Origin of the sequence: Bradyrhizobium sp. cf659 (genome assembly GCF_900113725.1) — a bacterium.
Classification (GTDB): Bacteria; Pseudomonadota; Alphaproteobacteria; order Rhizobiales; family Xanthobacteraceae; genus Bradyrhizobium.
The window spans coordinates 627,501-740,773 of record NZ_FOQJ01000003.1 but is presented as its reverse complement, the minus strand read 5'-3'; the positions used below and the strand labels follow the sequence as shown (position 1 = coordinate 740,773).

Genomic DNA, 113,273 nt, shown 5'->3' with positions numbered 1-113,273 from the left:
CGCATGCGTGCCCTGCTCGACGATCTTGCCCTGGTCCATCACCAGGATGCGGTCGCAGGACAGGACGGTTGCGAGGCGATGCGCGATCACCAGCGTGGTGCGGTGGCGCATCAGCTCTTCGAGCGCGGTCTGCACCAGCGTCTCGCTCTCGGCGTCGAGCGCGGAGGTCGCTTCATCGAGCAGCAGCAGCGGCGCATCGCGCAGGATCGCGCGCGCGATCGCGATGCGCTGGCGCTGGCCGCCGGACAGCGTCACGCCGCGCTCGCCGAGCGGGGTGTCGAAACCTTCGGGCAGGCGGCGGATGAACTCGGCGGCATGCGCGAGCTCGGCGGCGCGCTCGACCTCGGCATCGGTCGCATCGGGCCGGCCGAAGCGGATGTTCTCGCGGGCACTCGCGGCGAACACGTTCGATTCCTGCGGCACCAGCGCGATGCGGGAACGGAAATCACGGGGATCGGCGGACCTGACCGGCACGCCGTCGAGCGAGATCGCGCCGCTGCGCGGATCGTAGAAGCGCAGCAGCAGATGGAAGATCGTGCTCTTGCCGGCGCCGGACGGACCGACGATCGCGACCTTCTCGCCGGGGCGCACCGTGAACGACACGGCGTCCAGCACCTTGACGTCGAGCCGCGCCGGATAGGCGAAGCTGACCTGGTCGAACCCGACCTCGCCGCGCGCCGGCACCGGCAGCGCGCGCGGTGACGCCGGCGCCTTGATGTCGGGCTGCACATGCAGGATCTCGAACAGGCGCTCGGCCGCGCCTGAGGCCGCCGAGACCTCGCCCCAGACCTCGCTGAGCTGGCCGAGGCCCGCGGCCGCGAACGCGGCATAGAGCACGAACTGGCCGAGCCGGCCCGGCGAGATGGCGCCGGTGAGCACGTCGTGCGAGCCGATCCAGAGGATCGCGACCACGCTTGCGAACACGATGAAGATGATGATGGCGGTGAGCACGGCGCGCGCCTGCGTCGAGGTGCGCGCGGCCTCATAGGCCTGCTCGACCTCGCCGCCGAACCGCTTCTCGGCAAACCGCTCGCTGGTATAGGCCTGCACGGTGCGGATCGCGCCGACCAGCTCGCCCGCATAGGCGGAGGCCTCGGCAAGCGTGTCCTGCGCATTGCGCGACAGACGCCGCACCCAGCGCCCGAAGGCGACCAGCGGCAGCACGATCAGGGGAATGGCCAGCAGCACGAAGCCCGACAGCTTCGGGCTGGTGATCACCATCATCGCCGCGGCGCCGAAGAACATCATCAGGTTGCGCAGCGCGATCGACACCGAGGCGCCGACGGCGGATTTGATCTGGGTGGTGTCGGCGGTGAGCCGCGAGATCAGCTCGCCGCTGCGCGCCGAATCGAAGAAGGCGGGCGAGAGCGACAGCAGATGGGCGAAGACGTCGCGCCTGAGGTCGGCAACGATGCGCTCGCCGATCGTCATCACGAGGTAGTAGCGCGCGGCGCTCGCCAGCGCGAGCACGGCGACGACCGCGATCATCACCGAGAAGTAGCTGTTGATCAGTTCGATGCCCTCAGGCGTCAGGCCGAAATCGATCATCCGGCGCACCGCGACCGGCACCAGCAGCGTCGTCAGCGCGGCGACCGTGAGCGCGACGAAGGCCAGCGCGGCCCGGCCGCGATAGCGGCTCACATAGGGCGCGAGCGCGAGCAGCGGCCGCAGCTTGGCGCGGCTCTTGGCGGGCTGCTCGATCAGCTCGGCCTCGATCGACGGGGTCTCGGCGGGCGCGGCTGTGCCCTCATCGCGGTACCGATCGTCAAGCCGTTCCACTGCGCTCATGACATCCGACCCAAGGAGACAAGTTAACTCCACATAGGCCGGTGCGGGGGGAGTGGCAAATCCGGGATGTCCCTTAGGGGACGGCCCGGTTCTCCTTTGCCCACAATGGCTTGTTTTGAAGGGTCCTGTGGGGTATAGAGCCGGCCAAATCCGTCATTCGATAGCCACTCAAGCAAGGCGCCGGTCGCCCCAGGGAATTGCCATGAAAGCCGAAATTCATCCGAATTATCATACGATTAAGGTCGTGATGACCGACGGAACCGAGTACCTGACCCGCTCGACCTGGGGCAAGGAAGGCGACACCCTGAACCTCGACATCGACCCGAAGTCGCACCCGGCCTGGACCGGCGGCAACGCCCAGATCATGGATCGCGGCGGCCGCGTCTCGCGCTTCCAGAAGAAGTTCTCGGGCTTCCTCAAGAAGGATTGATCCGGCCGTTTCGGCCGTGACGAAAAACGCCCCCGGGAGACCGGGGGCGTTTTTGTTTGTGACGACGCAACCCCACTCTCTCCCCGTCATCCTGAGGCGCGAGCCATGCGACGCAAGGCGTCGCGTGGAGAGCCTCGAAGGATGAACGGCCGAGATGCAGCAGCCGGGCCGTCGCCCTTCGAGGGCCGCTGAAGAAGCGGCCACCTCAGGGTGACGGTTGGACATCAAGTGCGCGGATTGAAGCTTACCGCTCGAACGCGGCCTTCAGCGCGTTGAGATGCGGCACCAGCGGGTTGCCAATCGCGATGTGCTCGGCCGGCGGGGTGTGGATGGTGGTGTCGAGGCGGCGCACGCGGGTCTGCAGGCTCATCGAGCGATGGATCAAATCCTGGAGCTGCGAGGGCAGCTTCTCGATGGTGTCGGCGGGGCCCGGATCGGCCGCGCTGAGCTTGACCTTGGTCTTCTCGCGGTTGGCCTGGACCAGCGTCATCTCGCCTTCCTTCACCGCGCGGTGCAGCAGCAGCCAGGAGGCGAGCTGCATCAGGCGGGTGGTCAGGCGCATGCTCTCGGTCGCGTAGGTGAGGCTGACGGCGCGATCGAGTGCCTTGGCCTCGCTACGGCCGGCACCGTCGAGATAGGCGGCGGTCTCTTCGACGAGATCCATGCCCTCGCGGAACAGCGTGCCGAACGCCGCAGAATTGGTGAACCGCTCGCTGAGTTGAACGAGAGCGCCGTCGGCCTGCAAACGTTCCATGGTTAACGCCCCTTACGCAACTGTTTACCTGTCCGGCTTTGCGCCGGCTTATGATGAACAAATCATTGCGCGGGCGGGACGCGGAGTCCAGCGACAAGCACGGATATGGTTTCCGCGGGTCTTTCCTCGGAATTCAACCGCAACGAGACGCAAAAAAGAGCCGCCGGAAGACCGGCGGCTTTGAAAGTTGATAACAGGGAGGCGTCAAACAGAGTGGACAGGAGCCACTCGGTGTCCAAACGAGGACAGTTCCAGTCATAAACCCGAAAGCTTAATCGACGGTAAACGAGTTAATTTTTTGAGGGTTCGTTAGCCATGTCGGTCAGTGGCCGAGTGCACTGCGGAACAAACTCTCCGTCGTCATTCCGGGGCGCGACGAAGTCGCGAGCCCGGAATCCATAACCACAGGCGGACGGAATGGCCCGCCTCTATCAGCCAACCCGTTTCAACGGCCTGTGATTATGGATTCCGGGCTCGGCGCTGGCGCGCCGCCCCGGAATGACGGCGCACTCAATGAGGCATGGGTCCCGGCCTTCGCCGGGACGACAGCGCCTACGACTTGAAAATACTGTTCGCCGCATCGCGCGAGGCGCGCTTCTTCGCGGCGGCTTCTTCCAGCCTTGCGATCTCGGTCTTGAGCAGGGCGACGCGCTCGGTCAGTTCCTCCACTGACAACAGTGAGAGATCCTGTCCGATTTCATGTGTGATCTTCTTGCGCGGGCGGTCATCGTCTTCCGTCGCCATGATCGTTCCTCCTGCGTTCGCGCCGGTAGCCGGTACACGGCTGAGGCGGTTGCCAGCTTGGACCGCGCTGGCTAAGCAATGGCCTCGTCTCCTCCCGCACCTTTGCTCAAGGACACATCATGGACAAGCTGCCCGCGCAAATGACCGTGGTCGCCATCTCCAAGCCCGGCGGACCGGAGGTGCTGGTGCCGGAACAACGGGCGCTGCCGCAGCCCGGTCCCGACGAGATCCTGGTCAAGGTGCAGGCCGCCGGCGTCAACCGGCCCGACGTGGCGCAGCGCTCCGGCGCCTATCCGCCGCCGCCCGGTGCCAGCGACCTGCCGGGCCTCGAGATCGCCGGTGAAGTCGTCGCCGTCGGCAGCAATGCCAAGCGGCACAAGATCGGCGACAAGGTGATGTCGCTGGTCGCCGGCGGGGGCTATGCGCAGTACTGCATCGCCCAGGACGCCCAGGCGATGAGCGTGCCGCCGGCGCTGTCGATCAAGGAAGCCGGCGCATTGCCGGAAACCCTGATGACGGTTTGGCACAACGTGTTCGAGCGCGGCGGCCTCAAGGCCGGCGAGACACTGCTGATCCATGGCGGCTCCTCCGGCATCGGCACCATGGCGATCCAGCTTGCGAAGGCGTTCGGCGCGAAGGTGTTCGTCACCGTCGGCTCGCAGGACAAGGTCGATGCCTGCCTCAAGCTCGGGGCCGACCGCGCCATCAACTACAAGACCGAAGACTTCGTCGCCGTGGTGAAGGCGGAGACCGGCAATGCCGGCGTCAACCTGATCCTCGACATGGTCGCCGGCGAGTATGTGGACCGCAATTACGACGCCGCCGCGGTCGACGGCCGCATCGTCCAGATCGCGACCCTCAACGGCCCCAAGGTCAGCGTCAACATCGCCAAGGTCATGGTCAAGCGCCTGACCCATACCGGCTCGACGCTGCGCCCCCGTAGTAATGCGGACAAGGCGGCGATGGTGGCCGCGATCGAGGCGAAAGTGATGCCGCTTCTGCGCGAAGGCCGGGTCAAACCGGTGATGGACAGCGCTTTCCCGCTGGAAAAGGCGGCCGATGCCCACCGGCGCATGGAGACGAGCGCACATATTGGCAAAATTGTGTTGGAGGCCTAGGCCTCTGACCCACTGGGCAAGGCGGAAACCCTTTGATTTTCCTTGCTTTCGTGGCATCTATCGCGACGCACCGAACCAATTCCGTCCGGTCTGAAATCGCCTTGCACACGAAGTTTGCGTCGAACGCGGAGAACTGACCTTGCGTCTGATCAGGTGCCTCGCGCCCATTGCGCTGGGCCTCATGATTGTTGTCGCCGCGCTCCCGGCGCGCGCGCTCGACGCCGTCAGCGTCCGCGGTGACGCGCCCGCGATCGACCTCACCGGCGTGCTCGAGCACCAGCGCAGCGATGCCGACCGCATCCAGGTCTCGACCGCGCCCGGTACCGACGGCATCGTCCGCCGCATCGAGGTGCGCGCCCGCGAGGGCGGCCAGAACTGGGTGGTGTTCGCGCTCGCCAACAACACCGACGACCAGCTCGACCGCCTGATCGTCGCCCCGCATTACCGCATCGTCTCGTCAGGCCTGCTGTGGCCCGACCTCGGGCTGTCGCGCATCGCGACCATCACGCCCTCGACCGGAGACCGGCCGGAGCGGCAGGAAAGCCCGACCGCCGACGTCTTCCGCGTCACGCTCGACCCCGGCGCCGTCATCACCTTCGTCGCGGAGCTGCGCACCGACAAGCTGCCGCAGCTCTATCTGTGGGAGCCGGAAGCCTACAAGGACAAGGTCAACTCCTTCACGCTCTACCAGGGCATCGTGATCGGCATTTCGGGGCTCCTGGCTCTCGTCCTCACCATCCTGTTCGTCGTCAAGGGCAGCATCATGTTCCCGGCGGCCGCGGCGCTGGCCTGGGCGGTGCTGGTCTATATCGGGGTCGATTTCGGCTTCTGGGGCAAGGTGCTCGACATGTCGAACAACGCCGAGCGCATCTGGCGCGCGGCGGGTGAAGCGATCCTGGCGGCGACGCTGCTGGTGTTCCTGTTCGCCTATCTCAACCTCAGTCGATGGCATGTGCGCTATTCGCACATCACGGTGGGCTGGCTCGCCTTCCTCGGCTCGCTGGTCGCGCTGGCGCTGTTCGACCCGGCCGTGGCCTCCGGCATCGCGCGCATCTCGCTGGTGCTGATCGCCTTCGCCGGCTTCGCGCTGATCGTCTATCTCTCCACCCACGGCTTCGACCGCGCGGTGCTGTTGATCCCGACCTGGTTCCTCCTCGTGGTCTGGGTGGTCGCGGCCGGCATGACGGTGGCAGGCTCCGTCACCAACGACATCGTCGGCCCGGCGCTGCTCGGCGGCCTCGTGCTGATCGTGATGCTGATCGGCTTCACGGTGATGCAGCACGCCTTCGCCGGCGGCGGCGCCACCACCGGCGTCGTCTCCGACATCGAGCGGCGCGCGCTGGCGCTCGCCGGTTCCGGCGATCTGATCTGGGACTGGGACGTTTCCGCCGACAAGGTCTTCACCAGCCCGGAGACCGAAGCCCTGCTCGGCCTCAAGCGCGGCACGCTGGAAGGCCCGGCGGCATCGTGGCTGGAAGTGCTGCATCCGCTCGACCAGGACCGTTTCCGCGCCGCGCTCGACAGCGTGCTCGACCAGCGCCGCGGCCGCCTGGTGCAGGATTTCCGCCTGCGCACGCCCGACGGGCACTTCATGTGGTTCGCGCTGAAGGCGCGGCCGGTGGTCGGCTCCGACGGCGAGGTCTCGCGCGTGGTCGGCACGCTCACCGACGTCACCGAGTTGCGCAACGCCGAGGAACGCCTGCTGCACGATTCCGTGCACGACAACCTCACCGGCCTGCCCAACCGCAAGCTGTTCATGGACCGGTTAGGTGCGGTCGCGCATTTCGCCAAGACCATGCCGACGCTGCGGCCGACGCTGATGGTGATCGACCTCGACCGCTTCAAGCAGGTCAACGATTCCGTCGGCATCGCGGTCGGCGATTCCATCCTGCTGACGCTGGCCCGCCGCCTCACCCGCATCCTGAAGCCGCAGGACACGCTGGCGCGGCTCGCCGGCGACCAGTTCGGCCTGATCCTGCTCTCGGAGCAGGATCCTGCCCGCATCACCGCCTTCGCCGAAACCATCCGCAAGACCATCCGCGCGCCGATCGCCTTCAACGAGCGCGAGATCTTTCTCACCGCCTCAATCGGGCTCGCGCTTTCTGATCCTCAGACGCAATTGACGGACGAGATCATCAAGGATGCCGAGCTGGCGATGTATCACTCCAAGCGCATCGGCGGCGACCGCATCGACGTCTACAAGCCGGCGATGCGCGCGCGAAAAACCGACCGCCTGACGCTGGAGAGCGAGCTGCGCCGCGCCATCGAGCGGCAGGAGCTCACCATCCTCTACCAGCCGATCGTGCGGCTGGAGGACCGCTCCGTCGCGGGCTTCGAGGCGCTGGCGCGCTGGGACCACCCCAAGCTCGGACGCATGGCGCCGTCGGAATTCATCACCATCGCCGAAGAGACCGGCCTGATCGTCGACCTCGGCATGTTCGTGCTCGACCAGACCGCAAAGCAGCTCTCGGTGTGGCAGCGCGCGATGCGCTCGCGCGAGCCGATCTTTGCCTCCGTCAACGTCTCCTCGCGGCAATTGCTGCGCCATGACCTGATCCACGACATCCGCACCGTGCTGTCGCGCTCCTCGGTGGCGCGCGGCACGCTGAAGCTCGAATTGACGGAATCGCTGGTGATGGAGAATCCGGAGCACGCGGCGCAGATGCTGACGCGCATCCGCGAGCTCGGCACCGGGCTGTCGCTCGACGATTTCGGCACCGGCCATTCCTCGCTGGCCTATCTCCAGCGCTTCCCGTTCGACACCATCAAGATCGACCAGTCGTTCGTGCGCACCACCAACCGCGGCACCCGTCCGGTGATTCTGAAGTCGATCATCGCGCTGGCGCACGACCTCGGCATGGACGTGGTCGCCGAAGGTGCCGAGACGGATTCCGACGCGGTCGAGCTCTACCAGATGGGCTGCGAATACGCGCAGGGCTTTGCCTTCGGCGAGCCGATGGACGCGGACGCGGCGATGCGGCTGCTGACGGAAGTGCGGCTGGAAGCGGCGAGCTAACCTCCCTCTCCCCATTTTGAGGGGCCGCCCGCGAAGCGCGCGGGGTGAGGTGCCGATGAGGCCGTGCTTGATCCAGATCAATGGGCCTCTGCTCAACCGCCGCGAAAAATGGCGCGCAGCATTCGATCCAGAACGGTTTCGTCATCGAGGTCGTTGGGCTCACCACTGTCGTTCTCGGCGTGCCCACACGCGTCAAGCGCAACGGCCCGGATGAGCAAACCAAGCGTCCTTCTCAGGAGTCACGGATGACCCGGCACCTTTTCTACGCGATCACCCTCATAGGCACCGGAATGTTCCTCGCCTCGTCGGCCGAAGCAGTGACGGCTGCACGATGCGAGGATCGAGGCGCAAACTGCGTCGGCACATGTGCCGACTACACCGGCGGGGCTGGTGACGTTCGGGGCCGCCAGAACGTGTGCATGCGCGCCTGCGACCGGCAGACGACCCGATGTCTGATACGAGCACACGCCGCCGACGAACGCTGGCCCCGTGAGCGCCAATGAAGGCCTTGGTTCGGCACCGCGGCTAGCGGCAACCGTTCTCACGCTCGCGGCGGATCGCGCGTCCACCTGATCTAGCTCGGCCTGCGGCGCAACCCCATGACCAAGCCGAGACCAACCGGTAGCGAAATCGCCGCAAGACCGCCCCAGACCATTCCCGCCTGCTCGAGATAGACGTCCTGCGAGACCGGGTCGTAGCAGCGGCCGAGCTCGTTAAAGCAGTTGCGCCAGCGCCAGTAGCGGGCCTCGAAGGCCAGCGCGAAGAGCACGCCCAATCCGATCAGCGCTGCGCCAGAAATCCCCCTCAGCCAGCGCAGGATCATGCGGCTCGCTACCACCGTTTCTGCGACTTCTTCTTCGTGAACCGCACGCTCGCGCCGTCCGGCATCCGTGTCGCCACGAACCCGGCCGCGAGGCAGGCCTCGCGCTGCGGCATCTGGATGTCGGGGCTGCGCAGGCTGTCCCACCACGAGGCGCGGTTCGCCGCGCGCGGCAGGGCCGCGCCGATGATCTCCTCGATCTGTTCAAAGCTCAGCACGAATTCGTCCTGCTTCTGCCGCAGCAGATAGTCGCGCAACGCGTCGTAGTCGTTCACCGTCGTCCTCTCGTCCGAAGCCGGATTTGCCCGATCAAGCCTGCCCAAAACCGTGAGCCGCATAAACCGTTTCTTAACTCATTGCGGCAGTGCCGTCCTACCTTAAACACTACTCAAGCTTTCGGGCGCATCCACTAGGACAGGGAGCAAACGATGCTGTCTGGGTGGCGCGAAGTCATGGCCCGCCGGCCGTGGCGAGTCTCGGCGAAATTGCTTATCATCTCGTCCGTCGTGACGGTGATCGGCTTTTCCGCCATTTGCGTCAACGTCATGCTCGACATGCGCCGCGGCGAGGAGGCGCTCGCCCGCCAGACGCTGGAAAACCTGGCGACGACCATCGAGTCCGACATCAGCCGCAACATCGAGATCTACGACCTGTCGCTGAAGGCGGTCGCCAACAACATGCTGCTGCCCGAGCTTGCCACGGTCTCCAAGGCGATCCGCCACCTCATCCTGTTCGACCATGCGACCACGGCACGGCATTTCGGTGCCATCCAGGTGTTCGATGCCGACGGCAGGCTGACCATCGACGCTTCCACGCTCGATCCCCTGCCGGAGGTCAGGAGCGAGGAGGATTACTTCAGGGTTCACCGCGAAAACCCCGGAGCCGGGCTCTTCATCAGCCGGCCGATGCTGTTCCGCGGCGCCTATTCCATCGTGCTCAGCCGGCGCATCAGCGACACCGACGGCGGCTTCCTCGGCGTCGTCGCCGGCTCGATCCGCTTCAGCTATTTCCACGAATTGTTCGAGCGTCTGAGCCTCGATCCCGAGGACACCATCACCGTGCTCAAGCGCGACCGCACCATCATGATGCGGCGGCCGTTCGATCTCGATGTGATCGGCAAGAACCTCGCCGAGCGGCCGGCCTGGAAGGCCGACAATCTGAAGGTCGGCAGCGCGTTCGCCGGACAGGGACCGATCGACGGCACCCCGCGGCTCTATGTCCGCAGCGGCGGAAGCAATCCGCTGTTCGTGGTGGCGGGCAAGCCCCTGAGTGCCGTGTTCGCACTGTGGCAGAAGGAAGCTTATCGCATCGGCGCCGTGGTGCTGGCGCTTGCGCTGTTCGTGCTGGGATCGACGCTCGTGCTCGCACGCGAGATCGGCCGGCGCGCCGAGGCCGAGCGCAAGCTCGAGGAGATGGCGACGACGGACGCGCTCACCGGCCTGAAGAACCGCCGAAAGTTCGATTCCGTCATCGACGTCGAATGGCGGCGCGCGATGCGCCAGAAGACGCCGCTCGCGCTCTTGATGATCGATGCCGATCACTTTAAGGCCTACAACGACACGTTCGGCCACCAGGCCGGCGACCAGGTGCTGGTCGGCATCGCCATCTGCATTTCCGATTCGGTGAGCCGCGCCGGCGACTGCGCCGCGCGCTATGGCGGCGAGGAATTCGCCGTGCTGCTGCCGAACACTTCGGCCACCGACGCCTTCAACATCGCCGAGGCGATCCGCTGCAAGGTGCAGGGCTGGTCCGACGATGCGACGACGTCGACCGTCTCCTGCGGCATCGCCAGCCTCGTCCCCGCCGCCGGCATGGACTGGTCGATCCTGGTCGCCGCCGCCGACAAGGCGCTCTATGCCGCCAAAGCCGGCGGCCGCAACCAGTCCGTGGTCGCGAGCCTGCCGAAGCTGTCGCTGGTGGCGTGAGGGCACGCGGCTGTCGTTAGGCGCGATGCAATCCGCAACACTCTCGATGTCGTCCCGGCCTAGTGCGCAATTGCGCACGCGGGCCGGGACCCATAACCACAGGGAGTGGTTTGGCGGAGACTCGTCGTTCGTGGCGTGATCCAGGCTGTCATTCCGGGGCGGCTCGAAGAGCCGAACCCGGAATCTCGAGATCCCGGGTCTGGTCCTTCGGACCATCCCGGGATGACATCGAAGGCGTCCGCCTTCGATGTCACTGCCCCAGATACTTCTTCATCTCCGCGATCAGCCCGTCGCGCAATTCCGGGCGCTTCAGGCCGTAGGCGATGTTAGCGCGGAGGAAGCCGGGCTTGGAGCCGCAATCATGGCGCTCGCCCTCGAACTCGACGCCGTAGAACTTCTGCGACCTGGCGAGGCCGATCATGGCATCGGTGAGCTGGATCTCGCCGCCGGCGCCGCGCTCCTGGGTCTCCAGGATCTTGAAGATCTCCGGCTGGAGGATGTAGCGGCCGGTGATGGAGAGGTTGGAGGGCGCAGTGCCCTTGGCCGGCTTCTCGACCATGCCGTCGACCTCGAACATCTTGCCGCTGCGCTTGCCGACACCGCAGATGCCGTATTGATGGGTGAGATGGTCGGGCACCGCCTCGACCGCGACCAGGTTGGATTTCTCGCCGAGCGAGGATGCCATCTCGATCATCTGCTTCAGGCAGCCCGGCGTGTTGAGCACGAGCTCGTCGGGCAGCACGACCGCGAACGGCTCGTTGCCGACGATGTCGCGCGCGCACCAGACCGCGTGGCCGAGGCCGAGCGGCGCCTGCTGGCGGGTGAAGCTGACGGCGCCGGCTTCCGGCTGGTTCTGCGCCAGGATCTCCTGCTCGGCCTTCTTGCTGCGCGCAGCCAGCGTCGCGTCGAGCTCGAACATCTTGTCGAAATGATCTTCGATGACATTCTTGTTGCGGCCGGTGACGAAGATGAAGTGCTCGATGCCAGCTTCCCTCGCCTCGTCATAGACGTACTGGATCAGCGGCTTGTCGACGATGGTCAGCATTTCCTTCGGCATCGCCTTGGTGGCGGGCAGGACGCGGGTGCCGAGGCCGGCGACGGGGAAGACGGCTTTGCGAATTTTCATGGGATCGATCGAATACCTGAGGACGTGAACGGAGCAATGTGATCTTGCTAGCTTGTTTGCAGCCGCTAACAAAGGCGGATGTGGGGCCTCGCCCTCACGGAGTTGAGAAAAAGGCCGACACCAAAATTTCATCTTTGTTAGGCTATTGGCAACCGCAACCGGGCCTCCTGATGGCGGATTTTTGGCCGGACAGGTGGGACATGATGCAATCAGTGGCAGGGCTGGCAAAACGTGCTGGATCCGTGACCAGCGGAGCGTTGGTTGCGGCTGCCTTGCTGCTGCCGGCTTGCGCGCAGGCCCAGGCGCAGAACGGCCTGTCGAACCTGTTCGGCGGCATTTTCTCGGGCTCCAATCCGGCGCCTGCGCAAGCCCCGCCAGGCCCCGGCGGCGCACAACCCTGGAGCGGCGAGGACGGCGCCTCCGGCCATCCGCTGATGACGGCGGCGGCGATCCGCGAGGCCGCCGGCAATTTTGACAATTGTGTTGCAGGGATGTGGCCCGATGCCGCACGGCGCGGCATCACCCAGGAAAATTTTCAACGCTTCACCGCGGGGCTCGCGCCCGACCTGCGCATCATGGACCTGATGGACTCGCAGCCGGAGTTCACCAAGTCGATCTGGGACTATCTCGACATCCTCGTGAACGACAACCGCCTCGCCAAGGGCCGCGAGGTGCTCGCCAAGTACAAGGCGCAGTTCGATGCCACCGAAAAGGCCACCGGCGTCGATCGTTACATCATCGCCTCGATCTGGGGCATCGAGTCCAATTACTCGACGCAGATGGGCGACCGCAGCGTGCTACAATCCACTGCGACGCTCGCCTGCGTCGGCCGCCGCCAGGCTTATTTCAAGGACGAATTCCTCTCCGCGCTGGAGATCCTCAATCGCGGCGACCTCAGGCCTGAGCAGATGCGCGGGTCCTGGGCCGGCGCCTTCGGCCCGACCCAGTTCATGCCGACCGCGTTCAAGCGCTTTGCCGTGGACGGCGATGGCGACGGACGGCGCGACGTCGTCGACAATCCCACCGACCTGATCGCGTCCACCGCCAACAACCTGAAGAAGGACGGCTGGCAGGCCGGCCAGACCTGGGGCTTTGAGGTGGTGGTGCCCCAGGGATTCAACTACATGCTGGCCGACCGCGCCAAGGCGATGACGATCGCGCAATGGGAAAAGCTCGGGCTCAAGCGGCCGGCCAACCAGCCCTTCCCGCATCCGGCGGAGAAAGCCTATCTGCTGGCGCCAGCGGGCGCGCAAGGGCCGGGCTTCCTGATGCTCCAGAACTACCGGGTCATCATGAAGTACAACCCGGCCGAGGCCTATGCGCTGGCGATCGGCCACTTCGCCGACCGCCTGCGCGGCGGGGCGCCCTTCGTGCAGCCCTGGCCACGGCAGGAACGGGAGCTGTCGCGGACCGAGCGCCTGGAATTCCAGCAGCTGCTGGCCCAGCGCGGCTTCTACAAGGGCACCCCGGACGGCCAGTTCGGCGGCCAGACCCGGGAGGCGCTGCGCAACTTCCAGGCCTCGATCGGCGTCCCCGCCGACGGTTTTGCCTCCTCCGACGTGCTGGAACGGCTGCGTGGGCGGTAGAATCGGGCCGAAAGTAACCCTGAACAGGGATTTTGCCTGCCGGCCTTGACGGGACCGGATGTTCCCCGGTGTATGGCCAAAGAATCTGCAACGGAATCTGCCCGTTTGGCGCCTGATTCCGTTATTATATTGAGCCTATCCAGACCCCGTTGCGCGTGCCCGAGATCGCATGTCGAAGAAGTCCCTGTTCAAGGCGCTGACCGAGACCGGCCCGTTGATCGCGCTGGGGACGGCGCTTGCGATTCTGGTGTCGGTCGCAGGACCCGCCTCGGCGCAGTTCTTCAACTTCCCCGGCTTCGGCGGCCCGCCGCAGCGCTCGGCGCCGCCGCCACCGCGTAGCGGCGGAGGCGGCGGCGGCGGCGGCTGGTTCGGCGGCGACTTCTTCGCGCCGTTCCAGCAGCAACAGCCGCAAGCACCGCGCCAGGATTTTTCGCGCGCGCCGGCGCCGGCCAAGCGCGACACCGTTCCCGACAAGAACGTGCTGGTGATCGGCGATGCCATGGCGGACTGGCTCGCCTATGGCCTGGAAGACGCCTACAGCGAGCAGCCCGACATGGGCGTGATCCGCAAGCACAAGACCACGTCCGGCCTGATCAAGTACCAGCCGAAGGGCGAGCCTTCGGACTGGGCGGCGGCTGCGAAGGGCATTCTCGAGACCGAGAAGCCCGACATCATCGTCGTCATGCTCGGCCTCAACGATCGCATCGCCATCCGCGAGCCCGTCGCCGACAAGCCGGCAGACAAAGACAAGAAGACCGAGAAGAACGACAAGGGTGGGCGCGCCAAGCCACAGGGCAAGCCGGGCGATACAAAACCCAACAGCCCCGACACCGCCGCCAAGCCCGACGACAAGCCGGCGGATACCGACCTGCCGCAGGATGACGCCGACAACGCCGACGCGCCGCAGACCGCGGCTCCCGAGAAGACCGCGCGCAACCCGAACGGCCTCTACGAATTCCGCGACGACCGCTGGGTCGAGCTCTACGGCAAGAAGATCGAGGAGCTGGCCAACGTCCTGAAAGCCAAGGGCGTGCCGGTGCTCTGGGTCGGCCTGCCCGCGATCCGCGGCCCGAAGGGCACGGCGGACATGCTGTTCCTGGATTCGCTCTACCGCGAGGGCGCGGCCAAGGCCGGCATCACCTATGTCGATGTCTGGGACGGCTTTGTCGACGAAGCCGGCCGCTTCCTCCAGAAGGGCCCGGACTTCGAGGGCCAGATCCGTCAGCTCCGCACCTATGACGGCGTCTTCTTCACCAAGCCCGGCGCGCGCAAGCTGGCTCACTATGTCGAGCGCGAGATCACGCGCCTGCTCGCCGGCCGCTCCGGCCCGATCGCGCTGCCGAGCGAGCCGGCAACGCCCGACACCAGCGCCGAGCCTGGCAAGCCCGCGCCGCGGCCGCTCGCCGGCCCGATCGTGCCGCTGGTCGCCGCCTCGATCTCGACCGATCAATTGCTGGGCGGCCCGGGCTCGCGTCCTGCCGCCGTCGATGCGCTCGCTGCGAAGACGATGGTGAAGGGCGAGCCGCTTGCGGCCCCCGCGGGCCGCGCCGACGATTATGCCTGGCCGCGCCGCGAAGTCGGCCGCGAGCAGGCCAAGGGCGACACGCCGATGGCCGCGACCACGCCTGACGGCAGCGCGGCTGCTCCCGGCACGCCGGGTGCGGCTGCTGCGATCGCACCGCCAAAGCTCGCACCTAAGAAGCCGCCGGTGGTGCAGCAGCCGGCCCAGGCGACACCGACGTTCCGTGATTTCTTCGGCTTCGGCTCGCCGCAGCCAGCGCCGCGTCAGTGGGCGCCGGCGCCAGGACCGCGCAATCCGGCTCAAAACCCCGCGATCCCGCGTCCGCCGGGCAATGTCGGGCGAGCGGCGGAAGTCCGGTAGTCCTTGCTCTAAATTGAGGTGTCATTCCGGGGCGCGCCTCTTGGCGCGAACTATGGTGCGCAATTGCGGCACCATAGCTCGCGCTTCGCGCGCCCCGGAATGACGGCACGGTTTCTAGCCGTAATAGCGCCAGCGCGGCGGCGGGCGGCGTGCGGGCCGTGACATCAAGAGCGCGAGCGCGAAGCCGATGGCGCCAGCGACGAGCAGCGAGCCGAGCGGATTGTCCTGCACCTTGCGCGCAATCGCCTGCGTGCCATCGCGAAACGTGTCGCCGCTGTTCGCGTAGGCATCCTTGGCGTAGCCAGCCGCAGTCTCGCCGGCGTCACGCACGGCGTCCTTGGCCTGACCGTAGAGATTCTGCACGGTGCCAGCGGCCTCGCGCACCTTGCCCGATGCTTCTGTCTGCGCATCGCCCGTCAGATCTCCGACTGCGCCTTCCGCGCGGCCAGCGAATTCCTTGGCCGATCCGACAATTCGATCCTTGTCCATGTGGTCCTCCTCGGGGGTCAGCCGGAGTAACCGATCAGGCGCAGCGCAGTTCCAATCGCCGGGAGCGATCGCCTACAGAATGAGCCCGCCATCGACGACCAGCGTCTGGCCGATGATGTAGGACGACAGCGGCGAGGCCAGGAACAGCGCCGCGCCCGCCATGTCGGCCGGCGTGCCCAATCGCCGCAGCGGAATGCGCGACAAGGCACCTTCGAGCCGCTTGGGATTGTCGGTCGTGACCTTCGTCATCTTGGTGTCGACGAGGCCGGGCGCGATGCCGTTGACGCGAATGCCGTCCTCGGCCCAGGCCTCCCCTAACGTGCGCGTCAATCCGACCGCGCCGGTCTTCGACGCGTTGTAGGCGGGGTTGCCCATGGTGGAATGATAGGCCGCGGTCGACGACACCATGATCAGCGCGCCCTTCGCATCCCGCAACATGGAATGAAACCGCGTCGCACAGGCCATCAGGCTCATCAAGTTGACCTCGACGACCTTGCGGAAACCGCTCATCTCGAACTCGCCACGGCGATAGATCACCGCGCCCTGGGCCAGCACCAGGATGTCGAGCCGATCGAAGGACGGCTTGAAGGCTTCGATCGCGCCGGCATCGCTGACGTCGAGCTGCGCGTAAGCAAGACCGGCGAGATCGGAGCCTTCCTCCGCCGAATATTCCGCAGGCTGAGCACGCGTACCGCAAACCGCGACATGCGCGCCCCTGGCGCGAAAGGCCTGCGCGATGCCGTTGCCGATGCCGCTGGAGCCGCCGACGACCAGCACCTGCTTGCCTGTGAAATCGAGCTCGTTCGCCATCGCGGCCTCCCGTTTTGTCTTGCTTGTTTGACCTGTCTGCGGATCGATGCCAGCCTTGTCAATCTCATAACAAGAAACAACAGGACGCGAGGAAACAGCATGCCCGAGTTCAAGCAGCTCAGCCGGTCCGTGAAGGGCCTGACCGCTCTCGTCACCGGCGCGGCCAGCGGCATGGGCCGCGCGACGGCGCGCGTGTTCGCCGCCGAGGGCGCGAATGTCGCGGTGACCGATTACGACGAGCAAGGCGCGATCGCCGTCGCGAAGGAGATCGCAGCGAGCGGCGGGTCGGCGAAGAGCTGGAAGCTCGACGTCGCCGACGGCGGCGAGATCAAGCGCGTAGTCAATGACGTTGCAGCGCATTTCGGCGGGCTCGACATCATCGTCAACAATGCCGGCATCTCCGTGCGCGTCGCGATCGATGACGAAACGTACGAAGATGCCTGGGCCAAGGGCATCGCCGTGATGCTGACGGCGCATCCGCGCATCATCCGCGCCGCGCTGCCTCACCTGCGCAAATCGAAGAGCCCGCGCATCGTCAACATCGCCTCGACCGAGGCGCTCGGCGCTACTGCATTGCACAGCCCCTATTCGGCAGCGAAGGGCGGCGTCGCGAGCCTCACCCGCTCGCTCGCGGTCGAGCTCGGCCGCGAAGGCATCACCGTCAACTGCATCTGCCCGGGCCCGATCCGCACCGCCATCACCGACCGCATCTCGGAGGAGCACAAGACCATCTACGCCAGGCGTCGCACTGCGCTGGGCCGCTATGGCGATCCTGAAGAGGTCGCGCATATGACGCTGAGCCTGTGCCTGCCGGCCGCCTCGTTCCTGACTGGCGCGGTGATCCCGGTCGACGGCGGCCTGATGGCCCGCAACGCGTGAGAGGCATCGAGGGGGCGTAGCCCGGATGAGCGAAGCGACATCCGGGACTTTGCCAGCACCGTTCCCGGGTATCGCGGAGCCTGTCATCGGGCGGCGCTTCGCGCCGACCCGTTGGCTCACCCGGGCTACATCTTGCCTGCTACGGGCTGCCATGCGCGCCGCGCGTTGACAACTGAAAGTGCAGGAGTAGCTTTTTCGGTAGCAGAGCGGGAGCAACCGCTCGCGGTCCGCGGGAGAAAACGCCATGACGATCGCCATCCGGCAGCTTCAGACACATTTTTTCGGCGAGGTCTCCGGCCTCGATTTGCGAAAGCCGCTCACGCCGGATGAGGCTCGCGAGGTCGAGGCCGCCATGGACAAATACGCGGTGCTCGTTTTCCACGACCAGGACATCACCGACGAGCAGCAGATGGCTTTCGCGCTGAATTTCGGCCAGCGCGAGGACGCGCGCGGCGGCACGGTCACCAAGGAGAAGGACTACCGGCTGCAATCCGGCCTCAACGACGTCTCCAATCTCGGCAAGGACGGCAAGCCGCTGGCCAAGGACAGCCGCACGCACCTGTTCAACCTCGGCAATTGCCTGTGGCATTCCGACAGCTCGTTCCGTCCGATCCCGGCCAAGTTCTCGCTGCTGTCGGCGCGCGTCGTGAACCCGAAGGGCGGCAACACCGAATTCGCCGACATGCGCGCGGCCTATGACGCGCTCGACGACGAGACCAAGGCGGAGATCGAGGACCTCGTCTGCGAGCACTCGCTGATGTATTCGCGCGGCTCGCTCGGCTTCACCGAATACACCGACGACGAGAAGCAGATGTTCAAGCCGGTGCTGCAACGCCTGGTGCGCACCCATCCCGTCCACCGCCGCAAGTCGCTGTATCTCTCGTCGCATGCCGGCAAGATCGTCGGCATGAGCGTGCCGGAGGGACGGTTGCTGTTGCGTGACCTCAACGAGCACGCGACGCGCGCCGAGTTCGTCTACGTCCACAAATGGAAGCTGCATGACCTCGTGATGTGGGACAACCGCCAGACCATGCACCGCGTCCGCCGCTACGACCAGTCCCAGCCCCGCGACATGCGCCGCGCCACGGTGGCGGGAACGGAGCCGACGGTGCAGCAGCAGGCGGCGGAGTAGGCGCGGCTGTCGTCCTGGACCAGCGAGCGGAGCGAGCGCCGATCCAGGACCCATTACCCCAGGGCGTAGTTTGGCGAAGACTGGTAGTGATCAGCCTGCCTCCAACCTCTCCCTGGGGTAATGGGTCCTGGCTTTCGCCAGGACGACACCATTTTCTGAGCCGCTCTTGCGCCAAACTCCCTTCGTCGTCCCGGACAAGCGCAGCGAAGCGGAGCGCCGATCCGGGATCCATAACCACAGGAAGTGGTTTGGCGAAGACTCGTGGTTGAGAGTTCGCGCCGCAACTCCTCCCTGGGGTTATGGGTCTCCGTCTTCGCGGGGACGCCACCGAGAGAGTGGCACCAGCTACGCGTGTCCCGCCTCGTTCGAGAGCATGCCGGGATCGATGCCGATCTTGCGCAAGGCGCGGCCGTATTTTTCGTCGACGTCGTCGCCGAAGATCAGGTCCGCATCCGCATCGCAATGCAGCCAGCCATTGCTCTGGATCTCGGTCTCGAGCTGGCCCGGCGCCCAGCCGGCATAGCCGAGCGCGAGGATGGCATGCTTGGGGCCGGAGCCGTTGGCGATCGCGCGCAGGATATCGACGGTTGCGGTGAGGCAGACGCCGTCGTCGATCCGGAGCGTCGCGTTCTCGATGTAGAAATCGCTGGAATGCAGCACGAAGCCGCGCCCGGTATCGACCGGACCGCCGCGCAGCACCTTCATGCTTTCGGCATTCTCCGGCAGCTTGATGTGCTCGCCCTTCCTGATGATGCCGAGCTGCTGCAACAGCTCGGGGAAGTCGATGCTGCCGGCGGGATGGTTCACGATGATGCCCATCGCGCCTTCGGCCGAATGGGCGCAGAGATAGATCACCGAGCGCTCGAAGCGCGCATCGCCCATCACGGGCATCGCGATCAGGAGACGGCCATCGAGATAGCCGGCGGAACTGGGGAGTGCGGGGCCCGCGCTCCGGGTGCTGTAGCCCGTCCTCTTGCCTGTGGGAGCCATCGGTGAAGCACTCCGGTTTCAATTCCTATCCTGATGTTGGGCCGGGCCGCTGTCAAATCAAGGCTTGCAGTGGCCTGATTCCAGTGCATCCATCACAGGCAATTCAATGGTTTGCGCCAAGGTGACCCTGTAAAGACGTGCCATGCTCACACAAGTTCCCCTGCGTGCGGTGATCGGCGTCGCGACAACCCTGTTTGCGTCGTCGCTGGCCCCCGCAGCTCGCGCCGACGACGCCTCGCCCTGGCAGCGTGACGGGCATTCCGCAGTGCGGCTACTGGCGGGATCCCGCAGCGGCGCCGTATTGCTCGGCGGTATCGCCTTCCAGCTCCAGCCGGGCTGGAAGACATACTGGCGTATGCCCGGCGACTCCGGCGTTCCTCCCCGGTTCGACTTCTCGAAATCGGAGAATGTCGAAGCGGTGACGATCATGTGGCCGGCGCCGCTGAAATTCGACGACGGCGCGGGCGGCCACTCGATCGGCTATCGCGACCAGGTCGTGCTGCCCCTGCGCATCGTCGCCAAGGCCGCCGACAAGCCGGTGACCTTGCGCGCCGAGATCAATTACGCGGTATGCGAAAAGCTCTGCATTCCTGTCGAGGCCAGCGCCGAGCTCGGCCTCAACAGCGTCGCCTCGACCGAGGACGCCAATCTGCGTGCAGCGCTCGACACCGTGCCAAAGCCGGCGACGATCGGCGACCCCAACCCGCTGACCATCCGCGACGTCAGGCGCGACGGGCCCAAGAACGTGGTGGTCGACGTCGTCGCGCCGGCGGACGCGCGCAAGGTCAATTTGTTCGTCGAAGGGCCGACGCCGGATTGGTCGCTGCCGATCCCGGCACCGGTCGACCCCAGCCCGCCCGGCGTGAAACGCTTCTCCTTCGAGCTCGACGGGCTGCCGCCGGGCGCCAAGCCCGACGGCGCGGCGCTGAAGTTCACGCTGGTCGGGCCAGATAAGTCGTACGAGTTCAATACGAATTTGGAGTGACTGTCGTCCCGGCGAAGGCCGGGACCCATAGCCACCGAGCCTGGTTTGGCGAAGACTTGTCGTAGGGGATTGTCACCGCACCCCATCGATAGATCACGCGGTATGGGTCCCGGCCTTCGCCGGGACGACACCGGTGACCCAACCGAATCTTAACGAATGGTTGCTAATTCCCGGGGTTACTGCAGCAAGGCTGCCGCTTCATGCGGGACGCCTGGGGACCCTTCGAATTGGCCGTGATGGATGCAGAACCCGCAACGAGCGGACCGGCCGGGCTGATCGCGCGGCTGCGGGGCAAGTTGACGGGCGGATCGAGCGAAGCGTCGCTGACGCGGCGGCTGGCCGGCACCATCTTCATCATCCGCGTCATCAGCGCGGGCCTTGCCTATTTTTCGCAGGTTCTGCTCGCGCGCTGGATGGGCACGTCCGACTACGGCATCTACGTCTACGTCTGGACCTGGGTGCTGCTGCTCGGCAGCATGATGGATCTCGGCATCTCGGCCTCCGCACAGAAGATCATCCCGGAGTATCGCACCAGCGGTGAGCACGCGCTGCTGCGCGGCTTTCTTTCCGGCAGCCGCTGGCTGACCTTTGCCGTCTCCACGCTGGTCTCGCTCGGCCTCGCCGGCATCGTCAAGCTGCTCTCGCCCTGGATCGAACCGGCCGAGGTGCTGCCGCTCTATATCGGCTGCATGACGCTGCCCGCCTTCGTCGTCGCCAACACCCAGGACGGCATCGCCCGCTCGCACGACTGGATGCAGCTCGGCCTGATGCCGCAATTCATCATCCGCCAGGCGCTGATCATCGGCATCACGGCCTCTGCCTGCCTGCTCGGCTATCATCTCGGCGCGGTCGCCGCGATGATCGCGAGCCTAGGTGCGGTGTGGATCGCGATGACCGGGCAGATGGTGGTGCTGAACCGCAAGCTCGCCGGCCATATCGAGCCCGGACCGAAGACCTATGACGTCAGCGGCTGGCTCGCCGTCTCGCTGCCGATCCTGCTGGTGGAGAGCTTCTATCTGCTGCTGTCCTACACCGACGTGCTGGTGCTTCAGCAGTTCCGCCCCTCCGACGAGGTCGGCGTCTACTTCGCGGTGGTGAAGACGCTGGCGCTGGTCTCGTTCATCCACTACGCGATGTCGGCGACCACGGCGCACCGCTTCGCCGAATACAACGCAGCTGGCGACAAGGCGCGGCTGTCGGCCTACGTCGCGCATGCCATCAACTGGACGTTCTGGCCGTCGCTGGCGGCGACCATCGTGCTGCTCGCGCTCGGCAAGCCGCTGCTCTGGCTGTTCGGACCGCAATTCGTGGTCGGCTACGACATCATGTTCGTCGCCGCGATCGGGCTCGTCGTGCGCGCCGCCATAGGGCCCGTCGAGCGCCTGCTCAACATGCTCGGCCAGCAGAAGATCTGCGCGCTGGCCTATGCGCTGGCCTTCGTGATGAATGTCGTGCTCTGCATCGCGCTGGTACCGCGCTTCGGCGGCCATGGCGCCGCGGCGGCGACCTCGATCTCGCTCAGCTTCGAGACGGTGCTCTTGTTCTGGATCGTGCGGCAGCGCCTCGGCCTGCACGTGCTGGCGTTCGGCAAATAACGCCTCGCCTGCCCTGCCCTTGGGGAACGCCTATTGCGTAACAGGCTCGGTAACGAGGCGAAACGACTGCCGACCGCCAGCAGGTAGCATGATTTTTCTTATTTGGTCCAAGAGGTTGCCTCCCAGGGGAAATTTATTCTACGTCATATTGCCCAATCGACGAGATAAACCTAAGATTCCCCGGACATGATTGATCCACTCTACGTCGCCTCCGGATTTGGCGTCGGCCTGCTTGTCGGGATGACCGGCGTCGGTGGCGGCTCGCTGATGACGCCGCTGCTGATCCTGCTGTTCGGCGTCCATCCGTCCACCGCTGTTGGCACCGACCTGCTCTATGCCGCGGCCACCAAGACCGGCGGCAGCGTCGTCCATGGCTGGTCGCGCAGCGTGCACTGGCCGGCGGTGCTGCGGCTCGCCTGCGGCAGCCTTCCGGCAAGCGCCCTGACGCTGCTCGTGCTGTGGAAGCTCGATCTCAAAAGCGATTCCGAGCGCAGTCTCGTCAATCTCGTGCTGTGCTTCGCCCTGCTGCTGACCGCAACGTCCCTGATCTTCCGCAAGGCGATCATGGAACGCTACCGCAGGAAGCTGGAGCGCGTCGACGAGCGCACCACGGCGATTGCGACCGTGGTCACGGGAATCGTGCTCGGTGTGCTGGTGTCGATTTCTTCGGTCGGCGCCGGCGCGGTCGGCGTGACCGTGCTCCTGCTGCTCTACCCGCGCCTGCCGATGGCGACCATCGTCGGCTCCGACATTGCCCATGCAGTGCCGCTGACGCTGGTCGCGGGCATCGGGCATTGGGCGCTTGGCGACGTCGATTGGGCGCTGATGGGCGTGCTGCTGCTGGGCTCGCTGCCCGGCATCATCGTCGGCAGCTTCAGCGCGACGCGCGTCCCCGAGACGGTGCTGCGCCTGACGCTTGCCAGCGTGCTGTTCGTGGTCGCCGGCAAGATCATGCTTGCGGAGCTGAACCTGTCATCCGCGTTCGTGACGGCTCTGGCCTGGACGCATTAGGCCAGAAACGGCGCCCCACTCTCTCAGTCATCGCCCGCGAAAGCGGGCGATCCGGTACTCCGAGACGGTTGTGATTGATCGATAGGCCGCGGCGTACTGGATGCCCCGCCTTCGCGGGGCATGACGAAGAGCCAGTTGAAACAGCGACCGCTACTCCGCGGTCCAGCCGCCGTCGATCGACAGGTTGGTGCCGGTGATCTGCGCGGCATCGTCGCTGCACAGGAACAGCGCCAGTGCGGCGACCTGCTCGGAGGTGACGAACTCCTTGGTCGGCTGCGCGTCGAGCAGCACGTCGTTGATAACCTGCTCACGGGTGAGATTGCGCGCCTTCATCGTGTCGGGAATCTGCCTCTCCACCAGCGGCGTCCAGACATAGCCGGGGCTGATGCAGTTGCAGGTGATCTTGTGGGTCGCGACTTCCAGCGCCACGGTCTTGGTGAGACCGGCGATGCCGTGCTTGGCCGAGACATAGGCCGACTTGAACGGCGAGGCGACCAGCGAGTGCGCGGAAGCGGTATTGATGATGCGGCCCCAGCCCTTCTTCTTCATGCCGGGTACCGCCGCGCGGATGGCATGGAAGGCCGAGGACAGGTTGATCGCGATGATCTGGTCCCATTTCTCCGGCGGGAATTCCTCGATCGGCGAGACGAACTGGACGCCGGCATTGTTGACGAGGATGTCGACCGAGCCGAAGGTCTTCTCGCCGAGCGCAATCATCCCGGCGATCTCGGCCGGCTTGGTCATGTCGGCGGGCGAATAGATCGCCTTCACCTTGAAGTCGGACTCGATCTTCGCACGTTCCTTCTCGATGTCCTCGGGCGAACCGAAGCCGTTGATGACGACGTTGGCACCGGCCGCCGCGAAGGCACGCGCATAAGCGAGCCCGATGCCGCTGGTCGATCCGGTCACGACGGCATTCTTGCCTGACAGACTACCCATTCTATTCGCTCCTTTTTGCCGGGGGCGCGGAGACGTCCCCCGTGAGATCGTAGGCCACCATGGTCTCGCCGGATTGCGGCTGATCGAGCCTGTCCTTGTGGCGCATCGACATGTGCACGTCGCGCACGCCGGCTTCCCAATGCTCGACCATGGCCACGTGCGAGAAATCGTAGTCCTTGGACGAGGATTCGTAGTTCTTGCTGCGGTAGATCAGGTGCACCACGGTGACCGTGCTCTCACGAGATGCCTTCGCAAGGAATTCGACGGAAGGGTCGTTCTTGAGATAATCGGGCAATTTGGAAATCAGGTCGCGCACCGCCCTGCGGGCGTTGTGGATCTGCTTGTTCTTGTCGGTGTTCATCCGCGTGCGGCTGGAGAAGCGGATGTCCTTCTCGCGCTCGGTGGCCTCCAGCAGCGAATTCGGCAGGTCGCCGCGGGCGCTGAACAGGTCGACCTGGAAGATCAGCATGTCGCGAGCCACCTCCGCATCGAGCACGTAGTCGAGCGGCGTGTTGGAGGCGATGCCGCCGTCCCAGTAATGCTCGCCGTCGATGACGACGGACGGAAAGCCCGGCGGCAGCGCGCCGGAGGCCATGATGTGCTCGGGACCGATCTTCTTGCCGAGCTTCTTGAACTCGTAATTGTCGAAATATTTGAAGTTGCCGGAGGTGACGCCGACGGCGCCGACGGAGAAACGCGTCTTGAGGTCGTTGATGCGGTCGAAATCGACCAGCCGCTCCAGCGTCTTCTTCAGGGGCGACGTGTCGTAATAGCTCTCCGCCTCGGGGTGGCCCGGCGGCCACATCGGCGCGGGCGGGACGCGCGGGACGAAGAAGCCGGGTACGCCGAAGGTCGCGATCAGCGCGGCGCTGGTGGAGTTGAACAGCTCGCGGCTGTGATCGCTCTTGCCGATCGGCTTCCACGGCACCGGCGCCGACACCATCTCCCAGAATTCCTTCATCCGCTTGACGCGGGTGTGGCCCTCATTGCCGGCGATGATGGCGGCGTTGACCGCGCCGATGGAGATGCCGGCGACCCATTCGGGCTCGAAGCCATAGCCGCACAGCGCCTGATAGGCGCCGGCCTGGTAGGAGCCAAGCGCACCGCCGCCCTGCAAGACGAGGACGCGTTGCGCATTCGCGGGGACGCTGGCGGATTGCGGACTATGATCTGTCATGGGGGAACAATAGCAAATGGCCAGCCACCGTGGCGACAGTCCGCCGCGGCGTCAATGCATCCCGGGATCAAGTCTGGCTTATCGGGGATCCGTCGAGGCCAGGATCATGGTCCAGAACACCTTGTACTTGGTGTTCGGAGCATAGCCGGCCGCTATGCCCAATTTTGTGACACCGCTCTTGAGCATGTTGGCCCGGTGCGGGGGCGAGTCGCGCCAGCCGGAAAACGCTTCCGCCAGCGTATGATAGCCCGCCGAGACGTTTTCGACCGCCACGGTCGCGGGATAGCCGCCGGCACTGAGCCGCTTGGCCAGGGGCGCGCGGACGTCATGGTCCATCTTGTTGGCCGCAGCCATCGCCTGGGACTGGGATTCGGCGAGCAGCATCAGGTCGGGGTCGATCACGACGGTGCCGAGGGCGTTGTTCTGGCGGTATTGCGAGATCATCACCGCGGCCGCCTGCGCATCGAGCTTGGCGCCCGGGACCGCCATATCGGCATACATCGACGGCTGCTGGACCGGCGCTTCGTTGCCGGCACAGCCGGCGAGCAGCAAAGTAAAGAGTATTGCGGCCGCAGCGCGCATGAATCGGGGCCCCCAAATGAAGGGCCGTTGTTGCATACCAACCGTGGCTGAAAGGTGAATTTTGAAGAAAATCGTAGCTGTCATTCCGGGGCAGTGCGCAGCACTGAACCCGGAATCTCGCGCGACAACCTCGGGATTCCGGGTTCGCGCTGGCGCGCGCCCCGGAACGACCGCGCTCTTAGCCCGCAAATATCCGGTAGCGGCGAGGCTCGAGGCCAATCCTGTCGCCGACATGCAGTTCCCTGCCGCGGGGGGCGTCGATCTCGATGGTCTCGCCGCCTGATAGCGCCACCTCCGCCCGCTGCACCGGCCCGAAATTCCGGACGTGCTGCACGGCGCCCTCGAAGGCGCCGCTGCCGGGCGGGCCGACCAGCATGTCGTGTCGCCGCACGAACAGTTTTGACGCGCCAGGAGCAAGGCCGTCTGCCGCAAGCTGGAGCGGTCGGTCGCCGAGCTGGACCACGCCGTTGGCAATCTGGACCGGAAGCTCGATGGATTCGCCGATGAAGCCGTGGACGAAGGCGGTCGCGGGGCTCTCGTAGACGTCATCGGGCGAGCCGATCTGCTCGATCCTGCCCTTGTCCATCACCACGACGCGGTTGGCGACCTCCAGTGCCTCCTCCTGGTCGTGGGTGACGAAGATCGAGGTGACGTTGATCTCGTGATGCAGCGAGCGCAGCCATCGGCGCAGCTCCTTGCGCACCTTGGCATCGAGCGCACCGAACGGCTCGTCGAGCAGCAGGATGCGCGGCTCGATCGCAAGCGCACGGGCAAGCGCAATGCGCTGGCGCTGGCCGCCGGAGAGCTGGCTCGGATAGCGATCGGCGAGCCAATCGAGTTGCACGAGGTCGAGCAGCTCTTTCACGCGGGCGCGGATCTTGGCCTCCTCTTTCCGGACCGCGCGCGGCTGCACGCGCAGGCCGAAGGCGACGTTCTCGAACACCGTCATGTGGCGGAACAGCGCGTAATGCTGGAACACGAAGCCGACGTGCCGTTCGCGCGCGCCTTGCGCCAGTGCGTCCTCGCCGTTGAAGGAGACTTCGCCCGAATCCGGCCAGTCGAGGCCGGCGATGATCCGCAGCAGCGTGGTCTTGCCGGAGCCCGAGGGTCCGAGCAGCGCCAGCAATTCGCCATTGTCGACCTTGAGGTCGACGCCGTCGAGGGCGGCGAAGCTGCCGAACTTCTTGACGAGATTCCTGACTTCAATGGTCACTGGGGTCTTCCCCTTCGTCGAGATGACGTTCGAGAACGGTTTTTGCGATCAGCGTGATCAGCGCCAGCATCGCCAGCAGCGAGGCGATCGCGAAGGCGGCGACGAACTGGTACTCGTTGTAGAGAATCTCGACCAGCAGCGGCATGGTGTTGGTCTCGCCGCGAATGTGGCCCGACACGACCGACACCGCACCGAACTCGCCCATCGCGCGCGCGTTGCAGAGCAGGACGCCGTAGAGCACGCCCCATTTGATGTTCGGCAGCGTGACGCGGAAGAAGGTCTGCAGGCCGGAAGCGCCGAGCGAGATCGCGGCTTCCTCCTCCTGCGTGCCCTGCTCCTGCATCAGCGGGATCAGCGCGCGCGCGACGAAGGGGAAGGTCACGAAGGTGGTGGCCAGTGCAATGCCGGGTACCGCGAACAGGATGTGGATGTCGTGATCCCTAAGCCAGCCGCCGAAATAGCCCTGCGCGCCGAACAGCAGCACGAAGACGAGGCCCGAGATCACCGGGCTCACCGAGAACGGCAGGTCGATCAGCGTGATCAGGAAGGTCTTGCCCCTGAAATCGAACTTGGCGATGGCCCAGGCGGCGACAAGGCCGAACACGAGATTAAGGCCGACCGAGATCGCCGCCACCAGCAGCGTCAGCCTGATCGCGGCCAGCGCCTCCGGCTCGGCAAGCGCGGCGAGATAGGCGAGGATGCCCTTCGAGAACGCCTGCGCGAACACGACCACCAATGGCAGCACGACGAAGACCGAGAGGAACAGCACCGCCAGCGTGATGATGACGATGCGCACCGCGCGCGGTTCGGTGCGAAGGTTGTCACGCGCCGCCGCCGCGTACGCACGCGCCTTCGCATCGGGCGAGGAGAGCGAAACGGAATCTGCGATCTGCATCGTCATCGCATCCTCCTCAACGCGCCGGGATCCGGCTCTGCGCCCAGCGCTGGAGCCGGTTGACGGCGAAGATGATGACGAAGGAGACGACGAGCATGACCACCGCAATCGCGGTCGCGTCGGCGTAGCGGAATTCGGAGAGGCGGATCACGATCAGCAATGGCGCGATCTCGGAGACGTTGGGCAAATTTCCGGCGATGAAGATCACCGAACCGTATTCGCCGACCGCGCGCGCGAAGGCGAGCGCGAGGCCGGTGAGCAACGCCGGTCCGAGCGAGGGCAGGATCACGCGGCTGATGGTCTGCCAGCGGCTCGCGCCCAGGCTGCCCGCGGCCTCCTCGATCTCGGGGTCGAGATCCTGGAGCACCGGCTGCACCGTGCGCACCACGAAGGGAATGCCGATGAAGATCATGGCAACGAAGATGCCGACCGGCGTGAACGCCACCTTGATGCCGAGCGCTGCGAGCGGCGCGCCCAACCAGCCCTTCTCGGCGAACAGCGCGGTCAGCGCCACGCCGGCAACCGCCGTCGGCAGCGCGAAGGGCACGTCGACGATGGCATCGAAGATGCGCCGGCCGGGAAAGCGGTAGCGCACCAGCGCCCAGACGATGATGCTGCCCATCACCAGATTGACGCAGGCCGCCGCGAAAGCGAGGCCGAACGAGACCCGCAGGGCGTTCAGGGTGCGGCGGCTCGAGAGGATGTTCCAGAACTGCTCGGGGCTCAGCTCGAGCGATTTCAGGAACAGGCCGGCGAGCGGAATCAAGATGATGATCGACAGCCAGGAAAGCGTCAGTCCCATGGTGAGACCGAAGCCCGGCAATGTCCGGCGTCGTGCTGCTGCAACTGCGCTCACCAGGCCCCCTGCTAAAGCCTCCTAAGACGGTGCCCGATCAGTTCTTGTAGATCTGATCGAAAATGCCGCCGTCGGCAAAATGTTCCTTCTGCGCCTTGGTCCAGCCGCCGAAAACGTCGTCGATGGTGAACAGTTCGACCTTTGCGAAGGAGTTTTCATATTTTTTGGCAATCTCGGCATCGCGCGGACGGTAGAAATTGCGCGCGGCGATCTCCTGGCCCTCCTTGGTGTACCAGTACTGGAGGTAGGCGTCGGCGGCGTTGCGGGTGCCCTTTTTATCGGCAACCTTGTCGACGATCGCAACCGGCGGCTCGGCGAGGATCGATTGCGGCGGCGCCACGATCTCGAATTTTGCCGGACCGAATTCCTTGAGCGCGAGATAGGCCTCGTTCTCCCAGGCGAGCAGCACGTCGCCGACGCCGCGCTCGACGAAGGTCACGGTGGCGCCGCGCGCGCCGGTATCGAGCACCGGCACCTGCTGGTAGAGTTTGCCGATGAAATCCTTGGCCTTGTCGGCGGATCCGTACTTCTTCAGCGCGAAGCCCCAGGCCGCCAGATAGTTCCAGCGCGCGCCGCCCGATGTCTTCGGGTTCGGCGTGATCACGGCAACGCCCGGCTTGAGCAGGTCGTCCCAGTCCTTGATGCCCTTCGGATTGCCCTTGCGCACCAGGAACACGATGGTCGACGTGTAAGGTGATGAATTCTGCGGAAGACGCTTCTGCCAGTCGGCCGTCGTGAGGCCCTTGCTCGCGATCGCATCGATGTCATAGGCGAGCGCGAGCGTCACCACATCGGCCTGCAATCCGTCGATCACCGCGCGCGCCTGCGAACCGCTGCCGCCATGAGACTGCTTGATCTCGACGCTCTTGCCGGTCTCCTTCTGATAGGCACCCGCAAACGCCTTGTTGAACTCGGCATAGAGCTCGCGCGTCGGATCGTACGACACGTTCAGAAGATTGATGTCGGCGGCGAGAGCCGAGCTTGCCCAAAGCAGTCCTGCCACGAGCGGAACGATACGGCGCAGCATGTCCATCTCCATTCACCTCGACGACATCGGTGTCATCGATGGCAGGCATAACTCGGGGCGAAACGCGCTTAAGTCAACGGAACCGGATTTTCTTGTTCGCAGCGTGACAGCCTGACAGTGCTACGAAGTCTTCATCGTGTGAATGCCGCATTCTGTCTTGGCCCGGCCGCGCCAGCGACCGGCGCGCGCATCCTCGCCTTCGGCCGTTCTGCTGGTGCAAGGCATACACCCAACCGACAGGAAACCGGAGGCGGCCAGTGGATGACGCGGCAATTTGGCGCGGACGAAAATCGCATCCAGTTCCTGGCGCGAGACGTTGGCGAAGGGGTTGAACTTCAGCCGCGTACCATCGTCCTCGACCACCGCAATGTCGGCGCGCGCATTGCCCTGGAAGCGCTTGCGGCCGTTGATCCAGGCATCGAACGGCTTCAGCGCGCGCGCCAGCGGCTCCACCTTGCGGATGCGGCAGCAGGCGTCGGGATCGGAGAACCAGAGGTCGCGGTCGGGATCCTCGCGCAACAGCGTCTCCTCCGCCGGCTTGATCGAGCGGACGTCCTTGAGACCCAGCATTGCGACCAGCGTGTCGCGATAGGCGAGCGTCTCCTCGAACAACCAGCCGGTGTCGAGGAAGATCACGGGGATCGCAGGATCGACGTCCGCCATCACCTTCAGAAGCGTCGCCGATTCCGTGCCGAAGGACGACACCACCGCAAGCTTGTCGCGGCCGACCGTCTTCAGGGCCGCGGCGATGACTTCCGCGGGCGAGGCGTCGCGCAACGCGCGATCGAGCTCCTCGGCCGAGGGCAGCGCCGAAACGGACACCGGAGATACCTGAGGCGCAATGGCGTTCACGTGCCGACACCTTCCGAGTGACGCAACTGCATACGCCGGTGCAGCGCCGTGATGCGGCCGTCGCCAGTCGGCTGGTAGAACACCGAATAGCGCTTTGCGGTCTGCATGAAGGCTTCCGCATCGGCCTGCTTCTTGACCTCGAAGGAATCGAAGCCTGCGCGCAGCATGAACACGAACTGGTCGCGCAGCACCTGCCCCGTCGCACGCAACTCGCCGCGATAGTTGTAGCGCTCGCGCAGCAGCCGCGCCTGACTGTAGGCACGTCCGTCGCGGAAGGTCGGGAACACCAGCGCAACGGCGGCGACCTTGCCGAGATACGGCACGAGCTCGTCGATGTCGCGATTGTTCGGCCAGATCACACCGACCTTGCCGGCACGCTTGAGCAACGCATCCGCCTCGCCGACGAAGCGCTCGGCCGGCACCAGGATGTCGCCGCCCTCCGGCAGCGGCGTATCGACGGCCAGCTTGACGAAGCCGTCGTCGACGATTTTTCCGCCGTTAACGAGTGGCATAGACACGCTCCTTGAAGGGTTCGACGCCGAGGCGCTTCACCGTGTCGATGAACAGCTCCTCCGGGCGCTCGCGCAGCGCGAGATAGGCTTCCACGATGTCCTCGACGACGTCGGCGACCTCGTCGAACTTGACGCCGGGGCCGATCAGATTGCCGAGCGCGGCGCCCTCGTCGGCGCGGCCGCCGATCGTGATCTGGTAGACCTCCTCGCCGTTCTTCTCGACGCCGAGAATGCCGATATGGCCGACATGGTGATGGCCGCAGGCATTGATGCAGCCTGAGATGTTGATGTGCAGCCGGCCGATCAGGTTGGCGAGCTCGTGATTGGCGAAGCGCCGCGTCAGCTCCTGCGCGATCGGGATCGAGCGCGCATTCGCCAGCGAGCAATAGTCGAGCCCCGGGCAGGCGATGATGTCGGTGATCAGATTGACGTTCGGCGTCGCCAGCCCGAGCTTGTCGAGCGCCTTCCACAGCGCCGGCAGGTCGCGCTTGGCGACGTGCGGCAGCGCCAGGTTCTGCTCGTGGCCGACGCGGATTTCGCCGAAGGAATATTTGTCGGCGAGATCGGCGAGCGCATCCATCTGCTCGGCGGTGGCATCACCCGGAGGCGCGCCGATCGGCTTCAGCGAGATCGTGACGATGGAATAGCCCGGGTTTTTGTGCGCGGCGACGGAGTTCTTGCGCCACGCTTCGAAATCAGGATCGGCCGCGGCCTGCCGCAACTCGTCCGGCATGTGCGGCAGCTTCTCGTACGCCGGATAGATGAAGCGCGAGCGAATGTCCTCGATCACCTCGTCGTCGATCTGGAGCGAGGAGTTGCGGATGTGCTGCCACTCGTCCTCGACCTCGCGGGAGAATTTCTCGATGCCGAGCTCGTGCACCAGGATCTTGATACGGGCCTTGTAGATGTTGTCGCGGCGGCCGTACTGGTTGTAGACGCGCAGGATGGCCTCGATGTAGCTCAGGAGATCGCGGCCGTGTACGAAGTGCTTGATGGTCTTGCCGATGAACGGCGTGCGGCCGAGACCGCCGCCGACCAGGACTTCGAAGCCGGTTTCGTCCTTCTCGTTCTTGATCAGGCGCAGGCCGATATCGTGGACCTTGATCGCGGCGCGGTCGTGGTCCGACGCGGTGATTGCGATCTTGAACTTGCGCGGCAGGAACGAGAATTCCGGATGCAGCGTGGTGTGCTGGCGGATCAGCTCCGACCAGATGCGGGGATCCTCGATCTCGCCGGGCGCGACGCCGGCCCACTGGTCCGAGGTGACGTTGCGCATGTTGTTGCCGGAGGTCTGCATCGCGTGGATGCCGACCTCGGCGAGATCGGCCAGCGCGTCCGGCAGGTCCGACAGCTTGATCCAGTTGAACTGGATGTTCTGGCGCGTGGTGAAATGGCCGTAGCCGCGGTCGTATTTGCGCGCGACATGGGCCAGCGCCCGCAACTGGTTCGACGCCAGCGTGCCGTAGGGAATCGCGACGCGAAACATGTAGGCGTGGAGTTGCAGATAGACGCCGTTCTGCAGGCGCAGCATCTTGAATTCGTCTTCGGTGAGCTCGCCCGAGAGACGGCGCTGCACCTGGTCGCGGAATTCCGAGACGCGCTCGTTGACCAGCGTGCGGTCGATTTCGTCGTAAGCGTACATGAAGAATGCCTTACAGCTCTGCCAACATTCAGACGGGCAAGCCGATCGTCACGCCATCGCGGCGAATCTGCTCACGCAGATTACCCGGCAGGATCTTGCCGGCCTCGTCGACTTGCACCGGCGCGATATAGGGGCCGATCGCGCCGACGTCATCGGCCACGGCCTCGGCGAGCAACGCTTTCGCTTCGTCCGAGTTTCGCACGATCGCTGCATCCGTCAGTTCCACGGACCAGCCCTTGGCCGCCGTGCGATAGACCACGACGCCGTCCCAGGTCCGGTTGGCGGTCACGACGGAGGGGCCCGTAATTTTCAGCTTTTGTTGCAGAGGAGAGGTCATTCGGCGGCATCCAATAGGTCGGAGATGATTTGATTGGGGGTTTGACGGCGAAGCGAGCCGGCATGCCGGACCACGTCACCGATGATGAGGATGGCGGGACCGCCATTGGTCCGCCGCACCAGCTCGGGCAGGTCGCGCAGCGTGCCGATCGCGCCTTGCGCATCGGGCCGCGTGACGCGGGCGAACACGCCGACCGGCGTTTCCGGCGAGCGGCCGGCGGCGAACAGGCCGGCGCGGACGGCGGGCGCCGCGGTCATGCCCATGTAGACGACGACGGTCATCTTGGTGTCGGTGAGCGTCGACCAGTCCACGGCTTCCGCATCGTGCGCCTTGTGCGCGGTAAGGAAGGTGATGCGGGTCGCTTCATGACGATAGGTGAGCGGCACCTCGAAATCGGCGGCACCGCCGAGCCCGGCGGTGATGCCGGGAATGATCGAATAGGCAATGCCCGCCGTGCGTAGCGCTTCGACCTCTTCGCCGCCGCGGCCGAACACGAAGGGATCGCCGCCCTTCAGCCGCACCACGCGCTGGCCTGCTTGCGCGGCCTCGATCATGCGCTTGTTGATCGCGTCCTGGCCGATACCGGGCTTGCCGACGCGGCGGCCGACCGCAACGCGCGTGGTATCGCGGCGGATGCGGTCGAGAATTTCAGGCGAGACCAGCTCGTCATGGAAGACGATGTCGGCGTCCTGCAATGCGCGCAGCGCCTTGATGGTGAGAAGGTCGGGGTCACCGGGGCCGGCGCCGACCAGCGCAACCGAGCCTTCCGGCTTGTCGGCACGCGCGAATTCGGAGGGATTTGAGATAGCCTTGAGCGCCGCATCCGCCTCGCTCTTGCGGCCGTCGAGCACGGAGGCGCCGATCGGGCCGTCGATGACGCGCTCCCAGAAGCGGCGGCGCAACGGAAACTCGGCAATGCGCTCGTTGACGGATTTGCGGAAGCCGCCGATGAACTCGGCGAGTTCGCCGATGCGCGCCGGGAGCAGCGCCTCGATCTTCTCGCGCACGCGCCGCGCCACCACCGGTGACGTGCCACCAGTGCCGACCGCGACCACGACATCGCCGCGATCGACGATGGCCGGGAAGATGAAGCTGGAATGCTCGAGATCGTCCATGACGTTGACCGGCAGGCCGAGCGCCTTCGCTCGCGCCGACATCGCAACGCCGACATCGCCCGCACCCGCGCAGACGATGGCGATGACGCCTGAGAGATCGGCGGAGAGCGGATCGCCGGTCGCGATCTCAACGCGCGCAGCGTCCTCGGAGCTGAGGCTCAGATCCTGATTGCCATCGATCGCATGCACGCGGATGCGCGCGCCGGCAGCGGCGAGCACGCGCAGCTTGGCGCGCAAAAGCTCACCCGCGCCGATGAGAACCACCGGACCGGCCTTGAGATCGAGGAACACGGGCAAGAACCGCATACGATACTCGCTTCCCCCACATCCGGGGTTGACTGGAATTATTTTCTATATATGTGTCGTTTCGAGCGCGCAAAGAGAAAATTTTTTCTTCTCTTCTGCGCTGCAACTATAGAATTTTCGCCTCCAAACGCAAAGTGGCAGAGATGCATCTTCTCAAGGACGATTCCGCAGCTGTCGGAGTGAGCAGCCCCGCCCACGTCGGGCGCTCGGGCTCGCAAGAATTTTCTGCTGATGTTGCGCCCAGCATGGACCATCTGGACCAGCTCGAGGCGCAGAGCATCTACATTTTCCGCGAGGCCTTCGCCCGCCTGAAGAAGATCGCCCTGCTGTGGTCGCTCGGCAAGGACTCCAACGTCATGATCTGGCTGGCGCGCAAGGCGTTCTTCGGCCGCATGCCGTTCCCGGCCCTCCATGTCGACACCGGCAAGAAGTTTCCGGAGATGTATCGCTTCCGCGATCATTACGGCAAGGAGTGGGATCTCGACCTGCGCGTCGAGCCCTGCCCGCCCATCGATGCCGTCGACCCAACGCTGCCGCCGGCCGCCCGTTCCGCCGCGCGCAAGACCGAAGGCCTCAAGATGGCGCTCGGCAAATTCGGCTTCGACGGCCTGATCGCCGGCATCCGCCGCGACGAGGAGGCCACCCGCGCCAAGGAGCGCGTGTTCTCGCCGCGCGGTCTCGAAGGCAATTGGGACGTGCGCGATCAGCCGCCTGAGTTCTGGGATCATTTCAACGCCTCGCCGCCGCAAGGCGCGCATTTGCGCATCCATCCGATCCTGCATTGGACCGAGGCCGACATCTGGGCCTACACCAAGCGCGAGAACATCCCGATCATCCCGCTCTATCTGTCGCAGAACGGCAGGCGCTACCGTTCGCTGGGCGATCAGGACATCACCAATCCGGTCGTTTCGGCCGCATCGACCATCGACGAGATCCTGGTCGAGCTCGAGCAGACCAAGGTGCCGGAGCGCGCGGGACGCGCGCTCGACCACGAGACCGAGGACGCCTTCGAGCGTCTGCGCGTCGCCGGCTATCTCTGACCTCAGGACGCAACGCGGCCATGAACATGATCGTCACCCCCGCTTCGCCCGCGACCCCGAACGGCACCACGCGTCCGCAGGTCCGCATCGTCATCGTCGGCCATGTCGACCACGGCAAGTCGACGCTGGTCGGCCGCCTGCTGCACGAGACCGGCAGCCTGCCCGACGGCAAGCTGGAGATGCTGAAAGCCGTCAGCGCGCGGCGCGGCATGCCGTTCGAATGGTCGTTCCTGCTCGACGCGCTCCAGACCGAGCGCGACCAGGGCATCACCATCGACACCACGCAGATCCGCTTCCGCACCAATTCGCGCGACATCGTGCTGATCGACGCGCCCGGCCATGCCGAATTCCTGCGCAACATGATCACCGGCGCCTCGCAGGCCGACGGCGCGGTGCTGATCATCGACGCGCTCGAGGGCGTGCGCGACCAGACGAGGCGGCACGGCTATCTCCTGCATCTGCTCGGGGTGAAGCAGGTCGCGATCGTCGTCAACAAGATGGACCGCGTGGACTTCAGCGCCGAGCGCTTCAAGGAGATCAGCGACGAGATTTCGGCGCATCTGCAAAGCCTCGGCGTGACGCCGACGGCCGTGATCCCGATTTCCGCACGCGACGGCGATGGTGTCGCGATGCGCACCGATCGCATCGGCTGGTACAAGGGACCGACCGTGGTCGAGGCGCTGGACCAGCTCGAGCCGGCGCGGCCGCTGGAAGCGCTGGCGCTGCGGCTGCCGGTGCAGGCGATCTACAAGTTCGACGACCGCCGCATCGTGGCGGGCCGCATCGAATCCGGCAGCCTGATTGCCGGCGACGAGATCGTGATCATGCCGGCCGGCAAGATCGCCAGGATCAAGACGGTCGAGAGCTGGCCGGCGACGCCGATTGCCGGACGTCAGGGCGCGGGCCGCTCGGTCGGCATCACGCTCGACCGCGAATTGTTCATCGAGCGCGGCGACATCGTCGCGCATGCAGGCAGTGCCCCGCGCGAGACGCGGCGTCTGCGCGCGCGCATCTTCTGGCTGCACGACAAGCCGCTGGCCAAGGGCGACCAGCTCCTGGTCCGCTGCGGACCGAAGGAAAGCCGCGCCACCGTCGTCGCCATCGAGAAGGCGGTCGACCCGGGCGAATTGTCGAGCGTCGAGAACAAGGCGATCGGCCGCAACCATGTCGGCGAGATCGACATCTCTCTTTCGAACCCGATTGCCACCGATCCCTACACCGAGAATCCGCGCACCGGACGTCTCGTGATCGAGGTCTCCGGGCGCATCGCCGGCGGCGGCCTCGTGCTGTCGGTCGATGCCGGCCAGCGCGCCGAGCCCGTGGACATCGTGCCGGTGGAATCGGCGCTGCGGTTGGATGAGCGCTCGGCGCGCTACCGCCACAACGGTGCCGTGGTCTGGCTCACCGGCCTGCCGGCCTCCGGCAAGTCGACGCTGGCGAAAGCGCTGGAACGGCGGCTGTTCACCAATGGCGGCTCGCCGATCCTGCTCGACGGCGACACGCTGCGCGCCGGCCTCAACAGCGATCTCGGCTTCTCCGCCGCCGACCGCAGCGAGAACATCCGCCGCCTCGCCGAGGTCGCCACGCATCTCGCCCGCAATGGCCACATCGCCATCGTCGCCGCCGTCTCGCCCGCCCGCGAGGACCGCGCCACCGCGCGCCGCATCGCCGACACCGCGTTCCGCGAGATCCATGTCGCGACTCCTGCCGGCGTCTGCGAGGAGCGCGACCCCAAGGGCCATTACAAGAAGGCCCGCGCCGGCGCGCTGGCGTCGTTCACCGGCATCGGCAACGACTACGAGGCGCCGCAAGCGGCCGAGCTCGTGATCGACACCTCGACACGGACGGTCGCCGAGGCGGCGGACGAGATCGAACAGATGCTGAAGACCACCGGCGTGCTGTTCGACGAAGTCGTGGATCTCGCCGCGAATATTTGACGGCCGCGCTCCGCTTGAGGAGCACACTGCGAACCACATCACCGGTGTCGTCCTGGCGAAAGCCAGGACCCATACCGCGTGATCTTTCTTATGGCTGAGTGGTCGTACCGGACAACGAGTCTTCGCCAAACTTCTCCCTGGGGTAATGGGTCCTGGCTTTCGCCAGGACGACCCGGGAGAGAGAGAGATCGCGCCCCATTGCATCAGTAGCGGACGCTAAGGTGCAGGCCGATCCACCGCCTCCACCTTTCCTTGACATTTTGACAAACCCCTGGGGGTCTTCTCACCGCCCCGATTTTGGGGCTAATAGGACCCCGAAAGCCGCTCCCCTGGAGCGCATTTTGCTGCTGTCGGGTCAAAAGCAGCCAAAAAACAGCCATTTCCAACAAGAAAGACCATCATGAAACGCGTCGACGCCCACGGATTGAAGATCGCTCCCGTCCTGTTTGACTTCATCGCCAAGGAAGCGGCCCCGAAAACGGGGATCGCGCCGGATGCGTTCTGGGCCGGGGTTGCCGCCATCATCAAGGACCTTGGGCCGAAGAACCGGGCGCTGCTCGCGGTGCGCGACACGCTGCAAGCCAAGATCGACGACTGGCACCGCGCGGGCAAGGGCAAGGCGTTCGACCTCAATGCCTATACCGCCTTCCTGAAGGAGATCGGCTATCTCGTCCCGGAGCCGACGACGCAGAAGGTCGAGACCGCCAACGTGGACGAGGAGATCGGCAAGATCTGCGGCCCGCAGCTCGTCGTGCCGCTCACCAATGCGCGCTATGCGCTGAACGCGGCGAATGCGCGCTGGGGCTCGCTCTATGACGCCTTCTACGGCACCGACGCGATCCCGCACGATCCCTCCGAGAGCGGCAAGGGCTACAACAAGGCGCGCGGCGACAAGGTGATCGCGAAGGCCAAGGCCTTCCTCGACGCCGCCGTGCCGCTGGCGACCGGCAGCCACACCGACGTCACCGCCTACAGCGTCGTTGCGGGCCAGCTCGCGGTGAAGCTGAAGAGCGGCAATGCGACCGCGCTGAAGAACGCGGCGCAGTTTGCAGGCTTCCAGGGCGAAGCCGCCGCGCCGAGCGCGGTGCTGCTCGTCAACAACGGCCTGCATGTCGAGGTGACGGTCAACCGCAGCAGCACGATCGGCAAGGACGATCCCGCCGGCGTCGCCGACATGGTCATGGAGGCCGCGGTCTCGACCATTCTCGACATGGAGGACTCGGTCGCAGCGGTCGACGCCGAGGACAAGGTGCTGGTCTACCGCAACACGCTCGGCCTGATGAACGGCACGCTCTCGGCCGACTTCGAGAAGGGCGGCAAGACGCTGACCCGTTCGCTCAACGCCGACCGCAGCTACAAGACGCCGGACGGCAAGGGCGAGGTCAAGCTGCACGGCCGCAGCCTGCTGCTGATGCGCAATTGCGGTCACCACATGTTCACCGATGCGGTGCTGGACGACAAGGGCGAGGAGGTCCCGGAGGGCCTGCTCGACGCCGCCGTCTCCGGCCTGCTCGCCATCCACGACCTCAAGGGCAACTCCAAGGTCAAGAACAGCCGCACCGGTTCGGCCTATATCGTCAAGCCGAAGATGCACGGCCCGGACGAGGTATCGTTCACCTGCGAGATCTTCGACCGCGTCGAGAAGATGCTCGGACTGCCGGAGAACACGCTCAAGGTCGGCATCATGGACGAGGAGCGGCGCACCACCGTCAACCTCAAGGCCTGCATCCAGCGCGCCTCCAAGCGCATCATGTTCATCAACACCGGCTTCCTCGACCGCACCGGCGATGAGATCCACACCTCGATGGAAGCGGGCCCGATGATCCGCAAGAACGAGATGAAGGCGCAGGCCTGGATCAAGGCCTACGAGGACTGGAACGTCGACATGGGCCTGATCGACGGGCTGCCCGGTCATGCCCAGATCGGCAAGGGCATGTGGGCCGCGCCCGACAAGATGGCCGACATGCTTCAACAGAAGCTCGCTCATCCGCAGGCCGGCGCCACCACTGCCTGGGTGCCCTCGCCGACCGCCGCGACGCTGCACGCGCTGCACTACCACCAGGTCAACGTCATCGCGCGCCAGGAGGAGCTGACCAAGGGCGGACCGCGCGCGAAGCTGTCCGACATCCTCACCATTCCGGTGTCGAAGTCGAACTGGGCGCCCGACGACGTCAAGCAGGAGATCGACAACAACTGCCAGGGCATCCTCGGCTATGTCGTGCGCTGGATCGACCAGGGCGTCGGCTGCTCCAAGGTGCCCGACATCCACGATGTCGGCCTGATGGAAGACCGCGCCACCTTGCGCATCTCCAGCCAGCATCTCGCCAACTGGCTGCACCAGGGCGTCATCACCGAGGCGCAGGTGATGGAGTCGCTGAAGCGCATGGCCGTCGTCGTCGACAAGCAGAACGCGGGCGATGCCATCTACAAGCCGATGGCGCCCGCCTTCGACGGCGTCGCTTTTAAGGCCGCCTGCGACCTCATCTTCAAGGGCCGCGAGCAGCCGAACGGCTACACCGAGTACATCCTCACCGCGCGCCGCCGCGAGGCGAAGGCGGCGGGGTAATCCTGGTTCGACGAATGTCAAAAGTCCCGGCCTGCGCCGGGACTTTTTTGTTGGGCACCCGTAACCCGGATGGAGCGAAACGTCGCGGCGCAGGGAGGAACGGCTGCGCGCCGCTCGCGTTGTCGGGCCATCAACCAACGGGAGATGGTCATGGACTGGAATCGCATCGAAGGAAACTGGAAGCAGTTCAAGGGTTCGGCCAAGGAGAAATGGGCCAAGCTCACCGACGACGACCTCAAATTGATCGAGGGACGCCGCGAACAGCTCGAAGGCCGGCTCCAGGAGCGCTACGGCAAGGCCAAGGATCAGGTTCGTCGGGACGTCGACGACTGGCTCAAGACGCTGCACTAGCGTGCTCGGGAACGCAGACGAAGCCCCGGCTCAGGCCGGGGCTTTTCGTTCAACGATCCGCGGCCCGGACGAGCGAAGCGACCTCCGGGTCCTCGATTGTGGCATCCCGGCTATCGCTTCGCTCATCCGGGCTGCAACAGCGCCTCGCTAGAACACCGTGAGATATTTCAACAGCGACACCACGCCGATGATGATCACGATCACGCGCGCGATCTGCTTGGCGCGGCCGTCCATCGGCAACATGTTGATGAGATAGAGCACGAGAATGACGACGAGAAAGGTGACGAGTACGCCGACCAGCATCGCGAGGCCCCCTTCAGCCAGATTGCTAACGATGGGCTAACGCCTGTCTCGCGCGCCGGTTCCATCCGGGCAACCCACTGCAACTTCTAGTAAATGCGTACTTCTACCGGCAGGCCAGCTGCCTAAAACTTTACCCTTTTCCTTTCAGATGCAGAAACCGTTTGGTCCCTGAGGCGCAAACGGCATGCGATTGCCGATCTGCCGCGCCCCCGTTTGCCGATGTTGCCGGGCGTCTTCACGAACTTTGCAATGGGAATTTGGGGGGACTTCGATGCTCAATCGTCTGACCGTATCCGCGCTGCTGAAGGCAGTGATCGCGATCACGTCGGTCTGCGTGGTGATCGCGCTCTCGCTCACCGCCTATGAATCCTGGGATCGGCTGAAGACCGCCAACCGCATTTCGCAGACCGCCGACGCCTCCGCCGATCTGTTCAAGGCGATGCACAATCTGCGCACCGACCGCTCGACCACCAACCGGCTCCTCAACTCGACCGACCCGATGGACCCCGAGATCGAGAAATATCTGCGTGCGATCCGGGACGCCCAGATGCCGGCGATGGCACGCGCGCTGGAGCTGTTGCCGGCCATGGACTTTCCGCAGTCCGGCACGCTGGTGCCGGAGCTCGCGCGCCTCTACAAATTGCTGAGCGAGGAGCAGAAGCAGTTCTGGGAGGACGTGGCCAAGCCCAAGGACCAGCGCCGCGCGGGCCTGCCGAAGGAATATATGGAGACGACGCAGGGCCTGCTCGAGACGCTCGACAAGCTCACGAACGTCCTGGCGGCCACCGTCAACCACCAGGACGCCGTGATCGACCAGCTGCTGTCGATCAAGCAGAGCGCCTGGCTGCTGCGCAACACCGCGGGCGAAGCCTCGCTGATCGTCTCGATCGGACTCAACACCGGCCGCATCGCGCCGGAGGCCCGCCTCGCCTATACCCAATTTGTCGGCGGAACGAGCGCGATGTGGAAGGCGCTGGAATTGTCGACGTCGGGCATGCAGCTCCCGCCCGCACTGTCGTCCGCCGTGGCGACGGCCAGGACCGCCTATTTCGATCCGCAATACCTGGCCCTTCGCGACCGCCTGACAAATACGCTTGCCAATGGCGAAAAGGCCGAGATGACTGCGAACCAATGGACACCGGTTACGGTGGGCCGTCTGGCCAGCGCGGTTACCGTCGCCGAGACGGCGCTCGATGCCGCCAAGAGCCATACGCTGGAACAGCGCTCCGCAGCTCAACGCGCACTCATCGTGCAGCTCGCACTTCTGGCGCTCGCCATCGCCCTCGCCGTGGGCGCCATCATGCTGGTCAACCGCCGCGTCATCCATCCGCTCAACACCATCCGCGACGCCATGCTGAAGGTCGCCGGCGGCGACCTTGCCGTGGACAGCGGCTATCTCGACCGCAAGGACGAGATCGGCGCGCTCGCCGGCGCGCTGGAAGCTTTCAAGCAGCAGGCGACCGACAAGCTCAAGATCGAGGAGCAGGAGCGCGCGCGCAATGCGGGCGCTTCGGCACGCCAGCGCGCGATTGAGGTCTATGTCGGCGAGTTCGAGGGCTCGGTGCGCAAGACGCTCGGCGAATTGAGCGAGGCCTCCGGCGAGATGCGCAAGACCTCGGGCGATCTGTCCGCGGTGTCACGCCAGACCAACGACCGCGTGCAGGTCGCCGGCAAGGCCTCCAATGACGCCTCCATGAGCGTCGACAGCGTGGCAGCCGCCGCCGAGGAGCTCTCTGCCTCCATCAACGACATCAGCCAGCAGGCCGCCCATGCCGCAGGCATCGCCGGCCGCGCCGTCACCCAGGCGCGCGAAACCGACGGCACCGTGCAGGGCCTGGCAAAATCCGCCGGCCGCATCGGCGAGGTCGTCGGCCTCATCAACACCATTGCGGCGCAGACCAATCTGCTCGCGCTCAACGCCACGATCGAGGCGGCGCGCGCCGGCGAAGCCGGCCGCGGCTTTGCCGTGGTCGCCTCCGAGGTGAAGTCGCTGGCGAGCCAGACGGCCAAGGCCACCGAGGAGATCTCCGAGCAGATCGCCGACATCCAGCGGGTGGCCGGCGACGCGATCAACGCGATCCAGACCATCGGCGGCATCATCGGCGAAGTGAACGAGGTCGCAACCGCGATCGCGGCCGCCGTGCAGGAGCAGGGCGCGGCGACGCAGGAGATCACCCGCAGCACGCAATATGCGGCTCAGGGCACCAAGAACGTCTCCGACAACATCACCGGCGTGAAGGCCGATGCGGACGCCGCCGCGGCGGCCGCGGACAACGTCAAACAGGCCTCCGAGATGCTGGAGAGCCAGAGCCGCCAGCTCGGCGAGGACGTCACCGGCTTCCTCGGCAAGATCCGCGCGGCGTAAGGCGGCGGCGCGTGGCCGGCCGCACACCCCGATGTCGTCCTGGCGAAAGCCAGGACCCATAACCACCGATCTCTGCAATGGGCAGGCTGGTGGTTAGCGGCCTGCCGCCAAATTGACTCTTGGGGTAATGGGTCCTGGCTTTCGCCAGGATGACGATGAGGATGGAGCTTGCCTCAAACATCGTCGGCGCGCGGCGCCTGCGCTGCCGGCAATCCTTAACGCCTCCGTAATTTTACGGCAGCGCTACTGTCTAAGTTTTTACCCTTTTCAGGCCAAATGCACTTCAAGCGCCTGCCGCAAGGCAGGTGCTTCTGTCACGTGCAACCCTTTGGTCTTTCGAAGTTCGTTGGGGGGCTGCCGTTCGGGGCCACGAACTTTGAAACGCGTACCGGGGTGTCCGATGCTCAACCGCCTGACCGTCTCCACGCTGCTGAAAGCGGTGATCCTGTCCACCGCACTCGTCGTCGTGATCGGCTTCTCGATCAGCGCATGGAGCTCATGGGGCCGGCTGCAAGCGGCCAACCGGATCGTCGCGGTCTCGGCCGCATCGGCAGAAGTGTTCAAGGCGATGGCGAACATCCGTGCCGACCGTTCGACCAGCAGCCGCCAGCTCACATCGGACGTCCAGCTGGACCAGGACATCGAAAGATATATCCGCGGAATCCGCGACATCCTGATGCCTGCGCTGGCGCGCGCCATCGAGATTCTTCCCTCCATCGACTTGCCGCAGGGCGAGGCGATGGTGTCCGACCTCGGTCGGCTGAACAAGCTGCTGCTTGAGAAGCAGGCGGAATTCTGGACCGAGGTCGCCAAACCCAAGGCTTCACGCCGCGCAGCACTCGCCAAGGAATATACCGACGCCGAGGATGGGCTGATGGCGATCCTCGAAAAGCTCGCGCCGATGCTCGGCGCGAGCGTCAATCATCAGGACGCGATCATCGACCAGTTCCTGATGATCAAGCAAATGGCCTGGCTCTTGCGCCTGAGTGCCGGCGAGTCCTCGCTGATCGTCGGAAACGCGCTCGGCACCGGCAAGATCACGCCCGAGCTTCAACTCGCCTATACCAAATTCGTTGGCGGCACCGATACCGCCTGGAATGCGATCGAACTCGCCACGGTCGGCATGCAACTGCCGCCAGCGCTCGTCGCGGCCATGGCGAACGCCAAGGCGATTTATTTCGACCCGCAATACGCCGCTACGCGCGACGGCATCATTGCCGCGGTCGCCAAGGGCGAAAAACCGTCGATGACCGCGAACCAGTGGAGCCCCTTTTCGGTCGGCCGCATGGCGAGCGCGATCAAGCTCGCCGACGCCGCGCTCTTGGCGGCCAAGGACCACTCCGCCGCCCAGCGCGCGGCCGCGGTGCAGTTGCTGATCGTCAATATCGCCCTCCTGGTCACGGCGATCATCCTGACCGGCGCCGCGATGCTCGCGGTCAGCCACCGCGTGATCACGCCGCTGCACCGGATTCGCGACGCCATGCTCAAGGTCGCCGGCGGTGACCTTACCGTCGACAGCGGCTATCTCGACCGTCACGACGAGATCGGCTCGCTTGCGGGAGCGCTGGAGACGTTCAAGCGGCAGGCGATCGACAAGCTCAAGATCGAGGAACAGGAGCGCGAGCGCAATGCCGGCGCCGCCGCGCGCCAGCGCGCGATGGAAACTCATGTCGGCGAGTTCGAGGGCGTGGTGCGCAAGTCGCTGGGCGAATTGAGCGAGGCCTCCGGCGAGATGCGCAAGACCTCGGGCGACCTCTCCGCCGTGTCGCGCCAGACCAATGAGCGCGTCGAGATCGCCGGCAAGGCGTCCAATGACGCCTCCACCAGCGTCGACAGTGTCGCGGCGGCCGCCGAGGAGCTCTCCGCCTCGATCAACGACATCAGCCAGCAGGCGGCCCATGCCGCCGGCATCGCCAGCCGGGCCGTCAACCAGGCCCGCGAGACCGACGGCACCGTTCAGGGGCTGGCACAGTCCGCCGGGCGCATCGGCGAGGTCGTCGGGCTCATCAACACCATCGCGGCGCAGACCAACCTGCTGGCGCTCAATGCCACGATCGAGGCCGCACGCGCCGGCGAGGCCGGCCGCGGCTTTGCCGTGGTCGCATCCGAAGTGAAGTCGCTGGCGAGCCAGACCGCGAAGGCGACCGAAGAGATCTCCGGGCAGATCGCCGATATCCAGAAGGTCGCAGGCGACGCCATCAACGCGATCCAGGCCATCGGCGGCATCATCGGCGAGGTCAACGAAGTCGCCACCGCCATCGCTGCTGCCGTGCAGGAGCAGGGCGCGGCGACGCAGGAGATCACCCGCAGCACGCAATATGCGGCGCAGGGCACCAAGAACGTCTCCGACAACATCACCGGCGTGAAGGCCGACGCCGACACCGCCGCCGGCGCCGCGGAGAACGTCAAGCAGGCTTCGGAAATGCTGGAGACGCAGAGCCGCCAGCTCGGCCAGCAGGTCAGCGACTTCCTGGGCAAGATCCGCGCGGCGTAGGGCACGCTGGCGCAACACCTTCGGTGTCGTCCTGGCGAAAGCCAGGACCCATAACCACCGCCACTTGCAATGGGCAGGCTGGTGGTTGGCAGCGTACCGCTACACCAGCATTCGGGGTAATGGGTCCTGGCTTTCGCCAGGACGACATTAGACCCTACTCCTTCGCCACCACCGGCACCTGGCGGAATTTGGCGCGGATCGAGTCCGGCAGCGGGGAGAAGTTCATCGCGACGCCGCGGCGATCGCCGGCGTTGCGGCCGGCTACCACCAGGCCATCGGCGCCCGCGACGATGTCACCCTTGCGCAGGGTGGGATCGTCCTCGACCTTGATCTGGGCGAGGCCGACCGGATCCTTGCCGTTGCAGGTGCAGCCCGACACGATCTCGTTGCGGTAGCGGAAGGCGTTCGGCAGGTCGGAATAGGACTTTCCGCCCTCGGTCATGGCGTCGTCGATGTTGCTGCCATAGACCAACGAGGTTTCCGAGGTCGGGCAGAAGCTCTTGCAGGATTGTGCCTTGCTCTCGGCGTCATTCCCTTGCGCGGGGAAGTAACGGCCATCGCAACCGCGGACGCAATAGGCGGCGCCGCCGCCATAGGCAGCCCGCTGCCGCGGCGTGTCGTAGCGCGGCATGTCGTCATTGGGGAACGGCATCCGGATCTCCGGCGGCGGGCGCATCCGGAAGCCGCCGAACAGCGCCGAGAAGAAATCCTCCGCATGCGCCGGCGGCATCAGCGCGAGGCCGAGGGATGCGGTGGTGAAGATCGTCGCGGCGCCGCCGGCCAGCTTGCTGATCGAACGTCTCTTCATGTGCTCTCACCCAAGTCTCAGTTCACGGCCGACGTCGAGATGTTCAGGGCCTGCCGGCCCGAGGGGAGCGTCGTCGCCGCGGGGCGCTTGCGCATGGGGTCGCCGCCTTTCGCCATCAGCGGCACGCTCTTCGGCAGCACCACGACCCTGGCGCCGATATTGACGCGGCTGAACAGGTCGGTGACGTCTTCGTTGGTCATGCGGATGCAGCCGGAGGAGACGAACTTGCCGATGGTGGTGGGATCGTTGGTGCCGTGGATGCGGTATTCGCTCGAGCCCAGATACATCGCGCGCGCGCCGAGCGGGTTGCCGGGTCCCCCGGCGACGAAGCGCGGCAGATAGGGCTGGCGCGCGATCATCTCGGCCGGCGGATGCCAGTCCGGCCATTCCGCCTTGCGGCTGACGCTCTGCACGCCCGACCAGGTGAAGCCCTCGCGGCCGACGCCGACGCCGTAGCGGATCGCCCGGCCATTGCCGAGCACGTAATACAGGTAGGTATTGCCGGTATCGATCACGATCGTGCCAGCCGGCTCGCCGCGGTCGAAGCTGACGACCTGCTTGCGCAGCCGATCGGGCAATTGGGCATCCTCATCAGCCGTCTGCGCCGGCCCGCTGACATAGCCCTGCGAATAGCTCGGGTACGCCTGCGGCTGCATCGGCGCATAGCCCAGCGTCTGCGCATTTGCGCTACCGAAGGGCCCCACGAGCAGAGCGGCCGCGAAGGCAAAAGCGGCGGCGGCGCGCGGCAAGACGGTGCGACGGACTGGAGAGACCTTTGTCATGTGCTGCCCCATTGGATGCGTGCATCTCAGGTGATGCGGCTTCCGAACAAACGCAGCCGGGCCGACTCAAGTTCCGCCGCCTCGCGCGGCGGCGACGTCACAGTCAAGCGAGCGCAACTTCACGAAGCCGCGATGGAACCGCGGCACCCCTCCGGCGTTTCCCGATGACCAATGGGCGCCCGGAGACCTCCGTGCGGGAGAGAGATTGTGCGCGTCCTTCCCAGTGAACGTCTGATTTCCGGCAACGGCGAAGGCGCCCCACTCCCCGACAGCCATAACGAGCTGCCGCCGATCATCCGCCGCACCGAGTTCGTCGCCTACGCACTCGCCGGCCTGCTGCTGATCGCCGTGATCGCAGTGCTGTATTTCGCCAAGGCGTTCTTCCTCCCGGTCGTGATGGCCGTCGTCGCCGGTACCATGCTCTCGCCGGCCGCAAACTTTCTGGAACGGCGGGGCGTGCCGCGCGCTCTTGGCGCCGTGCTGATCGTGACCGCGGTGACCACGGTGGTCGCCTTCGTCGTCGCGCTGATCGCCGCGCCCGCGATGGAGTGGAGCTCGCGCCTGCCGGAGCTGGGCGCGCAGTTGAAGGAGAAGCTGCACGTCTTCGACCGGCCGCTGGCCCTGTGGCGGGAGCTGCAGACCATGGTCGGCGGCTCCGAGGGGCTGCCAAGCTTCGCGCTGCCGAAATTTGAATGGGTGCAGCCGACGCTGGAATTCCTGTCGCCCACCTTCGCCGAATTCCTGCTGTTCTTCGCCACACTGATCCTGTTCATCGCGAGCTGGCGCGACCTGCGGCGGGCGCTGATCATGAACTTCGGCGACCGCGACGCGCGGCTGCGCACGCTGCGGATTCTCAACGAGATCGAGGTTCACCTCGGCAACTACCTGTTGACCGTCACCGTCATCAATATCGGCGTCGGCGTCGCGACCGGCATCATCTGCGCGATCACCGGCATGCCAAATCCGGCCGGGCTCGGCGCACTCGCGGCTGCGCTCAACTTCATCCCGATCATAGGACCGGTCGCCATGTTCGTGGTGCTGGCCCTGATTGGGCTGGTTGCCTTCCCGACCATTGGCGGCGGCCTGATGGCGGCCCTCGCCTTCGCCGGCATCACCTTCCTGGAGGGACACTTCGTCACGCCGACCATCATCGGCCGCAGGCTGTCGCTGAACGCACTCGCCGTCTTCATCGCGCTGGCCTTCTGGACCTGGCTGTGGGGACCGATGGGCGCGTTTCTGTCGTCGCCGCTCCTGATCGTGGGGCTCATCCTGAAGGAGCATCTGTTGCCGGAGAATTCGCCGCAGCTCCCGCAGGCGTGACGGGCTCCCGCGAACGGAACTTCCGTCACGACGAAACGTTTTCCGCCCATCTCACCGCCAACAGTTCGGAGTTTGCGATGTCAATAGCCGACGGCGACACCAGGATAAGAGACTGGATCGACAAAGCCACCGCAGAACGCCTCGAGAAGGATGTAGCAGCCGTGAAAAACGATATCGCCGCCCTCACCGACCAGATAACCGACGCGCTCAATACCTTCGCCAATTCGGCCGGAAAGCAGGCCCGGCGCGGCTACAAGCAGGCGCGCGAGAACGTGGATTCGACGCTCGACGACATGTCCGAGCGCGGCAGCGCGATGATGGGCGCGGCGCAGGATGCCTATGGCTCGATCGAGGAGACGCTGGAAGACGCCATCACCGCGCGGCCGCTCGCGACCGTCGGTATCGCGCTCGGCATCGGCTTCCTGATCGGCGTCGCCTGGCGCCGGTAAAGCGCGGGACGAACCCTGAGATCGCGGCTGCGTGGCCGCCGTCGCTCAGGCTTGTGGGGGATTGAGGAGCAAGGGATGTTTCAGCGCATTATCGACGGCATCAGCGCATCGACGGGGACGACGGTCCGCCTGACGTCGCTCGCCGCAGGCGCCGCATTCGCGCTCTTCATCACGACGTGCTTTCTTTGCGCGGCCGCGTTCATCTCGGTGCTGGAAAAATACGGCCCGGTGCAGGCCTGCCTCGCCGGCGCCGGCATCTTCTTCCTGCTGACGCTCACCGCGGCGGGCACCTATTGGGGCTACAAGCGCGAGGTGCAGAAGCGCGCCCAAATCGCGGCCGAGCGCGCGGCGAAGTCGGCGGCCTCGAGCATGCTCACCGATCCCGTGCTGCTCGCCACGGGACTCCAGATCGTTCGCGCCATCGGGGTCAAGCGGCTGTTGCCGATCCTGGCGATCGGCGGCCTCGCACTCGGAATCATGGCGAGCCGGGCCGGCGTATCCGACGAGGCGTCGGCTGAACCTGCCGAGTAACGGTACGGGCACCACGCCCGATTCGAGTTATCCCCAGCTGCCGGTAGGGCGATCATGGAGGGGGTCCGAGCGCGCGGACGGTGAATCTCACGCCGCCAGGGGGCGCCGACTTCGGAGGCGCGGGCCGCGACCGCAGGGCAGATCCTCGTTCTTTGCAAAAATTGCGTCTCAAACGGGCTAAGGGCGGCCACGCGAACGCACCGGCGCGCCTTGCGTAATTTTTCGCCAGTCGGGACAAACCTGACCTACTCACGCAAACGCTACTCGGATAGGCAGGCCGTTGCCGCTAAAAGCAGCGCCCGTGATTCCAAAAGTCATTTTCGCAATGAACCCGTCCGTCAAGGCGAACCTCGCCGCATTCCATCACGACGCCAGGCTGTATTTGACGCTCGGCATCGCCAACTGGTCGGTGTTCGTCGACCACATCCCGAACAACGTCGTCAACCTGCTGACGCTGCGCAATTTCGGCTTCAGCGGCGCCGCCGACCTGTTCGTGTTCGTGGTGGGCTACGGCGTCGCCATCATCCACGGCAGGATGGCGCTGGAGCGCGGCTACGTCGTCGCGGCAACGCGCGTCTTTCGCCGCGTCTGGCGGCTCTACGCCGCCTATGTCGTGCTGTTCGTGATCTACATCGACGCCATCGCCTACGTCGCCTCGCAATCGATGGCGCCGGAGATCATCCACGAATACAACATCTCAGGCATTCTCGAGCACCCGCTGCGCATCCTGGTCCGTGGCCTGGTGCTCCAGGAAGAGCCGCTGAACCTCGACCTCCTGCAACTGATGATCCCGCTGATGGCGTTCTTTCCGTTCGTGCTGTGGGGGCTGCTGCGACGGCCGAACCTGACGCTGGCGGCATCGGTCGGGCTGTACGTCGCGGCGCGCTGGTTCGACTGGAATTTCCGGGTCTATCCGGACCAGGAGTGGACCTTCAATCCGCTGTGCTGGCAGATGCTGATGGTGCTGGGCGGCTGGTTCGCCGTGACTGGCGCCGCCGGCCGTGCGCTGCGTGGCATGTCCTGGCTGCGGATCCTCGCAGGCGCCTACCTCGTCTTCGCGATGGCCGTCACCCTGATGCGCCATTCGCCGGCGCTGTCTGCCCATGTGCCGGACCTCCTTCTCAACAGCATCGCGCCGACCGACAAGGAAAACCTCGCGCTCTATCGCGTGGTCCACTTCCTCGCGCTCGCGCTCATTGCGACCCATCTCATTCCGGCCGATCATCCCGGCCTGAAATGGCGGCCGCTTCACGCGGTGATCATATGCGGCGAGGAATGGCTCGCCGTGTTCTGCGTCGCGGTGTTCCTCTCCTTCGCCGGCCATCTCCTCCTGATCACCGGGCCGAACCTGGTGGTGATGCAGGTGGCGGTGAGCATCGTTGGCTTCGCCGCGATGATCGCGGTCGCCTATTACATCACCTGGTCGAAACGGCAGGACCTGCCTGCGGCCTTGCGGCAGCAGACCTGACAACATAATCGTGCGATTCTGCTAGGCCGAGACCTGTGGCTGCGCTATGCGGAGGGACTCTGCGTGAGGAGACTTGGCGTGGCGATGGCGAAAGGCGGGGGTGAAGAGGCTGACAGCACGCCCCGGCGCGGGCGGCCGCGGTCGATCGAGACCACCAACGCCATCCTCGAAAGCGCCTACGCGCTGATGGCCGCCACCGGCCTTGCCGCCACCACCATCGATGCGGTCGCGCGCCACTCCAGCGTCTCCAAGATGACGATCTACAAATGGTGGCCGTCGCGCGAGGCGCTGCTGATCGACGCCTTTCTCCACCATGCCGCGCAGATGCTGCCGCTGCCCCCGGTGAGCTCCGGCACGCCCGCGGCACGCGCGCGCCGCCACGCCGCGGCCTATGCCGAGGCGCTCCAGGGCGAGTTCGGCAAGGTGCAGCTCGCCGTCATCTCCGAATGCATCTCCAAGACCGGCTCGGCGGAGCTGTTCTACGCACGCTACCTGCAATTCCGCCGCGACGCGCTGGTGGAGATGATCGCCGCGGGGCAGAAGGACGGCAGCATCCTGGCCGAGGGGGCGCCCGAGGACCTCTACGACGCGATCTATGGCGGCCTGTTCTATCGCTACGTCTTCGGCATCGCGCCGATCACGCCGGCTTACGCACGCAATCTGGTCGATCTCGTATTGCGACCGAAGGGCTAGATCAGACGCTGAAAATGCCTGCCGTCCGTCCCCGACTCAAGTTCCACGCCTTGGTGACAAGAACGCGCGGACATCTCACGTCTTTTCCCAGAGGAGCATCAGTCTCATCATGATCAAACGCATCTTGCCATACGAAGGATTGCTCCACGAAGTGGTCGAGCATGGAGGCGTGCTTTACATCGGCGGAATCGTCGCCGAGGACACGAGCCTAGACATGTCAGGTCAGGCAAACGATGTGCTTGGCCAATTGTCGCGTCTGCTGAAGACTCTTGGATCCGACCTGGCCAACGTATTGCAGGTGACCATCTTCGTTACGAATCTTGGCGAGAAGGCTGCGTTCAATGCGGCTTGGAAAGCGCACTTTGCCGAAGCCCATCTGCCGGCACGCGCCGTCGTCGGCGTGGCCGATCTCGGTTCAGGCGTCAAGCTCGAGATGACCGCAATCGCTGCTCGACCGACCTCGAGCTGAAGTGCACGAGGTTTATCGCACAGGCCTCACCGGGGCCGAGAGCTTGTCCGTGCGGTCGCGCTCGGTCATGTCGACGACCGTCTCCATCGGAGCGGTCAGCTCGTAGACGTAGGAGACGTCGGTGAAGTAGCGCTTGGCGGTGCCGCCGAGCGCTTCGGGCGCGACGCGGTCGAGCAGGATCAGGCCGAAATCCGAATCCGGGCGGCGCGTCGCCTCGCTGGTGTTGAACTCCTCCCAGCGGAAATGGAAGACCTCATCGGACTCCTCGCCCGTCACCGTCCAGTTGGCCGTGATGTGCGGATGCTTGCCGACCAGCGACAAGCCTTCGTCCGAATGCGAGGCGAGCTCGAAGAACAGGAGTGACAGGCTCTGCGCCGCGCGCGCGCTGACCGCGATGTCAGGACCGGTGACGGCGATGCGGTCCGCATGCGGAATGGCGCGCGCCTCGAACAGGCCCTTCAGCTTGACGCCCTGCCACTGGCTCTCGCTGAGCAGCGAGACCACGTTGGACATGGCGTGGATGCGGCCGATCAGCAGCTCGCGCGCGATGTCGATGTCCGAGCCGTGGCGCAGCGTGCGCGTCACGATCGACTGGATCACCGCCAGGATGTTCTTGACCCGGTGGTTGAGCTCGTCGATGACGGCGGTCAGGCGGCGCTCGAAGCCGATCCGCACCTGGATTTCCCGGCTGAGCCTCAAATTGTTGTAGGCGACATAGCCGAACAGGCCGCACACCATCGCGGTGATCGCAAAGCCGATCGCCGCCACGATGACCGCAGTCTGCTCGGCACGCCGCGCCGAATTGGTCTTGGCGTAATAGCCGAGCTGCCAGTCGCGGCCGCCGAAGCTCACGGTGCGCGTCGCCGATGGCAGCGGGCCGTCCGCCGCCGTCATGCGCGTGGAGACCACGCCCTGGTCATTGGCGACGAGCTCGCCGCCGTCCTTGCGTGGATCCTTGAGCGCGACCGAGAACAACGACATGTCGTCATTGGTCAGCATCAGCGAGGCGAGCTCGTAGGAGAATGTGACGAACCCGGCCGGCTCCGTTGCCCCCTCGGGAATCACGGGAGCAGCCACGATGATGCCGATCGGACCATTCCCGCGCAGCAGCGGCACCGGGTCGGAAGCAACCGACCGCTTCTCGATCCGGGCCCGGGCGAGCATCGCGCTGCGCACCGGGTCCTGGTCATAGCTGCGGCCGGGCAGCGCCTTGGTCTCGTCGCTGCGCGGCTCGAGGTCCATCAGCACGTCGATCGGATGGGTGAGGCTCGCGGGGGCGATGGGCTTGTCGCTGTAGTCACGGATCTGCGGCTTCGGGAAGCCGGCCGCCGCGATTGCCACCTGCGCCGCAGCGAGCTCGTTCGGCTGGAGCCGGGCGACCCAGCCGGCCACCACGAAATCGGTCTTGAAGGCGTAGATCGCCGAGCGCAGCGGCTCCAGCATGTTGGGCTTGAGCACCGATGGCGCGCGGAACAGGCCGGAGGCGACACGCGCGAGCAGCTCGCGCTCGGTCAGCCGGTCCTGCACCAGGCTCGCATGGACGTCGATCGCACGCGCGAGCGCGATCCGGTCCAGCGCCAGCTCCTGGTCGTGGACGCGATAGGCGGCAAGCCCGGAAAGCAAGGCTCCGAGCAGTGCAATGAAGCCGATGATGAAACCCAGCCGGACCACGCGACTACTCAGACGGAAGCAGGAGGTCGGCAATAAACACGGAGCATATGAACGCCGCTCGAACGGCCATGTGCCGAAACGGGGTGAACCCCGATGGCGGAGATAATGGAGGAGGAGGCATCAGTACGCAACTTGGGTCGCCTGAAAAGCTTAATGCGCCCGGCCGGCCGGTCGTCCGGCCGGAGTGGATTTGCCCCGGGTACCGGAGGTAACCAATCGCCGTGTCCGGAATTTGTTCCGCAGGTACGGTCCTGCCTCAGGCGTTAACGGCGGAAAACGCCTGTGCCAAGTCGTCGCGTCCGTCAGCCCGCCCGTTTCAGGCCGCCCTTGGCCTCGATGAAGCCGACGATGCGATCGAGCCCCTCGCTCTTCTTCAGGTTGGTCATGACGAAGGGGCGCGCGCCGCGCATCCGCTTGGCATCCGTCTCCATCTTCTCCAGGGAAGCGCCGACATGGGGCGCAAGATCGATCTTGTTGATGACCAGGAGGTCGGACCGGGTGATGCCGGGGCCGCCCTTGGACGGGATCTTGTCGCCGGCCGCCACGTCGATCACGTAGATGGTGAGGTCGGCCAGCTCCGGGGAAAAAGTGGCAGCGAGATTGTCGCCGCCGGATTCGATCAGCACGAGGTCGAGGCCGGGGAATTTCGCGCGCATGTCCGCGACCGCTGCCAGGTTCATCGAGGCGTCTTCGCGGATCGCGGTGTGGGGGCAGCCGCCGGTCTCGACGCCGGCAATGCGATCCGGCGTCAGCGAGCCCGAACGCACCAGGAATTCCGCATCCCATTTGGTGTAGATGTCGTTGGTGATCGCGGCGATGTCGTAGCGCTCGCGCATGGTCTTGCAGAGCAGATCCATCAGCGCGGTCTTGCCCGATCCGACCGGACCGCCGACGCCGACACGCAAGGGGCCGTGAGACGTAGCCATAGCTTCTTTCCTATCGTCGTCCTGGCGAAGGCCAGGACCCATTACCACCGAAGTTCGTTGTCGCGGAAAGCCGGGGCCACAGCCGCGCATGACCACAGGCAGTTGTGGTTATGGGTCCTGGCTTTCGCCAGGACGACGGCTGCGAGTGGTGCCGCACGCTCACGACCGAAACAGCCGCGTATACTGCGTCTCGTGCCGCAGGCTGGCGAGGTCGGCGCGAAACGTCGCGCTGCCGAGATCGTCCAGCGTCGCGCTCAGCGCACGGTTGGCGGTCGCGGCAACCGCAGCTTCCAGCCGCACCAGCACGCGCTGGCTGTCGGTCTGGCCGAGCGGAATGAGGCGACTGGCCGCGGAAATCCAGTTCGAGACCACAGCGTGCAGGAAGGCGTGCAGCGTCGGCGCCAGCGGAACGCCGTGCATTGCGGCGACAACACCGACCGCGACGGGATAGACCAATGGCGTGCGGCATGCCGCAACCATGGCATCCAGCCCCTCCGCATCCCACGCGGCGCGGGCGATGTCGATGAAGGCGCGGCCCTGCGAGCTGGTCTCGAGCTGCCGCTCGCGCGACGGCACGAAGGCGCTCGCGAGCTCAGCGATGTCGCGCAAGGCGGCCTCCTCGCCCGCTTCGGTGGCGCGATAGGCCTGGACCAGAAACGTCGCATCGCAGAAGCCCGAACCATCACCGAGCATCGCATCGAGCCAGTCGACGAGCGTCGCCGTGTCGGTGATATCGCCCGCCTCGACCGCCCATTCGATACCGCTGGAATAGGAGAAGCCGCCGACGGGGAACGCCGGCGACAGCCAGGTCATCAGCCGGTACAGCGCCGCCGCCTCGCGCGCGGCGAGGTCACCGGCATTGACCGGCTCATTTGTGGTCATGAGCATGCTTGTGGCCGTGGTGGTGGTCGGGATGGTCGCAATGCTCGTCGTGATGATGGTGATCGTGCCCATGGTCATGCGCGGCATGATCATGATCATGGTCATGGTGATCGTGGCCATGATGATCATGGCCGTGGTGATCATGATGATGGTCGCCATGATCGTGATGGTGATGACCGTGATCATGATGCGCATGGTCATCATGCCCGTGCGCATGACCGGCGTCGGCGTAGGCGCCGCCTTCGGGATCGAACGGCGCCTCGATCTCGACGACACGCGCGCCGAGCCCCTTCACCATGGCCTCGATGACGTGGTCACGGCGGATACGCAAGGCTTTGGCCATGATCTGCGTCGGCAGGTGACGGTTGCCGAGGTGCCAGCCGACGCGGATGAGGTGGTGCGGATCGCGGCCGCGGATCTCCAGCAGCGGCTCGGGCGCCGCAACCACTTCGACCAGCCGGCCGTCCTCCAGTACCAGCGCATCGCCGCCGCGCAGTGCAACGGCGTTTTCGAGGTCGAGCAGGAATTCGAGCCCCCGCGTCCCCGTCATCGCCATGCGGCGGCGGTGCCGATCGTCGAAATCGAGCACGACCGTGTCCACTGGTGCTTCGGTGAAGCGGTGCTGTCCTCTAACCTGCGTCGCCCGGATCATTGGCTTCTACCCTGTTACCGTGTCTCGACCTTCTCGGGCGTGATCACTTCGATCTTCGGCGGCGCCGTGAAGCATTTCACCGCAACGCGGCCGAACGTCTTCATGTGCTCCATGCCACGGTGCGGCACCAGCGCCTCGGCATTCTCCCACTGCTCGACGAACACCATCTTGGTCGGATCGGTGACGCTCTCATGCAGATCATAGGCGATATTGCCGGGCTCTTTCCGCGTCTCCTTGATGCAGGCGGTGGCGGCTGCAATGAATTCGGCGCGCGTCTCGGGCTTGATGGTCAAGGTGGCAACGACGTAGATCACGAGAAATCCTCCCGGCTTTTCTTCTGGGTTCAAGATACCGGGCGGGACATTAGACCAGGCGGGATCGAACGCAACACCGTAAAACCGTCCCCGGACAGGCTCCGGGGACCGGGGCGCTATTTCAGTACATGAAATATCGCTGCGCCATCGGCAGCACTTCGGCGGGCGCGCAGGTCAGGAGCTCGCCGTCGGCGCGGACCTCATAGGTCTCCGGATCGACCTCGATATTGGGCGTGGCGTCGTTGTGGATCATGCTCTTCTTGGAGATCCTGCCGCGGGTGTTCTGGACGGCATAGAGCTTCTTCTCGATGCCGAGCTTGCGCGCCAGCCCGCCGGTGATCGCGGCCTTGGAGGTGAACACCACGGAAGACGCCGTGCGTGCCTTGCCGAAGGCGCCGAACATCGGCTGGTAGTGCACCGGCTGCGGCGTCGGGATCGAGGCGTTGGGATCGCCCATGGGCGCGGCGACGATCGTGCCGCCCTTGACGATGCAGTCCGGCTTGACGCCGAAGAAGGCCGGCGACCACAGCACGAGATCGGCGAGCTTGCCCTTCTCCACCGAGCCGATCAGCTTCGAGACGCCATGGGCGATCGCGGGGTTGATCGTGTATTTGGCGATGTAGCGCTTGACGCGGAAATTGTCGTTGTCCTTGCCCTTGTCCTGCGGCAGCGACCCGCGCTGCTTCTTCATCTTGTCGGCGGTCTGCCAGGTCCGGATGATGACCTCGCCGAGGCGGCCCATGGCCTGGGAGTCCGAGGACATCATCGAGAGCGCGCCGAGATCGTGCAGGATGTCCTCGGCCGCGATTGTCTCCTTCCGGATACGGCTTTCGGCGAACGCCAGATCTTCCGCGATCGAGGGATCGAGGTGGTGGCACACCATCAGCATGTCGAGATGCTCGTCGATGGTGTTGCGGGTGAACGGCCGCGTCGGATTGGTCGATGACGGCAGCACGTTCTTCAGCCCCGCGACCTTGATGATATCGGGGGCGTGACCGCCGCCGGCGCCTTCGGTGTGGAAGGCGTGGATGGTTCGCCCCTTGAACGCCTTGATCGTATCCTCGACGAAGCCGGATTCGTTCAGCGTGTCGGTGTGGATCATGACCTGGATGTCGTAATCGTCGGCCACCGAGAGGCAGTTGTCGATCGCGGCCGGCGTGGTGCCCCAATCCTCGTGCAGCTTCAGCGCGCAGGCGCCGCCCTTGATCATCTCGACCAGCGGCGCGGGGCGCGAGGCGTTGCCCTTGCCGGAAATGCCGAGATTGACCGGGAACGCGTCGAACGACTGGATCATCCGCCCCATGTGCCACGGGCCCGGCGTGCAGGTCGTCGCAAAGGTGCCGTGCGAGGGACCGGTGCCGCCGCCCAGCATCGAGGTGACGCCGCTCATCAGCGCGTGCTCGATCTGCTGCGGGCAGATGAAATGGATGTGGCTGTCGAAGCCGCCGGCGGTGAGGATCTTGCCCTCGCCGGCGATCACGTCGGTGCCGGGGCCGATGATGATGGTGACGCCCGGCTGGATGTCGGGATTGCCGGCCTTGCCGATCGCGGAGATCATGCCGTCCTTGATCGCGACGTCGGCCTTCACGATGCCCCAATGGTCGACGATCAGCGCATTGGTGATGACGGTGTCGGCCGCGCCCTGCTTGTTGGTCACCTGCGACTGCCCCATGCCGTCGCGGATCACCTTGCCGCCGCCGAACTTCACCTCCTCGCCATAGACGGTGAAATCCTTCTCCACCTCGATGATGAGATCGGTGTCGGCGAGCCGCACCTTGTCGCCGGTGGTCGGGCCGAACATGTCGGCATAGACGGAACGCTTTATCTTGACGGACATCACAAGCCCCGTTTGCGTTTGAATTTTTGGCTATTCACAGCAAAGCCCTCGCTGCTTTTACGACATCGTCGAATCTTCTATCGAGCCACGAGTTGCCGCCACGACAGCCGGCGACCACCTGCTCGGCCCAGCCGGCGTAGTCGGCCAGATCGTCTCGTTCCTCTGCAGTCGGATCGGAATGAACGCGTGCGCCGATATTGCTGATCTTGTCGGCGATCTTGATCAGTTTTGCACCGGCCGATTTCTTCGGCGCATCGACAATCTGCAGACGCCGCCGCTCGGCCTTCGGCAGGCTCATATCGTCGGTGCACTCGACGACGAGGGAAGCGACACGGTCGGAGAATTTTTCCGCCAGCTCCTCGCGCGTGGTGTCGGTGTCTTCGATCGTATCATGCAGCCAGCCGGCCGCGACCAGCTCCGCATCGGCCCCATCGGTTGCCGCCGCAAGCAGGTTCGCGACCTCAGCCAGATGATTGATGTAAGGCTCGTTCCCCCGCCCCTTGCGCGCCATGCCGTTGTGCCGGCGCGCGGCCAGCTCAGCAGCTTCCGAGATGAGGCGGACGGCGGGCAGCATGCTCACGCCTCCTTCGGGCCATCGGAGGCACCGCTTTCACCGTTCCCTCCCCCCTTGCGGGGGAGGGTCAGGGAGGGGGGTGCTCCGGGCTCCGCTGCCTGAAGGATGGCGAGAGCCACACCTTCCAGATTTCTCAGCACGTCCTCATTGGTGAAACGCAACACGCGATAGCCCCGAGACGCGAACCACTCGTCGCGTTGTGCGTCCTTACGGAGACGCTCCTCGAAATCGTGGCTTTCGCCATCGACCTCAACCACCAGCTTGCACGAATGCGCCACGAAATCGGCGATATACGCACCCATCGGAGCCTGCCGGCGAAAACCGAGGCGAGCCAGACGATGAGCTTTGAGGTGACGCCACAGCAACGTCTCCGCGCGGGTCATCTCGCGCCTCAATCGCTTGGCGCGGGTTCTTTGTAACGGAGAGACCTCGTCGTGTGGCATACCCCTCTCCCCAGCCCTCCCCCGCAAGGGGGGAGGGAGCCTGACCATTGTGCTCACCTCACTGTGGATCACGCCGCGCGCCTCAGTTTACACTCACAGCTTCCCCATCACGTCGCCGCGGAAGCCGTAGATGGTCTTCTTGCCGGCGAGCGCGACGAGCTGGACGTCGCGGGTCTGGCCGGGCTCGAAGCGGACGGCGGTGCCGGCGGCGATGTCGAGGCGCATGCCGCGGGCCTTCTTGCGGTCGAACTTCAGCGCCGGGTTGGTCTCGAAGAAATGGTAGTGCGAGCCGACCTGGATCGGACGGTCGCCGGTGTTGGCGACCGTGAGCGTCACGGTCCTGCGGCCGGCATTGAGCTCGATCTCGCCGTCCTGGATGAAGAGTTCGCCGGGGATCATGTCTGTCTTCCTCCGTCATTCCGGGGCTCGCGGAGCGAGAACCCGGAATCTCGATCAACAATCTCTGGATTCCGGGTTCGCCCTGCGGGCGCCCCGGAATGACGAATTTGAATCACCTGATCGGCTCGTGCACCGTGACGAGCTTGGTGCCGTCCGGGAACGTCGCCTCGACCTGGATGTCGTGGATCATTTCGGGAATGCCCGGCATCACCTGGTCGCGGGTCAGCACCTGCGCGCCGGATTGCATCAGCTCGGCCACGGTGCGGCCGTCGCGGGCGCCTTCGAGGATGAAATCGGAGATGATCGCGATCGCTTCGGGATGGTTGAGCTTGACGCCGCGGTCCAGCCTGCGGCGCGCCACGATGGCCGCCATCGAGATCAGAAGCTTGTCCTTTTCGCGGGGAGACAGGTTCATGCGAAATCTCTTCCGTTCAACACGTCAATTCAACCACAGTCGCGGCAACGCCGCACCAGTGCGCGCCAGCACCGCCATCATGTCGGCGCGCAAGCGCGCCGCATCTTGGGCACAGAACCGCGCCATTGCAAAGCCATTCCAGGCCGATATCCCGACCTCGCCGGCGAAGGATTCCGAGGCCTGCCGAATGCGCTCGATGAGCGCCTCATCGCCGGGCACGATCAAGGCCGTGCCGATCGCCGCGCCCCCCTTGGCCACCGCGGACCTCGCGAGTTTCGCGCCGATATTGCCGTCGAGCCTGACGGTCTCGGCAAAGACCAGCCGGCCGCCGCGGGAGAGCCGCCAGCGGTCGACGAACTCGCCCTGCTCCATCCGCTCACCCATCGCAGTGCGTCCGAACACCACGATCTCGCAAAGCAGGAGCGAGGCCGCCTCATCGAGCGCGATGTCGAAGCGACGATGGACACGGGCACGATCAAACAGGATGGTCTCCTGCGGCAGCCAGGACAGATGCGCGCCTGCGCCGACCTTCAGGGCGATATTGAGCTCCGCCGCCGGGCCCTGTGCGCGATAGACCTTCTCCGCGGCCGCCGTGGTCAGCGTCAGCCGCGCGGCATCGGCCGCCGATATCTCGACATCGAAGCGATCGCCGCCGGCAACGCCGCCGGCCGTGTTGACGAACACGCCGGACAGCCCTTCATCCTCCGGCGAAGGAAAGCGCACACGCAGCGAGCCGGATTCATGCAACGCACCGCGCCGCGTCACGCCGTCGCGCGCGTGCACGTCGAACCTGACCGCGCCGCGGGCGCGATTGGCCTCGAATATGGTGGACGTGACTGATAGTTCGCTGCGCATCCGCCTCCCCAGCCGGTCGCGGCACAAATGGCTTACAGAGCCATCTGACGGCTGATCTCGCTCGCGTCGAGATTGGTGCGGTCGCAAGTGAACTTCACCGCGCCGCGATCCATCACGGCGAAACTGTCGCCGAGTTCGCAGGCAAAGTCGAGATATTGTTCGACCAGCACGATGGCGATGTTGCCGAGGTTGCGCAAGTAGGAGATGGCGCGGCCGATGTCCTTGATGATCGAAGGCTGGATGCCCTCGGTCGGCTCGTCGAGCAGCAGCAGCTTCGGCCGCATCACCAGCGCACGCCCGATCGCGAGCTGCTGCTGCTGGCCGCCGGAGAGGTCGCCGCCGCGCCGGCCGAGCATGGATTGCAGCACCGGGAACAGCGAGAACACGTCGTCCGGGATGTGCTTGTCCTCGCGCTTGAGCGGACCGAAGCCGGTCTTGAGATTCTCCTCGACCGTCAGCAGCGGAAAGATCTCGCGGCCCTGCGGCACGAAGCCGATGCCCTTGCGCGCCCGCTCATAAGGCTTGAGGCCCGTGATGTCGCTGCCGTCGAACACGATCGCGCCCGAGGAGATCGGATATTGCCCAACCATGGCCCGCAGCAGCGAGGTCTTGCCGACGCCGTTGCGCCCGAGCACGCAAGTCACCTTGCCGGGCTCGGCCGCAATCGAGACGCCGCGCAGCGCCTGCGCCGCGCCGTAGAACAGGTTGATGTCCTTGACCTCAAGCATGGCTCAGCGTCCCAGATAGACTTCGATGACCCGCTCGTTGGACGAGACCTGGTCGATGGTTCCTTCCGCGAGCACCGTGCCTTCGTGCAGGCAGGTCACCTTGACGCCGAGCTCGCGCACGAACGTCATGTCGTGCTCGACCACCATGACGGTGTGGGTCTTGTTGATCTCTTTCAGCAGCTCGGCCGTAAGATGCGTCTCGACGTCGGTCATGCCGGCGACGGGCTCGTCGACGAGCAGCAGCTTCGGATCCTGCGCCAGCAGCATGCCGATCTCGAGCCATTGCTTCTGGCCGTGGCTGAGGCTGCCGGCCAGCCGATTGCGCGCCTCGGTGAGGCGGATCGTCTCCAGCACCTTGTCGATGCGCTCGGACTCGGCCTTGCTGCCGCGCCAGAACAGCGTGCCCTTGACGCTGTGGTCGACATTGAGCGCCAGCAGCAGATTGTCCTGCACGGTCTGACTCTCGAACACGGTCGGTTTCTGGAATTTGCGGCCGATGCCGAGCTCGGCGATGCGGGTCTCGTCCAGCCGCGTCAGGTCGGTGACGCCGTCGAACAGCACGGTGCCCTCGTCCGGCTTGGTCTTGCCGGTGATGATGTCCATCATCGTGGTCTTGCCGGCGCCGTTCGGGCCGATGATGGCGCGCATCTCGCCGGGTTCGAGCGTCAGCGACAGATTGTTGATGGCGTGGAAGCCGTCGAAGGAGACGTGCACACCGTCGAGATAGAGCATTGCGGAGGTCGAGCGGGTGTCCATGACGTTCATTGCGCCTCCTCCGCCATCTTGGTTTCGGTGACGCCGTCCTCGGCCGCGGCGCTCGCCGTGGTCGCGGCGGGACGCTTCTCGTTCGACGAGTCCCACCAGGCGTTGAAGGTGCCGACGATGCCCTTGGGCAGCAGCAGCGTCACCAGAATAAACAGCGCGCCGAGCATGAACAGCCAGTACGGCGCCAGCATGCCCGAGGTGAAGAACGTCTTTGCGTAGTTGACGACGACGGCGCCGAGCGCCGCGCCCACCAGCGTGCCGCGGCCACCGACCGCAACCCAGATCACCGCCTCGATCGAATTGCCCGGTGCGAATTCGCTCGGATTGATGATGCCGACCTGCGGCACGTAAAGCGCGCCGGCGACGCCGGCCATGCAGGCCGACACCGTGAACACGAACAGCTTGTAGGATTCGACACGGTAGCCGAGGAAGCGGGTGCGCGATTCCGCATCACGCACCGCGATCAGCACCTTGCCGAGCTTGGACGAGACGATGGCGCGGCAGATCAGGAAGCCCAGGATCAGCGCCAGGCAGCTCAGCGCAAACAGCGCGGCACGGGTGCCTTCGGCCTGCACGTTGAAGCCCAGGATGTCCTTGAAGTCGGTCAGGCCGTTGTTGCCGCCGAAGCCGAAATCGTTGCGGAAGAAGGCGAGCAGCAGCGCATAGGTCATCGCCTGCGTGATGATCGACAGGTACACGCCGGTGACGCGGGAGCGGAAGGCGAGCCAGCCGAAGCAGAAGGCGAGCAGGCCGGGCACGACCAGCACCATCAGCGCGGCGAACCAGAACATGTCGAAGCCGTACCAGTACCAGGGCAGCTTCGAATAGTTCAGGAACACCATGAAGTCGGGCAGGATCGGATTGCCGTAGACGCCGCGGGTGCCGATCTGCCGCATCAGGTACATGCCCATCGCGTAGCCGCCGAGCGCGAAGAAAGCGCCGTGACCGAGCGAGAGGATGCCGCAATAGCCCCAGATCAGGTCGATCGCGAGCGCCAGGATGGCGTAGCAGACATATTTGCCCCAGAGCGCGACCAGATAGGTCGGCACTTGCAGGAACGAGCCCGCGGGCAGCAGCAGGTTGGACAACGGGATCAGCACGCCCAGCGCGGCGACAACCAGCAGGAAGATCGTCGCGCTGCGGTCCAGCGATCGCGTCAGCATGTGAGGGCTCATGCTTCCACCGCACGGCCCTTGAGCGCGAACAGGCCGCGCGGCCGCTTCTGAATGAACAGGATGATGAGAACCAGGATGGCGATCTTGCCGAGCACGGCACCGGCGACCGGCTCCAGGAACTTGTTGGCGATGCCGAGTGTGAAGGCGCCGACCAGCGTGCCCCAGAGATTGCCGACCCCGCCGAACACCACGACCATGAAGCTGTCGATGATGTAGCTCTGGCCGAGATTGGGGCTGACATTGTCGATCTGCGACAGCGCCACGCCGGCGATGCCGGCAATGCCAGAACCGAGGCCGAAGGTGAGCGCATCGACACGCGAGGTGGCGATGCCCATCGAGGCCGCCATGCGGCGGTTCTGCGTCACGGCGCGCATCTCCAGGCCCAGCGCGGTGTAGCGCAGCATCGCGAGCAGGACCGCGAACACGGCGAGCGTGAAGCAGAGGATCCACAGCCGGTTATAGGTGATGGTGATCTGGCCGAGCTCGAAGGCGCCGCTCATCCAGGAGGGATTGCCGACCTCGCGGTTGGTCGGGCCGAACATGGTGCGAACCGCCTGCTGGAGCACCAGCGACAGGCCCCAGGTCGCCAGCAGCGTCTCCAGCGGACGGCCGTAGAGGAAGCGGATGATGCTGCGCTCGATCAGAACGCCGATCGCGCCGGCGACGAGAAAGGCGAGCGGCACGGCGATCAGCAAGGAATAGTCGAACAGGCCGGGATAGCGGGTGCGGATCACCTCCTGCACCACGAAGGTGGTGTAGGCCCCGATCATCACCATCTCGCCATGGGCCATGTTGATGACGCCCATCACGCCGAAGGTGATGGCGAGACCGATCGCCGCGAGCAGCAGCACCGAGCCGAGCGAGAGGCCGTACCAGGCATTCTGCACCGTGGACCAGACCGCGAGCGAGCTCTGGATCGAGCCGATCGCGCTCGCGGCGGCCTTGGTCACCGAGGCCGGCTGGTCGCCCATGCCGGTGAGCAGTGCCATCGCCTCCTGGTCGCCGCGCGCCTTGAGGGTGGCGACGGCCTCGAGCTTCTCGACCTCGGTGGCATCGGACTTGAACAGCAGGATCGCCGCGCGGGCGTCGCCGAGCGCAGCCTTGACGGATTTGTTGGTTTCCTTGCCGAGCGCGGCATCGACGGCTTCGAGCGCGGTCTCCTCATGCGACTTGAAGACGGACTGCGCGGCCTGGAGGCGCGTTCCGACATCCGGCGACTGAAGCGTCAGGCTGCCGACTGCGGCATCGACGCTGCGGCGCAGACGGTTGTTGAGGCGGACCGCGCTCGCACTGTCGGGAACGCTGGCGACGGACTGGCCGGTCGCCGCATCGATCGACTTGCCGTCGGCGCCGGTGACGTAGACCTTCTTGCTGTCCGGATCGGCCATGAGGCGGCCGTCCTGGAGCGCGCTGATGATGGGGAAGGCCAGCGGATTGCCGCTGCTCGCGACCACGCCGATCGCCTCTTCGGTGTCGGAATAATCATCGTTGGCGAATTTGGCGACCGCATCCTCGAACGGACCGGCGAAGGCCGGCAGTGCGAACGCGATCAGGAATAACGAGAGCAGGAGCGAACAGAGGCGGGCGGACAAATTGGCTGGCACTGTGAATGACCCCGGCAGAAATGGGTGGAGAAGGCGGCGGGATCGCCGCCTTCTCCGGTCGCGTGCAAAGATCGGTCAGGCCGGGATCAGGAGCCCGAACCCAGGCACTTGTTGGTCTTGGTGTTGAAGTTGCCGCACTTCTTGCCGACCCAGTCGCCGATCAGGTCCTTGGAGCCGTCGAGCTCCTTCGACCAGGCGTCGCCAGCGACAAGACCCGGGGTCTTCCAGACCACGTCGAACTGACCGTTCGCCTTGATCTCGCCGATGAACACCGGCTTGGTGATGTGGTGGTTCGGAAGCATCTTGGAGGTGCCGCCGGTCAGGTTCTTGGCTTCGATGCCCGGGAGAGCGTCGATCACCTTGTCCGGATCGGTCGACTTCACCTTCTCGACCGCCTTGACCCACATGTCGAAGCCGATCACGTGCGCCTCCATCGGATCGTTGGTCACGCGCTTCGGATTCTTGGTGTAGGCCTGCCACGCCTTGATGAACTTCTCGTTCTCCGGCGACTTGATCGACTGGAAGTAGTTCCAGGCGGCGAGATGGCCGAGCAGCGGCTTGGTGTCGATGCCGGCGAGCTCTTCCTCACCCACCGAGAACGCGACCACCGGGATGTCCTTCGCCTTGATGCCCTGGTTGCCGAGCTCCTTGTAGAAGGGAACGTTGGCGTCGCCGTTGATGGTCGAGACCACCGCGGTCTTCTTGCCGGCCGAGCCGAACTTCTTGATGTCGGCCACGATCGTCTGCCAGTCGGAGTGACCGAACGGCGTGTAGTTGATCATGATGTCTTCCTGGGCGACACCCTTCGACTTCAGATAGGCTTCCAGGATCTTGTTGGTGGTGCGCGGATAGACGTAGTCGGTGCCCGCGAGCACCCAGCGCTTCACCTTCTCGTCCTTCATCAGGTAGTCGACGGCGGGGATCGCCTGCTGGTTCGGCGCAGCACCCGTGTAGAACACGTTGCGCTCGCTCTCCTCGCCCTCGTACTGCACGGGGTAGAACAGGATGTTGTTCAGCTCCTTGAACACCGGCAGCACCGACTTGCGCGACACCGAGGTCCAGCAGCCGAACACGACCGAGACCTTGTCCTTGGTGATCAGCTCGCGGGCTTTTTCGGCGAACAGCGGCCAGTTCGAAGCGGGATCGACGACGACGGCTTCGAGCTTCTTGCCAAGCACGCCGCCCTTCTTGTTCTGCTCGTCGATCAGGAAGAGGATGGTGTCCTTCAGCGTGGTTTCGCTGATGGCCATGGTGCCCGAGAGAGAGTGAAGCACACCGACCTTGATGGTGTCGTCCGCGGCCTTCGCGCCGGAAATGGAGGCCAGACCGAGCATCAGTCCGGCGGTCGCGGCGAGCACGCCGCGGCGGCTAAATGACGCCGCTATATCGTGAGTGGATTTGGTAAGCATTTGTGTATCATCTCCCTGACGCAGACGTGAAAACGCTGCGAAACGGCCCCACGGCCGCCTGCGGTTAACGGAATCGCAAGAACCATGCCATGGGCTATGTACACACCAAGCCATTGGTTTCATTCGAAAAACTGGCAAAAATCGAAATTTCGCCGCAGTCTGTTTGCTCAAGACTTGGGCAAATAAATTGTATGCTAATACGGCAGACAGTGCATTTTTTGAGCAAAACGATACTTCTGTCTAAATTTCCGGCATAACTATTTCTGCACTGCAATCGCCGTTTCGGGCCAGCGTGCCTTGAAAGCGCCCGCTCAATGTTCCATATGAACGGTCGAGACCTCTTGCGAATCAAGGGGTCGTTGCGAGCCGCGTGTTCTTAAGCCCTCTACGGGCCTCTGGCTTGCCCCATTCTCCCAAGCCATCCGACACCCTAAACACGCAGGTGTCTTCTCGACACCCGTTTGCGTGCGCCGCGCTGAATGCGCCGGGCGCCCGCTTTTGACATGGAAAGAACCCATCTTTTGACTTCGTTTCAGGACTTCGGCCTCGCCGAACCGATCGCGCGTGCTCTCTCCGAAGAGAACTACGTCACCCCCACCCCCATCCAGGCCCAGACCATTCCCACGGCATTGACCGGCCGCGACGTCGTCGGCATCGCCCAGACCGGCACCGGCAAGACCGCATCCTTCGCGCTGCCGATCCTGCACCGCCTGCTCGAGCATCGCATCAAGCCGCAGCCGAAGACGACCCGCGTCCTGGTCCTGTCGCCCACCCGCGAGCTGTCCGGCCAGATCCTCGACAGCTTCAACGCCTATGGCCGCCACATCCGCCTGTCCTCGACGCTCGCCATCGGCGGCGTGCCGATGGGCCGTCAGGTCCGCTCGCTGATGCAGGGCGTCGAAGTGCTGGTCGCCACCCCCGGCCGCCTGCTCGACCTCGTGCAGAGCAACGGGCTGAAGCTTGGCAGCGTCGAATTCCTCGTGCTCGACGAGGCCGACCGCATGCTCGACATGGGCTTCATCAACGACATCCGGAAGATCGTCGCCAAGCTGCCGATCAAGCGGCAGACGCTGTTCTTCTCGGCCACCATGCCCAAGGACATCGCCGAGCTCGCCGACTCCATGCTGCGTGATCCCGCCCGTGTCGCGGTGACCCCGGTCTCCTCGACCGCCGAGCGGATCAACCAGCGTATCCTCCAGGTCGACTTCTCGGCCAAGCCCGCCTTCCTGACCAAGCTCCTGAAGGACGAGCCGATCAACCGCGCGCTGGTCTTCACCCGCACCAAGCACGGCGCCGACAAGGTCGTGAAGACGCTCGAGAAGGCCGGCATTGCCGCCAGCGCCATCCACGGCAACAAGTCGCAGAACCATCGCGAGCGCACGCTCGCCCAGTTCCGCTCCGGTGACATCCGCACGCTGGTCGCCACCGACATCGCCGCCCGTGGCATCGACGTCGACGGCATCACCCACGTCATCAATTTCGACCTGCCCAACGTGCCCGAGACTTACGTCCACCGCATCGGCCGCACCGCGCGCGCCGGCGCCGAGGGCACCGCGATCTCGCTGGTCGCAGGCGGCGAGGAGCTCAGCTATCTCCGCGACATCGAGCGGCTGATCAAGGTGGCGCTGCCGCGTGAAGACCTCCGCACCGATGCCGGTCGCCGCGATGCAGGTCCTCCCCCGTCGCAGCAACGACAGGGCCGGCCGGGCCGCCCGGGCCAGCGCCCGCAAGGCGCAAGACATGGTGAGGGGCGGCACGGTGACGGACGGCGTGCCGACGAAAGGCATGGCGACGGACGCCACCACAGCGCCGGCAAGCAGGGCGATGGACGGCCCGGTGAAGGCCGGCATGGCGACGCGCGCCATGTCGACGGAAGGCATGTTGAAGGAAGGCCTGGCAGCGGCCCGAAGGCCTCAAAGGGGTCTCGTCGCCGCCGCTCCGGCGGCAAGATGCATTCTTCGCCGGCCGACCGTCCGGAACAGCGTTCCGCGCATAGCGCTGGGACGTCTGATGGGATACAAGGCGTTGCCTTTTTGCGCCGCGAGAGTCGGCCGAACGGCCAATCGACCCGCAAACCCTATTCGCACTAGCCGTCCACGACCTGGAGACATTCATGGCTAAGGAAGAGCTGATCCAGTTCGAAGGACTGGTCACCGAAATCCTCCCCGACGCCCGCTACCGCGTGCAGCTCGATGCCGGACACGAGATCGTTGCCTACACCGCCGGCAAGATGAAGAAGAACCGCATCAAGACGCTCGCGGGCGACCGCGTGACGGTGGAGATGTCGCCCTACGATCTTGAGAAGGGCCGGCTGATTTTCCGCCACAAGGACGAACGTCCCGCAACATCCGGCGGACCGCCGCGGGGTGGCGCGCAGCGCGGTGGCCAGTTCCGTCGCCGCTAAGCGGCGAACGACCATTCCGCGCGCAAGCGCGGAATTAAAATGCTGACCTGTATGCTGATCTGCCGCGCACGTCGCGGCGGATCAAAAAATCGTGCGCGTCAGGATTGTTTTGAAGCCCCATTTCCAATAAAATGAATTAATCGATTTTCGGCCGGACGACATTGGCATCCACCGGTACAGCCGGTTCAGACACGCTGACGACCCTTCCAGAAATTCGATCTAACCTGCCCGCGCGAGCGGGCTCTTACATTGTGTTATCTGAGAAGGAACTACCCCCGTGAGCATGGGAACCGTGAAGTGGTTTAACGCGACCAAGGGCTTCGGCTTCATCCAGCCCGACGACGGCGGCAAGGACGTGTTCGTGCACATCAGCGCCGTCGAGCGCGCCGGCCTCGGCACGCTGCGCGAAGGCCAGAAGATCTCCTACGAGATCGTGGCCGATCGCCGGTCCGGCAAGTCGGCCGCCGACAATCTTCGCTCCGCCGGCTGAGCCAACGGACCTTCGGTCCGGATCTGCTCGAGCGAACGAACCAAAGCAACAGAAAAGGCCGTGCGCGACGCACGGCCTTTTTTCATGTTCGAAGAACCGAGAGAATTCTTCCTCGCCGGTGCGAGAGTCCGGACCGGACCGCACGATCCTGCCCGGCAATCCCGGCAATCGGTGTTGCTCGTTGGTCTTGCTAGTTGATCTTGCTAGTTAGTCTTGGCGCCGGCGTTGCCGCTGGCACTGCTGCTCAGCGAACCGGCCTGGCTCATCGTGGTGTTGAAGAAGGCGTCGCTGTCGCCCAGCGTCACGCGGCGTTGGCAAATCGGCATGCAGCTATAGGACTCGCGCTCGACCCCGCGATAGACGGTGACGAGCCGGTCGCTCGGACCTTCGACCTGGATCTGGCGGTCGACCAAAATCTCGCCGCCCCTGTCGAGCGCGATGAAATTGGTGGCGCCGTAGCCCTTCCCGGTCACGACGATCATGCCGCCGGGCTGCAGCGTGACGTCGGCGATCAGGGGATTGCCGACCACGATGGTCGCCACCTTGCCAGGCAGCCGGACCAGCTTGGCCTGATCGACATTGACGGCGATGGTGTCGGCGGTGGATTCGGCCAGACCGGCAGCCGGCGATGCCAGCACCGCGGCCGCAACCAGAAGACACACGCGCGCATGGCGGCGCAGCAGTTCTTTACGCATACTCTTACCCCCGGGACGTCACAAACCGGCAGAAGCGATCAGATAACAGCGGAGCCGGTGCCCGACCGCGCTAACCTGCCCTCAATTCGTGAACGTTCCGCAAATTCGCCGACTATTGTTTGAACGGACTGGCGTTTTACGGCCCTCGCAGGTCCCCAAAAGCGCGATGAGGTCAGGATTCATCGTGATCGCGCTTCAGGTTATTGTTTGAGCGTGATCCTTTCGGAAAATCGCTTCGCACTTGTCCGGCTCATGCTCTAGCGGCGGAACGGATAGGCGAGCTGGCCCGCGATCTCCTTGGGCATGGTCGCTTCGTCCTTGCCGTAATCCTGCGGCAGCTGCCCCTCCGGCATGCGGAAGGTGCCGAACAGCACGTCCCAGAGCGGGAAGGTCCCGGCGAAATTGGTATCGCCGCCCTCCTCGAGCGCGGTGTGGTGCCAGCGGTGGAACACCGGCGTTGCCAGCACGTATTTGAACGGCCCGAAGGTCCAGTTCAGGTTGGCGTGCACGAAGGCCGAGTGGAAGGTCGTGAACGGGGCAAGCCAGACCATGACATTCGGGGAGATGCCGGCCATCAGCAGCACGACGTCGACCCCGATCGTGCCGAGCATGAGATTGACGGGATGGAAGCGGGCCGCCGAAATCCAGCTTATCTCCTCCGAGGAGTGATGGATCGCGTGATACTTCCAGAACTCGCCGCCATGAAACAACCGGTGCAGCCAGTACAGCATGAAATCCGACAGGACCAGGAATAGAGCTGCCTGGACCCAGAGCGGCAACAGCGCCAGCGGGCCATGGCCATTGTCGTAGAAGGCGATGAGATCGTCGGCATCGTGGATGTTGAAGAGGAGGCTCGCGCCGACGATCAAGAGCCCGATCCGCATGGTGCGGGCGAACACCGGAACGAAGAACCAGTAGCAGATGTCGGTGACGATCTCGCGCTTGCGCCACCAGGGCGTACCGGGATTGCAGGCCCAGAAATGCTCGAGCACGGTGAAGACGGCCGCGAGCGCGAGGGTGATGGGGATCACCTTCGCGATGGTCTCGCCGAGCATCAGGGCGACTTGCATGGGCAGGCTCGACATCGTCGCCTCTCTTCCGAATTGCTGGTCCTCCTACGCCTACTCCGCGAAATTTAAGGGAGGGTGAAGCCGGCGACGCACTTGCGGCACGTTCGGGACCGGAGCGAATTCCGGCCGGCGTGTTAATGCGAAATTCACTCTGGGTAAAAGCATCGCGCAGGAATCGGGTTTGCACGATCGAATTAACTCTACCGAAAGAGCTCGGCTTTCATGGTCATCGCGTCAAAGACAGCGCCGAACGAGGCGATCCAACCCCAGATGGAGTTTGTTCATGAAGAACCTGATTGCGCGTTTCGCCAAGGATGAATCCGGCGCTACCGCCATCGAATACGGCCTGATCGCCGCCGGCATCGCGCTGGCCATCATCACCGTCGTCAACAACCTCGGCACCACGCTGAACACCAAGTTCACCTCGATCAGCACGTCGCTGAAGTAAGCGACCGACAAGCGACGGCAAAAGCCCCGGATCGCCGGGGCCTTTGTTTTTCTGAGTACGGCGAGTTCCAGTGGCGTTGCGCAAGTACAGAACCGATGCCGCGGTTGCGGCGAGCGAGGCGGAGGCGGCGCAGACCGGCTCGCCGGCCTATTGGGTCTGCCTTGCACTGCTGCTTGCGACGTTCGCACTCGCCGCGCGCATTGCCAGCCTCTGGTGAGCCCGACTCTCGCGGGCCCCGCCGTTGTCGGTTTGTTTAGCACTGCCGGCTAGCATCGGGCGACGCCAGCGACGAACCCCGGCCTCAAGACGCAACCCATGATCCTCGACCTTGCGCGCCTTCTGCTCTTCCCGGCCTTGGTGGCGTTCGCCGCCGCGAGCGATCTCTTCACGATGACCATCTCGAACCGCGTGTCGCTGGCGCTGGTCGCGGGCTTCTTCGCGCTCGCACTCGCCGGTGGCATGGCACCCTACGAGATGCTCAGTCATGTCGGCGCCGGCACGCTTGTCCTGGCCGTAGCCTTCACCTGTTTTGCGATGGGCTGGGTCGGCGGCGGCGATGCCAAGGTCGCGGCCTCCGTCGCACTCTGGTTCGGCTTCGCCCAGCTGATGAACTTCCTGCTCTACGCTTCGCTGTTCGGCGGCGCGCTGACGCTGCTGCTGCTCCAGTTCCGGCAATGGCCGCTGCCCTACGGCCTCGCGGGCCAGGCCTGGCTCGCGCGACTGCACGCCAAGGAGAGCGGCATTCCCTACGGCATCGCGCTCGCACTGAGCGCGCTGATGGTCTACCCGGAGACCGAATGGGTGAAGGCGATCGACCTCGCTCACCTCGCACTGCGCTGAACGCTCAGGGTAAACCCGGCGTTAAGGCGATTTAGATACGCCTCATTAACCATGCTTTGACGAATAGCTGGTCAACTGCCGATTACGGCGGCGGCTGCGTCGCGGCGTTTTGTTGGAAAGTGAAGCGTATGAATAGGGCACGCATTGTCGTCCTGACGGTCGCCATCTGCGCCGGCGGTGTCGCCGCGTACCTGGCGAGCGGCTCGGACAATTCTGCGCCGCCTCCGGCCGCTCCGGTCGCGCAGCTTCCAACCGTCGACGTGCTGGTGGCCAAGAACGACATCGGCCTCGGCCAGACCGTGAAACCGGAAGACGTGCAATGGCAGACCTGGCCGGCCGCGACCGCCAGCGCCACCTTCATCCGCCGCAACGAGCGCCCCGAGGGCGTGACCCAGGTGACCGGTTCGATCGCGCGCGCCCCCTTCATCCAGGGTGAGCCGATCCGCGACCAGAAACTGGTCAAGTCCGAAGGCTCCGGCTTCATGGCGGCAATCCTGCCCACCGGCATGCGCGCGATCTCGACCGAGATATCGCCCGAGACCGGCGCAGGCGGCTTCATCCTGCCCAACGACCGCGTCGACGTGCTTCTGACGCGCCGCCTCAAGAACCCGGACCCAAGCAGCGGCGCCCCTGATCTCGTCACGTCCGAGATCATCCTGGCCAACATCCGCGTCCTGGCCATCGACCAGGCGCCGAAGGAGAAGGACGGCCAGAATACGGTGGTCGGCAAGACCGTCACCCTCGAGCTCAATCCCGCACAGACGGCGACGCTTTCCGCCGCCCGCCAGAGCGGCACGCTGTCGCTGGCGCTGCGCAGCATCGTCGACGTCAAGATGAGCGAGATCACGCTCGATGATTCCGCACAGAAGCGCGATGGCGTTTCGATCATTCGCTACGGTATCCCAAGCTCGACGGCGAAGGCACGATGAGGGCAGTCGATATGAAATGCAGGGCAGATTTGGCGACGATGCGAACCTCAATGGTCCGCGCCCTGTCGTTTTCGGCCGCCCTCGCGCTGGTGCTCAACCCGGCGCTGACCCCCGTGGTCGCCGCCGACTACCGCCCCGTGGCGCCGGTCGCGGCCGACGGCCAGATGAACGCGCGCTTCCTCTCCCTCGGCGTCGGCAAGTCCATCGTGATCGACCTTCCGCGCGACATCAAGGATGTGCTGGTCGCCGATCCCAAGATCGCCAATGCGGTGGTCCGCTCGTCGCAGCGCGCCTACATCATCGGCGCCGCCGTCGGTCAGACCAACATCGTGTTCTTCGATTCCGCCGGTCAGCAGATCGCGGCCTATGACATCGCCGTCAAGCGCGACCTCAACGGCGTTCGGGCGGCGCTGAAGCAAGTCCTGCCCAATTCCGACATCCAGATCGACGGCCTCGGCGAAGGCATCGTGCTGACCGGCACGGCGGCGAACCCGATGGAAGCGCAGCAGGCCAACGATCTCGCCGCGCGCCTCGCCGGCGGCGCCGACAAGGTGGTGAACTCGATCGTGGTCCGCGGCCGCGACCAGGTCATGCTCAAGGTGACGGTCGCCGAAGTCGCGCGCAGCATCGTCAAGCAGCTCGGCATCGACCTCACCGCCAACCTCAACTACGGCACGTCTGTGGTGAGCTTCACCAACTCCAATCCGTTCACCGCGCTTGGCAAGAATCTGGTGGACGGCAACAGCCTGACCACGAAGTTCGGCGCGACGCCGTCGGTGCAGGCCACCCTGCGCGCGATGGAGACCGCCGGCGTGATCCGGACGCTGGCCGAGCCGAACCTGACCGCGATCTCCGGCGAGTCGGCGACCTTCATCGCCGGCGGCGAATTCCCGGTACCGGCGGGCTATGCGTGCGATCCCACGACGCATGTCTGTACCACCCAGATCAGCTTCAAGAAGTTCGGCATCTCGCTCAACTTCACGCCCGTGGTGCTGACCGAGGGCAAGATCAGCCTGCGGGTGATGACCGAGGTTTCGGAACTGTCGAACGAGAACGCGATCACGCTATCGCAGGCCGTGACCTCGACGTCGGTGAACTCGCTCACGGTGCCCTCGATCAAGACCCGCCGGGCGGAGACGTCGCTGGAGATTCCCTCCGGCGGCGCGATGGCGATGGCCGGCCTGATCCAGCAGCAGACCAAGCAGGCGGTCAGCGGGCTGCCGGGCATGATGCAGCTGCCGATCCTCGGCGCGCTGTTCCGCAGCCGCGACTTCGTCAACAACGCAACCGAGCTGGTCGTGATCGTGACGCCCTATATCGTTCGCGCAGTGGCGCAGAAGGACCTGTCGCGGCCGGATGACGGCTTCTCCGCGCCTGCCGATCCGCAGGCCGAGCTGCTCGGCAACATCAACCGCATCTACGGCGTGCCTGGCCGGACCGAACCGGCCCGGAACTACCGCGGCACCTACGGCTTCATCACCGACTAAAGCGGAACGGGGACTTCGTTATGACCACAAGACCACCCCAGATTCGCAGAGGCGCCGTCGGCTTCGGTGGCGCGCTCGTCGGCATTGCGCTTGCGCTCGGCGGCTGCCAGCACGACGAAGCGGTCACCGCCTCCATTCCCGACAGCTACAAGCAGCGTCATCCGATCGCGATCGAGGAGCAGAACCGTTCGATCGTCGTCTTCGTCGGCCACGCCCGCGGCGGGTTGACCGCGGCCCAGCGCGCCGACGTGATGGGTCTGGCATCGGCCTGGCTGCACGAAGGCACCGGCGCCATCCATATCGACGTGCCGTCCGGGACGCCCAACGCGCGTCCGGTGGCGGAGTCGATGCGCGAGATCCAGGCGATGCTGGCGGCGGCGGGCGTTCCGCCGCGCGGCATCATCGCCCGCCCCTACCAGCCGGAAGACAAGCGCTTCCTGCCGCCGATCCGGCTGACCTATTCCAAGATCGCCGCAGTCGCGGGCCCCTGCGGCCTGTGGCCGGAGGACATCGGCCCCTCGATGAAGAACAAGAGCTGGTTCGAGAACAAGGAATACTACAATTACGGTTGCGCCTATCAGCGCAACCTCGCAGCCATGGTCGACAATCCCTCGGACCTCGAGCAGCCGCGGCCGGAGACTCCCTCCTATACGATACGGCGCACCGCTGCGTTCGAGAAGTATCGCAAGGGAGTGCCGACGGCGGTCCCCTATCCTGAGGCCGACAAGGCCAAACTCAGCGACACCGGCCGATGATCAGCTACGCCAGGCAAACACACGAAGAGCAGCCGGAAGCAGCTTCGCCACCGGTCGAGGAGCATATCGCGCCTGCGCCGCGCGTCTCGGTCCAGGCGTTCTGCGAGACCGTGGAAACTGCTGCCGCGGTACAATCGGCCGGCGAGGATCGCCGTCTCGGCAAGGCCCACCTGAAGATCCAGATGGGCGGCATGGCGGCAGCGGTCGAAGCCTACCGCTCGGCGCCCACGCCGAACGTGATCGTGCTCGAGAGCGACGGCCGCAACGACCTCCTGGGCGGGCTCGACCAGCTCGCCACCGTCTGCGACGCCGGCACCCGTGTGGTCGTGATCGGCCGCATCAACGACGTCATGCTCTATCGCGAGCTGGTGCGCCGCGGCGTCAGCGACTACGTGCTCGCGCCGGTTGGCGCGATCGACGTCGTGCGCTCGATCTGCAACCTGTTCTCCGCGCCGGAAGCCAAGGCGGTCGGCCGCATCATCGCCGTGGTCGGCGCCAAGGGCGGCGTCGGCGCGTCCACCATCTCCCATAACGTCGCCTGGGCGATCGCGCGCGACCTCGCGATGGACGCGGTCGTCGCCGATCTCGACCTCGCCTTCGGCACCGCCGGGCTCGACTACAACCAGGACCCGCCGCAGGGCATTGCGGACGCCGTGTTCTCGCCCGATCGCGTCGATACCGCCTTCATCGACCGCCTGCTGTCGAAATGCACCGACCATCTCAGCCTGCTGGCGGCGCCGGCGACGCTGGACCGGGTCTATGATTTCGGCACCGACGCCTTCGATGCCGTGTTCGACACGCTGCGCTCCACCATGCCCTGCATCGTGCTCGACATCCCGCACCAATGGTCGGGCTGGACCAAGCGCGCCCTGATCGGGGCCGACGACATCCTGATCGTGGCGGCGCCCGACCTCGCCAATTTGCGCAATGCCAAGAACCTGTTCGACCTGTTGAAGGCCGCGCGCCCCAACGACCGGCCGCCGCTCTACTGCCTGAACCAGGTCGGAGTGCCGAAACGTCCCGAAATCGCCGCTGCGGAGTTCGCCAAGGCGATCGAGAGCCAGCCGGTCGTCTCGATCCCGTTCGAGCCGCAGATCTTCGGCTCGGCGGCCAACAACGGCCAGATGATCGCGGAGATCTCCGCCAACCACAAGTCGATCGAGATGTTCCTCCAGATCGCCCAGCGCCTGACCGGCCGCAGCGAAACGAAGAAACAAAAGTCGTCCCTGCTTTCACCCCTGATTGAGAAGTTGCGGGGAAAATAAGCCGCCGCATGGAGTCGTTAAGTGTTCGGTAAGCGTAGCGGAACAGACACCGACCTTCGGGCCCCGAAGCCCGGCGCCGTGTCGCCAGAGCCTGCCCCGGCTCCGGCGCCGACGGTGTCGCGCGCGCCGCCCCCGCCGGCGGTCGCCTCGCCGCCGCTTGCCCCGGCAAGACCTGCGCCGGCGATGGAAACCCGCCGCTCGGACAATTACTACGAGGTCAAGGCGACCATCTTCGGCGCGCTGATCGAGGCCATCGACCTCGCCCAGCTCGCCAAGCTCGATTCGGAATCGGCCCGCGAGGAAATCCGCGACATCGTCAACGAGATCATCGCGATCAAGAACATCGTGATGTCGATCGCCGAGCAGGAAGAGCTGCTCGACGACATCTGCAACGACGTTCTGGGCTACGGTCCGCTCGAGCCGCTGCTGTCGCGCGACGACATCGCGGACATCATGGTCAACGGCGCCAACACCGTCTACATCGAAGTCGCCGGCAAGATCCAGCGCACGGGCATCCGCTTCCGCGACAACCAGCAGCTCCTCAACATCTGTCAGCGCATCGTCAGCCAGGTCGGCCGGCGTGTCGACGAATCCTCACCGATCTGCGACGCGCGTCTCGCCGACGGCTCCCGCGTCAACGCCATCGTGCCGCCGCTGTCGATCGACGGGCCCACACTCACCATCCGCAAATTCAAGAAGGACAAGCTGACGCTGGATCAGCTCGTCAAGTTCGGCGCGATCTCGCCGGAGGGCGCGGAAATCCTCCAGATCATCGGCCGCGTCCGCTGCAACGTGCTGATCTCCGGCGGTACCGGCTCGGGCAAGACCACTCTGCTCAACTGTCTGACCAATTATATCGAGCACGACGAGCGCGTGATCACCTGCGAGGACGCGGCCGAGCTCCAGCTCCAGCAGCCCCACGTGGTGCGGCTGGAAACCCGTCCGCCCAACATCGAGGGCGAAGGCCAGGTCACCATGCGCGAGCTGGTGCGCAACTGCCTGCGTATGCGCCCCGAACGCATCATCGTCGGCGAGGTCCGCGGCCCCGAGGCGTTCGACCTGCTCCAGGCCATGAATACCGGCCACGACGGCTCGATGGGCACGCTGCACGCCAACAACCCGCGCGAGGCGCTGTCGCGCTGCGAATCCATGATCACGATGGGTGGCTTCTCGCTGCCGTCGCGGACCATCCGCGAGATGATCTGCGCCTCGATCGACGTCATCGTCCAGGCCGCGCGCCTGCGCGACGGTTCGCGCCGCATCACCCACATCACCGAGGTGATGGGCATGGAAGGCGACACCATCATCACCCAGGACATCTTCCTCTACGACATGGTCGGCGAGGACGCCAACGGCAAGATCATCGGGCGGCACCGCTCGACCGGCATCGGCCGCCCGAAGTTCTGGGAACGCGCTCGCTATTACGGCGAAGAGAAGCGCCTTGCCGCCGCACTCGACGCGGCGGAAGTGGCGCCGAAGACGTGAGCAGGTCAGCGCCGCCATGAACATGCAGGTCCTCGCCCTCGCCTTCCTCGCCACCGCCGCTGTCGGCGGCGTCGCCTGGGTCTTCCTCTATCCGTTGCTGTCCGGGGAGCGGAAGGCGGAAAACCGCCGCGCCTCGATCGCGCGCGCCGACGCGCCCGCGGCCAAGCAGACCGAAAAGAGCCAGCGCTCGCGCCGTGAGCAGGTCGAGACTTCGCTGAAGGATCTCGAGGCCCGACGTCAGCAGGAGAAGAGCGTTCCGCTCAGCGTCCGCCTGTCGCAGGCGGGGCTGGACTGGACGCCGCAGAAATTCTGGATCGCGTCCGCCGTCGTGGCGGGCGTGCTGTTCGCGGTTGCCATGTTCGTCGGTGGCGGCCTGCTCGGCGCCGCCGGCCTCGCCTTCGCCGGCGGCTTCGGCCTGCCGCGCTGGGCACTCGGCTTCCTGAAGAAGCGCCGCGAAAACAAATTCCTGGCGGCGCTGCCCGACGCCGTCGACGTGATCGTCCGCGGCATCAAGGCGGGCCTGCCGCTGTTCGAATCGATCAAGGTGGTCGCCGCCGATTCGCCCGAGCCGCTGCGCAGCGAGTTCCTGGCCATCATCGAGACACAGGCGATCGGCATGCCGCTCGGCGAAGCCTGCGCGCGCCTCTACGATCGCATGCCGCTGCCGGAAGCGAATTTCTTCGGCATCGTCATCTCGATCCAGCAGAAATCGGGCGGCAACCTCTCCGAAGCGCTGGGCAACCTCTCCAAGGTGCTGCGCGACCGCAAGAAGATGAGGGAAAAGATCCAGGCGATGTCGATGGAGGCCAAGGCCTCGGCCGGCATCATCGGCTCGCTGCCGCCGATCGTGATGTTCCTCGTCTATCTCACGACGCCGCACTACATCTCCCTGCTGTGGACCCATCCTACCGGCCAGCTCATGCTGGTCGCTTGCGTCGTCTGGATGGCGATCGGCATCATGGTGATGAAGAAGATGATCAACTTCGATTTCTGACGGTGGCGTATGGTCGAATTTCTCGTTTCGAAACTGCATGACGTCCGCTTCATGACCATGCTGCTGGCGGCCATCGCCGCCAGCGCCACCGTCTATACGCTGGTGATGCCCCTGTTCGCCGGCGAGGGCCTCTCCAAGCGCATGAAGGCGGTGGCGAGCGAGCGTGAGCGGATCCGACAGCGCGAGCGCGAGCGCCTCAACAAGAGCGAGAAGGTCTCGCTGCGCCAGACGCCGAAGCAGCTCGTCTCCAAGGTCGTCGAGGATTTCAACCTCACCAAATGGCTCGCGCAGGAAGCTGCCCGCGACAAGCTCATCATGGCCGGCTACCGCGGTCAGGCGCCCTACATCACCTTCCTGTTTGCGCGCATGGTCGCTCCGATCACCCTGCTCGTGGGCTCGGCCTTGTACGTGTTCCTGATCGCGCATATGGAGAAACCGATGCCGGTCAAGATCGGCATCTGCATCGGCGCCGCCTATCTCGGGCTTCAGGCCCCGATGCTGTTCCTCAGGAACGCGATCTCCAAGCGCCAGCTCTCGATCAAGCGCGCCTTCCCCGACGCGCTCGACCTGCTGCTGATCTGCATCGAATCCGGCATGTCGGTCGAAATGGCGTTCCGGAAAGTGGCCACCGAGATCGTCGGCCAGTCGATCGCGCTGTCGGAAGAGTTCACGCTGACCACCGCCGAGCTGTCCTATTTGCAGGACCGTAAGGTCGCCTATGAGAACCTGGCGCGGCGCACCGGGCTCGAGGGCGTCAAGTCGGTGTGTCTGGCGCTTCAGCAGGCGGAACGTTACGGCACTCCGCTCGGACATTCCCTGCGCGTCATGGCGCAGGAAAACCGCGACATGCGCATGAACGAGGCCGAGAAGAAGGCCGCCGCGCTGCCGCCGAAGCTGACGGTGCCGATGATCCTGTTCTTCCTGCCGGTGCTGTTCGTCGTCATTCTCGGACCGACCGGCATCAAGATCTCCGAGATGCAATGACGTAAGACGCGGCCGCGCGAGATTCGCGCGAGCGGCTTCAGGACGAGACGATCAGGTCGGATCAGTCGGGCCGGCTGAGCGCGGCGACCGGAGTCCGCTTCGGCGTACCGCGCGGGGCGTCACTGCGGCTCAGCATTTCCTTCAGATAGGCGACATTGGCCGCGGCCTGTTCCGGCGGCAGGTCCGCCTTCACGATGGTTTCGGCTTCGGCAAAGCGGCCCTGGAGACCGACGACCAGGCCGAGATTCTGCCGCACCCGCGCGTTCGCGCGCGGCGAGGCGTAGGCCTGCCGCAACGCCTCTTCGGCCTTCGGCAGGTCCTTCGACAGCATGTAGGACAGGCCGACGTTAGAGAGCACGCCGGGATCGCCCGGCGCGATCTTCAGCGCACTCGCATAATAGGAGCGCGCCTCCTCGTGACGGCCCATCTGATCGAGCGCCGTGCCCTGCACCGAGAGCAGGCGCCAGTCCGGATTGTCGGGAGAATGCGCTTTCGACAGCACGTCGAAGGCCTGCTGGAAATTGCCGTTGTCGGCGAGTGCACGGCCGTACTGGGCGAGCAGGGCCTTGTTGCCGGGATTGGCGATGGTCGCCTGCTCGAGGACGGCGACGGCCTGGGCGCGCTGGCCATTGGCGCGCAAGGCCTGGCCATAGCCGAGCGCGGCCTCGGCGTCCTTGGGATTGGCACGGTAACGCTCGCCATAGACTTCGGCGGCGCGCGCAGGATCGCTGGGAGGAGCCTCCGCGCGCGACCCGATCGAGCCGGTGACGTCGGAGAGCTTTGACATTGCCGTGCAGCCGCCGAGGCTCATGGCCACCACCGCGACGAGCGAGGCAGATGCGAGAAGCCGGGCAGGACTGAACCGTTGACGCATGACGCTTTGACTCTCGAGCGGATGGATCGAGCCGAACGCGCCAGCAATAGACTGTTAACCCTAATGGCCGGTTAACGGCGGGATGCCCTCACGGCGGCGTCTGCGGCGGCACCTCCCCGCCGAGACCGAGGTCGAGGCCGAGCGCCTTCACCTGCTCGTTCAGGTCCCGCAGCAATTGCAGCCTTTGCCGCGCCTGCGCCTCGACATCGACGTCCGTGCGCGGCATCCCGGGCCATTCGCGCCGGAGGTCGTCGCGATTGACCAGACGCTTCGCCCCGAGCTCGTCAAGCCGAAGCGGATCGATGCCGAGCACACCGGCGGATTGCCCGATCAGCCGGCGCAGCAGCACGGTCACCGCGGCAACCGCCTCGGCCTCATGCTTGCGCCCGAACCTCGAGAACTTGCCGTCGAGATCGGCCCAGACATGAGAGGTGACGAGATAGGTGTGGAGCGCATTCGCCCAGTCCGGCTCGCCGTCGGCATAGAAGGCGCGACGCATCAGGAGCCGGCGAGCCAATGCGGCGACCTGATCCCGCTTCAACGTCGCGATTGCAGCAATCTCGATTGCCGACTGGACGGCCGGGTCGCGGGAATAATCCCGCCCTGCCGGCAACCAGATGATGCCGCCCGGCAGATTCGAATCGAGCAGGCGGAAGCCGCCATCGTTGCGCGGCCGCGAATAGCGCGCGATCGCAAATCCGTATTCGGACTTGCCTGCCGGGGACATTGGACCGAAATGGATGATGTTGAAGCCGGCATCGTCGCCGCCCTGCCCGGTCGAGGACGGACAGGACAGCACGTAGATCGTGCGCCAGAACGCTTCATCGCCCCTGCTCCGCGTCGCACGCGGATCCGGAATCGAATAGCGGGTCAGCCCCTCGACATGCCGGTGACCGTGCAGGACCAGATCGACGTTGAGCGAGGTGGCGGCTTCGAGGAAGGTCGCGGGCGCGGCGAGATACATCAGCGGTTCATCGGGGCTGCCGAGAAAGCGCTTTCCCTCGCCGGTCGCCTGCGGCAGCGGATGATGATGCAGCGCCAGCACCCGCACGAGGTTGTCCGCCGGCTCGGCGTAATCGGCGCGTCCGGCCGATCCAAGGCTGCCCGCAAGCTCGACGCTCAGCCGGGCGGAATCCGCAACCATGGCGTGGTAGGTGCCTTGGTCGATATTGCCGCTCGCAAGCGTCGTGAGGCTCGCGCGGTTGGAATCCAGCAGCACCAGATCGAGGCCGGCCTGGCGGTAATAGACGCTCTTCGAGGTCCGCGGCAGATGCAGGTAGTCATAGACGTCGTGGCGGCCCGCGCGCTGGCTCGGACGCTTGGCGTCGTGATTGCCGGCAATCGCCTGGATATCGGTGAACACACGGCTCTGCCGGAAGGAGGCGATGACGGCGAGCGCTTCGTCGAGCGCGCGCGGCGTCGGGTCGTCCACGAGATCGCCCGTGATCAGCAGGATGCGATCGGGAACGTCCGCGAAGGCCGCCATCCTCTCGCGCAGAGCGGCGCTCAGGGTCTCGATCGTCGCAAGCAACCGCCCTGACCCGTCCAGATGCAGGTCGGAAATCTGCGCAATAACGAACGATCTATCCATCTTGCGCCGCTCGTTGCGAATGCTGCGCCGCCCAATACGATGAGAGAAATGCCTTCGACGAACGGGTTCAGACCGGTCTCGGCCCCGGGCAAGGACGAACCCCGGGGCAAGTATCAACCGCGTGCCGCTGCGTTGTTGCACTCGATGCGTGCAGAGCCGAGCGACACAATCTAAAATATTCGCCGATAATGCCACAACCGCAGCGCTAGTAAAGCCCTGCGGCCGCGCGCGCGTGAACGGCAGTTCTCAGCATGGATGGATACGAGATCTGCCCGTCGCCGGTTTCGTTTCACCGGATCAATATTCGATGGCAAGCCGCTTGCGGATTTCGTCGACGCGCTTGTCGAGCGCATCGAAGCGCGCGTGTACGGAGCGGTCGTGGAGATAGAAGACGTAGCCGCCGGCAAGGAACGCGAAGATCCAATGATGATGGTCGACATAGCTGAAAATCGCCTCGACGGCCTGGCCGATGAATGTGACCATGCTCCACACGACGTCCATTGCATTTCCTCCCGGCAGGCTTCGCCTTCGGCCGTCGGCGATGCGTTTACACCTGGCGGCCGTTGCCGGAACCTAGCATGGCCCCCGTGCTGCGAGTAGCGGCTCGCTCCAGGGTGACGGCAAAGCCGATTGCGGCCACGGCAAAACTCTGCGAAGTCTCCTTCATCCGCATAACCAGCTTGATCTGACGACCCGGACCCGCCAATGCCTTCTGTCTTCGAGACGTCGCCGACCGCCATCCCGATCACCTTCGTCACCAAGTCGAGCTGGGATCAGGTCGCCGAGACGCTGCCGCCGGCGCAACGCCAGTTCGCCACGGCGAGCGCCTTCGCCGCCAAGCCGGGCGGCTATCTCGCCCTGCCCGCCCCCGACGGTGCGATCGCGCAAGTGCTGTTCGGCCTCGAGGACGAGGGCGCAAGATCCCGCGACCTGTTCCGGCCGGGCGCGCTGCCCGGCCTGCTGCCGCCGGGCACCTATCGCTTTGCCAATGCACCGCACGATGCACGGCTCGCCGCACTCGCCTTCGCGCTCGGCAGCTACCGTTTCGCCCGCTACCGCAAGGCGGATAGACCCGATGTCCGTCTGGTGCCGCCCGACGGCGTCGACGCCGTCGAGATCGGCCGCATGGCGGATGCCGCGATGCTGGCGCGCGACCTCATCAACACGCCGTCCAACGACATGGGGCCGGAGGAGCTCGCCGCAGCCGCGCAAGAGCTCGCTGGCGAATTCGGCGCGAGCTTTGCCTGCACCATCGGCGAGGATCTGAGGACGAACTTTCCGTTGATCCACGCCGTCGGCATGGCCTCGGACCGCGCGCCGCGGCTGATCGACATCGGCTGGGGCGATCCCGCCCATCCCAAGGTGACGCTGGTCGGCAAGGGCGTGTGCTTCGACACCGGCGGGCTCGACCTGAAGCCGTCGAGCGGCATGCTGATCATGAAGAAGGACATGGGTGGCGCGGCCAACGTTCTGGCGCTCGCGCGCATGGTGATGGACGCGAAGCTGAAGGTCCGGCTGCGCGTGCTGATTCCGGCGGTCGAGAATGCGGTCGCGGGCAATGCCTTCCGCCCGCTCGACGTTTTTACATCGCGCAAGGGCATCACGGTCGAGATCGGCAATACGGACGCCGAAGGCCGGCTCGTGCTCGCCGATGCACTGGCGCTCGCCGACGAGGAGAAGCCCGACCTGCTGATCGATCTCGGCACGCTGACCGGCGCGGCACGCGTCGCGCTGGGGCCGGATTTACCACCCTTTTACACCAATGATGAGACGCTTGCCGCCGACGTCGCGCGCTGCGCCGTCAAGGAGAACGATCCGTTGTGGCGCATGCCGCTGTGGCCGCCCTACGATGCGTGGCTGGACTCCAAGACAGCCACCATCACCAACGCACCGTCGGGCGGCTTTGCCGGCTCGATCACCTGTGCGCTGTTCCTGCAACGCTTCGTCGAGCAGGCCAAGAGCTGGCTGCATGTCGACATCTATGGCTGGACGCCGTCGGCGAAGCCGGCGCGCCCCGAAGGCGGCGAGTGCCAGGCCGCGCGCGCCATCTACACATTGCTGAGCGAGCGCTATGCATGATCCGCGAGTAACGCCGGCGCGGGCCGACCTCGCCGCCAAATATCTCGAAGGCAAGGTGCAGGCGGAGCGCTTCGTCACCGGCGAGGAATTCGAGGTGACGGAGGCGATTGCACCGGTGCGCGAGCAGCCGTCCTCGGGCGCGATGCTGATGACGGAGGCGCTGCGCGGCGAGCGCGTCACGGTCTACGATCGCAATGGCGAAGGCTGGGCCTGGGGCCAGCTTGGCGGTGACGGCTATGTCGGCTGGCTTCCCGATGCGGCGCTCCTGAAGCCGGCGGCCGCCCAGACGCACAAGGTCAGCGCGCTCCGGACGTTTGCCTTCCCCGGCCCCTCGATCAAGCTGCCGCCAGCCGGCACGCTCGTGATGGGATCGAAGCTCGCGGTGGCCCGCGAGGACGGCAGCTTCGCGGTGACGCGTGACGGAGCCTATCTGCCGACGGCGCATCTCGTCCCGCTCGATCATCGCGAGCCGGACTTCGTCGCGGTGGCCGAACGCTTCGTCGGCACGCCCTATCTCTGGGGCGGCAAGAGCAGCCTCGGCATCGACTGCTCCGGTCTCGTGCAGGTCTCGCTGACGGCGGCCGGCACCGGCTGCCCGCGCGACAGCGACATGCAGCAGGCCGGCCTTGGACACGCCCTGGAGCCGCACGAGCGACGCCAGTTGCAGCGCGGCGATTTGATCTTCTGGAAGGGCCACGTCGCCATCGTGCGCGACGCCGGCACCATGGTTCACGCCAACGCGCATCACATGGCGACGGTGATCGAGCCGATCGAACCGGCGATCGCCCGGATCAAGCAGGCCGGCAGCGAGGTCGTGGCGATCAAGCGGCTCTGATTATTCCAGTCATTCCGGGGCATGCGCATCGCGCGGGAACCCGGAATCTCGCGCTATCATCTCTGGATTCCGGGTTCGCGCCGCGCGCGCCGGAATGACAGCAGGTCCTACGTCGCCACCGATCCATTCCCGGCCGTCTCCAGCCGGAACGCCGCCGCGAACAGTGCGCGCGTGTAATCGCTCTTCGGGTTCTTGAACAGCTCGGCCGCCTGCCCCTCCTCGACCACCTTACCGCCGCGCATCACGATCAGATGGCTGGCAAGCGAGGCGACGACGCGCAAATCGTGCGAGATGAACATGTAGGTGAGATCGCGCTTGCGCTGGAGCTCGCGCAACAGATCGACCATCTGCGCCTGGAACAGCATGTCGAGCGCGCTGGTCGGCTCGTCCAGCACCACGAAATCCGGCTCCAGCACCACCGCACGCGCGATGCTGATGCGCTGGCGCTGGCCGCCGGAGAACTCATGCGGGTAGCGGTAGCGGGTGTCGGGCTTCAGCCCGACATCCTCGAGCGCCTTGACGACGCGCTCCTCGCGTTCCTCGCGCGACAGTTTCGGCTGATGCACGGAGAGGCCTTCGGCGATGATGTCGGCGACCGACATGCGCGGGCTGAGCGAGCCGAACGGATCCTGGAACACGATCTGCATGTCGCGCCGGAAGGGCCGCATCTCCTTGAAGCGCAGGCCCTGGATGTCTTTTCCCAGGAACACGATGCGCCCGTTCGAGGAGATCAGCCGCAGCAGCGCCAGCCCCAGCGTGGTCTTGCCGGAGCCGGATTCGCCGACGACGCCGAGCGTCTCGCCCTTGCGCACGGCGACGCTGACACCGTCGACCGCCTTGATGTGGCCGACCGTCTTGCGCATCAAGCCACGCTTGATCGGAAACCACACTTTCAGATCGTCGGCCGACATCACCACCGGCGCATCCGGCTGCGGCGGCGCGGGATCCGGCTTCGGCTCGGCCGCGAGCAGGTCGCGCGTATAGGGATGCTTCGGCGTCTTGAACACCTGCTCGACCGGTCCCTGCTCGACGATCTCGCCGCTCTTCATGACGCAGACGTGGTCGGCGATGCGGCGCACGATGCCGAGATCATGGGTGATGAAGAGCAGGCTCATGCCGAGCCGCGCGCGGATCTCGGCGAGCAGTGCCAGGATCTGCGCCTGCACGGTGACGTCGAGCGCCGTGGTCGGCTCGTCCGCGATCAGCAGGTCGGGCTCGTTGGCGAGCGCCATGGCGATCATCACGCGCTGCCGCTGGCCTCCGGAGAGCTGGTGCGGATAGCTGTTGAGCCGCGTCTCCGGATCGGGGATGCCGACCTGGGTCAGCAGCTCCAGCGTCCGCTTGCGCGCCACCGCGTTGCTGGTCGGATTATGCAGCTGGATGATCTCGCCGATCTGCGCCTCGATCGTGTGCAACGGGTTGAGCGAGGTCATCGGCTCCTGGAAGATGATGGAGATGTCGCTGCCGCGGACCTCCCGCATCTGCTGCTCGGACTGGTCGATCAGCTCCTGTCCCTTGAAGCGGATGCTTCCCGAGGGGTGCGAGGCGTTCGGATAGGGCAGCAGCTTCAGGATCGAGAGCGCGCTCACGGACTTGCCGGAGCCGGATTCGCCGACCAGCGCCAGGCATTCGCCGCGCTTGATCTGGAACGAGACCTTGTCGACCGCGAGTGTCGTGGCACCACCCTGGTGGAAGGCCACCGAGAGGTCGCGCACGGCAAGCAGGGGCTGGTTGATCGCGTCCATTGGCCTACCTGAACGTCTTGCGCGGATCGAAGGCGTCGCGCACGGCTTCGCCGATGAAGATCAACAGCGACAGCATGATCGCGACCGAGAAGAAGCCGGAGAAACCGAGCCACGGCGCCTGCACGTTGGACTTGGCCTGCGACAGCAGCTCGCCGAGCGAGGGTGAGCCGGGCGGCAGGCCGAAGCCAAGGAAGTCGAGTGCCGTCAACGTCATCACCGACGAGGAGACGATGAACGGCAGGAACGTCATGGTCGCGACCATCGCGTTCGGCAGCAGGTGGCGGAACATGATGACCGGGTTGGAGACGCCGAGCGCCCGCGCGGCCTGGATGTATTCGAAGTTGCGCCCGCGCAGGAACTCGGCCCGCACGAGACCGACCAGCGAGACCCAGGAGAACAGCAGCAGGATGCCGAGCAGCACGAAGAAGCCGGGCACGAGGACCGAGGACAGGATCAAGAGAAGATAGAGCGACGGAATTGCCGTCCATATCTCGATGAAGCGCTGGAAGATGAGATCGACCCGACCGCCGAAATAGCCCTGCACCGCGCCGGCCGCGATGCCGATGACGGATGAGACGATCGTGAGGCAGAGGCCGAACAGCACCGAGATGCGGAAGCCATAGATCAGCCGCGCCACCACGTCGCGTCCCTGATCATCCGTACCCAGCCAGTTGTATTCGAGGTCGCGGCAGCTCTTCAGCCCCTTCTTCTCGACAACAAGTTTGCACTGCGCTTCCGTCAGCATCCAGGTCGGCGGCGATGGCGCCGGCGTCGGCAAGTCGAGATTGTGGGTGTCGTAGGAATAGCGGATCAGGGGCCAGACGATGGCACCGCCCTTGTCCTTGATGAGCTTCTGCAGGTAGGGGTCGCGGTAGTCGGCCGCCGTCTCGAAATCGCCGCCGAAGGTGGTTTCCGAATAGGTCACGAAGGCAGGCCAATAGAGACGGCCGTCGAATTTGACCAGGAAAGGCCGATCGTTGGCGATCAGCTCGGCGAACAGCGAGACCACGAACAGGGCGATGAATATCCAGAACGACCAGTAGCCGCGGCGGTTGGCCTTGAAATTCTGCCATCGCCGCCTGTTCAGCGGCGAAGGGGCGAACGGCTTGCCCGTGATCGGAACGACCTCGCCCAGCGGAGACTGGGTCGTGGTTTCGATCGGCGTCGGCGCGATAACCGTCATCAGACCTCCCGCGCCTCGAAATCGATCCGGGGGTCGATCCACATATAGGTCAGGTCGGAGATCAGGTTGATCACGAGGCCGACCAACGAAAAGATGTAGAGCGTGCCGAACACCACGGGATAGTCGCGGTTGAGCACGCTCTCGAAGCTGAGCAGCCCGAGCCCGTCCAGCGAGAAGATGGTCTCGATCAGAAGCGAGCCTGAGAAGAAGGCGTGGATGAAGGTGCCGGGGAACCCGGCGATCACGATCAGCATCGCATTGCGGAAGACGTGGCCGTAAAGCACCCGGCCCTCGCTGCAGCCCTTGGCGCGCGCGGTCATGACGTATTGCTTGCGAATCTCGTCCAGGAACGAATTCTTGGTCAGGAACGTCATGGTGGTGAACGCGCCGAGCCCCATGGCGATCAGCGGCAGCGTCAGATGCCAGAAATAATCAAGGATCTTCCAGTACCAGGGGAACTGCGACCAGCCGTCCGAAGTCAGCCCGCGCAGCGGGAACCAGTTAAAGAAGGAGCCGCCGGCAAACAGGATGATGAGGAGGATTGCGAACAGAAAGCCGGGAATGGCATAGCCCAGCACGAGAATGGTCGACGTCCAGGTGTCAAACCGCGTGCCGTCTTTGACGGCCTTACGGATGCCGAGCGGGATCGAGATCAGATAGGTGATCAGCGTCAGCCAGATGCCGAGCGAGATCGAGACCGGCAGCTTCTCCTTGATCAGCTGAATCACGCTGACGTCGCGAAAATAGCTCTTGCCGAAATCGAAGCGGGCGAAATTCCACACCATCAGCGCGAAGCGTTCCGGTGCCGGCTTGTCGAAGCCGAATTGCGCCTCCAGCTTCTTGATGAAATCAGGATCGAGTCCCTGCGCGCCGCGATATTTCGAGTTGATGGCGTCTCCACCAGCACCGACCTGCCCGGGGGCACGCTGCGCAAAGTCGCTACCGCCTGAAATGCGCGAAGTGCCGCCGGTGTCGGCCCCCGAGAGCTGCGCGATCACGCGCTCGACCGGACCGCCAGGCGCGAACTGCACGACGACGAAGGAGACGAACAGGATCCCGAGCAATGTCGGGATCATCAGGAGGATGCGGCGGGCGATGTACGCGCTCATGATTATTTCGCCTGCTCGAGCTTGGCCGCCTTGCCGGGTTCATGCCACCAGATGTCGGGCGCGCCGACGCCGTTGGCATAACGCGGCAGCTTCTGCGGATGACCGAACTGATCCCAATAAGCGAGCCGGTGCGTCTTGTTATACCACTGCGGCACCCAATAGCGGCCGGCACGGAACAGACGGTCGAAGGCGCGGCAGGCGATCGTGAGGTCCTCGCGGTTGTCGGCCGCCATGATCTTCTCGATCATGGCGTCGATGGCCGGGCTGGCGACGCCCGCGAGATTGTACGAGCCCTTGGTCGCGGCGACCTGCGAAGAAAAGAATGCACGCATGGCATCGCCCGGCGTCGCCGACATGCTGAAACGCTGGATCGTCATGTCGAAGTCGAAATCTTCCTGGCGCGCCTTGTGCTGCACGGCATCGACGAGGCGCACGCTCGCTTCGATGCCGAGCGTGCCCAGGTTCTTGATGTAGGGCGCATGGTGCGGCTGGAAGGAGGGCTCGTCCAGCAGGAACTCGATTCTGAAGACCTCGCCGTTCGGCAGCACCCGTTTGCCGTCCTTGATCGGCACGCCGGCCTCGCTCAGCAGTTGCTGCGCCTTGCGCAACAGGCTTCGATCCTGCCCGGAGCCGTCCGAGACCGGCGGCGTGAACGGTGCGGCGAACACCTCATCGGGAACCTGACCGCGAAACGGCTCCAGCAGCTTCAGCTCTTCCGGCGAAGGGGCGGTGTCGCCCGCCATGAGATCGGAGTTCTGGAACGGCGATACCGTACGGGCATAGGCGCCGTACATGATGGTCTTGTTGGTCCACTCGAAGTCGAAGGCATTGATCAGGGCCTCGCGCACGCGCGGGTCTTTGAACTTTTCGCGCCGCGTGTTGATGAACCAGCCCTGCGCGCCGGACGGCGTCTCGTCGGGTACGATTTCGAGCTTGACGCGATTGTCCTTCACGGCCGGAAAGTCGTAGCGCGTCGCCCAGATGCGGGAGGTGAACTCTTCGCGGTAAAGATAACTCTTGCCGGTAAAACCCTCGAAGGCGACATCGCGGTCGCGATAGAACTCATAGCGCACGACGTCGAAATTGTAGCTGCCGCGGCAGGGCGGCAGATCGGCGGCCCACCAGTCCTTCACCCGCTCGTACTCGATGTAACGGTTGACCTCGAACCTGCCGACTTTGTACGGACCCGAGCCCAGCGGGATCTCCAGCGACGTTTCGTCGAACGGACGAGACGCATAGTAAGCCTTCGAGAAGATCGGCAGGCTCGCGACATAGAGCGGCACGTCGCGCGCGCGTCCCTTGGCAAAGGTGACGACGAGCGTCGCATCGTCGATCGCCTCCGCGCTGACCATGTCACGCATTTGCACGATGATCAGCGGATGTCCCTTGGACTTCAGCGCCGTCAGCGAAAACGCCGCGTCGTGAGCGGTCAGCTTCGTGCCGTCGTGGAATTTCGCCTCGGGCCGCATCGTGAAGCGATAGACCAGCCTGTCCGGCGATATCCGCACGGATTTGGCGGCAAGCCCGTACATCGCGTCCGGCTCGTCATTCGCGCGCACCATCAGCGGCACGAACGTCATGTCCATGCCCTGCGCGCCGTCGCCCTTCAGAATGAAGGCGTTGAGCGAGTTGAAGGTCTGGTAGGACTGATTGTAGGCGCGCACCGACGGGATGAGGGAGAACGTGCCGCCCTTCGGCGCATCCAGATTGACATAGTCGAAATGGTGGAAGTCGGCGGGATATTTGAGATCGCCGAATGCCGAGATGCCGTGCGCCTCGGTCCCCGCCTCCGATGCGCGCGCGCCGCGTAACAACGGTGCGCCAAGGGACGCACCGAGGGCACCGCCGGCACCCAAAGCCAGCACATGGCGGCGTGACATCTGCGTCATGCGGGAAATATCCTTCACGACTTCTTTGCGATCCGCGCCGCCCTGTCTGCGTCGTACCACCAGATGAACGGGAAGCCGGACTGACCGTATCTGGGCAATTCCGACGGCCGGCCGAAGCGGTCCCAGCGCGCGGTGCGCACCTTGGTATAGGTCCACTGCGGCACGACGTAGTGATTCCACAGCAGCACGCGGTCGAGCGCCTTGGTCGCAGCGACGAGATCGTCGCGATCCCTGGCGTAGATCACCCGCTCGATCAGCTTGTCGATCGCCGGATTCTTGATGCCGGCAATATTGCGCGAGCCGGCGATGCCGGCCGTCTTGGACGACCAGAATTCGCGTTGCTCGTTGCCCGGCGACTGCGACTCGCCCCATGAGTTGGTGACGACGTCGAAATCCCAGTCGCGCGTCCTGTTCTCGTATTGCGTCGGATCGACCGTCCGCACGCTGACGGCGATGCCGAGCCGCTCCAGTGACGGCTTGTAGAACAGCGTGATCCGCTCAAAGCTCGGATCGGAATTCAGCAATTCCAGGGAGAACTGCGCGCCGGTCTTGACGTCGATCAGCTTGCGGTCGCGCACCTCGTAGCCGGCTTCCTTGAACAGGCGCAGCGCCTCACGCAGATTGTCGCGCACGGCTTCCGGACTGCCGCCGACCGGATTGGTGTAGGCCGTCGTGAAGACTTCGGGCGGCACTTCGGCGCGGACGGTCTCGAGGATCTCGAGCTCCTTTCCCTGCGGCAAGCCGGTCGCCATGAGCTCGTCGATACCGTCGAAATAGCTGCTGATGCGCTTGTATTGACCGTAGAAGATCTGCTTGTTCATCTCCTCGAAGTCGAACGCGTAGTTGAGCGCACGGCGAACGCGGGGATCGCTGAACTTGGCGCGGCGCAGGTTCGGCACGAAGGCTTGCATCACGCCCGAGCTGCGATTGGCGAACTCCTCGAGGATCACGCGCTTTTCGCTCACGGCCGGGAAGTCGTAGGCGGTCGCCCAGTTCTTGGCGCTATTCTCGGTGCGCCAATCGACCTGGTCGGCCTTGAAAGCCTCGATCGCGACGGTGGCGTCGCGGAAATACTCGTAGCGCAGCTCGTCGAAATTGTTGCGGCCCACATTGGCGGGCAGGTCGCGGCCCCAATAGTCCTTGACGCGCTCCAGCGCGATCGACCGTCCGGCAACGAATTCCTTGACCCTATAGGGGCCGGAGCCAAGCGGCACTTCGAGCGTGGTGGCGGAAACATCGCGCTTGCGGCCCTGCGCGTCCGTTCCCTCCCACCAATGCTTCGGCAGGACCGTGAGTTGCCCGACAATCTGCGGCAGCTCGCGGTTGCCCGGCGCGTCGAACACGAACTTCACCTCGCGCTCGCCGACCTTCTCGGCCTTCACCACATGACTGTAGTACGCCGAGTACATCGGATGGTGCTTCTTGAAGGAATCGAGCGAGAAGATCACGTCATCCGCGGTGACCGGCTTGCCGTCATGCCATTTGGCTTGCGCCCGCAAACGATAGGTGACGAACGAGAAATCGTCCGGGTGGCTGACGGCTTCGGCCAGCGCGCCGTATTCGGTCGAGACTTCGTCGAGCGCCGGCGTCAGCAGGGATTCGTAGATGAATGCGACGGCGCCGGCGACCTGCCCCTTCACACCGGAGACGACGATGTTGAAATTGTCGAACGTGCCGACGGCGATCTGGCGCGCGACCCCGCCCTTGGGCGCTTCCGGATTGACGTAGTCGAAGCGCTTGAAGTCAGCGGGGTACTTGACCTTTCCGAACAGCGACAACGCATGCCGCCAAGGGAGCGCATTTGAAGCCGCTTCTCCGGCCGATTGCGCCGCGGCCGCGCCGATGACGGGAAGGCCCGCGACGGAACCGAGGGCGGGGAGCGCTGCGGCCGCAGTGCCGGTGAGCAGGAGATCGCGTCGGGTAATGGCCAAATCAACATTCCTGTCTTGAAGGAGGCTACTCCTTTAAGTTCCCAATATAGGCGAGGTTTCGACGGAATATGTTGCTTTTTCCTCATCTTGGAAGCCCGCCCCGCCATTCGCTGCGGCCAAAGGTCCCGATAACGACCTCGCGAGGCCCGGATAAGGAAACGGCCAGGCTTTTCAGCCTGGCCGCATATTCCAAGACGGGTTTTTGAGACCTTACTTCGACGCCGTCGGCAGCGGCTTGGGATGCTCCGACAGCGAATTCAGATAGGCAATGACATCGGCGCGCTCGGAATCCTTGGGAATGCCGGCGAAGCCCATCGCGGTGCCGGGGACGAAGCCCTTCGGATTGGCGATGAACTTGTTGAGGTCGTCGAACGTCCAGGTGCCGCCCTTGCCCTTCATGGCCGCCGAGAAGTTGAAGCCATTGCGGCCCTCGCCACGTGCCTCGCCGACGACGCCATAGAGGTTCGGACCGACGCGATTCGGGCCGCCCTTCTCGAAGGTGTGGCAGGCGCCGCACTTCTTGGCGGCGGCCGCGCCCTTCTCGACGGAAGCGGTCTGGAGCAGTTTTTCGATCGGCTCGGAGGCTGCTGCGGCGGCGCCGCCTTCCTTGCCGTGGCCAGCATCTTCCTTCACGGCGATCTCAAAGCCCGGCTTTTCCGGCATCTTGGGCGAGAACAGCGCACTCGCGGTGAAACTCGTCACCAGCAGGATGAGACAGGTGCCGAGCACAGCACCGAGAATCTTGTTGAGTTCGAAAGAGTCCATTTCCGGCCAGGCCCCACACCGCTGAGAAGGATTGAGCGGCCGGGCGGCCGCCAGGACGAGCCTCAGGAGAATCACACGTTCCTTGTCTTTCCCCCGAGTTTTGCCATTGAGATATCGGTTTGCCCGGGGTCTGGCAACCCGTATAAGCGACCCGGCTTTGAACCCGTCCCCACCCCATTTCTCGGCGCGGAAAACGCCCCGTTTCCAGGCCCTTGACCCGATGACCGATCCCCGCATCCTGGTACTGATCCCGGCCCGCATGGCCGCTACCCGCCTGCCCGGCAAGCCGCTCGCCGACATCGCGGGCCTGCCGATGATCGTGCATGTGCTGCGCCGCGCAGAGGCCGCCGGCATCGGCCGGGTTGCGGTCGCAACCGACACGCCCGAGATCGCGTCCGTCGTATCAGCCCATGGCGGCGAGGCCGTGATGACCCGCGCCACGCACCCCTCCGGCTCCGACCGTATCCACGAGGCGATGCAGAAGCTCGATCCCCAAGGCAAGGCCGAGATCGTGATCAATCTCCAGGGCGATTTCCCGACGATCACGCCGCAGACCATCCGCGAGGTGCTGCCGCCGTTTGCCGACCCCGCGGTCGACATCGTGACTCTGGCCTCGCAGATCCACACCGAGGAAGAGGACCTCGCGCCGAGCGTCGTGAAGGCCGTCGGCTCGCCGATCGGGCCGCGGCGGCTGCGCGCACTTTATTTCACCCGCGCCACGGCCCCTTACGGCAACGGACCGCGTTACCACCACATCGGCCTTTACGCCTACCGCCGCGCTGCGTTGGAGCGGTTCGTGTCACTGCCGCCTTCTCCCCTGGAGCGTCAGGAGAGCCTGGAACAGCTCCGGGCGGTGGAAGCCGGCATGCGCATCGACATCATCATCGTCGACAGCGTGCCCCGCGGCGTCGACACGCCGCCCGATCTCGAAACCGCCCGCAGCATCCTTTCCAAATCCTGAGCCGCTGCTACAAGGCCGATCATGAGCAAGATGAAAATCGCATTCCAGGGCGAGCCTGGGGCCAATTCCCACATCGCCATCGCCGAGGCCTATCCCGACGCCGAGCCGATGCCCTGCGCCACCTTCGAGGACGCGCTGTCGGCGATCTCGTCGGGTGAAGCCGATCTCGGCATGATCCCGATCGAGAATTCGGTCGCGGGCCGCGTCGCCGACATCCATCACCTCCTGCCGGCTTCCGGCCTCTTCATCATCGGCGAATGGTTTCTGCCGGTCCGCCATCAGCTGATGGCGGTGAAGGGGACCAAGATCTCCGACATCAAGTCCGTCGAGAGCCACGTGCATGCGCTCGGTCAGTGCCGGCGCATCATCCGCAAGCTCGGCATCAAGCCGATCGTGCACGCCGACACCGCCGGCAGCGCCCGCGACATCTCCGAGCGCAAGGACAAGACGGTCGCCGCGATCGCCTCGCGCCTGGCCGCAAAGATCTACGGCCTCGACATCCTCGCCGAGGACATCGAGGACGAGGCCCACAACACCACGCGCTTCGTGGTGCTGGCGCGCGAGCCGAAATGGGCCGCGCAGGGCTCGGGCCCGCTGGTCACCACGTTTGTATTCCGCGTGCGCAATTTGCCGGCCGCGCTCTACAAGGCGCTCGGCGGCTTTGCCACCAACGGCGTCAACATGACCAAGCTCGAGAGCTACATGGTCGACGGCAATTTCTTCGCCACGCAGTTTTACGCCGACGTCGACGGCCACCCCGAAGACAAGGGCCTCGCCTTCGCAATCGAGGAGCTGAAATTCTTCTCGCGCGAATTCCGCATCGTCGGCGTGTATCCCGGCCATCCGTTCCGGGCGACGTTCAGCGAGACACAGCAGGATTAGTGGTCGCCCCGGCGAAGGCCGGGGCCCATAACCACCAGCCTCGGTTGGCGCGCACACTGCCAGTTGCCCATCTTCGCCAAACATCTGCCTCGGCGTATGGGTCCCGGCCTTCGCCGGGACGACAACTTAAGCCGCCTGCTTCGCCAGCCCGAACGCCTCCGCCAGCAGCGAATACGACTTCTTTCGCGCCTCGTGGTCGTACACCGCGGTGATCACCATCAGCTCGTCCGGCTTGTTGGAATCGATCAGCGGCTGGAGCTTCTTCTGCACGGTCGCAGGGCTGCCGACGAACAGGCGCGAGCGGTTGCGGGCGATCGAGGTGCGCTCGGCGTCGGAATAGGGATAGGCCAGCGCCTCCTCGACGCTCGGCAGCGGCAGATACTGACCGCGGTCGCGGCGGAGGCGATTGAGATCGAAGGATGTCGCGAGCTTTTCGGCTTCCTCGTCGGTCTCCGCCGCGATGACGGCGACGGCGAGGATGGCGTGCGGCGTGGTGCGCCAGGCCGAGGGCTGGAAGCGGTTGCGGTAATGCACCATCGCATCGATCGCATCATGGGATGCGAAGTGGTGCGCGAAGGCGAAGCCCATGCCGACTTGCGCGGCCAGCTCCGACGAATAATCGCTGGAGCCGAGCAGCCAGATCGGCGGCAGTGGGGTGTCGTCGGGCATCGCGACGACGTTGTTGTAGGGATGGCCCGACGGGAATTCGCGGGTCTCCCACAGGATCAATTCGTGCAGCCGTTCCAGGAAATCGTCGCCCTCGCGGCGGTCGAGCCGGCTGCGCAGCGCGTAGGCGGTGGCGCCGTCGGTGCCGGGGGCGCGGCCGAGGCCGAGGTCGATGCGGCCGGGAAACAGCGCCTCCAGCATCTTGAAGCGCTCAGCCACCACCAGCGGGGCGTGGTTGGGCAGCATCACCCCGCCGGAGCCGACACGGATGTGCTTTGTCACCGCCGCGATCTGCCCGATCATCACGTCGGGCGCCGGGCTCGCGACGGAGGCGAGGTTGTGATGCTCGGCGAGCCAATAGCGGACATAGCCGAGCCCATCGACATGGCGCGCCAGATCGATGCTGTTGCGCAGCGCTGCGGCGGGTCTTGTGCCTGTGGTGACGACGGAGAGGTCGAGAACTGAGAGCGGGATCATCGCGCGTTAACGTAGTCGAGGGCCGCGCGGCGGCAATGGGCAGACAGCGCAGGTCTGGCGTGTGCGAGCCGATACGCCCCGCCAAACGCGGCGTTGGGACAGGCGACACCGCGGTGACAGTAGATCTATTCTGCCCATCAGGATGGCTAAACCATCCAATTACCTCTGATGCGACATATCTTATTGATTTTACGTACTTTATGCGGACTAGACGACTTCCCACAATCCATCTTAGAGGTACAAAAATTCAACACATCCAGGGTCAAGTGGGCCACTTCCCATCTCCGATGGGCTGTCGAGTGCGACCGCTTTGGCTTATCTTACCTGCTGCCAATCTAGACCTGACCGCAGGCTGCGAAGACCTGGAGTGAGTGGTGCCATGACTGATCTGACGAAGCCTGCGACAGCCGACGGGCAAGACGGGCACCTGAAGCGGCCTGCGATCTCCTTCGAGTTCTTTCCGCCCAAGACCGAGGAGATGGAGCGCAATCTCTGGGAGACCATCAACCGGCTCGCCCCGCTCGACCCGAAATTCGTCTCGGTGACCTATGGCGCCGGCGGCTCGACCCGCGAGCGCACCCATTCGACCATCGCCCGCATCCTCAAGGAGACCGCACTGCTGCCGGCCGCGCACCTGACCTGCGTCGGCGCCTCGCGCGGCGAGATCGACGAGATCGTCGACCGCTACTACGAGGTCGGCGTCCGCCACATCGTGGCCTTGCGCGGCGATCCGCCCGGCGGCATCGGCACGCCCTATTCCAGCCATCCCGACGGCTACCAGAGCTCCGCCGACCTCGTCGCGGGCATCAAGAAGCGGCATGCCGACATCGAAGTGTCGGTGTCCGCCTATCCCGAGAAGCACCCTGAAGCGCGCGATTTCGATGCCGACATCGACACGCTGAAGGCCAAGGTCGATGCCGGCGCAACCCGCGCCATCACGCAGGTGTTCTTCGATAACGACCTCTACTTCCGCTATCTCGACCGCGTGCGTGCCCGCGGCATCAACATCCCGATCGTGCCGGGCATCATGCCCATGCACAATTTCAAGCAGGCGAGAGCCTTCGTCACGCGCGCCGGCACCTCAGTGCCGGACTGGCTCGCGGAGAAGTTCGAGGGCCTCGACGACGACGCCGAGACCCGCAAGCTCGTGGCGGCCACCGTCGCCGCCGGCCAGGTGCAGAAGCTGGCGAAGCGCGGCGTCGACACCTTCCATTTCTACACCATGAACCGCGCCGATCTCGTATTCGCGATCAGCCATTTGCTCGGCATTCGCGCCAAGAGCGCGCAGAAGGCAGCTTGACCCAAGATGACCGTACCCGTTTCCGCCAAGCGAACTGCCCTGCTCAAAGCCGCCCGTGAGCGCATCCTGGTGCTCGACGGCGCCATGGGCACGATGATCCAGAACCTCCAGTTCGACGAGGCCGCCTTCCGCGGCGAGCGCTTCAAGAGCTTCCATCGCGACCTGCGCGGCAACAACGATCTGTTGATCCTGACCCAGCCGCAGGCGATCGAGGACATCCACGCCGCGTACTTGCGCGCCGGCGCCGACATCGTCGCGACCAACACCTTCTCCACGACCTCGATCGCGCAGGCCGACTACGACCTCACCGACATCGTCTACGAGATGGCACGCGAAGGCGCCCGCCTCGCCGGCAACGCCGCAAGGCGCGTCGAAGCCGAGGACGGCAAGCCGCGCTTCGTCGCCGGCGCGATCGGCCCCACCAACCGCACCGCCTCCATCTCGCCCGACGTTTCCAACCCCGGCTACCGCGCCGTCACCTTCGACGATCTGCGCAAATCCTATGGCGAGCAGATCCGCGGCATGCTCGACGGCGGCGTCGACCTGCTGCTGGTCGAGACCATTTTCGACACGCTGAACGCCAAGGCCGCGCTTTACGCGATCGCCGAGATCACCGAAGAGCGCGGCATCGACATGCCGGTGATGGTGTCGGGCACCATCACCGACAAGTCCGGCCGCCTGCTCTCCGGGCAGATGCCGGAAGCGTTCTGGAATTCGGTGCGGCACGCCAAGCCCATCACCATCGGCTTCAATTGCGCGCTCGGTGCCGAAGACCTGCGCGCCCATATCGCCGATATCGGCCGCGTCGCCGACACGCTGGTCTGCGCTTACCCCAATGCCGGCCTGCCCAACGAATTCGGCCAGTATGACGAGACGCCGGAATACATGGCGCGCCTGGTCGGCGAGTTCGCGCGTGACGGTTTGGTCAACATCGTCGGCGGCTGCTGCGGCACCACGCCGGAGCACATCGCTGCGATCGCCGCGGCGGTTGCCCCGCACAAGCCGCGCATCGTGCCGGAGATCGAACCGCGCTTGCGGCTCTCCGGCCTCGAGCCGTTCATTTTGACGAACGCGATTCCGTTCGTGAACGTCGGCGAGCGCACCAACGTCACCGGCTCGGCCCGCTTCCGCAAGCTGATCACCGCCGGCGATTACACCGCCGCGCTGCAGGTCGCCCGCGACCAGGTCGAGAACGGTGCGCAGATCATCGACGTCAACATGGACGAGGGCCTGCTCGACTCCGAAGCGGCGATGGTGACGTTCCTGAATCTCGTCGCCGCCGAGCCCGACATCGCCCGCGTCCCCGTGATGGTCGACAGCTCGAAATTCTCGGTGATCGAGGCCGGCCTGAAATGTGTGCAGGGCAAGCCGGTCGTCAATTCGATCTCGATGAAGGAAGGCGAGGAGAAGTTCATCCACGAGGCCAAGATCGCCCGCCGTCATGGTGCGGCTGTCGTGGTCATGGCCTTCGACGAAGTCGGCCAAGCCGATACGTTCGCGCGCAAGACCGAGATCTGCAAGCGCGCCTACGACATCCTGGTGAACCGCGTCGGCTTCCCGCCTGAGGACATCATCTTCGATCCGAATATCTTCGCGATTGCGACCGGCATCGAGGAGCACAACAATTACGGCGTCGACTTCATCGAGGCGACGCGCTGGATCCGCCAGAACCTGCCGGGCGCCCACATCTCGGGCGGCGTCTCGAACCTCTCGTTCTCGTTCCGCGGCAATGAGCCGGTGCGCGAGGCCATGCACTCGGTGTTCCTGTATCACGCCATCAAGGCCGGCATGGACATGGGCATCGTCAATGCCGGGCAGATGATCGTCTATGACGACATCGATGCTGAACTGCGCCAGGTGTGCGAGGACGTCATCCTCAATCGCGATCCCGGCGCGTCGGAGCGGCTGCTGGCGCTTGCGGAAAAATTCCGCGGCAACAAGACCCAGACCAAGGAAGCCGACCTCGCCTGGCGCGAATGGCCTGTGGCGAAGCGGCTGTCGCATTCGCTGGTGCACGGCATCACCGAGTTCATCGAGCAGGACACCGAAGAAGCCCGCAAGGCGTCGTCGCGTCCGCTCGACGTGATCGAGGGGCCGTTGATGGCGGGCATGAACGTCGTCGGCGACCTCTTCGGCGACGGCAAGATGTTCCTGCCGCAGGTGGTGAAGTCCGCCCGCGTGATGAAGCAGGCGGTCGCCTGGCTGATGCCGTTCATGGAGGAAGAGAAGGCGCGCAACCTTGCCAATGGCATCGGTACCGAAGGCTCCTCTTCCGCCGGCAAGATCGTGCTCGCGACCGTCAAGGGCGACGTCCACGACATCGGCAAGAACATCGTCGGCATCGTGCTCCAGTGCAACAATTTCGAGGTCATCGACCTCGGTGTGATGGTGCCGGCGGCCAAGATCGTCGAGACCGTGAAGGCGGAGAAGGCCGACATCGTCGGCCTGTCCGGCCTGATCACGCCTTCGCTCGACGAGATGGCGTTCTTCGCCGGCGAATTGCAGCGTGAGGGCCTCAAGCTGCCGCTGCTGATCGGCGGCGCCACCACGAGCCGCGTGCATACGGCGGTCAAGATCGACCCGAGCTACCGCGCCGGTCCCGTCGTGCACGTCAACGACGCCAGCCGCGCCGTCGGCGTCGCCTCCTCGCTGCTCTCGCCGGAGAAGCGCGTGGCCTATGCCGCCGAGGTGCGGGCCGAATACGCCAAGATCTCGGACGCGCATCTGCGCGCGCAGGCCGACAAGAAGCGGCTGAAGCTGGCAGACGCCCGCAAGAACCGCGTGCCGGTCGACTTTGCCGCGAACAAGCCGGTGAAGCCGACCTTCCTCGGCACCAGGAGCTTCGACGCATACGACCTCGCCGAGCTCGTGCCCTATATCGACTGGACGCCGTTCTTCCAGACCTGGGAGCTCGCCGGCCGCTTCCCCGCGATCCTCGACGACGCCAAGGTCGGCGAGGTCGCGCGTTCGCTCTATGACGACGCGCGCAAGATGCTCGACCTGATCGTCAAGGAGAAATGGTTCCGGGCGCGCGCCGCCGTCGGCTTCTGGCCGGCGAATGCGGTAGGCGACGATATCGTGCTTTACGCCGACGAGAGCCGGACCAAGAGCATCGCGACGCTGCACACGCTGCGCCAGCAGCTCGAAAAGCGCGCGGGCCGGTTCAACGCGGCGCTCGCCGACTTCGTCGCGCCTGTCGGCACCGGCGTGCCCGATTATGTCGGCGGCTTCGTCGTCACGGCCGGCATCGGCGAGGATGCCGTCGCCGACCGCTTCAAGATGGCCAACGACGACTACTCCTCGATCCTGTGCAAGGCTTTGGCTGATCGCTTGGCCGAAGCCTTCGCCGAGCGCATGCATGCCCGCGTGCGCCGCGAGTTCTGGGCCTATGCGCCCGACGAGGCGCTTACCAGCGAGGATCTGATTCTCGAAAAGTACCAGGGCATCCGCCCCGCGCCCGGCTATCCCGCGCAGCCCGATCACACCGAGAAGGCGACGCTGTTCGAGCTGCTCGATGCCGAGGCCACCGCCGGCGTGAAGCTGACCGAGAGCTTTGCGATGTGGCCGGGCTCGAGCGTGTCCGGGCTCTATTTCGCGAACCCCGCGAGCTATTATTTCGGCGTCGGCAAGATCGAGCGCGACCAGGTCGAGGATTATGCCGCTCGCAAGGGCATGACGGTCGCGGAAGCCGAGCGCTGGCTCGCGCCGGTGCTGAACTACATCCCGGCGCGAGAGGGGACCGACAAGGCCTTCGCGGCGACGCCGGCGAACGACGAGACGTCAAAGGACCTCGCCTCGCATCCGCCGGGCTGCACCTGCGCGGTGCACCTCGTCTGGCAGAAGAAGCGCGCGGGCGCTGGATAGGCGCGAACTCCTGCAGTCGTCCTGGCCTTCGCCAGGACGACGGTGGGGCTTTCCCTTCAAAACGTGAAAAACAACCCCATGCACAGTAGAAATGGGGTTGAAAGACCTGAACAATTTCGGACCCTCGCGCCGCTTGCTCCGTCGGGCAAGACACCTGTAATATTCCATCATCGCCCACCGTGCCTGTCGTCGTCGGTCGGAAGACCGCACCACACCTTCGGTGTCGTCCTGGCGGAAGCCAGGACCCATACCGCGTGATCTATCGGTGGGTATCGCTAGCAATACCGAACGACGAATCTTGGCCAAACTGCTCCCTGGGGTAATGGGTCCTGGCTTTCGCCAGGACGACATTGGGGAGGCAGTATGTAGTGCCAACGGCTGTACGAATTCTTGAACGCAGTGCTCCTTGGCAACGCTCCGCCTCAACGGCCCACGTCTCGCGGGAACCGGACTCGTGTGAACTCGTTCACTTGTCCGCTCAACCTTGATTCGCTAATCTATCGGTCTACTACCTTCGAACCGACGGTTTGCTTGGGATCGAACATATGAAGCAGTTCATTGCACTGTTCGTCGCCGCGATCGCTCTCGTCGTACTGCCCACGATTGCCGCGGCGGACTGTCCGAAAGGCTACGTGCCATGCGGCGAACGAAGTCAGTTGTGCTGCCCGGGAAAATAACCAGCCGCAAATGGCTTTGGCTTGGTAGCGGAGTATTTGTCGCGATCGGCCTGGTGATGGTTGCAGTCTGGGTCGGATTCCCGCGCAAGAAGCAGACGATCACGGCCATCCTCTCCGAGACCGGATATTTCGAGGTGGTGCCGCCGAGCACGTTCGGCGGTCCCGGCACGATCAACACGATCGAGTATCTGAGCGACGGCCGGCTGGAACTGCATCCGACCTGCGATGTCGACCCCACGCTCCTGGCCAGCAAGATCCAGAAATCACGCACTGTCGACCGGGAGTTGAAGCAATCGCTCGAGAAGAAACTCGACGTTTCGGCCGAGGTCAGGGAGAAGCTGTCGGCTGTCGCCGGGATGCAGCAGGTCGAAGCGGTCAACCTCAAGCTCGAGAACGCCAACATCCTGCTGATTTCCGACGAGTCGCTGATCTCGGCCCGGAACGCATTGCTGAAGGCGGAATGCGAGGACGCGGTGACCCTGAACGTTTCGAGCGGCGGTGTCGTGTGCCAGACGCGATCCGTTCTGGAGGCCGATGTCGTCTACGAGATCAAATATCACAACAAGATCTCGATGGAGGAGAAGGCCAAGCTGACATCCGAGATCGCAGCGAAGCTCGACCTGGACGTCCATCAGGGGGCGAACGACAAGGTGTCCGGCTCTCAATTGTTCTTCGGCATAAGACTGTCGCCAAATCCGATCGTCCTGAAGACCGCGGCGGGCGATATCAAGCCCTGTTCGCGGAAATAGGATCGACGCCGCACGCCACTTCTTCGGCGGCGCAAGTGACTGCGAGATCTCAAGGGACGGAGCGGGCTACGCCTGCCTCCAGACTGTCATTCCGGGGCGCGCCACTTGGCGCGAGCCCGGAATCCATTCATCCGCGTCTCGCTGCACGATGGATTCCGGGCTCGCGCTCCGCGCGCCCCGGAATGACGGTCTGAGGCGCTTCATCCCTTCGGCGGCACCAGCGGTTGCACGATCTCTCGAAAAAGGCGGCAGCGCCGTGAACGCAAGGCGCGCTCGCCGCGACCAATGGCGATCGCCGCCGAAGAGCAGGGAATCGGATGCTGGACGCCCAACAATTGATGTGGACGCAGATTGCCGCCGGCATCTCCGTGTCGCTGTTTGGATTGACGCTGTTCAATCTGGTCCGCATGCGGGGCCGGATGCAGGCCGCGCGGAGCTGGGACAAGGTGTAGGGCATCATCACGGTCTCCAGGGTCGATCAGCCGGCGACGCACGCCTCGGACGATCAGAACGATGCCAAGCCTGTCATCCGCTATCGCTATCAGGCCGGCGGCCAGGAGCTGGAAAGCGACAAGGTCTTTGTCGGTGGCCCCGCCATCACGACGAGGGTACTGGCCGCAAAACTGACCGGACGATATCCGGTCGGGGCGCATGTCGACGTCCATGTCGATCCGAAGCAACCGACCGAGGCGTTGCTCGAACCTGCTGCCGCGCAGAACGTCGCGGCACTGGTGGCGTTCACCATCGTGTTCGGCTTCATTGCCGCCACCCTCACCGCGCATTCGCTCGCGGGTCACGTGCTCTACACCAACAACGGCGTTCCGCTGTTCGCGTTCGCGTTGCCGATCATCGTGCTCGTGGGCGGCGTGTTCTGCGTCGCTGAGTATGTCCGGACGCGCCGGCTGGCGAGCGCCAGCCCGCGCTGGCCGACCGCGGCTGGCAGGGTCACCCGTTGCGACGTGATCGAGGAAATCATCGAGGAGAAGAACGACGACGACAAGTCCCGGTCCAGCAAGCTCCAACACCGCTATCAGGTCGACCTGCGCTACGCCTACAGGGTCGACAAGCGCGACTTCATCGGCACCGAAGTCGATTGGGGCGGCACCATGATCTCCGGGCTGCGCGAAGTCGCCGAAAAGGCCGCAGCGAAATATCGCCCCGGGCAGAAGGTCAAAGTTTACTACGATCCGGAACGACCGGGACGTGCAGTGCTGGAGCCTGCGAGCCGGGAGGGCGCGCTGGGGCCGCTGATCGGTGCCGCGGTCTGCGCGGTCGTCGGAGGCCTTTTCCTGACAATCCTGATCAAGGTCGGGTTCGCTTAGAGGCGCTTGATGCGGCTCAACCCTTCGGCGGTGCCAACGGCTGCACGATCTGCTGGAACGGCGGCAGCGCCTCGCAGCGGTCGGCATGCGCCGCAAGCGCGGGATAGCGCACCGCGTCGAACAGAAGCGGATGCGCTTCGCGGGTGAAGCGCACGACGCAGGCCACCGCGATGTCGGCGTGGCCAATGCGCTCACCCAGCCAGAACGGCGTCGTCACCTTGGCGCGCTCGGCGTCGAGCACGCCGAGCACGCCGCCGATCTGCGCCTGGCAGCGCTCGACCCACAATGTAAGCTGCTCTTTCCGCAGCACGCGCTCATAGAGCAGGCTCACCGCCTTGTCGCCGAGGCCCGAAACGAGCGCGCAGATGCGCAAATGCTTTCGTCGCTCGGCGCCGCCGCGCGGCAGCATCGCCTTCCCCTCGCCGACCAGCTCGTCGAAATAATCCAGGATGATCGTGCTCTCGATCAGCGCCTCGCCGTCGTCGAGCACCAGGGTCGGGACGCGGCGCAGCGGATTGTACGGCGCGATCTTGTCGGCATCGCCGAAGGTGGACCACGGCCTGTGCTCGAAGGGGAGCCCGTAAAGCCGCAGCGCGATCGCGACGCGGCGGACGAAGGGGGAATCATATTGGCCGATCAGGAACATGGTTCTCGCTCTTCTCGTTGGTGGGACACGGCGGGGCCGGTCAGTTTCCACGACAAGCTCGGCGCCGCGCAAGAAAGATTGTGGAAATGGAGCATTGCGCCGGTCGCAACGGCACCTGCAACATCACGCGCCAGGTGCGCGATGCGCGATCAAAGGCCGTCCTGGATCGAGCGCTTGATGGCGGCGATCGCGGCTTCGTTGCGCTTGTACATCGTCCACTGCTTGATCCGCTTGGCGCGCACCAGCTTTGCGGCCGTCAGTACCCGCATGTGCTCGCTCACGGTCGGCGCGCTGACGCCGAGCTTCTCGGCGATCAGCAATCCGCAGACGCCGTCCTCGACCAGGTCGCCATCGGCCTGCTCGCGAAAATGCTTCCGCGGATCCCGCAGCCAGTCCAGGATCTGCAGGCGGCGTTCGTTGGCCAGCGCGCGCAGGGCGACGGTGAATTTCATTTAGCCATTTTGCTAATTGCCTAATTGATGTCAACTCCCGGATGGGCTATCAAGGACGGTATCATGACAGCGACAATGGACATCACGCGGGAGCGGATTGCGACGACCGAGGCCGTCATTCGTCCGCACGTAAGGCGCACGCCCCTCATTATGGCCGATCTCGCCGATTTCGGCCTGCCGGCGGCGCCCATCACGTTCAAGCTCGAGATGCTGCAGCATTCCGGATCGTTCAAGGCGCGGGGCGCATTTGCCAATCTGCTGCGGCCGGTGCCGGAGGCGGGCGTGGTCGCCGCATCCGGCGGCAATCACGGGGCGGCGGTCGCCTATGCGGCGCAGCGGCTCGGCATTCCCGCCACGATCTTCGTGCCCGATATCACCTCGCCAGCCAAGGCCGAGCGGATCAAGGGGTATGGCGCGAAACTCGTGATCGCGGGCAGCCGCTATGCCGACGCGCTCGCCGCGAGCGAAACGCATGTTGCACGGACCGGCGCAATGGCAGTTCATGCCTACGACCAGGCCGAAACCCTGCTCGGCCAGGGCAGCGTCGGACTGGAGCTGGAGCAGGACGCGCCCGGCATCGATACGCTGCTGGTGGCGGTCGGCGGCGGCGGACTGATCGGCGGCATTGCGGCGTGGTACAAAGGCCAGACGCGCATCGTCGCGGTCGAGCCCGAGCAATCGCCGACCCTGCACGCCGCCTTGGCGGCGGGAGCACCGGTCGACGCCCCGGCCGGCGGCCTCGCCGCCGACAGCCTTGCGCCGCGGCGCGTCGGTGAATTGATGTTCCCGATCGCGCGGACCCATGTCGAGCGGGTCGTTCTGGTCAGCGACGAGGCGATCCGGCAGGCCCAGGCCGCTCTATGGTCGAGCCTGCGTCTCGTCGCCGAGCCCGGCGGCGCGGCCGCGTTTGCCGCACTGCTGTCGGGCCGCTATCGTCCCTTGCCCGGCGAACGCGTCGCAGTGCTGCTCTGCGGCGCCAACACCACGGCGGTCAAGTTCAACGGCTAGTCTTCAAGGGAATTGCATGATCGGGCCCCGCGCCGTCATCCTGGCATCGACCCTGCTTGCGTTGATCGGAGCCGGCGCCGCAAGCGCCCAGGATCGCCCGATCGGCTTTCTGACGCCGTCGAAAAACATCGCCTGCCAGTTCTTCACGGAGAACGGCCAAACGAGCGACAAAGCCGTGCTCCGCTGCTCCATCATGAACATGGAGGCGCGCCGGCCCGCCGACTGCGAGCTCGATTACGGCCACGCCTTAGAGATGAGCGCGAAAGGCAGCGCCAACCGCATCTGCGCCGGCGACACGGTGATGGACCTATCGCTGCCGGTGCTCGCCTATGGCGAGGTGTGGCAGCGCGCTGGGTTCACGTGCCGGTCGGAGCAGACCGGGCTGACCTGCTTCAACGCCATGCAGCGCGGGTTTGCGCTGGCGCGGGCGGAGCAGAAGGTGTTTTGAGCATGCTCCGATTTCTATACATCAGTTGCATGATCTTCATCGCAATGGGCGCCGCACGAGGGCAAACCGACGTGACTCCGGACAAATCTCCGTCGCTTAACATCATCGGCGCCTATTCCTTCAGTGCCGACAAGGCGGCCTATGCCCGCTTTATCCGGGAGACGATCGACGCCAACGATCCTCCCAATTTCAGTGAAGAGCTGAAAGCTTTCCTGCGAAAAGTCGGCAGGGGTGACGAAATACGTCCGCTGACTGATGAAGCCCGGCAAGAGTGGGAGGACGACCTGCGGCACCATATGGACGATGCCGCAGTTTTCGAGGTGCAGGTCACGAACCCCGATGCAAGGTTCAGTATCTCCGACTTCGTTCAGGCCGACCCATCTCGACCCAAGGAACAATGGCAAGTCGCGTGGGACGAAACGTTCCTGACGACAGATGGTGGGACGGTGATCCACATCGATCGCGGGCACAGGCTGCCTGAGGCGAAACAATACCGCGTGGTTTTCGTGATCCATTTCTGGAAGCCCGGCCTCCCACTGAGTTCCAGTTACGGCGAGCTTCAGCCTCCTCCCGTGCAACCGCTGCCCGAACGATTGTGGCGCCTCGCACCGTACGATCTGCCGAACTAGATATGTAGTCCAGATAGAGCGCAGCGAAATCCGGGGTCGATCAGCGCGCGTTGATGTTTCGTTTTGTAGAGCAACGTCGGCGCCCACACGCCGTCATTGCGAGCGCAGCGAAGCAATCCAGGATCCCTCCGCGGAGACAGCCTGGATTGCTTCGTCGCAAGAGCTCCTCGCAATGACGGTGATGAGGGAGCCGCGTACTATTCGATAATTGGCACATGGCGCGCCGCCGTCCGCGGCGCGGTGCCATCGAGACGCGGATCGTCGGCGATCTCGATCTGGCGGCGGAACGGGCGGAAGCCGGAGCGCTGATAGAACGCGACGGCGGAGGGATGGTCGAAGGTGCAGGTGTGCACCCAGACGCGGCGCAGCTCGCGCGACCATGCGAGCTCCAGCGCGCGGTTCATCAGGAAGCGGGCGGCGCCCGTCCCGATCAGGCCGGCGGTGACGCCGAAATAGACCAGCTCGCACTGGCCGGCTTCGCAGAAGTCCAGCTCCAGCAGGCCTTCGTCGCGGCCGTCCGCGACCAGGGCGTAGACCTCTATTCCGGGCGCGTGGATGACCGCGGCAAGCTCCGCATCGTTCATGCGGGCGCGCGAGAACCACAACCACTCCTCGCCGACGCGGCGGTAGAGCTCGCGATACCAGTCGGGCGCGGGCGCTTCGACCTTGCGCAGGGTCCAGGCGCCGGGCGGATCGTCACGGCGCGCGGGGCGCGCGGTCATCTCGAGATGGGTGACGACGGCGGCGATCTTCCCGGCGGGGACGTCGGAATATCCGTCGGGGAGGATCATTGTTGCTTACTCCGCTTCGTTGCAAGAGACTCCAGAGCTGGCGCCATGCACTCCATTGTCGTCCCGGACAAGCGCGCCGTAAGCGCGCGCAGATCCGGGATCCATAACCACGAATGGGATTTGCTTTGCGACGCTGGAACGACGAGTCCCGTTCACAACATCGGCTGCGGAGTATGGGTCCCGGCCTTCGCCGGGACGACTCGGAGAGGGCGTGCCTACCCCTCCCCCTCGTCGCTCGCCAGCACACCCTTCACGGCGCGCGCCCAGCCCGCGAGCTTCCGCGCGCGCGTCGCCTCGCTCATGTTCGGCTTGAAGCGGTGCTCGAGGCGCCAGTTGTCGGCGAATTTGGTCGGCTCGGGATAGACGCCGGCCTCGAGGCCAGCGAGATAGGCGGCGCCCAGCGCCGTGGTCTCCTGGATCACGGGACGATCGACCGGCGCGTCGAGGAGATCGGCGAGGCGCTGCATGGTCCAGTCGGACGCGGTCATGCCGCCGTCGACGCGCAGCACGACACTGGCCGTCTCCGAGCTCGGCCAGTCGGCGCGCATCGCCGCCCAGAGGTCGAAGGTCTGGTAACAAACACTCTCCAGCGCGGCGTGGGCGAGCTCGGCGGGCCCGGTGTTGCGGGTGAGGCCGAACAGCGCGCCGCGCACGCGCGGATTCCAGTAGGGCGCGCCCATGCCGACAAAGGCCGGCACGAGATAAACGCTCTGCATGGAGTCCGACTGATCAGCAAGAGGCCCGGTCTCCGCCGCGTGCTTGATGATGCCGAGGCCGTCACGCAGCCACTGCACCGCGCTGCCGGCAACGAAGATCGAGCCTTCGAGCGCGTAGGTGCGTTTTCCCGCGAGCTGATAGGCGACCGTGGTGAGCAGCTTGTTCTTCGACACCACGGGCGTGGTGCCGGTATTGAGCAGCGCGAAGCAGCCGGTGCCGTAGGTGGACTTCATCATGCCCGGGCGGAAGCAGGCCTGGCCGATGGTCGCGGCCTGCTGGTCGCCGGCGATGCCGGAGATCGCGATCGCGCCGCCGAACAGGTCGGGCACGCTCTCGCCGAAGCGGGCGGAGGAATCCTTCACCTCGGGCAGCATCGAACGCGGCACGCCGATGATCTCGAGCAGCTCGTCGTCCCATTGGCCGGTGTGGATGTTGAACAGCAGCGTGCGCGAGGCGTTGGTGGCGTCGGTGGCGTGCACCTTGCCGCCGGTGAGGCGCCAGAGCAGGTAGCAGTCGATGGTGCCGAACATCAATTCGCCGCGCGCGGCACGCGCCCGCGCGCCGGGGACGTGGTCGAGGATCCAGGCGACCTTGGTGCCGGAGAAATAGGGATCGATGATCAGGCCGGTTTTCTGCGAGATGACAGGCTCGCGGCCGTCGGCTTTCAGCTTGGCGCAGATGTCGGCGGTGCGGCGGTCCTGCCAGACAATGGCGCGGTGCACGGCCTGCCCGGTGGCGCGGTCCCACACCACGGTGGTCTCGCGCTGGTTGGTGATGCCGATCGCGGCAATGTCCTTTGCGGTGATGCCGGCCTGCTCGATCGCGTCGCGGCAGACCATCACGGTCGAGGTCCAGATGTCCTCCGGCTCGTGCTCGACCCAGCCCGAGGCCGGAAAATGCTGCGGAAATTCCTGCTGCGCGCGCGCGGCAATCGAGATGTCGCTGCGGAAGACGATGGCGCGCGAGGAGGTGGTGCCCTGGTCGATGGCGAGAACGAAAGACATGGTAGCTACCTTGGCGTTTTCCCTGGAGGCGGTCAGTGTGTCGGGCCAAAGGGAGCGGATTAGGGCGGGAAGGTCAAGACCGCCACGCCCGCCGAGGCGGTTGACGGTGCACCGCCCGCGCGAGCCGGGAGACTAGGACAGAGGGAGCGAAGATGATACATGCCGGGCCGGGTAAATCGGGGCGGCATGACATTCACTTCCTTTCAGTTTGGCCTCTTCGTCGCGATCGTGTTCGGCGCCTATTATCTGCCGCCTTTGCGCCGCTTCCAGGTCCAGCTGCTGGTGCTCGCGAGCCTGGTGTTCTATGGCTCGGGCCAGCCAGCGCTGCTGCCGCTGCTGCTCATCGCCGTGCTCGGGACCTACCTCTGTCTGGTGCTCGCCTTCGACAACCGCGCGATCTGGATGCCGGCCGGAATCGTCTTCAATCTCGCGCTGCTGGCATTCTTCAAATACAAATTCCTGCTCGTCGATGCGTCCACGGTTGACCCGATCGGCTTCGCGCCGGTGGATTTCCTGTTGCGGCTGCCGCTGCCGATCGGCATCTCCTTCTTCGTGTTCCACAACATCAGCCTTCTGGTCGACCTCACGCGCGAGAAGAGGCCGCCGCCGCTGCGGGACGTCTTCCTCTACATCATCTTCTTTCCGCAGCTCGTATCCGGACCGATCACGCGCGCGGGCCAGTTCATGCCGCAGATCGTCCCCAAGCAGCTCGCCAACGTCGATTTCGCGGAAGCGGCCAAATGGATCCTGACTGGCTTCTTCTTCAAGCTCTACGTCGCCAACAATCTCAACGAGATGACGTCCTACATGGACTATCCGCTCTATGAGACGGTAGCCACGCAGGACCGCTGGCTGCTCGTGTTCCTGTACAGCTACCAGATCTATGCCGACTTCTTCGGCTATTCGGCGATCGCGCTCGGCCTCGGGCTGTTGTTCGGCTACCGCCTGCCGGTCAACTTCGACCTGCCCTACATCTCGGCTTCGTTCTCCGAGTTCTGGACGCGCTGGCACATCTCGTTGTCCAACTGGCTCAGGACCTATCTCTACATCCCGCTCGGCGGCAACAGGGAGGGACCGGCGAGAACCTGCCTCAATCTGATGATCGTGATGACGCTTGGCGGCCTCTGGCACGGCGCGAGCCTGAGCTACGCATTGTGGGGCATGCTGCACGGCCTCCTGCTCGTCGTCGAGCGGCCGTTTCTGAAGGTGCTGGGCGAAGCCGGCCCTGTCGTGCGCGTCGCCCGCATGGGCGTCGTCTTCTTCTGCGTGACGATGCTCTGGATCTTCTTCAAGCTGCCGAACTTCGATCACGCGCTCGGCTACCTCGCAGGCATGTTCACGCCGACGGACAATCCCAATCCGACAAAACTGTTTCGCAACATGGCCCTGCTCTACGCCCTCCCCGTTCTCATCCAGCATCTCGGCCTCGGCGCGCTCGCCAGTGGCTGGTTGCGGCGATGGGAGCCGTATCTCTATGGTGCGCTCGCGGCGTTGGCCTATCTCGAGGCGGGGCCGGACGTCGCCTTCATCTATTTCCAGTTCTGATGATGGCACAGATATCCGGACTTCCATGGTTGATCAGATGTGCGGGTGCAGCCGTGGCGCTGCTGCTGGTCTGCGGTCTCGCCACAGCGCGGTTCGGCTCCGCGCTCGAGCAGCCGTCCGTCACGACCCGCGACGGCAGCCTCATCACCCTCAACCGCTATCTGAGAGAACCGGTCCCAGACATCGTGCTGGTCGGCAGCTCGGTCGCCTGGCGTCTCAAGGAGGAATATTTCTCGCTTCCCCGCTTCCGCAATCTCGCGCTGGCCGGAGGCTCACCGGTCACCGTCCTCGAGATCCTCGCGAGACAGCCGAGCTTGCCGAAGATCATCCTGATCGAGACGAACATCCTGTCGCGCGAGCCCGACAGCGAGCTGATCGGACAATTCTCTGGTCGCGCGCGCGCGGAAGCGCCGTTCCTGCGCCCCGTGCGCGCGGCGGTTGCGGCCCATGAGAGGTGGAATCACGCATCGCCCAAGGCCGCACAGGCTCGCGCCGAGCAGGATCGCCTGCTCAAGGAACTGCCGAGCACG

General features: G+C 65.1%; 106 protein-coding genes and 1 pseudogene (2 of these 107 cut by a window edge). 51 read left to right on the top strand and 56 right to left on the bottom strand.

Going from position 1 to position 113,273, the window contains the following annotated elements; all coding sequences use genetic code 11:
• Positions 1-1,788: the 5' portion of an ABC transporter ATP-binding protein/permease gene (locus tag BM118_RS17545; protein WP_177234400.1), read on the bottom strand. 63 nt of this gene lie to the left of the window's left edge; only the first 1,788 of its 1,851 coding nucleotides appear in the window; it begins with the start codon at positions 1,786-1,788; its stop codon lies beyond the left edge, outside the window.
• A 202-nt stretch (positions 1,789-1,990) separates the two neighbouring features.
• Between BM118_RS17545 and rpmE the strand changes: the two genes are divergently transcribed.
• Complete coding sequence (gene rpmE, locus BM118_RS17540) at positions 1,991-2,218, top strand: 50S ribosomal protein L31 (protein ID WP_025034016.1); 228 nt, start codon at positions 1,991-1,993, stop codon at positions 2,216-2,218.
• A 244-nt stretch (positions 2,219-2,462) separates the two neighbouring features.
• On the opposite strand, the gene rcdA is transcribed toward rpmE, so the two are convergent.
• Positions 2,463-2,972, bottom strand: coding sequence for a protease adaptor protein RcdA (gene rcdA / locus BM118_RS17535; RefSeq protein ID WP_092186753.1), 510 nt, complete (start codon positions 2,970-2,972; stop codon positions 2,463-2,465).
• A 552-nt stretch (positions 2,973-3,524) separates the two neighbouring features.
• Positions 3,525-3,716, bottom strand: coding sequence for a DUF1192 domain-containing protein (locus BM118_RS17525; RefSeq protein ID WP_011084320.1), 192 nt, complete (start codon positions 3,714-3,716; stop codon positions 3,525-3,527).
• Between the two features lie 119 nt (positions 3,717-3,835).
• Here BM118_RS17525 and BM118_RS17520 point away from each other — a divergent pair, with 119 nt between their 5' ends.
• The 3 genes from BM118_RS17520 (at position 3,836) to BM118_RS17510 (ending at position 8,353) form a co-directional block, all read left to right on the top strand.
• Positions 3,836-4,834 (top strand): NAD(P)H-quinone oxidoreductase, encoded by a 999-nt coding sequence (locus tag BM118_RS17520; RefSeq protein ID WP_092186752.1) that lies wholly within the window; start codon positions 3,836-3,838, stop codon positions 4,832-4,834.
• Between the two features lie 139 nt (positions 4,835-4,973).
• The gene (locus tag BM118_RS17515; protein WP_177234399.1) at positions 4,974-7,850 is read left to right on the top strand and encodes an EAL domain-containing protein; all 2,877 of its coding nucleotides are present in this window, start codon (positions 4,974-4,976) and stop codon (positions 7,848-7,850) included.
• An 80-nt stretch (positions 7,851-7,930) separates the two neighbouring features.
• A complete protein-coding gene (locus BM118_RS17510) occupies positions 7,931-8,353 on the top strand; it encodes a hypothetical protein (RefSeq protein ID WP_092186751.1) in 423 nt (140 codons plus the stop codon).
• A 71-nt stretch (positions 8,354-8,424) separates the two neighbouring features.
• Here BM118_RS17510 and BM118_RS17505 read toward each other — a convergent pair whose 3' ends face one another.
• Positions 8,425-8,673 (bottom strand): hypothetical protein, encoded by a 249-nt coding sequence (locus tag BM118_RS17505; protein ID WP_092186750.1) that lies wholly within the window; start codon positions 8,671-8,673, stop codon positions 8,425-8,427.
• Between the two features lie 8 nt (positions 8,674-8,681).
• Positions 8,682-8,945, bottom strand: a complete 264-nt coding sequence (locus tag BM118_RS17500; protein WP_177234398.1) for a DUF7662 domain-containing protein — start codon at positions 8,943-8,945, stop codon at positions 8,682-8,684.
• Positions 8,946-9,098: 153 nt separating this feature from the next.
• Between BM118_RS17500 and BM118_RS17495 the strand changes: the two genes are divergently transcribed.
• Complete coding sequence (locus BM118_RS17495; protein WP_092186748.1) at positions 9,099-10,595, top strand: sensor domain-containing diguanylate cyclase; 1,497 nt, start codon at positions 9,099-9,101, stop codon at positions 10,593-10,595.
• A 250-nt stretch (positions 10,596-10,845) separates the two neighbouring features.
• Here the strand turns inward: BM118_RS17495 and BM118_RS17490 are convergent, their stop codons facing one another.
• Positions 10,846-11,721: a UTP--glucose-1-phosphate uridylyltransferase gene (locus BM118_RS17490; protein WP_027544200.1), complete on the bottom strand. Its 876-nt coding sequence runs from the start codon at positions 11,719-11,721 to the stop codon at positions 10,846-10,848.
• Between the two features lie 203 nt (positions 11,722-11,924).
• On the opposite strand from BM118_RS17490, the gene BM118_RS17485 reads away from it, so the two are divergent.
• Positions 11,925-13,307, top strand: coding sequence for a lytic murein transglycosylase (locus tag BM118_RS17485; RefSeq protein ID WP_441299756.1), 1,383 nt, complete (start codon positions 11,925-11,927; stop codon positions 13,305-13,307).
• A gap of 169 nt (positions 13,308-13,476) precedes the next feature.
• Entirely contained in the window at positions 13,477-15,189 is a 1,713-nt protein-coding gene (locus tag BM118_RS17480; protein ID WP_092186746.1) for an SGNH/GDSL hydrolase family protein, read from the top strand.
• 114 nt (positions 15,190-15,303) lie between these two features.
• Here the strand turns inward: BM118_RS17480 and BM118_RS17475 are convergent, their stop codons facing one another.
• The gene (locus BM118_RS17475) at positions 15,304-15,678 is read right to left on the bottom strand and encodes a CsbD family protein (RefSeq protein ID WP_092186745.1); all 375 of its coding nucleotides are present in this window, start codon (positions 15,676-15,678) and stop codon (positions 15,304-15,306) included.
• Between the two features lie 72 nt (positions 15,679-15,750).
• Positions 15,751-16,488, bottom strand: coding sequence for an SDR family NAD(P)-dependent oxidoreductase (locus BM118_RS17470; protein ID WP_092186744.1), 738 nt, complete (start codon positions 16,486-16,488; stop codon positions 15,751-15,753).
• 99 nt (positions 16,489-16,587) lie between these two features.
• Here BM118_RS17470 and BM118_RS17465 point away from each other — a divergent pair, with 99 nt between their 5' ends.
• Together BM118_RS17465 and BM118_RS17460 are read left to right on the top strand one after the other, a co-directional pair.
• The gene (locus tag BM118_RS17465; RefSeq protein ID WP_177234396.1) at positions 16,588-17,367 is read left to right on the top strand and encodes an SDR family NAD(P)-dependent oxidoreductase; all 780 of its coding nucleotides are present in this window, start codon (positions 16,588-16,590) and stop codon (positions 17,365-17,367) included.
• 244 nt (positions 17,368-17,611) lie between these two features.
• Positions 17,612-18,499 carry a TauD/TfdA dioxygenase family protein gene (locus BM118_RS17460; RefSeq protein WP_092186743.1) on the top strand — a complete coding sequence of 296 codons (888 nt, stop codon included), beginning with the start codon at positions 17,612-17,614 and terminating at the stop codon, positions 18,497-18,499.
• A 345-nt stretch (positions 18,500-18,844) separates the two neighbouring features.
• Here BM118_RS17460 and BM118_RS17455 read toward each other — a convergent pair whose 3' ends face one another.
• Positions 18,845-19,489, bottom strand: a complete 645-nt coding sequence (locus tag BM118_RS17455; protein WP_092186742.1) for a YqgE/AlgH family protein — start codon at positions 19,487-19,489, stop codon at positions 18,845-18,847.
• Between the two features lie 142 nt (positions 19,490-19,631).
• On the opposite strand from BM118_RS17455, the gene BM118_RS17450 reads away from it, so the two are divergent.
• The 3 genes from BM118_RS17450 (at position 19,632) to BM118_RS17440 (ending at position 23,080) form a co-directional block, all read left to right on the top strand.
• A complete protein-coding gene (locus tag BM118_RS17450) occupies positions 19,632-20,474 on the top strand; it encodes a protein-disulfide reductase DsbD domain-containing protein (RefSeq protein ID WP_092186741.1) in 843 nt (280 codons plus the stop codon).
• Positions 20,475-20,701: 227 nt separating this feature from the next.
• Positions 20,702-22,069 (top strand): flippase, encoded by a 1,368-nt coding sequence (locus BM118_RS17445; RefSeq protein WP_177234445.1) that lies wholly within the window; start codon positions 20,702-20,704, stop codon positions 22,067-22,069.
• Between the two features lie 186 nt (positions 22,070-22,255).
• Complete coding sequence (locus BM118_RS17440; protein WP_092186739.1) at positions 22,256-23,080, top strand: sulfite exporter TauE/SafE family protein; 825 nt, start codon at positions 22,256-22,258, stop codon at positions 23,078-23,080.
• 150 nt (positions 23,081-23,230) lie between these two features.
• Here BM118_RS17440 and BM118_RS17435 read toward each other — a convergent pair whose 3' ends face one another.
• The 12 genes from BM118_RS17435 to cysG form a co-directional block, all read right to left on the bottom strand.
• Positions 23,231-24,019: a 3-hydroxybutyrate dehydrogenase gene (locus tag BM118_RS17435; RefSeq protein WP_092186738.1), complete on the bottom strand. Its 789-nt coding sequence runs from the start codon at positions 24,017-24,019 to the stop codon at positions 23,231-23,233.
• Position 24,020: 1 nt separating this feature from the next.
• Positions 24,021-25,196, bottom strand: a complete 1,176-nt coding sequence (locus BM118_RS17430) for a DUF3734 domain-containing protein (RefSeq protein ID WP_092186737.1) — start codon at positions 25,194-25,196, stop codon at positions 24,021-24,023.
• A 78-nt stretch (positions 25,197-25,274) separates the two neighbouring features.
• On the bottom strand, positions 25,275-25,778 hold the full coding sequence (locus BM118_RS17425; protein WP_092186736.1) for a CAP domain-containing protein: 504 nt from the start codon (positions 25,776-25,778) through the stop codon (positions 25,275-25,277).
• A gap of 178 nt (positions 25,779-25,956) precedes the next feature.
• Positions 25,957-26,991 (bottom strand): sulfate/molybdate ABC transporter ATP-binding protein, encoded by a 1,035-nt coding sequence (locus BM118_RS17420; RefSeq protein WP_092186735.1) that lies wholly within the window; start codon positions 26,989-26,991, stop codon positions 25,957-25,959.
• Complete coding sequence (gene cysW / locus BM118_RS17415; RefSeq protein WP_092186734.1) at positions 26,981-27,892, bottom strand: sulfate ABC transporter permease subunit CysW; 912 nt, start codon at positions 27,890-27,892, stop codon at positions 26,981-26,983. The genes BM118_RS17420 and cysW overlap by 11 nt, the downstream gene beginning before the upstream one ends.
• 10 nt (positions 27,893-27,902) lie before the next feature.
• Complete coding sequence (gene cysT, locus BM118_RS17410) at positions 27,903-28,709, bottom strand: sulfate ABC transporter permease subunit CysT (RefSeq protein ID WP_177234444.1); 807 nt, start codon at positions 28,707-28,709, stop codon at positions 27,903-27,905.
• Positions 28,710-28,779: 70 nt separating this feature from the next.
• Complete coding sequence (locus BM118_RS17405; protein WP_092186732.1) at positions 28,780-29,781, bottom strand: sulfate ABC transporter substrate-binding protein; 1,002 nt, start codon at positions 29,779-29,781, stop codon at positions 28,780-28,782.
• 108 nt (positions 29,782-29,889) lie between these two features.
• A complete protein-coding gene (locus BM118_RS17400) occupies positions 29,890-30,621 on the bottom strand; it encodes a phosphoadenylyl-sulfate reductase (protein WP_092186731.1) in 732 nt (243 codons plus the stop codon).
• The gene (locus BM118_RS17395) at positions 30,618-31,133 is read right to left on the bottom strand and encodes a DUF934 domain-containing protein (RefSeq protein ID WP_092186730.1); all 516 of its coding nucleotides are present in this window, start codon (positions 31,131-31,133) and stop codon (positions 30,618-30,620) included. Before BM118_RS17395 ends, BM118_RS17400 begins: the two co-directional genes overlap by 4 nt.
• On the bottom strand, positions 31,120-32,775 hold the full coding sequence (locus BM118_RS17390; protein WP_092186729.1) for a nitrite/sulfite reductase: 1,656 nt from the start codon (positions 32,773-32,775) through the stop codon (positions 31,120-31,122). The genes BM118_RS17395 and BM118_RS17390 overlap by 14 nt, the downstream gene beginning before the upstream one ends.
• 28 nt (positions 32,776-32,803) lie before the next feature.
• On the bottom strand, positions 32,804-33,112 hold the full coding sequence (locus BM118_RS17385) for a DUF2849 domain-containing protein (protein ID WP_027544220.1): 309 nt from the start codon (positions 33,110-33,112) through the stop codon (positions 32,804-32,806).
• Positions 33,109-34,533 carry a siroheme synthase CysG gene (cysG, locus tag BM118_RS17380; RefSeq protein ID WP_092186728.1) on the bottom strand — a complete coding sequence of 475 codons (1,425 nt, stop codon included), beginning with the start codon at positions 34,531-34,533 and terminating at the stop codon, positions 33,109-33,111. Before cysG ends, BM118_RS17385 begins: the two co-directional genes overlap by 4 nt.
• A gap of 245 nt (positions 34,534-34,778) precedes the next feature.
• Here cysG and cysD point away from each other — a divergent pair, with 245 nt between their 5' ends.
• The 4 genes from cysD (at position 34,779) to BM118_RS17355 (ending at position 40,427) form a co-directional block, all read left to right on the top strand.
• Positions 34,779-35,573, top strand: coding sequence for a sulfate adenylyltransferase subunit CysD (cysD, locus tag BM118_RS17375; RefSeq protein ID WP_092186727.1), 795 nt, complete (start codon positions 34,779-34,781; stop codon positions 35,571-35,573).
• A 20-nt stretch (positions 35,574-35,593) separates the two neighbouring features.
• A complete protein-coding gene (cysC, locus tag BM118_RS17370) occupies positions 35,594-37,510 on the top strand; it encodes an adenylyl-sulfate kinase (RefSeq protein WP_092186726.1) in 1,917 nt (638 codons plus the stop codon).
• Between the two features lie 400 nt (positions 37,511-37,910).
• A complete protein-coding gene (locus BM118_RS17360) occupies positions 37,911-40,076 on the top strand; it encodes a malate synthase G (RefSeq protein ID WP_092186725.1) in 2,166 nt (721 codons plus the stop codon).
• A 150-nt stretch (positions 40,077-40,226) separates the two neighbouring features.
• A complete protein-coding gene (locus BM118_RS17355) occupies positions 40,227-40,427 on the top strand; it encodes a CsbD family protein (RefSeq protein ID WP_177234395.1) in 201 nt (66 codons plus the stop codon).
• Between the two features lie 147 nt (positions 40,428-40,574).
• Here the strand turns inward: BM118_RS17355 and BM118_RS17350 are convergent, their stop codons facing one another.
• Complete coding sequence (locus BM118_RS17350) at positions 40,575-40,730, bottom strand: Thivi_2564 family membrane protein (RefSeq protein ID WP_042335954.1); 156 nt, start codon at positions 40,728-40,730, stop codon at positions 40,575-40,577.
• Between the two features lie 271 nt (positions 40,731-41,001).
• Here BM118_RS17350 and BM118_RS17345 point away from each other — a divergent pair, with 271 nt between their 5' ends.
• Both BM118_RS17345 and BM118_RS17340 read left to right on the top strand, forming a co-directional pair.
• Entirely contained in the window at positions 41,002-43,095 is a 2,094-nt protein-coding gene (locus BM118_RS17345; protein WP_177234394.1) for a methyl-accepting chemotaxis protein, read from the top strand.
• Between the two features lie 400 nt (positions 43,096-43,495).
• On the top strand, positions 43,496-45,589 hold the full coding sequence (locus tag BM118_RS17340; RefSeq protein ID WP_092186722.1) for a methyl-accepting chemotaxis protein: 2,094 nt from the start codon (positions 43,496-43,498) through the stop codon (positions 45,587-45,589).
• Positions 45,590-45,743: 154 nt separating this feature from the next.
• On the opposite strand, the gene BM118_RS17335 is transcribed toward BM118_RS17340, so the two are convergent.
• Together BM118_RS17335 and BM118_RS17330 are read right to left on the bottom strand one after the other, a co-directional pair.
• The gene (locus BM118_RS17335) at positions 45,744-46,397 is read right to left on the bottom strand and encodes a DUF2865 domain-containing protein (protein ID WP_092186721.1); all 654 of its coding nucleotides are present in this window, start codon (positions 46,395-46,397) and stop codon (positions 45,744-45,746) included.
• 17 nt (positions 46,398-46,414) lie between these two features.
• The gene (locus BM118_RS17330; protein ID WP_177234393.1) at positions 46,415-47,179 is read right to left on the bottom strand and encodes a L,D-transpeptidase; all 765 of its coding nucleotides are present in this window, start codon (positions 47,177-47,179) and stop codon (positions 46,415-46,417) included.
• 207 nt (positions 47,180-47,386) lie between these two features.
• Here BM118_RS17330 and BM118_RS17325 point away from each other — a divergent pair, with 207 nt between their 5' ends.
• The 6 genes from BM118_RS17325 to BM118_RS17300 all read left to right on the top strand — a co-directional run bounded on the left by BM118_RS17325 (position 47,387) and on the right by BM118_RS17300 (position 52,109).
• Positions 47,387-48,499 (top strand): AI-2E family transporter, encoded by a 1,113-nt coding sequence (locus BM118_RS17325; protein ID WP_177234392.1) that lies wholly within the window; start codon positions 47,387-47,389, stop codon positions 48,497-48,499.
• A 77-nt stretch (positions 48,500-48,576) separates the two neighbouring features.
• Positions 48,577-48,948: an ElaB/YgaM/YqjD family protein gene (locus BM118_RS17320; RefSeq protein WP_177234443.1), complete on the top strand. Its 372-nt coding sequence runs from the start codon at positions 48,577-48,579 to the stop codon at positions 48,946-48,948.
• 75 nt (positions 48,949-49,023) lie between these two features.
• Positions 49,024-49,479, top strand: coding sequence for a hypothetical protein (locus BM118_RS17315; protein ID WP_177234391.1), 456 nt, complete (start codon positions 49,024-49,026; stop codon positions 49,477-49,479).
• Between the two features lie 325 nt (positions 49,480-49,804).
• On the top strand, positions 49,805-50,947 hold the full coding sequence (locus BM118_RS17310) for an OpgC domain-containing protein (RefSeq protein ID WP_092186716.1): 1,143 nt from the start codon (positions 49,805-49,807) through the stop codon (positions 50,945-50,947).
• A gap of 84 nt (positions 50,948-51,031) precedes the next feature.
• Positions 51,032-51,640 carry a TetR/AcrR family transcriptional regulator gene (locus BM118_RS17305; RefSeq protein ID WP_177234442.1) on the top strand — a complete coding sequence of 203 codons (609 nt, stop codon included), beginning with the start codon at positions 51,032-51,034 and terminating at the stop codon, positions 51,638-51,640.
• A 109-nt stretch (positions 51,641-51,749) separates the two neighbouring features.
• On the top strand, positions 51,750-52,109 hold the full coding sequence (locus BM118_RS17300; RefSeq protein ID WP_011084278.1) for a RidA family protein: 360 nt from the start codon (positions 51,750-51,752) through the stop codon (positions 52,107-52,109).
• A 12-nt stretch (positions 52,110-52,121) separates the two neighbouring features.
• Here BM118_RS17300 and BM118_RS17295 read toward each other — a convergent pair whose 3' ends face one another.
• From BM118_RS17295 to urtA, 16 genes are all read right to left on the bottom strand, one after another.
• The gene (locus BM118_RS17295) at positions 52,122-53,780 is read right to left on the bottom strand and encodes a CHASE domain-containing protein (RefSeq protein WP_092186714.1); all 1,659 of its coding nucleotides are present in this window, start codon (positions 53,778-53,780) and stop codon (positions 52,122-52,124) included.
• A gap of 302 nt (positions 53,781-54,082) precedes the next feature.
• Positions 54,083-54,706, bottom strand: coding sequence for an urease accessory protein UreG (gene ureG / locus BM118_RS17290; RefSeq protein WP_092186713.1), 624 nt, complete (start codon positions 54,704-54,706; stop codon positions 54,083-54,085).
• Positions 54,707-54,865: 159 nt separating this feature from the next.
• Entirely contained in the window at positions 54,866-55,594 is a 729-nt protein-coding gene (locus BM118_RS17285) for an urease accessory protein UreF (RefSeq protein WP_092186712.1), read from the bottom strand.
• Entirely contained in the window at positions 55,575-56,240 is a 666-nt protein-coding gene (gene ureE / locus BM118_RS17280) for an urease accessory protein UreE (RefSeq protein ID WP_092186711.1), read from the bottom strand. Before ureE ends, BM118_RS17285 begins: the two co-directional genes overlap by 20 nt.
• A 14-nt stretch (positions 56,241-56,254) precedes the next feature.
• On the bottom strand, positions 56,255-56,554 hold the full coding sequence (locus tag BM118_RS17275; protein WP_092186710.1) for a putative quinol monooxygenase: 300 nt from the start codon (positions 56,552-56,554) through the stop codon (positions 56,255-56,257).
• A gap of 121 nt (positions 56,555-56,675) precedes the next feature.
• The gene (gene ureC, locus BM118_RS17270; RefSeq protein WP_038965370.1) at positions 56,676-58,391 is read right to left on the bottom strand and encodes an urease subunit alpha; all 1,716 of its coding nucleotides are present in this window, start codon (positions 58,389-58,391) and stop codon (positions 56,676-56,678) included.
• Positions 58,392-58,425: 34 nt separating this feature from the next.
• Positions 58,426-58,965, bottom strand: a complete 540-nt coding sequence (locus BM118_RS17265; RefSeq protein WP_092186709.1) for an HD domain-containing protein — start codon at positions 58,963-58,965, stop codon at positions 58,426-58,428.
• 2 nt (positions 58,966-58,967) lie between these two features.
• Positions 58,968-59,408 carry an endonuclease domain-containing protein gene (locus BM118_RS17260; protein WP_177234390.1) on the bottom strand — a complete coding sequence of 147 codons (441 nt, stop codon included), beginning with the start codon at positions 59,406-59,408 and terminating at the stop codon, positions 58,968-58,970.
• A gap of 93 nt (positions 59,409-59,501) precedes the next feature.
• The gene (locus BM118_RS17255) at positions 59,502-59,807 is read right to left on the bottom strand and encodes an urease subunit beta (RefSeq protein WP_092186707.1); all 306 of its coding nucleotides are present in this window, start codon (positions 59,805-59,807) and stop codon (positions 59,502-59,504) included.
• A 112-nt stretch (positions 59,808-59,919) separates the two neighbouring features.
• Entirely contained in the window at positions 59,920-60,222 is a 303-nt protein-coding gene (locus tag BM118_RS17250) for an urease subunit gamma (RefSeq protein ID WP_007605424.1), read from the bottom strand.
• Between the two features lie 24 nt (positions 60,223-60,246).
• Positions 60,247-61,077, bottom strand: coding sequence for an urease accessory protein UreD (locus BM118_RS17245; protein ID WP_092186706.1), 831 nt, complete (start codon positions 61,075-61,077; stop codon positions 60,247-60,249).
• Positions 61,078-61,109: 32 nt separating this feature from the next.
• Positions 61,110-61,805, bottom strand: coding sequence for an urea ABC transporter ATP-binding subunit UrtE (gene urtE, locus BM118_RS17240; protein WP_025576656.1), 696 nt, complete (start codon positions 61,803-61,805; stop codon positions 61,110-61,112).
• Positions 61,806-61,808: 3 nt separating this feature from the next.
• Positions 61,809-62,570 carry an urea ABC transporter ATP-binding protein UrtD gene (urtD, locus tag BM118_RS17235; RefSeq protein WP_092186705.1) on the bottom strand — a complete coding sequence of 254 codons (762 nt, stop codon included), beginning with the start codon at positions 62,568-62,570 and terminating at the stop codon, positions 61,809-61,811.
• Positions 62,567-63,745, bottom strand: coding sequence for an urea ABC transporter permease subunit UrtC (gene urtC / locus BM118_RS17230; RefSeq protein ID WP_092186704.1), 1,179 nt, complete (start codon positions 63,743-63,745; stop codon positions 62,567-62,569). Before urtC ends, urtD begins: the two co-directional genes overlap by 4 nt.
• Positions 63,742-65,349, bottom strand: a complete 1,608-nt coding sequence (gene urtB / locus BM118_RS17225; protein WP_092186703.1) for an urea ABC transporter permease subunit UrtB — start codon at positions 65,347-65,349, stop codon at positions 63,742-63,744. Before urtB ends, urtC begins: the two co-directional genes overlap by 4 nt.
• 86 nt (positions 65,350-65,435) lie before the next feature.
• Positions 65,436-66,758 carry an urea ABC transporter substrate-binding protein gene (gene urtA, locus BM118_RS17220; RefSeq protein WP_025576786.1) on the bottom strand — a complete coding sequence of 441 codons (1,323 nt, stop codon included), beginning with the start codon at positions 66,756-66,758 and terminating at the stop codon, positions 65,436-65,438.
• Between the two features lie 479 nt (positions 66,759-67,237).
• Between urtA and BM118_RS17215 the strand changes: the two genes are divergently transcribed.
• The 3 genes from BM118_RS17215 (at position 67,238) to BM118_RS17205 (ending at position 69,652) form a co-directional block, all read left to right on the top strand.
• Positions 67,238-68,848: a DEAD/DEAH box helicase gene (locus BM118_RS17215; protein ID WP_092186701.1), complete on the top strand. Its 1,611-nt coding sequence runs from the start codon at positions 67,238-67,240 to the stop codon at positions 68,846-68,848.
• A gap of 23 nt (positions 68,849-68,871) precedes the next feature.
• Positions 68,872-69,162: a translation initiation factor IF-1 gene (gene infA, locus BM118_RS17210; protein WP_011084263.1), complete on the top strand. Its 291-nt coding sequence runs from the start codon at positions 68,872-68,874 to the stop codon at positions 69,160-69,162.
• 277 nt (positions 69,163-69,439) lie between these two features.
• Positions 69,440-69,652, top strand: a complete 213-nt coding sequence (locus tag BM118_RS17205) for a cold-shock protein (protein WP_011084262.1) — start codon at positions 69,440-69,442, stop codon at positions 69,650-69,652.
• A 203-nt stretch (positions 69,653-69,855) separates the two neighbouring features.
• Here the strand turns inward: BM118_RS17205 and BM118_RS17200 are convergent, their stop codons facing one another.
• Both BM118_RS17200 and BM118_RS17195 read right to left on the bottom strand, forming a co-directional pair.
• The gene (locus BM118_RS17200) at positions 69,856-70,347 is read right to left on the bottom strand and encodes a pilus assembly protein N-terminal domain-containing protein (protein WP_092186700.1); all 492 of its coding nucleotides are present in this window, start codon (positions 70,345-70,347) and stop codon (positions 69,856-69,858) included.
• 257 nt (positions 70,348-70,604) lie between these two features.
• The gene (locus BM118_RS17195) at positions 70,605-71,432 is read right to left on the bottom strand and encodes a sterol desaturase family protein (RefSeq protein WP_092186699.1); all 828 of its coding nucleotides are present in this window, start codon (positions 71,430-71,432) and stop codon (positions 70,605-70,607) included.
• 268 nt (positions 71,433-71,700) lie between these two features.
• On the opposite strand from BM118_RS17195, the gene BM118_RS17190 reads away from it, so the two are divergent.
• From BM118_RS17190 to BM118_RS17150, 10 genes are all read left to right on the top strand, one after another.
• Entirely contained in the window at positions 71,701-71,865 is a 165-nt protein-coding gene (locus BM118_RS17190; protein ID WP_027544253.1) for a Flp family type IVb pilin, read from the top strand.
• A 76-nt stretch (positions 71,866-71,941) separates the two neighbouring features.
• On the top strand, positions 71,942-72,082 hold the full coding sequence (locus tag BM118_RS41455; protein WP_177234305.1) for a hypothetical protein: 141 nt from the start codon (positions 71,942-71,944) through the stop codon (positions 72,080-72,082).
• Between the two features lie 98 nt (positions 72,083-72,180).
• Entirely contained in the window at positions 72,181-72,705 is a 525-nt protein-coding gene (locus tag BM118_RS17185; protein WP_092186698.1) for an A24 family peptidase, read from the top strand.
• A gap of 128 nt (positions 72,706-72,833) precedes the next feature.
• A complete protein-coding gene (cpaB, locus tag BM118_RS17180) occupies positions 72,834-73,634 on the top strand; it encodes a Flp pilus assembly protein CpaB (protein ID WP_177234389.1) in 801 nt (266 codons plus the stop codon).
• An 11-nt stretch (positions 73,635-73,645) separates the two neighbouring features.
• A complete protein-coding gene (locus BM118_RS17175; protein ID WP_177234388.1) occupies positions 73,646-75,121 on the top strand; it encodes a type II and III secretion system protein family protein in 1,476 nt (491 codons plus the stop codon).
• A gap of 20 nt (positions 75,122-75,141) precedes the next feature.
• Positions 75,142-75,876, top strand: coding sequence for a CpaD family pilus assembly protein (locus BM118_RS17170; RefSeq protein WP_092186696.1), 735 nt, complete (start codon positions 75,142-75,144; stop codon positions 75,874-75,876).
• Positions 75,873-77,141, top strand: coding sequence for an AAA family ATPase (locus tag BM118_RS17165; protein ID WP_092186695.1), 1,269 nt, complete (start codon positions 75,873-75,875; stop codon positions 77,139-77,141). Before BM118_RS17170 ends, BM118_RS17165 begins: the two co-directional genes overlap by 4 nt.
• 21 nt (positions 77,142-77,162) lie before the next feature.
• Positions 77,163-78,626: a CpaF family protein gene (locus BM118_RS17160; protein WP_092186694.1), complete on the top strand. Its 1,464-nt coding sequence runs from the start codon at positions 77,163-77,165 to the stop codon at positions 78,624-78,626.
• A gap of 16 nt (positions 78,627-78,642) precedes the next feature.
• On the top strand, positions 78,643-79,620 hold the full coding sequence (locus BM118_RS17155; protein ID WP_092186693.1) for a type II secretion system F family protein: 978 nt from the start codon (positions 78,643-78,645) through the stop codon (positions 79,618-79,620).
• 9 nt (positions 79,621-79,629) lie between these two features.
• A complete protein-coding gene (locus BM118_RS17150) occupies positions 79,630-80,604 on the top strand; it encodes a type II secretion system F family protein (RefSeq protein ID WP_092186692.1) in 975 nt (324 codons plus the stop codon).
• A 61-nt stretch (positions 80,605-80,665) separates the two neighbouring features.
• On the opposite strand, the gene BM118_RS17145 is transcribed toward BM118_RS17150, so the two are convergent.
• From BM118_RS17145 to BM118_RS17135, 3 genes are all read right to left on the bottom strand, one after another.
• Positions 80,666-81,478: a tetratricopeptide repeat protein gene (locus BM118_RS17145; RefSeq protein ID WP_092186691.1), complete on the bottom strand. Its 813-nt coding sequence runs from the start codon at positions 81,476-81,478 to the stop codon at positions 80,666-80,668.
• Positions 81,479-81,566: 88 nt separating this feature from the next.
• Positions 81,567-83,069, bottom strand: coding sequence for a metallophosphoesterase family protein (locus tag BM118_RS17140; protein ID WP_092186690.1), 1,503 nt, complete (start codon positions 83,067-83,069; stop codon positions 81,567-81,569).
• Between the two features lie 297 nt (positions 83,070-83,366).
• Positions 83,367-83,570: a hypothetical protein gene (locus BM118_RS17135; protein ID WP_092186689.1), complete on the bottom strand. Its 204-nt coding sequence runs from the start codon at positions 83,568-83,570 to the stop codon at positions 83,367-83,369.
• A 204-nt stretch (positions 83,571-83,774) separates the two neighbouring features.
• Between BM118_RS17135 and BM118_RS17130 the strand changes: the two genes are divergently transcribed.
• Together BM118_RS17130 and BM118_RS17125 are read left to right on the top strand one after the other, a co-directional pair.
• A complete protein-coding gene (locus tag BM118_RS17130; RefSeq protein ID WP_092186688.1) occupies positions 83,775-85,148 on the top strand; it encodes a leucyl aminopeptidase family protein in 1,374 nt (457 codons plus the stop codon).
• Positions 85,141-85,983, top strand: a complete 843-nt coding sequence (locus BM118_RS17125; protein ID WP_092186687.1) for a C40 family peptidase — start codon at positions 85,141-85,143, stop codon at positions 85,981-85,983. The genes BM118_RS17130 and BM118_RS17125 overlap by 8 nt, the downstream gene beginning before the upstream one ends.
• A 107-nt stretch (positions 85,984-86,090) precedes the next feature.
• Here BM118_RS17125 and BM118_RS17120 read toward each other — a convergent pair whose 3' ends face one another.
• The 6 genes from BM118_RS17120 to BM118_RS17095 form a co-directional block, all read right to left on the bottom strand.
• Positions 86,091-87,728 carry an ABC transporter ATP-binding protein gene (locus BM118_RS17120; RefSeq protein ID WP_177234387.1) on the bottom strand — a complete coding sequence of 546 codons (1,638 nt, stop codon included), beginning with the start codon at positions 87,726-87,728 and terminating at the stop codon, positions 86,091-86,093.
• A gap of 4 nt (positions 87,729-87,732) precedes the next feature.
• Positions 87,733-88,911 (bottom strand): ABC transporter permease, encoded by a 1,179-nt coding sequence (locus tag BM118_RS17115; protein ID WP_092186686.1) that lies wholly within the window; start codon positions 88,909-88,911, stop codon positions 87,733-87,735.
• Positions 88,911-90,020 (bottom strand): microcin C ABC transporter permease YejB, encoded by a 1,110-nt coding sequence (locus tag BM118_RS17110; protein WP_092186685.1) that lies wholly within the window; start codon positions 90,018-90,020, stop codon positions 88,911-88,913. The genes BM118_RS17115 and BM118_RS17110 overlap by 1 nt, the downstream gene beginning before the upstream one ends.
• A gap of 2 nt (positions 90,021-90,022) precedes the next feature.
• The gene (locus tag BM118_RS17105; protein ID WP_177234386.1) at positions 90,023-91,909 is read right to left on the bottom strand and encodes an extracellular solute-binding protein; all 1,887 of its coding nucleotides are present in this window, start codon (positions 91,907-91,909) and stop codon (positions 90,023-90,025) included.
• Between the two features lie 14 nt (positions 91,910-91,923).
• On the bottom strand, positions 91,924-93,840 hold the full coding sequence (locus BM118_RS17100; protein WP_092186683.1) for an extracellular solute-binding protein: 1,917 nt from the start codon (positions 93,838-93,840) through the stop codon (positions 91,924-91,926).
• 210 nt (positions 93,841-94,050) lie between these two features.
• Positions 94,051-94,605 carry a c-type cytochrome gene (locus BM118_RS17095; RefSeq protein WP_092186682.1) on the bottom strand — a complete coding sequence of 185 codons (555 nt, stop codon included), beginning with the start codon at positions 94,603-94,605 and terminating at the stop codon, positions 94,051-94,053.
• Between the two features lie 220 nt (positions 94,606-94,825).
• On the opposite strand from BM118_RS17095, the gene BM118_RS17090 reads away from it, so the two are divergent.
• Complete coding sequence (locus tag BM118_RS17090) at positions 94,826-95,566, top strand: 3-deoxy-manno-octulosonate cytidylyltransferase (RefSeq protein WP_092186681.1); 741 nt, start codon at positions 94,826-94,828, stop codon at positions 95,564-95,566.
• Positions 95,567-95,587: 21 nt separating this feature from the next.
• A complete protein-coding gene (locus tag BM118_RS17085) occupies positions 95,588-96,448 on the top strand; it encodes a prephenate dehydratase (RefSeq protein WP_092186680.1) in 861 nt (286 codons plus the stop codon).
• A 126-nt stretch (positions 96,449-96,574) separates the two neighbouring features.
• Here the strand turns inward: BM118_RS17085 and BM118_RS17080 are convergent, their stop codons facing one another.
• Positions 96,575-97,591: an LLM class flavin-dependent oxidoreductase gene (locus BM118_RS17080; RefSeq protein WP_092186679.1), complete on the bottom strand. Its 1,017-nt coding sequence runs from the start codon at positions 97,589-97,591 to the stop codon at positions 96,575-96,577.
• A 379-nt stretch (positions 97,592-97,970) separates the two neighbouring features.
• Here BM118_RS17080 and metF point away from each other — a divergent pair, with 379 nt between their 5' ends.
• The 5 genes and pseudogenes from metF to BM118_RS17055 all read left to right on the top strand — a co-directional run bounded on the left by metF (position 97,971) and on the right by BM118_RS17055 (position 105,503).
• Positions 97,971-98,891, top strand: a complete 921-nt coding sequence (gene metF / locus BM118_RS17075; RefSeq protein ID WP_177234385.1) for a methylenetetrahydrofolate reductase [NAD(P)H] — start codon at positions 97,971-97,973, stop codon at positions 98,889-98,891.
• Between the two features lie 6 nt (positions 98,892-98,897).
• Complete coding sequence (gene metH, locus BM118_RS17070; RefSeq protein WP_092186677.1) at positions 98,898-102,755, top strand: methionine synthase; 3,858 nt, start codon at positions 98,898-98,900, stop codon at positions 102,753-102,755.
• Between the two features lie 733 nt (positions 102,756-103,488).
• Positions 103,489-104,181 (top strand): hypothetical protein, encoded by a 693-nt coding sequence (locus BM118_RS17060; RefSeq protein WP_244550178.1) that lies wholly within the window; start codon positions 103,489-103,491, stop codon positions 104,179-104,181.
• Between the two features lie 455 nt (positions 104,182-104,636).
• A pseudogene (locus tag BM118_RS42755) lies at positions 104,637-104,828 on the top strand (DUF3592 domain-containing protein); the annotation flags it as partial.
• A gap of 45 nt (positions 104,829-104,873) precedes the next feature.
• The gene (locus tag BM118_RS17055) at positions 104,874-105,503 is read left to right on the top strand and encodes a DUF3592 domain-containing protein (protein ID WP_441299755.1); all 630 of its coding nucleotides are present in this window, start codon (positions 104,874-104,876) and stop codon (positions 105,501-105,503) included.
• 16 nt (positions 105,504-105,519) lie between these two features.
• Here BM118_RS17055 and BM118_RS17050 read toward each other — a convergent pair whose 3' ends face one another.
• Positions 105,520-106,149, bottom strand: coding sequence for a glutathione S-transferase family protein (locus BM118_RS17050; RefSeq protein ID WP_092186675.1), 630 nt, complete (start codon positions 106,147-106,149; stop codon positions 105,520-105,522).
• A 149-nt stretch (positions 106,150-106,298) separates the two neighbouring features.
• Positions 106,299-106,601 carry an ArsR/SmtB family transcription factor gene (locus BM118_RS17045; protein ID WP_092186674.1) on the bottom strand — a complete coding sequence of 101 codons (303 nt, stop codon included), beginning with the start codon at positions 106,599-106,601 and terminating at the stop codon, positions 106,299-106,301.
• A 27-nt stretch (positions 106,602-106,628) separates the two neighbouring features.
• Here BM118_RS17045 and BM118_RS17040 point away from each other — a divergent pair, with 27 nt between their 5' ends.
• Genes BM118_RS17040 through BM118_RS17030 form a run of 3 tightly spaced genes read left to right on the top strand, consistent with a single transcriptional unit; the run spans position 106,629 to position 108,686 of the window.
• On the top strand, positions 106,629-107,609 hold the full coding sequence (locus tag BM118_RS17040) for a threonine/serine dehydratase (protein WP_092186673.1): 981 nt from the start codon (positions 106,629-106,631) through the stop codon (positions 107,607-107,609).
• Positions 107,610-107,625: 16 nt separating this feature from the next.
• On the top strand, positions 107,626-108,057 hold the full coding sequence (locus tag BM118_RS17035; RefSeq protein WP_092186672.1) for a DUF6636 domain-containing protein: 432 nt from the start codon (positions 107,626-107,628) through the stop codon (positions 108,055-108,057).
• Between the two features lie 29 nt (positions 108,058-108,086).
• The gene (locus tag BM118_RS17030) at positions 108,087-108,686 is read left to right on the top strand and encodes a hypothetical protein (protein ID WP_143099482.1); all 600 of its coding nucleotides are present in this window, start codon (positions 108,087-108,089) and stop codon (positions 108,684-108,686) included.
• A gap of 197 nt (positions 108,687-108,883) precedes the next feature.
• Here BM118_RS17030 and BM118_RS17025 read toward each other — a convergent pair whose 3' ends face one another.
• Positions 108,884-109,477 carry a GNAT family N-acetyltransferase gene (locus tag BM118_RS17025; protein WP_092186670.1) on the bottom strand — a complete coding sequence of 198 codons (594 nt, stop codon included), beginning with the start codon at positions 109,475-109,477 and terminating at the stop codon, positions 108,884-108,886.
• 215 nt (positions 109,478-109,692) lie between these two features.
• A complete protein-coding gene (glpK, locus tag BM118_RS17020; protein ID WP_092186669.1) occupies positions 109,693-111,198 on the bottom strand; it encodes a glycerol kinase GlpK in 1,506 nt (501 codons plus the stop codon).
• 186 nt (positions 111,199-111,384) lie between these two features.
• On the opposite strand from glpK, the gene BM118_RS17015 reads away from it, so the two are divergent.
• Positions 111,385-112,743: an MBOAT family O-acyltransferase gene (locus BM118_RS17015; RefSeq protein ID WP_177234384.1), complete on the top strand. Its 1,359-nt coding sequence runs from the start codon at positions 111,385-111,387 to the stop codon at positions 112,741-112,743.
• 29 nt (positions 112,744-112,772) lie between these two features.
• A protein-coding gene (locus tag BM118_RS17010; RefSeq protein ID WP_143099481.1) for a hypothetical protein crosses the window boundary here: on the top strand, positions 112,773-113,273 show its 5' portion. 369 nt of this gene lie beyond the right edge of the window; only the first 501 of its 870 coding nucleotides appear in the window; its start codon is at positions 112,773-112,775; its stop codon lies beyond the right edge, outside the window.

Excerpts from the sequence above, each read along its gene's own strand:
- rpmE (WP_025034016.1), top strand. The coding sequence starts at position 1,991 with ATGAAAGCCGAAATTCATCCGAATTATCATACGATTAAGGTCGTGATG.
- rcdA (WP_092186753.1), bottom strand. The coding sequence starts at position 2,972 with ATGGAACGTTTGCAGGCCGACGGCGCTCTCGTTCAACTCAGCGAGCGG.
- BM118_RS17525 (WP_011084320.1), bottom strand. The coding sequence starts at position 3,716 with ATGGCGACGGAAGACGATGACCGCCCGCGCAAGAAGATCACACATGAA.
- BM118_RS17520 (WP_092186752.1), top strand. The coding sequence starts at position 3,836 with ATGGACAAGCTGCCCGCGCAAATGACCGTGGTCGCCATCTCCAAGCCC.
- BM118_RS17510 (WP_092186751.1), top strand. The coding sequence starts at position 7,931 with ATGGGCCTCTGCTCAACCGCCGCGAAAAATGGCGCGCAGCATTCGATC.
- BM118_RS17505 (WP_092186750.1), bottom strand. The coding sequence starts at position 8,673 with ATGATCCTGCGCTGGCTGAGGGGGATTTCTGGCGCAGCGCTGATCGGA.
- BM118_RS17495 (WP_092186748.1), top strand. The coding sequence starts at position 9,099 with ATGCTGTCTGGGTGGCGCGAAGTCATGGCCCGCCGGCCGTGGCGAGTC.
- BM118_RS17490 (WP_027544200.1), bottom strand. The coding sequence starts at position 11,721 with ATGAAAATTCGCAAAGCCGTCTTCCCCGTCGCCGGCCTCGGCACCCGC.
- BM118_RS17485 (WP_441299756.1), top strand. The coding sequence starts at position 11,925 with ATGCAATCAGTGGCAGGGCTGGCAAAACGTGCTGGATCCGTGACCAGC.
- BM118_RS17480 (WP_092186746.1), top strand. The coding sequence starts at position 13,477 with ATGTCGAAGAAGTCCCTGTTCAAGGCGCTGACCGAGACCGGCCCGTTG.
- BM118_RS17475 (WP_092186745.1), bottom strand. The coding sequence starts at position 15,678 with ATGGACAAGGATCGAATTGTCGGATCGGCCAAGGAATTCGCTGGCCGC.
- BM118_RS17470 (WP_092186744.1), bottom strand. The coding sequence starts at position 16,488 with ATGGCGAACGAGCTCGATTTCACAGGCAAGCAGGTGCTGGTCGTCGGC.
- BM118_RS17465 (WP_177234396.1), top strand. The coding sequence starts at position 16,588 with ATGCCCGAGTTCAAGCAGCTCAGCCGGTCCGTGAAGGGCCTGACCGCT.
- BM118_RS17460 (WP_092186743.1), top strand. The coding sequence starts at position 17,612 with ATGACGATCGCCATCCGGCAGCTTCAGACACATTTTTTCGGCGAGGTC.
- BM118_RS17455 (WP_092186742.1), bottom strand. The coding sequence starts at position 19,489 with ATGGCTCCCACAGGCAAGAGGACGGGCTACAGCACCCGGAGCGCGGGC.
- BM118_RS17450 (WP_092186741.1), top strand. The coding sequence starts at position 19,632 with ATGCTCACACAAGTTCCCCTGCGTGCGGTGATCGGCGTCGCGACAACC.
- BM118_RS17440 (WP_092186739.1), top strand. The coding sequence starts at position 22,256 with ATGATTGATCCACTCTACGTCGCCTCCGGATTTGGCGTCGGCCTGCTT.
- BM118_RS17435 (WP_092186738.1), bottom strand. The coding sequence starts at position 24,019 with ATGGGTAGTCTGTCAGGCAAGAATGCCGTCGTGACCGGATCGACCAGC.
- BM118_RS17430 (WP_092186737.1), bottom strand. The coding sequence starts at position 25,196 with ATGACAGATCATAGTCCGCAATCCGCCAGCGTCCCCGCGAATGCGCAA.
- BM118_RS17425 (WP_092186736.1), bottom strand. The coding sequence starts at position 25,778 with ATGCGCGCTGCGGCCGCAATACTCTTTACTTTGCTGCTCGCCGGCTGT.
- cysW (WP_092186734.1), bottom strand. The coding sequence starts at position 27,892 with ATGACGATGCAGATCGCAGATTCCGTTTCGCTCTCCTCGCCCGATGCG.
- BM118_RS17405 (WP_092186732.1), bottom strand. The coding sequence starts at position 29,781 with ATGGAGATGGACATGCTGCGCCGTATCGTTCCGCTCGTGGCAGGACTG.
- BM118_RS17395 (WP_092186730.1), bottom strand. The coding sequence starts at position 31,133 with ATGCCACTCGTTAACGGCGGAAAAATCGTCGACGACGGCTTCGTCAAG.
- BM118_RS17390 (WP_092186729.1), bottom strand. The coding sequence starts at position 32,775 with ATGTACGCTTACGACGAAATCGACCGCACGCTGGTCAACGAGCGCGTC.
- BM118_RS17385 (WP_027544220.1), bottom strand. The coding sequence starts at position 33,112 with ATGACCTCTCCTCTGCAACAAAAGCTGAAAATTACGGGCCCCTCCGTC.
- cysG (WP_092186728.1), bottom strand. The coding sequence starts at position 34,533 with ATGCGGTTCTTGCCCGTGTTCCTCGATCTCAAGGCCGGTCCGGTGGTT.
- cysD (WP_092186727.1), top strand. The coding sequence starts at position 34,779 with ATGGACCATCTGGACCAGCTCGAGGCGCAGAGCATCTACATTTTCCGC.
- cysC (WP_092186726.1), top strand. The coding sequence starts at position 35,594 with ATGAACATGATCGTCACCCCCGCTTCGCCCGCGACCCCGAACGGCACC.
- BM118_RS17360 (WP_092186725.1), top strand. The coding sequence starts at position 37,911 with ATGAAACGCGTCGACGCCCACGGATTGAAGATCGCTCCCGTCCTGTTT.
- BM118_RS17355 (WP_177234395.1), top strand. The coding sequence starts at position 40,227 with ATGGACTGGAATCGCATCGAAGGAAACTGGAAGCAGTTCAAGGGTTCG.
- BM118_RS17350 (WP_042335954.1), bottom strand. The coding sequence starts at position 40,730 with ATGCTGGTCGGCGTACTCGTCACCTTTCTCGTCGTCATTCTCGTGCTC.
- BM118_RS17345 (WP_177234394.1), top strand. The coding sequence starts at position 41,002 with ATGCTCAATCGTCTGACCGTATCCGCGCTGCTGAAGGCAGTGATCGCG.
- BM118_RS17340 (WP_092186722.1), top strand. The coding sequence starts at position 43,496 with ATGCTCAACCGCCTGACCGTCTCCACGCTGCTGAAAGCGGTGATCCTG.
- BM118_RS17335 (WP_092186721.1), bottom strand. The coding sequence starts at position 46,397 with ATGAAGAGACGTTCGATCAGCAAGCTGGCCGGCGGCGCCGCGACGATC.
- BM118_RS17330 (WP_177234393.1), bottom strand. The coding sequence starts at position 47,179 with ATGACAAAGGTCTCTCCAGTCCGTCGCACCGTCTTGCCGCGCGCCGCC.
- BM118_RS17320 (WP_177234443.1), top strand. The coding sequence starts at position 48,577 with ATGTCAATAGCCGACGGCGACACCAGGATAAGAGACTGGATCGACAAA.
- BM118_RS17315 (WP_177234391.1), top strand. The coding sequence starts at position 49,024 with ATGTTTCAGCGCATTATCGACGGCATCAGCGCATCGACGGGGACGACG.
- BM118_RS17310 (WP_092186716.1), top strand. The coding sequence starts at position 49,805 with ATGAACCCGTCCGTCAAGGCGAACCTCGCCGCATTCCATCACGACGCC.
- BM118_RS17305 (WP_177234442.1), top strand. The coding sequence starts at position 51,032 with ATGGCGAAAGGCGGGGGTGAAGAGGCTGACAGCACGCCCCGGCGCGGG.
- BM118_RS17300 (WP_011084278.1), top strand. The coding sequence starts at position 51,750 with ATGATCAAACGCATCTTGCCATACGAAGGATTGCTCCACGAAGTGGTC.
- ureG (WP_092186713.1), bottom strand. The coding sequence starts at position 54,706 with ATGGCTACGTCTCACGGCCCCTTGCGTGTCGGCGTCGGCGGTCCGGTC.
- BM118_RS17285 (WP_092186712.1), bottom strand. The coding sequence starts at position 55,594 with ATGCTCATGACCACAAATGAGCCGGTCAATGCCGGTGACCTCGCCGCG.
- ureE (WP_092186711.1), bottom strand. The coding sequence starts at position 56,240 with ATGATCCGGGCGACGCAGGTTAGAGGACAGCACCGCTTCACCGAAGCA.
- ureC (WP_038965370.1), bottom strand. The coding sequence starts at position 58,391 with ATGTCCGTCAAGATAAAGCGTTCCGTCTATGCCGACATGTTCGGCCCG.
- BM118_RS17265 (WP_092186709.1), bottom strand. The coding sequence starts at position 58,965 with ATGCTGCCCGCCGTCCGCCTCATCTCGGAAGCTGCTGAGCTGGCCGCG.
- BM118_RS17260 (WP_177234390.1), bottom strand. The coding sequence starts at position 59,408 with ATGCCACACGACGAGGTCTCTCCGTTACAAAGAACCCGCGCCAAGCGA.
- BM118_RS17255 (WP_092186707.1), bottom strand. The coding sequence starts at position 59,807 with ATGATCCCCGGCGAACTCTTCATCCAGGACGGCGAGATCGAGCTCAAT.
- BM118_RS17250 (WP_007605424.1), bottom strand. The coding sequence starts at position 60,222 with ATGAACCTGTCTCCCCGCGAAAAGGACAAGCTTCTGATCTCGATGGCG.
- BM118_RS17245 (WP_092186706.1), bottom strand. The coding sequence starts at position 61,077 with ATGCGCAGCGAACTATCAGTCACGTCCACCATATTCGAGGCCAATCGC.
- urtE (WP_025576656.1), bottom strand. The coding sequence starts at position 61,805 with ATGCTTGAGGTCAAGGACATCAACCTGTTCTACGGCGCGGCGCAGGCG.
- urtD (WP_092186705.1), bottom strand. The coding sequence starts at position 62,570 with ATGAACGTCATGGACACCCGCTCGACCTCCGCAATGCTCTATCTCGAC.
- urtC (WP_092186704.1), bottom strand. The coding sequence starts at position 63,745 with ATGAGCCCTCACATGCTGACGCGATCGCTGGACCGCAGCGCGACGATC.
- urtA (WP_025576786.1), bottom strand. The coding sequence starts at position 66,758 with ATGCTTACCAAATCCACTCACGATATAGCGGCGTCATTTAGCCGCCGC.
- BM118_RS17215 (WP_092186701.1), top strand. The coding sequence starts at position 67,238 with ATGCGCCGGGCGCCCGCTTTTGACATGGAAAGAACCCATCTTTTGACT.
- infA (WP_011084263.1), top strand. The coding sequence starts at position 68,872 with ATGGCTAAGGAAGAGCTGATCCAGTTCGAAGGACTGGTCACCGAAATC.
- BM118_RS17200 (WP_092186700.1), bottom strand. The coding sequence starts at position 70,347 with ATGCGTAAAGAACTGCTGCGCCGCCATGCGCGCGTGTGTCTTCTGGTT.
- BM118_RS17195 (WP_092186699.1), bottom strand. The coding sequence starts at position 71,432 with ATGTCGAGCCTGCCCATGCAAGTCGCCCTGATGCTCGGCGAGACCATC.
- BM118_RS17190 (WP_027544253.1), top strand. The coding sequence starts at position 71,701 with ATGAAGAACCTGATTGCGCGTTTCGCCAAGGATGAATCCGGCGCTACC.
- BM118_RS17185 (WP_092186698.1), top strand. The coding sequence starts at position 72,181 with ATGATCCTCGACCTTGCGCGCCTTCTGCTCTTCCCGGCCTTGGTGGCG.
- cpaB (WP_177234389.1), top strand. The coding sequence starts at position 72,834 with ATGAATAGGGCACGCATTGTCGTCCTGACGGTCGCCATCTGCGCCGGC.
- BM118_RS17175 (WP_177234388.1), top strand. The coding sequence starts at position 73,646 with ATGAAATGCAGGGCAGATTTGGCGACGATGCGAACCTCAATGGTCCGC.
- BM118_RS17170 (WP_092186696.1), top strand. The coding sequence starts at position 75,142 with ATGACCACAAGACCACCCCAGATTCGCAGAGGCGCCGTCGGCTTCGGT.
- BM118_RS17165 (WP_092186695.1), top strand. The coding sequence starts at position 75,873 with ATGATCAGCTACGCCAGGCAAACACACGAAGAGCAGCCGGAAGCAGCT.
- BM118_RS17155 (WP_092186693.1), top strand. The coding sequence starts at position 78,643 with ATGAACATGCAGGTCCTCGCCCTCGCCTTCCTCGCCACCGCCGCTGTC.
- BM118_RS17150 (WP_092186692.1), top strand. The coding sequence starts at position 79,630 with ATGGTCGAATTTCTCGTTTCGAAACTGCATGACGTCCGCTTCATGACC.
- BM118_RS17145 (WP_092186691.1), bottom strand. The coding sequence starts at position 81,478 with ATGCGTCAACGGTTCAGTCCTGCCCGGCTTCTCGCATCTGCCTCGCTC.
- BM118_RS17140 (WP_092186690.1), bottom strand. The coding sequence starts at position 83,069 with ATGGATAGATCGTTCGTTATTGCGCAGATTTCCGACCTGCATCTGGAC.
- BM118_RS17135 (WP_092186689.1), bottom strand. The coding sequence starts at position 83,570 with ATGGACGTCGTGTGGAGCATGGTCACATTCATCGGCCAGGCCGTCGAG.
- BM118_RS17130 (WP_092186688.1), top strand. The coding sequence starts at position 83,775 with ATGCCTTCTGTCTTCGAGACGTCGCCGACCGCCATCCCGATCACCTTC.
- BM118_RS17125 (WP_092186687.1), top strand. The coding sequence starts at position 85,141 with ATGCATGATCCGCGAGTAACGCCGGCGCGGGCCGACCTCGCCGCCAAA.
- BM118_RS17120 (WP_177234387.1), bottom strand. The coding sequence starts at position 87,728 with ATGGACGCGATCAACCAGCCCCTGCTTGCCGTGCGCGACCTCTCGGTG.
- BM118_RS17115 (WP_092186686.1), bottom strand. The coding sequence starts at position 88,911 with ATGACGGTTATCGCGCCGACGCCGATCGAAACCACGACCCAGTCTCCG.
- BM118_RS17110 (WP_092186685.1), bottom strand. The coding sequence starts at position 90,020 with ATGAGCGCGTACATCGCCCGCCGCATCCTCCTGATGATCCCGACATTG.
- BM118_RS17105 (WP_177234386.1), bottom strand. The coding sequence starts at position 91,909 with ATGACGCAGATGTCACGCCGCCATGTGCTGGCTTTGGGTGCCGGCGGT.
- BM118_RS17095 (WP_092186682.1), bottom strand. The coding sequence starts at position 94,605 with ATGGACTCTTTCGAACTCAACAAGATTCTCGGTGCTGTGCTCGGCACC.
- BM118_RS17090 (WP_092186681.1), top strand. The coding sequence starts at position 94,826 with ATGACCGATCCCCGCATCCTGGTACTGATCCCGGCCCGCATGGCCGCT.
- BM118_RS17085 (WP_092186680.1), top strand. The coding sequence starts at position 95,588 with ATGAGCAAGATGAAAATCGCATTCCAGGGCGAGCCTGGGGCCAATTCC.
- BM118_RS17080 (WP_092186679.1), bottom strand. The coding sequence starts at position 97,591 with ATGATCCCGCTCTCAGTTCTCGACCTCTCCGTCGTCACCACAGGCACA.
- metF (WP_177234385.1), top strand. The coding sequence starts at position 97,971 with ATGACTGATCTGACGAAGCCTGCGACAGCCGACGGGCAAGACGGGCAC.
- metH (WP_092186677.1), top strand. The coding sequence starts at position 98,898 with ATGACCGTACCCGTTTCCGCCAAGCGAACTGCCCTGCTCAAAGCCGCC.
- BM118_RS17060 (WP_244550178.1), top strand. The coding sequence starts at position 103,489 with ATGGTTGCAGTCTGGGTCGGATTCCCGCGCAAGAAGCAGACGATCACG.
- BM118_RS17050 (WP_092186675.1), bottom strand. The coding sequence starts at position 106,149 with ATGTTCCTGATCGGCCAATATGATTCCCCCTTCGTCCGCCGCGTCGCG.
- BM118_RS17045 (WP_092186674.1), bottom strand. The coding sequence starts at position 106,601 with ATGAAATTCACCGTCGCCCTGCGCGCGCTGGCCAACGAACGCCGCCTG.
- BM118_RS17040 (WP_092186673.1), top strand. The coding sequence starts at position 106,629 with ATGTCAACTCCCGGATGGGCTATCAAGGACGGTATCATGACAGCGACA.
- BM118_RS17035 (WP_092186672.1), top strand. The coding sequence starts at position 107,626 with ATGATCGGGCCCCGCGCCGTCATCCTGGCATCGACCCTGCTTGCGTTG.
- BM118_RS17030 (WP_143099482.1), top strand. The coding sequence starts at position 108,087 with ATGATCTTCATCGCAATGGGCGCCGCACGAGGGCAAACCGACGTGACT.
- BM118_RS17025 (WP_092186670.1), bottom strand. The coding sequence starts at position 109,477 with ATGATCCTCCCCGACGGATATTCCGACGTCCCCGCCGGGAAGATCGCC.
- glpK (WP_092186669.1), bottom strand. The coding sequence starts at position 111,198 with ATGTCTTTCGTTCTCGCCATCGACCAGGGCACCACCTCCTCGCGCGCC.
- BM118_RS17015 (WP_177234384.1), top strand. The coding sequence starts at position 111,385 with ATGACATTCACTTCCTTTCAGTTTGGCCTCTTCGTCGCGATCGTGTTC.